Here is a 115,343-nt window from a genome sequence, read left to right as displayed (position 1 = left end):
ATGGGGTCGCACCAACGCTCCATCAGGAATACTTAGGCTATCAAGATCAATGGTCCGTACCTGACCAACCGGATAGTTGTCGGTTCCACCAGCAGTACCGGTCTCGCCTGTGTCAGGATTCAGATACTCCACGGAGAAGTTCATTACAAAGGCCGCACTATTATAAGTGGATATCTTCTGCACCATCTGGGCATGCGCCGCCAGCTCACGCAGATCATGCAAACACTGACCCGACATACGCTCATGGGCCCCTACGGTCCCACTCAAAAGAACCATGCAGGCAAAGCCGCATAATAGCACACATGCCAATCGATAAGCCCTGGAAAAACTCATAGCTCCTCCTAATATTCTTTTCAAACAACAAGAAAGAGGAAATATATTTCCTCTCTTTTCATTATAAAAGAGGAGCGAAGCATTTTATCTACATACACAATACAAACGACAAAAAACAATTTCTGCTCTTGAAGTAGAAATTATTCCTGCTCAAGCAGTGGCACATGGTTGTGAAACTGGCTACGTCCAGCTAAATAAGCTCCAGGTGCGAGTCCAGCGAAGGTCTGAAAATCATGGATCAGGTGTGACTGGTCAAAGTAGCCCCAGTCCAGTGCCAACTGTGCCCAGTTGAGATCGACTGGCTCTGGCTGGATGGCTTCAAGCAGGCATTGAAAGCGTTGGAGGCGGCAAAATTGTTTGGGGGTGAGTCCGATGGCGTCTCGAAAGACCTGGATGAAGTGCTTCTGGCTGATGCTGAGCTGCTCGACGATGCGGCTGATGTTGGTGTCAACGGGAGCTTGCTGGATCTGGTTGAGGGCAAAGATGACGGAGGGATGAGGATAGTATACTGCGTCGAGGCGCTTGAGCAGAGCACGCTCAAGGACCATAAAGCGTTCCTGAGTACTCACGGCGGCCAGCAATTGCTCGTAGAGTTCGCGGGCCGATCCTCCCCACAGATCTTCCAGGGAGACCATTTGGTCACGTACTTCCGAGGCTGGTCGCCCTAAAAACGGTAGCGTCCCGCCTGGTTTGAATTCAACCCCGATAACGTTGAGCATACAACTGGTCACAATCAGAGTTGTGGCTGTGTGTGCCCCACTGATAACCGCACCGGAATAGCTCCGCAACTGATCTGGACTGCACGGATCGGCGACCTGCACCTTGTCCGTTTGCAGATTAATGATCAGTTCGATCATTCCATCTGGCAACCGGCGCTCCAATGTATGCGCGGCAGGAGCCCCCTCATACAGCCAGAAAGATGCCACCCAGTTCGCTAGCGGCGCGGCAGGAATATAGTGGAGAAGCATGCTCTCACATACTGCCTTGAGGATCCGACGCCAGTCGCGTCTTGATCTCCATCAGATGCTCCCACTGATGCTCCAACATGCGCCGCAGCACCTTGCTGGCTGTCTTACTCTGTGTGCCATGCTGGCTCTGCTCACTCAGCTCCTGCTCACTTAGCGCCTGGATCTTCTCGTTCTCCCGTGTACGCACATACTCCATCCAGGCGACAAACTCGTCCCTGGACATCTGCTCAGTCGAGCCGGGTCCAGGCACCCCTTCAAGCTTGCCAAAGCCGCCTCGAATATAAGAATACTCGGAGTTAAAGACATGCTCCAGGATCCCGCGAATCGGCCGGCCTGTAGCTGGCTTCTCCGTCCACTGCTCATCGCTTAAATCCTTCACCAGCACCATCATCTCCTCGCGCATCCACTGCGCACGCCGCAGACATTCGTCGCGCCGCTCCGCTGTCAATGGCTCCAGATCTCCCGGCCATACCAGCGCCGGATCTCCATTGCCGACCCAGGACCCTTTGGTGATATGCTCTGCCACCTCCAGTTGGATCTCTTGATCTACCTCTACCGCCTCCCCATGCCGCTGCAACAATCGCCAATACTCCCGTATAACTTCCGGTGTCCGCGCCATAGTCTCCTCAGTCGTCGGACCAGTCACCACACAGCCAGGCAGCGCCAATACATGGATCATCGTCTTTTTGTGTTGTGGACCCGACTCCAGGTATAATTGGTAAAGCATCAGCGGCTCCCTCCAAAATTCGAACAAAAATACCAGACACACCTGTTCCAGATGGTACAGATAATAGCCGCTAATGTCAACTCAATATAAGAAATACGCACCAAAAACGAGGTGAGCGCCCTTTCCATAGAGGAAGGGCGCTCGCCTGCTTCAGCGCAGTATTATTGCTGCGTTACCGGCTCCAGGTTGATTGGCCGGATCGGTTTGAGGTTCGCTTCAATCTCGCGCCGGTAGGGCTCCAGGAATGGTGGCAGGGACAACAGTTCACCGAGATGCTCGGGATCTTCGTCGCCAGTAAAACCTGGTCCGTCGGTGGAGACTTCAAACAGGACGCCATTGGGCTCCCGGAAGTAGATGGCGTGGAAGTAGTAGCGCTCGATGACCGGGGTGACGTTACGCACCACCTGGGCTAGCTTTGCGCGCCACTGCTCGTGCTCTTCGTTATCCGGTGTACGGAAGGCCACATGGTGGACACCACCGATGCCTGGACTTCCAAAGCGCAGGTCTGGCCGTACATCCAGGTGTACTTCAGCACCAGGGCCGCCAGGACCAACCTCAAAGACCTCCACAGTATAGCCTGGCTCGGCCTGATAGCTATACGTTGGACGGAAGCCCATCGTCTCTGTCAGTAGTTTCGCCGTTGGAGCACTGTCCCGCACCATCATGCGTACACCATACAGACCATGGATTCCCATTTCGGCTGGTACAGGACTCTTCTGCCACGGTTTGCCACCCATGCGACCCTCATCATCAACCAGTTCAAAGCGCTGTCCCTCTGGATCGCGGAAGGCCAGGAAAGCTTTTGGCTCGCTCTCGCTACGTACCTGAATGCCATCATGCTTGACCTGGTACTGATCAAAGCGCTTCACCCACCACTCCAATGTCTCGCGTCCGGTCACACCCAGCATAATCGCGGAAATCGTACCTACACCTGGACGGTTAGGTCCTGACTGCGGCCAGTCAAAGAAGGTTAGTTCCGTGCCTGGATGCCCGATTTCGTCACCATAAAACAGGTGATACGCTGAAACATCGTCCTGGTTGACGGTCTTCTTAATTAAGCGCAGACCCAGTACCTGTGTATAGAACGCTGCGTTCTGCGAAACGTTACCTGTAATTGCACTGAGATGGTGCAGTCCACCTAATTGCATGCTTTTTCTCCCTTGCGGAAATGAATGAGCTATCAATCTCTATTAATAGTTTAGAACTAAACTTACACGTAAAAAAAAGGAAGCACTACCTTAACGCATGATCCAGTTTGCGCAGGAGCCCTAATAACGAGGACACCTCAGCCGTAGAGAGGCCATGAAACTGTTTTGTGATCATCTCTTCCTGTGCCGGCACCACGCGCGCATAAAGCTCCTGGCCCTTCTCAGTCAGACTCAAACAATTACTACGCCGTTCCTGAGAACGTCGTAACAGACCCATTTTCTCCAAACGGTCCAGCAACTGCGAAATGTTGCCCTTCGTGACCAGCAAACGATCCGCCAGTTCTTGCTGCGTAATCCCACTGGCCGCCCCCACATGAGCCAGCACATCAAATTGAGCCGTACTCAATCCCCACTCACGCAAATGCACATCCGACATCCGGTCAATCTTCTGAAAGACACGGAAGAGACGCAACCACGCCATCACCGACGTCCGAGCCATCCTGATCACTTCCTTTCTTGTTTCATATCCACAGTTTAGTACTAAACTCAAAGTATGTCAAGAGCAATCACACCCTGATTTATAACCGTCCCGCCCATCCACCCTTACCATTGCTCCTCATCCCGCCACCCGTCTCATTGCCTCTCATTCCGCCACCCGTATCATTGCCCTTCAGCGGGCAATTCGTCCCGCCTTGAGGGCGGGACCCAGTACCTCTACCGCCCACCTCGCCCATACCACACCACCTCTCCCCACGCACTGCCCCCACTTCACCTTACCCCCTTGCAAAACTAAATATATTAGTTTATTATATATACATATTAGCTTTATGGTTATTCACATTAGTAAAAAACAAGGAAGTCCAAGAAAATGAAAATAAACAACGCCAGCCAGCATCTTTTCCAATTGACCTGCTATGCCGTCATGAATTGCTATCTTGTTAGCGAAGATGATGGTTTCACCTTGATCGATACGACGATAAGTGGACAGGGCAAATCCATCATCCAGATGGCACAGAAATTGGGTAAGCCGATTACGCGTATTGTGCTGACTCACGCCCATGTAGATCATGTGGGATCACTGGATGAACTGCACGCTGCACTTCCAGACGCTGAGGTGATGATTAGTGAGCGCGATGCACGTTTCCTTACAGGCGATAAGAGCCTGGATCCCACGGAGCCTCAGGTTCCCTTGAAGGGGGGCTATCCCGTTTGTACTACAAAGCCTACACGCCTGCTCCATGAAGGTGATCGCATCGGCTCCCTTGAGGTGATTGCGACACCCGGACATACGCCCGGACACCTGGCCTTTCTGGATCAGCGCGATCGTGCGCTTATCGTCGGCGATGCCTTCCAGACACAGGGTGGAACAGCTGTGTCTGGGAAGTTCCAACTACTCTTTCCACTGCCGGCGCTGGCAACCTGGCATAAACCTTCATGCCAGAATAGTGCTCGCAAACTCCTGGCCCTTCAGCCCTCTTTGTTGGCAGTCGGACATGGTCGTGTCCTTCAACAACCACAGGCTGAGATGCAGCGGGCCATTGAAACGATGGAGCGGCTTCTGGCTAAGGAAAAAGCAAAAGGAAAATAAACTATGTCGCCTAGAGCGGGTCTGGATCAAACCAGCATTACAGAGGCTGCACTTCAACTGGTCGATGAGCAGGGACTTGAAGCGCTTTCATTAAGCAATCTTGCGCAGCGTCTGGGGGTACGCACTCCTTCGCTATACAATCATGTTGATGGCTTGCCAGGACTCAAACATCTCCTGGCTGCCTCTTGTTTGCGCGAGGTCTTGGCTTATACGACCCGCTCAGCTATCGGGAAAGCGGGTAGTGATGCCATCGTTGCCTTCGCCAATACGTATCTGGCCTATGCACGCGAGACGCCTGCTCGCTATGCATTGACCCTTGCCCCCGATTCCGATGACCCGGAGGTGCAGAAACTGGCGACGCAACTGGTTGAGGTTGTCCAGGCAATCCTTGCCCCCTACAAGCTCGACTATGAAGACGAGATCCACGCGATCCGCAGCCTGCGCAGCATCATCCATGGCTTCATCCAGCTAGAACAAGCCTCCGGTTTCCGTATGGCCGTCGACCCACAGGCCAGCTTCGACTGGATGCTCAACCTGTTCATCACCGGACTGAACACTTGATGGCTATCATCCTTATACAATGGGAAACATCAGGAGCAATACTCTCAACTAAGCGCTTATTAACAAATAATACAACGTAGCGGCAGGTCTTGCACCTGCAACCTGTTCACGTACGACCATGTTACGGCATCGGGCGATGCTCTACCTCTTTCTGCCAGGCAGGGCTGGCCTTGATCGCGGTAGCGCTTTGATGAGAGTAGCGCTTCGTGTCTGCTCGTACACGTAGGTTGTATGATTGCCAGTCATCAAGGTGGCCAATCAGCAGATGATGCGTGCGACCCTTGATTTCACACAGCGTAATCAAGTTACCCGGATCAAGTTCGAGTTCCGGGTAGAGATGAAACGGTTTGATATGGTGCACCTGTAATCCTTTTCCTCGATGACCACAGACCACACAGGCTGGCTCGTGGCTGAGATGCTCATGAGCTACTCTAGGCCACTCAGGACTGCGAGCCCTGCCATACTGATTCGCGACTCTAGCACCAGGGTCTTTTTGCCAGGATGGAATGCGTCCATTTACCTTCGGAATGATTTTACTGTTGATCGAAGGACGTCTCCGTGCAGGAGCCTGGCCCCTACCTGAGCTCTGTCCTCGTTTACTCTGGGGACGGGGACTCGGTCTAAGATGAATAATAGCAAGTACTAAAACGAGAAAAATAACGATTACTAATATAGCTGCTAAAAGTGGATTATCTACCGAAATGTGCACATACATATTTCTTTTCTCCGCTACGCGCAAAAACATTCAAAGTAAACCTACTAGAAATGTTTTTTGCTGATAAGTCTCTAGAAAAGAATATATGAATTTAGCGGAAAATACAATCCCTTGAGGTTTATGGCTATCCGAAGCTCAGATGAACCAGCGGGTTCAACACTCTATCTGCAGCCGAGAGCTCATCGTTGCCTACACGCTGGTCCAGGATGATCGGGGAAGCGGGCAGATCACTATATGCTAGATCATCAAACAACAAAAATACACGATAGGGCTCGCGTTTTTTGCTCTCGCTAGATGGTGGATAGATCCAAACATGGCGAGCCATACGAGAACTGGTACACTCAGGCATCTTCCTGCTATCTCTTTCCATTATGGCTACCTTGAACGCCACAAATACCAAAAGCAGCCATCATTATTGTGTAGTACAGCTCAGAAAATACACATAGCTTTCCTGACTTGCCAGGTCGCATGAACAGCAAACAAGTCAGAGAAAGCTATGTTCAAAAAGGATTCCATTTTTAATAAAGTCACATGACGCAGACACTGACTTTATTCTGGAAACATAAGAGCATTTAACCGTGACCAGGCGCTTGCTAGATTTCCAGACTCCCTTAATTACATCATCTTCCCTGCAAATACTGCTATCTCAAGATGATGGGTGATGCTTTATTCATTCATCACCACCAAAGTATACTATGCATAATTCACCATCCAGTGGTGAATCTCGGTGTATAATAGATCAGTATAATCAATGAGCAAGGAGCAAGGATGCATGGGAATGACCGTTGATGGTATTTCATCCTTTGGAACACTACTGAATTCTTTTCGCAAACGCCGACATCTCACACAACAACAACTCGCAACCGCTATCGGTGTACATCGCAATGCCATCAGTAGATGGGAGTTGGGCGACTTTCTTCCGGCAAGCAAAGCCATAGTCGTTGAACTCACTCGACACCTGCACCTGAATGATCAGGAGAGCCGTCAATTGCTGGAAGCCAGTATGACGGCTCCCACACCTTACTGGAGCGTGCCCATCGCGCGCAATCCTTTCTTCACTGGACGTGAGGAGGTGCTGGCAACTCTACACACACAAATTGGTGCTGATCACATCGTTGCTCTCACCCAATCCTCGGCCTTACATGGTCTGGGTGGCGTTGGCAAAACACAGATCGCCCTGGAATATGCCTATCGCTATGCCCTGGAGTATCGGGCGGTCTTCTGGGTCGCGGCTGAAACCGAGGAGCAGATCGTCTCTAGCCTGTTGCGCATCGCCGATGTGCTCCAGTTGCCCGACCGTATGCATAAGGATCAACAACAGGTGGTCGCGCTGGTCCAACAATGGCTCAGCACACGGGATCAATGGCTTCTCATATGGGATAATCTGGAAGATCTGGAACTCCTCCCGCGTTTTCTACCTCCGACCCGGCAAGGGGCAATTCTCATTACTACCCGTAACCAGGCGCTGGGCACGTTAGCACGGGGCACAGACCTCACATCTATGGAGCATGAAGAAGGCAAATTGTTGCTGCTACGCCGGGCCCGCATACTCGGTCCGGAGGCTACCAGCCTTCACGTCCAGCAGTTTGCCACACGTCTACCAGACGAGTATACGGCCGCGGAAAAGTTGGTGGCTCTCCTGGGCTATTTGCCTCTGGCACTTGATCAAGCGGGCGCATATATCGAGGAAACTGGCTGTAGCCTCTCAGGCTATCTTCACAATTATGAACAGCAGCGCAACCGCCTGCTCGCTCGCCGTGGGGGTCCAGCAGCAGATCATCCTCAGTCGGTCAAGGCGACATTCCAGCTTTCAATGGCACGTGTCCAGCGCGAAAATTGTGCCGCCGCCGATGTATTACGTGTGTGTGCCCTGTTATACGCAGAAGAGATTCCCGAGGAACTATTTATAGCCGGGGCCAGTCACCTGGGACCAGAGCTGGCAGGCATGGCTACTGATCCCACCCAATTTGATCAGATGCTTGCGGTTCTGCGCAGCCTATCACTGGTACAGCGCCAGGCCGAGACCCGTACGCTATCTCTCCATCGTCTGGTACAGGCCGTTCTTCTCGATACCATGCAGGAGGCTGAGCAGGAGCAGTGGAGTCAGCGAGCAATCAATGACATCGATGCGCTGTTTCCTGAAATTTTGCCGACGACAGAACAGGCAAAGCACCAACAGGCTGAACGTCTCCTCCCTCATGCCCTCTTAAGTCTGCAGAGGACCGCGAACACGCTGGAACCGTCTGTGACGCTTGCCTCCTTAGCTTACAAGGCTGCCCAGTATTTGCGTGCGCGTGGCCGCTATGCCGAGGCCGAACCGCTCTACCTCCAGGCGTTACACACCCTGGAACAAATACACGGAGACTACCATCCAGACATAGCTCGCACCCTCAATTATCTGGCGGTCCTCTACTGGCAGCAAAGCAAGTATACCGAGGCTGAACCGCTCTATCTCCGAACGCTCCATATTCGAGAACACACACTAGGACCGGACCATACTGATGGGGCGGCTTCGCTCAATAACCTTGCACTTCTCTACTGGAGCCAGGGCAAATATGCTGAGGCTGAACCCCTCTATCTCCGTGCGCTACACATCCGCGAACGCACGCAGGGGCCAGATCATATGGATGTCGCGACCTCGCTCAACAATCTTGCGGCACTTTACTGGGATCAGGGAAAATATGCTGAGGCCGAACCCCTCTATCAGCGCGCATTGCATATCCTGGAGCAAGTTCTGAGTCCCCACCATCCCCTTCTGGCCCAGACACTCAGCAATCTCGCACTCCTCTACCATGATCAAGGCAAATACACCGAGGCCGAACCTCTCTATCTCCGCGCCTTACATATGCTGGAACAGGCTCAGGGGCCAGATCATCCCGATCTGACCCAGGCATACAACAACCTCGCGAACCTCTATCAGGATCAAGGGAAGTACGTGGAGGCCGAACCTCTCTATCAGCGCGCATTACACTTGATGGAGCAGACACAAGAGCTCCAGCATCCCAATATCGCTACATCACTCAATGGGCTGGCGAACCTTGCCCGCCATCACCACAATGATACAGAAGCTGAAGCGCTCTACCAAAAAGCCCTCTCCATCCGCGCAGAGGTGCTCGGCCAGCAGCACCCCGATACGGCCACTACCCTGTATGATCTGGCAATTTTTCGCCAGCAGCAGGGCAACATAGCCGAGGCGCACACCTTCGCCGAACGTACATTGCAGATCCGCTCCCAGGCTCTCGGAGCGGATCATCCAAAAACAATGAGTACACAGGCGCTCTATACCCTGCTAACACAAAAGCAGGCTGAAATAGCTTCCGAAGCGCCAGCGGCAGACACGCCCGTCACCAACAATCACCAGGAAAAAACATCGCCGCCTGACGACCCATCCGCCTCCGCCAATGACCCATTACAAGCATTCATTACTGCCTGCTGTGAACTACATCCCCGCGCCTGGTGTGGTTCCGCCGACCTATGGCAGGCCTATCAACACTGGGTAGAAGAGCAACAGGAACGTTTTCCACTCTCGCGTAAAACGTTCATTGCCCAACTGAAAACCCACGGCTTTCACGCCGATCGAACCAGCACCACACGCATCTGGCGCGGAATTGCACTCATAGAAAAAGGACCATGACAGAAAATGACGGAAGATGACACCTCTCATCACCACATCTATCTCAGCTATCAACCTGCCAATCAGCGGTCAGGCTGATCAGGCCATCGGAGAGGCTACCACGCCAACACAGATAATCGTGTCCGCCCTGGAACTCGCTGTAATCAACATGATAGCCTTTGGCCTCAAGCACGTTACGCATATGCCGATTAGTGGTGACCATATCCGCCAATGATTCCAGCAACCCGACCTCCAGATAGAAACGAATGGCTTGCTTATCTTTCAGCACATACTGCCGGGCCAGCCATTCAGGCTGGGGCTCGCTCGGATGGTCTTTTCCCCACCAATATGAGCCGGACTGGGACAGGACATTCCCAAATACCTCAGGTGCTTGTAGTGCCGTATAGGCGGCGGCCAATCCACCATAACTTGATCCCGCTACAATGCAGCGTGCAGGCTCGCGACTGACATGATAGTGTTCCCGCACCCATGGCAGAAGTTCCTGTATCAAATAGCTGGCATGTTCAGGATTACATGGGAGCTCACGACCCCGCGTTTCTTGATCCAGACTATCAGCCAGAACCACAACCAGAGGCGGGATCTTGCCCTCACTGACCAGATTATCGATAATCGTAGGCGTCGGAACCAGATGCAGATAGGCAGGACCATCAAACAGCAGGAGTATCCCATAAGGCTCATGCTCCTTACTATAACCCGCAGGAGTATATATCCAGACGCGACGACTATTCTTGAGGATCGCGCTCTCAAACGTATGTTGCTCCACCCGGCCTTCTGGCACCTCTTCCCGCCTGGTAATCCAGGGCTGCTCATGAGCATCTGCCAGCTCTAACACCGAAACAGTCCAGATAAAATCATCGGGCTTTTCATCGCCAACGGCATACACAAACTGCCGCGGATTCAATGGATCAGGCTGACAGGTCCGCATACGAGCCTGCATATCCTTTTCCTCTTTCAGAGGAACCAGCGAATCATTTTGCGCAAAATAGTAAGATGTATGTGCCGTGGACGCCAGACGATACGTCCGATACCATAGATCAGTCTCTAGCACATTAATCATAAGATTCTCTTTAAGAGGCGTATTAGCGGTCAATCCACCAAAGACCACCACATTTCGCGTCTCTGGCCCACCATGCCAGACCACAGTCACCAGACGATCCCGAGTCTCTTCATCTATAATCGACTCAACAATAGGAGCACCCTGCTCCGCGATTTCCTGCCAGAACTCCGCCAGCACCTCCTCCGACCTCCCTGCCCCCATCTCCCGCATCAGTCGCTCCATCCGAGGACTTCTATACTCAGGCATCCTGCCAACTCCTTCTACTCTCGCCAATCCTCTCATAAGGACAAAAACCATAACAACAACGATATCATCCTTTAGTAGTATAACATGTAACTACACTCACAACGTAACGGCAGGGCTTGCCCCCAATACTTTCAACTTAAGCATGAGAAAAAAGAGGGATTGATGAGAAAAAGAAGTTCTCACTTCGTCATAGACAGAAGAATCTACGTCCTGTTTTTTGATGAAAGGAACTTCTTCATGCCTAGCTTACGCCATGTGGGCCCCAATGACAAGATCTGCGCCTTGATTGATATGAATGTTTTCGAGGCCTGTTTCCCTGCCACGCTCATTGCTGATATCTTTGGCGTGCCTTCCCACCAGCAGACCAAGCGTCGACCTCGGCGTGTGCGTCAGTGTACGCGCCTGAGCATCATCCTCTTCCAATGTTGTTGTTCTTACTGGCGTCGCTCTTGCCAGCAACAGGTCTGGAAAAAGCTTGTCGATGGGCTGATGGATCTGCATCCCACCATGCGTGAGCACCATATGTCGGCTCAAGCCTTAGCCGCACAACGTGCACGCTTAGGATCTGATCCCTTTCGCCAATTGCTGGAGCGTGCTTGCCGCCCGCTGGGTGATGCCCTCACAACCCCGAGCGCCTTTTACCAGGGATTACGGGTGATGGCCATTGATGGCACGCTCTTCAATGTTGCTGATACCCCAGCCAATGATGCGGCCTTCGGTCGATCAAGCAACCAATACGGCAAAGGAGCCTATCCTCAGGTGCGTGCCGTGATGCTCATGGAATGTGCCAGTCATGCCGTCATCGCTGCTGCATTAGGAGGTTACCATTGGGCTGAAGCGCATGGAGTGCGTGAGGTCATGCGATCGGTGGTGCAAGGGATGCTCGTGCTCGGCGATTGTGGCATCTTCAGTGGGATGTTAGCACAAGAGGCCAGAGAAAAGAATGCGCATGTGCTCTGTGGGCTTTCCCGTACGAGCTTACGCCATCGGCATACCGAGCTTTCTGATGGAAGCTACCTGGCGATCCTCAACCCCAATCGCAAAGCCACGTATCGCGCCACAGAGAAACAGACCGTGCGAGTGATCGAATACACCCTCACCGATGAGCGCCTCGGGAAGCCAGGACGCCTCTATCGGCTGGTCACCACGTTGTTAGATGAGAAAGCGTCTCCATCTCATGAGCTCATCGAGCTCTATCAGCAACGCTGGGAGGTGGAGCTCATGATCCGAGAACTCAAAAGTGTGTTGCATGAGCAGGTCAAAGTGCTGCGTGCGAAAAAGCCCGACGGGGTCAAGCAAGAAGTGTATGCTCTGCTGCTGGCTCATTACAATCTGCGATTTTGGATGGTCAAAGCGGGGGAGCAGGCAGGCATTGATCCCTGCAGGTTGAGTTGTAAGCACGCATTAGAGGAGTTGCGCCTGCGGGTCGAGCGGGTCGCAACATGGAGTCAGCAGCATCGCGAACCGCTCCTCGATCGAATGATACAAGAGATGAGTACGCATGTCTTGCCTGACCCCATATTGCGGAACAATCGAAGAGAAATCAAACAGGTCTATAACAAACACAAGCCAAAAAAACGAGGGAAGCCAGCGCCAGCTCCCTTCGAAAAAACGGACACCTATCTCTCTTTTGTTGTCATTCATGTCCGGGAGATGGGAACGCAGGACGCATCTCTCCCGGACACAAAAAGTGCTTAAGTTGAAAGTATTGGGGCTTGCCCCTGCTACCAATTCACGTAATAAACGTCCCTTAAACACGTCATCCTGTCTATTGCCAGTGCAACCATGATTATAAAGAAAGGATCCATCCCCCAGCGATCCCTCCCCCTCACCACGCAAACGACCCCGTAGTTACGGCCCTCAGCGGCCGTTTGCCACCCGCCGCAGCGTGGTGGCCCGGTATCCCCGCGATCCAGTTCCCTCTAGTCAGGCCCGTCCCCTCACGCAGTACCCAAACGGGACCTCCACAGCCACAGAAACCATACATACACAGACATCAACACAAAAAAACACCAGGACCTCCTCTATAAAAGAAGGTCCCGGTGCGACGAAAGATTATAACTGCGACGTGTGCTTAGATGCTCCGACGAGCACGGGCATTAGGAGCTGGATTGCGCACAGTGCCTTTCAAGAAGAAACCAACGCCAGCTGCGATCAAGCCTGTAATCAGGTGCAGGATATGGTCACCAGCGTTCAAGTGAGTGATACCCAGGAAAAGACCTTTATCGTTGCCATACGAACCGGCTGGGAAGTAGAGCTGTGGAATAATACCCAGTACGGCCAGCAAAACAAACACGATACCAAACACCTGGTTGAAACGGCGCTCCCAACCGGTGAAAGCGGACGCAATTCCGAGCAGGCCGACCACAACATACAAGACGTTATGAATGGTGTCGGAGTCGAATATGCCGAGGATGGCAATTACACCAGTGCTGTTTTCCGGTGGCGTAACAAAGCCGATAATACCAAGTAACAGAAAAATGACGCCAATAACGAGAGCTACCACTCGATTGATTGACCAATTGTTGTTCATGATCTTTTCCTTTTACGTTCCTATGGATGAAAAGCGTTAGACGATAAAAAATGAATACTTTTTCATCAGGATTGTTATCCCAAAAATTTCTGGATAACATCCATTTTTTTACTGTATCTCTCTCACGATTCATCGGTAACTACAGATGCATTTCAGACATAAACTTATCCATTTCTAACCTATGCTAATATCTAGCCACCCTCCATCAAGCTCAAATCGATCGCTTTTACTTATCTAATTGCATGGGTGACACCATTTCTATACACGTTCAATAGTATTTGACGCCTGCTGCTTTTTCTGTTATAGTGCTCATCACGCATACAAATACGCTATTCTAAGAATATTTCATGTAGAAAGAGGCATTCCTCCTGGCTACCATGATACCCGGCTCACCTTTCCACAAGTGGGCGGTACAGGCTCACCGCATCTGCATTAATACGCAGATCGCCCATGGCTGCATTGTGCCTTTTTTCAGCCTCTCTTGCCGCTAGCTTAAGGCTCCCGCATACATCATCACAGGCAGGTTATGAGCGATCTCCCCACCCACATTCCTCTGCTTTTGTTGGTCCTACTCACTATTGCTCAAGGAGCTTTTTATGTTGCGCTTATCTCCGCGCCGACTTCCATTTCATGATCTACTAGCTATCCAACCCATACGCTGGCTGCTCCTATCGCGCTTCTGCGTCGATCTCTACTTTTATTCCACCACCATTGTGCGCTTTCAGCAGGAACGTGGACTGGATTTCACGGCGATGTTTCTGATGGAATCGCTGCTCTCGCTAGGTATCTGGCTGGCCGACGTTCCGACCAGTGTATGGGCGGATCGCTTTGGCTATCGCCGCATCATTCTATTGGGCCGTGTCTGCCAGCTAGTTGGTATGCTTATCTTCATTTTCGCCTATGGCTTCTGGCCCTTTGCGCTCTCTAATGTCCTGGCCGGAGTCGCCATCGCCTGTAGTATCGGTTGCGAGAGTGCGCTCCTCTATGCAAGTCTGCCCACCAGCCTGCGCGAAAAGCGCGGCAATGCAGCCTTTACCTTATTCAGACTGGCCACCACAGCAGGCTCCTTCATAGGACTGCTCTGTGGTAGCTTTATCGGGGCCATCAGTCCAACTCTAGCGGTTGTCTTGAGCCTGCCTCCCCTGCTCTTCTCGCTCCTGGCGGGTTGGCGCATCCACGAACCTCCAAAGTCGCTGGCGCCACGCACCCACAGCGAAACAACACGACCGCCAGCGTTAAAAGAGACTATAGGAATAGCACTGGCGACGATCCGTCGCCAGCCACGGCTGGCGGGCTTGAGCATCTTTAGTTCGGCTGCCTTTGCGCTACTCAATGCTATCTTCTGGTATAACCAGCCGTACTTTACACGTGCAGGCATCCCTGTAGCCCTGTTTGGTCCCGCTATGGCGCTGGCGATGGCCTGCCAGTTTTTGGCCCTGTTGCGCTTGCAGAGCATCCAAAGGTATATTGGTATACGCTGGCTACTCTGGCTCTCGTGCTTCCTGCCGGCTCTGGCCTTTATCGCGCTGGCGCTGACCAGTCACCCGTTGGTCAGCATTCTCCTGGTAGTGTGCATTGTCGCTTTCTCGGCCTGGCAAGCTCCGTTGGTGGAATATCAGCTCAATAAAAGCATTCCCGACCGGTCCCGAGCCACCACGCTGTCAGGACTCGGCCTGATCGGCTCGCTGATCGGTATCGTGCTCAATCCTATTATCGGTGCGCTCGGTGACCATGGCCTTATTGTGACCGGCCTGGGACTGGGCTGCTCCTTACTCCTCACCGGACTCCTGATCCCGCTGATCTTGCCAGGGACCAGAAATGTAAACAATTGAGGCATAAAACACGCTAAATCCGGGGGCGGCATACATCACTACCAGAATAAGTCGTGTATGCCGCTGTTTTTCTTTGCCACTTTAGCTCTTCTATGTTATAGTAGCAACACTATAATCTATCTATTTATCTATTGTATGTATACACATCTAAAGGTACTAACTATATGTCTGAAGAACTAGAGATTCTCCCCGTAGATATTCACCTTCCTGGCCTCTTAAAGGTGCTGGGTGAGCATCTGTATTCTGATCCACGGGTGGCGATTCGTGAGTTGATCCAGAATGCCCATGATTCCTGTGTGCGTCGGCGCCAGGAGGATGGGTCGCTGGATGATGGTTATGAGCCAGAGATTACGGTCTCGATCGATAGTACGTCGCAACAACTCTTGATCCAGGATAATGGCTCTGGCCTGACCCATGATGAGATTACGGTTTTCCTGGCGACGGTGGGTCGAGGCTATACGCGTGAGTTACGCGAGCGACTGGGCAATGCGCAGCGCGAGGAGGCCCTGGACCTGATTGGGATGTTTGGTCTGGGTCTGCTCTCTTCCTTTATGATCGCTACGCGCATCGAGATTACTACGAGTAGCTATCAGGCTCCTGCCGAGGCCTGGCGCTGGATCTCGGATGGCGGGCAGAGCTATGCGCTACGTAAGGCGACGCGTGAAACGATTGGGACGACGGTGCGGCTGGATCTGCGTACGGATGCGCAGTTTTTGCTGGATCATACGATTTTGCGCGCTGTACTTAAAACCTATGCAGCCTTCTTGCCCATTCCTATTTATCTGGGCGAAGATGCTTTTCCGATCAATAATACGCCTGCTCCCTGGCTGGTGGATGGCGATGAGGAGCCTGGTCCCGGCCAGCGTGCTCGCTATAGTGCCTGGATTGAGGATCGTACCGAGCTACGGCCGTTGACGGTGCTTCCCTTGACGGATGTGGAGACTGAGGCGGGTGAGGTCATTCCGCTGCGCGGTGTGTTATTTGTGCCTCCTCGCTCAATTATCTCTTTACAAGAGTTTGGCGATGTGACGGTCTATGTACGCCATATGCTGATTACTGAGCGTGAGCGCGATCTCTTGCCGGCCTGGGCGCGCTTTGTCAGCGGGATCGTGGATTGTCCGGCCCTCAATCCAACCGCCAGTCGCGAGACGCTACGCCACGATGAGGTTTTTGCGGCGGTCCAGGCGGCGCTGGAGAAAGCTCTGTTCGCCCATTTCGAGGATCTGGCCGATCATGCTCCGCTGGACTGGCAGGCCATTGTCCAGGCCCACAATGATCTGATTAAGGGTTGGTCGGTGCGCGCCCCGGAATTATTTACGCGTGTGGCCGATCTGGTTAGCTTCAAGACCAGTCGGGGCGAACTGACACTGCCAGCTTATTTGCGCGAAAATCCTGGCCGTATTTTTTACTATGATAATGAGGATGGCGTGACTCAGGCCCTGGCGCTCTTTGAGGCGCGCCGCCTGGCGGTGATCGATGCGCGCTGGTTTGCCGATACGGCCTTCCTCAAGGCGTATGGCAACGTCTATGGTGTGCCGGTTGAAGAATTAACTCCCTCGGCCAGCTATCTATTTACTCCGGTCGAGGATCCCAACCATCACTGGCAGGCGCTGCTCGCTGCCTGTCAGGCCGAAGGCTTCCCTGTACGCCTGCTGGCCTATGAGCCGGAGCACTTGCCGATGATCCTGCTCTATCCTGCGGGCGCCCAGAAAGTACGCCGAGCCCAGCATAATATGGATGAGGGCCGCTTTGTCGGACCGATCCGCTCCCTGGTACGTGGCTTCCTGGAACGCCAGCAGGTGGATGATGCGGTTATGAAGGGCGTTCTGCACCTGAACGCGCGCAATCCCTTGCTCCGCCGCATCCGCGATATGGGTCCTGAACATGCCAACTTCGCGCCTCTGCTCAGTATCCTGGTCGCTAATGCACGCATGTTTGCGGGACAAAATCTGTCGGCGCAGGATGCGATTGCCTGTTTTGAGCAGATCAATACTTCGCTCTCCGGTATCGCTGGCCTGATGCCCGATGAGGCGTCGCATGGCCATGCCCTGACGATCCGGCAGCTCACCGCACTGGGACTACAGCCAGCGGCGGCCAACCGCCTGACCGCCGAGTTTGAGACGGTTGAGGCCCTATTGCAGAGCGATGCCCAACAGGTCGCCGAGCGCCTGCACATCTCGCCACTGCTGCTGGCTACTATCTATGAAGAACTGCGACGCCAGCCAGTAGCGCCAACTACTGAGGAGATCCCCACCAACGGCAAACTACTGTCATTGAACGATGCCAGGCAGACGCGTGATGCCCGGACACATGAGGAGCTGAAAAACGATGGCGAGTAATAATGATCCTACTAACATCTGGGCCTGGACCCACCGGGATGAGAAGCGGCTGGAGCAGAAGGGTGGACAGTGGCAGGCGATCCTGGATGGCTATCATGATTTCTGGCGCAACTATCATGATGATCATATCGCGGCCGAGCTATCTATCAGCCAGGCGCTGGCGGCGGCTCGGGAAACCAAAGAGCTGAAATGGGAACTGCTGCTGCGCCACTGGCGCTTGCAGCTGTGGTTGAGCCAGAGTCAGGTTAAGCGCGCATTGCCGGAGGCGGTGGATCTGCTGTCCCTGGCGACCGATACACGTGTGCGCGAGGTGCCGCAGCGTATCTGTGCCTATCACGATATTGTCGAGTGCTATATCTCGATGGATGCGGCCGGCTACTATCAGGAGATCGTGGACAACTCGCAGGATGTGCTCTCGCAGCTCCCTCAGCGCCATCCCTGCGCGACCTGTGCCCGCTCCAATCTCGCCAGGGCCGCCGCGGCCTCCCACCGTAGCGAAGAGGCTGAACACTGGATCAACCAGACCAAAGCGGCCCTCTCCGAGAGACGCCATCCGGGTCTGGTGATCGGCTTCGCGGAGAAGTATGCCCTGCTCGGCAAATGGGATGAGGCCGAGCAGAATTATCTTGAGGCGCGCAATCTGGCCAATACCAACAAACAAGCCAACTATTATCTGGATGCCACGCTTGGATTGATCCATGTCTACATTGCCCGCAAAGAGTATCACCGGGCATTCGAGACCCTGAACCAGGCTCGCCAGTTGCTGAAGTCCTATGGTGGTAGTGCTTCGATGGCTCGCCTGCTTGATGTTGAGGGCCGATTTATCGCGGCGGCGGCCGAGGATAAAGATGAGGCCTTGAACTTCCTGACGCGTGCCGCGCGCTTCTACCTGGATCTAGGCTGTTACCGTGACGCGGCCGATACCGCTCTATACGCCGCTGAAGTGGCCCGCGAACACAACCTGTCGTCCCTGCCTGAGGAGACCCTTGAGCTGGCAGCCAGGGCCGTGGGCCAGCTCCCTCGCACGTCCCAGGATCTCTATCAGCGGTTGGCGGCCTTTGATGTACAGCCGCTATCAGCGGAGGATCTGAATTCCGACGATCTGGCAACGCTCTCGGCCGAGGAGGTGGACAAAAAAGAGTTGGCCGAGATGGAGCAACTGCTACAGGTACATATTGCGCGCCAGCATTTTAGCGATACCTGTGTTGCGCTCTTCCGCATTGGTCGCTGGTACGGCAATCATGACCAGATGCGTGCCGCCATCGACTATCTACTGCTGAGCGCGGCCATCGAGCGACTCCTCAAGCTCTCCATGAACGAACGCGAAGAGGCCTTGAACATTCTGCAGAACCTGCATAAAAATCTTCCCGATGGCGCGGTGGCTGCGGCCCTGAGTGCCAGTGAGGACGGCCCGCCCTCCTGGCTGGCTCCCCTGCTGGCTGACGTCTCACTGGACCGCTGGCAGTGGATTATACGCGCATTACGTGCAGAGATCGCCGGCGAGCCTGTAGTCGAGCCCGAGCCCGAAAGCAACCAATCGGGACAGGACTTCTACAGCTGGCTCAATCACAGTGGTGGTATGACCGGACTAATTATGCGTTTCCGCGACAAAATCACGCCCGAGGAGTGCGAGCAATGGGCACACACCATGGATGAAAGCGCCGTCGCGATGGATGCGCATATAGACAAAATGGAACAGGAGAATCCTGAACTGGCTGGCCATGATCGTGGGCCTATCGCGATCATGCGTGGCTTTGCGGCCCTGGCCCGTGGCACCAGCCTTGCGGAGGTCGAGGCCATGGTGCCAGAGCCCTATACCCCGATCATGAGCCAGACCGCTGAATTGGCCGTGACACCTGTCTGGTTCCATCCCGGTGCCTCACCAATCGACTTCCTCGTCGAGCAGATGGCCCAGAAAGCCGTACTCGCCCTGCAACGCCATGACCCAACCCGCCCGCAGCGCCTCGCCAACCTCGCCCTGCGCTACAAAATGATGAACTTCGACCTGCGCCAGCACGAATCCCTGGTCCCCATCGCCAATTTCCTCGACGCCCTCAGCGCCCTGATCCTGGCCAATGGCAAAGAACTTCCCCAGCTCGACCAGCCCCTCGAAGCCCCCTTCGACGCCGTCCTGGCCGCCGTCTACCAATCCAGCCAGGCTACCACCTCCCCCGAACAAGTCTGACCAGACCACCCAACCCGAGGCAGCTCTAGAGCTGCCTCGGCCCCCACCCAAGTTGAAATAAAAGCGCGTAACGGCAGGTCTTGCACCTGCAACCTGTTCACGTACAACCATGCACACGCAGCACGCAACACGCACCTGATCTCTTCGCCGTTAAACGATCATATGTTTAGAGAACATTTCTTACGTGAACAGGTCGCAGGTGCAAGACCTGCCGCTACGTTGTGTTATTCGCCAACTAATGCCTGACCGAAACGTATGGCACGCAAGGACAGCATGGTCACTCAGCAACGTGTAAGCACGGTGGTGATCCGATTCGTACGGGCACAGTTCTAGATGGCCAAACCTTCCCCATCACTTCCGTACATCCACCATGATTCGTGTAGGCGCCACAGCACTGCGAGTCTTTCTGATCCCCTGGCCCACATCAACTCAGCAGTGCGGCCTCGCGTGTGGCGCCCACTCCACGTACGCTCGGCCGGCTCATCGCACCACTCCACGTATGAGACGCCAGCTAATCATCTCTTACCCCTTCAGGCAACACTCTGCTTAAGCGAAACATACCATCGACGGTCCATAGGCTATAAGAAACAGCATCAGGAGCTTCAGTCAGCGATCGCTTGATAGGTCATAGCCAGGAAATCCTCTCCGACCTGCGTATAGAACGGATTTGCTCCCAGGATCTGAGGTAGGAGCGTTGCCACCATATCCTCCTGGGGATCTACTATCCAGGTCGTGCCAAATGCGCCCGGCCAGTAAAAGGATCCGACGCTCGGGCCCAGGCCAATCCGTCTGGTTCTGACTGCAACGCCATAACCAAATCCCCAGTTGTTCCACATAGCGGACCGATCAGCGTCATAGCGCTCAAAGTTCCCAATTGGATAGCCGTGTTGTTCTGGCGTCAGGTAATCAGTTGTCATGGCCTCCACGGTCTTACGTGAGAGTACACGAATGCCATTTAGTTCGCCCTTATTGAGCAACATCCGCCCGAAGCATTGAAAATCGTCGACGGTCGAAACGAGCCCACCTCCTCCAGATTGAAAGAGCGGTGGCTCAGCCCAGCCTGTGCTATGTGCGTGATCCCGTATAGTAAGTCCTCCCTCAGGTGCAGGCGCGTAAAGAGTTGCCAGCCGATTACGTTTTTCTGGGACGACTGAGAAGCTCGTATCCACCATCCCGAGCGGATTAAAAATGCGCTCACGCAAAAACGTTTCCAGCGACTGGCCCGTAATCCGTGTAATCAATACCCCCAGGATCTCAGCAGGCACATGGTAAAGCCAGCGCGTTCCTGGTTCATAGAGTAAGGGAAATTCGCCTATGCGCGCCATCCATTCATCAGGAGTCAGATGCTCAAGATCTGGAACCTGCAGCGCATCTGCGACTGGACCGGTCGTTAAGGAAAATATACGAGCACTTAAACTGGATTTTCCCCAGCCAAGGCCCATACGATATGTCAGCAGATCATGCAAGGTAATTGCGCGCGGCGAGGGATAGACATCTTCAGGTGAGCCATCCGGGTCGCGCATTACCATCCGCCTGGCCAGCTCGGGCAGCCAGGCATCCACCGGATCATAGAGCCGAATCTTGCCCTCTTCCACCAGCGTCAAGACAGCGGCCGCCACCACCGGCTTGGTCATTGACGCGATCCGAAAAATCGTATCGCGCCTCATCGGAAGCTGCCCCTCTTGATCCTGCCAGCCCACAGTCTCGACATGAGCCTCCTCACCGTGTCGATGAATCAGCGCAACCATTCCCGCCATTTCGCCACGCACAACAAAACCTTGTAAAATCCTGCTCAGGCGCCCCAACCGCTCCTGTGAAAATCCACCGCGTTCACTGGTATGTATCTTATTCATAAAGTCACCTTCACAATAGCATACTTTTCTTTTAAAGAAGAGAGGATCTCTCTCATGACGAAAAAAGTTTAGCACAGCACCAGTGACAACAGTATGTCAGCAGTGAAATCTTCTTTGCCCACTCACAGTTTTACGCTCATAAAGACAGGAGAAGGAAAATTACCCTTACCCTTTAACCGAAAATGATTGGGCGACAATCCCTGCTGCTACGTGAGAGGCATTGGGCCTCCTCGGTGTACCAATGGATTATTTATCGAGTATTATTTTTCCCGAACGCCACTGATCCATCATTCGTTTTATGGATGCTACATACGCTTGCTTCTTGTCTGGTGTATCTGCGAGTGGGCCAGAGAACTTTTCTGTAATCGTTTCTATCGTTGTTTTGTGCAGTGTATCAACATAATATTCAAATACAACATACAGGTCTTTAATACTTGCATCCCAGGTATAGTAAGTTGCGTAGTGATTAACACAATGAGTACCCTGGTAACAACCTATCGTCGTCAATGAATGGGTCTGACGAGCATGGTCCGTGGTACCTAATGTTGTCTCTTGCATTGCGATCGCAAGCACAAAAGCAGGATCAATTTTATACTCCTTCCCTAAACTATAGAAAAGTTGCCCCTTGCCTGCGAGTGGCGAGTGATAAGCCCTAAGGATAGTGTCAATCTGCTGAACGGTGAGCGTTGGCTGCCTGACTACTGTATCGGGAAGGGGTTGGGGGTCTTTACCCGATGTACTGGTTCCTCCTACTTGAGAATGACTTCCCACCTGAATGCTTTCGTTATGTGGCAAGAAAGTCAGGCTACCGAGCATAAGTATAACGAGTATGATCAAACTTATACCCAGAGACGTAAAACTACCTTTGAGCGGTTGCGCTTTCTGGATATTTCCCGGTAACAAATGTAAGGCTTCTTCCGAGGTCTTTCCCCAGATTTCGTTTGATCTGCTTTGCGTAACGGGAATACGTATCCCTTCCTCAGCGAAGTGCTCACTGGCAACCGTCGCGCGTATGCGTTTGGTGAGCAGGTCATATTGGCTACGCTTATTAGCGCAGTTATTGCAGATGGTCAGGTGTGCTTCAAGGGCAGCGTGCTCCTGGGGAGTATAATCATAAGGATGAAGGGCGGCTAGCTTTTCTTCCCAACGCTGGCATGGAGTGAGACGATGCTTCATAAGTTTTACCTTTTACTTTCTTATTTTTGCTCAAGGTTCAGGTATGCTTCCTGCAATATTTTTAAACCCCGATGTACAAAGGTACTTGTACTCTTTTCCTTGATTGAGAGCAAATCGGCTATTTGCTTCTGGGGCATGCCGTGGATAACCTGGAGAATCACGCTGGCACGATAGCGTGGCGGTACCGTAGCGAGGGCCTGACTGAGCAAGATCCGCTCTTCTACAGATTTCTCAAAGCCTTTTGTGTTTTCTTCTTTGGGTGCATGATCTAACCACTCATGCCACGGGAGCCAGTGTAATATCTTTTCTCGGCGCAGATAATTAAGTGCTAGACGACGTGCGATACTATACAACCAGCTATCAAATTTGGCGGGATCACGTAGAGTTGGAAACTCCTGCCATACACGCAGGAATGTTTCCTGCGTCAGGTCGTATCCTACCTCTTTATTCGTGACCATATAGGTTAAAAAAAGGCGAATCTGCGTATAGCGCATCTGTACAAGCTGTTCAAAGGCAGTTCCATCACCTTCTTTTACCCGAACAATAAGAGCAGAGAGCTGTTCAGACTCTGCGACTGACTCAAAATCTGCATCATTGCCTGCAGTCGCATGGATCATAGGGCAACTCCTGACGTATAATTATGCTTTGTCTCCATAAACATAGGTATCCTTCCAATATATGTTCTATAGAAAGGACACTTGAACAGAGGAAAAGCAAACAGCAACATGCGGCGAACCCGAGCATGGAGAGAAGAAAGGTTATTTCCATTGTATATTTACGCTAAATCGTGGATAATAGACGTGAAAATAGCTACTGCAGGAGAGAAGGAAAACCCTACACTATGATCATTTTAATTAATGGCTCATTTGCGTGCGGTAAGTCCACGACGGCCCAATTACTTGTCGAGCGTCTATACCATAGCATGCTCTACGATCCAGAGTTGGTCGGAGCCAGCCTGGCCGCTATCGTCAAACCGGTCGAGACCTTCAGCGATTTCCAGGACCTGACCGCGTGGCGTCCCCTGGTCATAGAAACGGCCCGCGTCCTCAAGCAGGTCTATGGACGGACCCTCATCATCCCTATAGCTCTATGGCACCGTCCATACCTTGAGGAGATCACGACCGGCCTGCGCCAGCTTGATCCCAACCTCTACCACTTCTGCCTGACTGCACGCAAAGAAACACTCCTTAATCGGCTGGCACAACGTCAACATGAACACACCGAACAGGCCCTGGCCTGGATTCAAGAGCGCATCGACCGTTGCGTGCTCGCCTTCGACGCTCCCGGCTTCGATGTCCAGATTCCCACCGATGACAAACAGCCAGCCGAGATCGTGACAGAAATCCTTACCCACATCAATAACTCACCACTATAAGCGACTTTTATAGTAGAACCAGAACAGAGCGAACTGACAACGCGAGGGCGTTCCTGCATAATAACGCCCTTCTTTATATCCTCGCCCTACAGTGTAAGCGTGACTTCCCGATTTCCGACAGCTGGACTGCTAACACACACAGAACCATGCATACGCACACGCTCCTCCTGCTCATAGTAGCGCCGTAGTTCCTCGAAGGATGTGTCACTGTTCAGGGTCAGGTCGGCAATGGTATCGAGCAATTGAGCATCTTCACCACTGATGTCATTGCTCCGCAGCATACCCCACGCGTCCCAACACAGCATCTCAGCCCGGTTAAGGGCCGCCAGGTCCTGCACCAACTTGTCGCGTACCAACCACCAGCCACGGATCTCTTTAACCTCAGGATGTATACCAAAGTTATCTGGATCTGCCTCACCCGCGCGACAGCGTCGCCAGGCCTCGCCGCCTGTCAAGAATCGTCCTCGCGGCATATCCTGTACATCGAAGTCGATCCCATTGCTCTCGATCAGGAGCGCATCCATCTGGGGATCAACCATGTGCCAGCGCCTTTCACCCTGATGCCAGTATTCCACCACCACGTGATCAACATAGAAACCAGGTCCCAGATCGATATAGCTCGCAAAACCCATGCGAATACGTGCGGGAATCCCCTGATAGCGCAACATAGAGCAGAGTAGCGTCGAGAAGTCACGACAACAGCCTACGAGCCGCTGCTGCGCTGCTCTGGCCTCGCTCAGAGGACGTGGGTCCAGTTCAATAATGCGCTCCAACATGCGCTCGACGTAACGCGTATCAATCTCGCGTTCACGCTCCGCCGTTATCTGGCAACCATACAGGTCACCCGTAAGATAGTGGATAATCAGACCTCGAACGATCTTGCATAGGGCCTCGACACTCCGGGGGAGGTCCGTAAAGAGAACTGCTTGCTTGTCAGGTCGGGTGATCGCGCTTTGCTCACGGTAGAATGCCAGAATCTTGTCTTCCATATCGCTCGCTCCTTCTTTAGCTTTGCCACAAAGTCATCATTATGCTTCATCGCTCAGCATGTTTTACTGCCAAAAGTATAGAACAAGGAACCTGACATCTATTGTCAGGTTCTTCCCAGACCTTTCCAGATTAAGGGCTATCTCGAACAATAGATGTCAGAAATTTTATGCTATACTAAACGATAGCTATATATGTTTTCAGGTGCAAAAAATCATGGAGGGAAACATTGCGAGCAGATCGGCTTCTCTCTCTTCTCCTGCTCTTACAGAACAGGGGACGCATGACCGCGCGGGCATTGGCGGAGCAACTGGAGGTTTCCGAACGCACTATCTACCGCGACATCGAGGCCCTCAGTTTTGCGGGCATACCGCTCTACACCGAACGTGGTCCGGGCGGTGGCTGTGAATTGCTTGATGGCTACCAGACCAGACTAACCGGGCTCACTACACCAGAGGTACGTGCACTCTTCCTGCTGGGCACATCGACGCCCCTGGCCGACCTCGGACTGGGCCAGGCACTCGAAAATGCGCTTCTCAAGCTCTCCGCCGCGCTTCCTGCCGCTTCACGCGCAAATGCCAGGCAGGTACGCCAGCGTATCCACATGGATACAACCCAACCCACACCTTCCAGGCCCATAAGCTCAAACCTGGAGCTTATTCAGCAAGCGATCTGGCACGATTACACCCTGCGCCTGCGCCTGACCGGCAACGGGCATCACAAACTCATCGACCCATATGGACTTGTCTCCCAACACGGGAACTGGTATCTGGTCGGAGCAAGCGCAGGGATGATGCAAGTAATACGTGTAACCTCTATTCAAACAACCGAGTTAACTGATCAACCCTTCTCGTGCCCCACAGAATTCAACCTTGCCACCTATTGGGCAGAGCATGTTTCAATGACCACCCACTCCACAGCTAACGGCCGGCTACTAAAAAAAGCCAAAATGCCAGTCGCATTGCCCACGTATACGCCTCCATCGAGAGGTGTTCAGCATACAGTTCTCGCCCACAATAAAAAAAAGAATTTTTGCAGTGCACATGTTTTAACATCGCTTCTAATCCTCCCACCCTCTCCAAAGGACCAGTGTGTCTGTGCTTAAAATTCATACATCTTCTCAACCAGCCTGAAACTGGGCAGCCTTGACAGCGCTATAAAGCATAGTGTATAACTGACCTATCGGTAGGTTAGTTTTTTCGTAGTAAGCGAGGCGCATGAATAGGAAGCACGATGGGAGGAATACGAATACACAGGAGCGTATTCTTGCGGTGGCGGAGAACCTGTACCTTGCGGGCGGCTATGAACATATCAATCTCCAGTCCATTGCCCATGCATTGGAGATCAGCAAGCCGGCTCTATTCTACCATTTCAAGAGCAAGCGAGAACTGTTTTTTGTGATGCTCATCCGTATGCTGGAAAGTCTACAGCAAGCACTGGAAGAGGCGGTGGACCAGGACCAATTCTCAACCCAGGAGAAACTTGAGCGGCTAATGGAGGCGATTCAACGGCAACCTGCATTCGATGTCACGCGTTTCGCCCAAGAGGAGATGCACCTGTTAACTCCCTCAGAACAACAAGAGGTCATGCAGGCGGCAGAACTCTCGCTCTTTGCTCCTGTAGAAAGGGTATTTCGCGAGGGTATTGAGCGCGGTACCCTGCGTACTCATGATACCCGACTGGCGTGTCTACTGTTTTTGAATATCTGTGTCCCTCTTTCCCATGAGAGGAGTCCATTACAGCTACAAGTACAAACCGGCAAACGTCGGGAGATGCTGGAGATGTTTCTCTATGGCCTTGCCTCTGCGCCACGGCCATTGTAAGCACTTTTTTTTCGTCAAGAAACTGACCTATCGATAAGTAAATAATACCTTTCGCGCAGCTTTCTCCTGCCTACAGCAAGTCTTGAGTAGCATACGTTATATCGTCGATTTTGACTACGATCAGATTGGAGGAGATCAATGATTCCGAATATGTGGTACGCGGTACTGGAGTCCAGCGAGGTGAAGCCTGGCAAGCCCTATGCCTTTACTCGCTTGAATGAGGACCTGGTATTCTGGCGTGACAAAGCGAACAAGATCGTGGTGATGCGGGATCGCTGCCCTCATCGCCGCAGTAAGCTTAGTCCGGGAAAAATAGTTGATGGTAATATTCAGTGCCATTTCCACGGCTTCCAGTATGACCGTAACGGTGAGTGCCAGTTGATTCCCGCCAACGGCCGTACAGGCCCCCGCCCGAAGGTGTTCCAGTGTACGACCTATCCCTCGCAAGAAGCGCATGGTTTCATCTGGGCCTGGTATGGGGAGCCCCGCAAGGAGTATCCTCCGCTGCCCTTCTTCGATGATCTGGATGGCTTTGTCTATTCAACGGCCCAGAAGTTATGGGATGTACACTACACGCGCGCTATCGAGGGAGCATTAGACGTCTCACATCTACCATTTGTGCATGCCAAAACGATCGGCCGCGGCGGCCAGACCCTCGTCAATGGCCCATATACAACCCTGGAAGACAATAAAATACGTGTCTGGGTTAGCAATCAGCCAGACCAGGGATTGCCGGCCATAAAGCCAACCCAGGTACCGCCACCAGAGGGTCCAGCCGGACTCTGGTTCAATTTCCCCAATGTATGGCAACTCTATCTGGGCAAGGATATCAGAAACGTGCTGATCTTCGCTCCGGTTGACGATGACCATGTAATGATCTATCTGCGCGCCTACCAGAACAAGCTGAAATTGCCGCTCCTAGGAAAGGGACTCACATTCCTCACCAATCTAGCTAATAAGTATATTCTCAACGAGGACTACGCCATCACCCGCACGCAGCACCCAAAGAAAGCCAGCCTCAACATCGGCGAACACTTTATTCCCGGCGATCGCCCCATCGCACTCTACCTGCGTCAACGCCGCGACCTGATTCTAGCAGCAACCGGCGAGAATCCCATCGAAGATGCCCAGGAACAACAAGTAGAAGAAAGCCTAACGTAACGGCAGGTCTTGTCCCTGCTACCCGTTCACGTACTTCACGCCGCTTAAACATATATCTTCCATCCATCCAGATTCAAGTGGATCTGGATGGATGGACATAGCCAGCAAAACCTTCCCCCCTCACTCAAGCACCCCAACCATGATTCGTGTAGGCGCCACAGCACTGCAAGTCGTTCATGCACGTTGGCCCACATAAACTCAGCAGTGCGGCCTCGCGTGTGGCGCCCACTCGACGTACGCTTCGCCACGCCATAGAGTAGGATTTATCACTCTTCCCCCTTTAACCAAAATTTATTGGGCCTGTAATAGACAATTATAACAATCAAAGATAGAATTTTGACCTATTTGCGCTACTTAATAAAAAAAATTATACAGAAGCATCTATACCAGAAAGTTTGTTAGCATATATAAAATTATTCAGGCACATCTATACAGAATATGCTATAATGATCCAAAATTCAACTCGACTGGAGAGAACTATGCAATATTATCCTCCACAACAACCTCCACATCACTCGCCATCGGAGGTTTACATGCCACAATATCCATGGGCCATGCCAGGCCAGGAAATCATTGTATATCCCAATCGCGCACAAGCAATTGGACGCACAATTATTAGCGGAATTGCCTTAGTCGCGGCGCTGATGCTGCTCATTGTATACATACTTTTCATTCTGGTCATTGGTACTACACATTCAATCAATTATATTTTCCCAATACTCTTATACCTGGTTCTCATGCTCCCTCTCATTGTATTTGTTAGCTGGGCCACCTGGAATATGGCTCAACTCTTTCTCAACCCCACCCCACTCCTGATCATCAATCGCCAGGGTATCACCACCGGCAAGACGCCCACGCTTAGCGGCTTCTTTATTCCATGGCACGAGATTGAAGCCATTCATACATCCACCTTTCTATACAAATACCTCTGCATTCGTCCGAAGGACCCCAAACAATTCCTGCAACGTTTTAGTCTTCTGGAACGCCTGAACCGACAAAGCAATACTCTGTTTGGAATACCACCATTGATCATTCCCCAGGTGTTCCTGGACAGAAGTGCCGCAGAAATACTGTACCAGATGCAATTTACCCATGCCCGCGAATTGTACGAACACCATATCCGACTTTACCCATAAACGAGTCGTAACGGCAGCCTTCATGGCAGCGCACTTCCCCTCACAAGCACAGCCCGCTTCACAATAAACTACCTGCCCCTGTGTCTATGCGGCATGTGCATAGATACAGGGGCAGGCGGGCGGAGATGGTCTGTTTTTTCGGTTCTACGAATAGCTCTAGACAGGCAGTTCTTCCGGCTCAAGGATTGGCAGTAGTTCGCCATGGACCCCTTCGCCTTTATCGGCAAGGCCGTTTTCGATATGATGCTTACGCACCTGGAGCAGGATCAGGCCGCAAACCAGGACGATGGCACCCAGCACATAGGGCATGGATGGTCCAACGTTTTTGGTGAGCAGACCGGCCAACCATGGCGCGAAGGCGGCTCCGGCCCAGCGCAAGAAGTTGTAGGCACCGGACGAGATTGAGCGTGTAAAAGGCGAGACCTCGATAGCCAGTGAAGTGAAGAGGGCGTTATTTAATCCACATAAGATACCAGAGATGATGATTAAAACAGTAGCCACCGGAGCATTATAGATAAAGGCGATCAACAAAAAGTCGATGACCAGTAACACGCTATTGCCCAGGATCAACGGTACGGGTGCGATGCGTTTGCGCATGAACTCTACCAGGAAGACTGAGGATAGACCAACCAGTACGCCCCAGGCGAAGAAGATCAAGCCGAGCTGCAATGCGCCCAGGTTTAAGAATAGTGGCGAATAGGCCAGGATGGTGAAGAAACAGATTGCACAAATAGGAGAAAGACAACGACCAGACTCAATTTCGTAGCTTGTATGAGCTTGTGTTTTTAGTATACAATGATCATGATGATATGTTCAATATATAATAAATCTATCGGTGAGACGAATTATGTATAGCCAGAAGATCGAGCTACGTCACTTACGCTATTTTGTGGTGGTGGCTGAGGAACTGAACTTTAGCCGCGCGGCCGAACGGTTGCAGATGGCGCAGCCGCCGCTGAGTCAGCAGATCCGCCAGTTGGAACAGGAGTTGGGAGTCCAATTGCTGGAGCGCAATAAGCATTCAGTGCAGCTTACCGAGGCTGGCAAGGTCTTTCTGGCCGATGCACAGCGGCTTCTCCAACAAGTTGAGCAAGCGATTACCAATGTACAGCAGGCACAACGTGGTCAGGTAGGACAGTTGAAGATCGGCTTTATCGCTACGGCGGCCGATAGCATCGTGCCTGAGGTGCTCAAAGTCTATCGTGCTCGCTATCCCCGGGTCAATGTTAGCCTGCGCGAAATGTTGGGCAGAGATCAGCTACAGGCCCTCAAGGATCATGAGCTCCATGTGGGATTTCTGGTGCCTCCGGGTGCGTCTGGCATGCAGCCACAGATTAGTATGGAGATTGTGCAGCGTAATCCACTGGTCGCGGTACTACCGGAAAATCACGCGCTGGCCGGCAAACAGAGTCTGGCTGTGAATGAGTTGGCCGAGGAGCCATTCATTCTGTATCCCCATACCTCCTCCAGCGTTTTCCACGATCTCATCGTGGGCGAATGCAACCGGGCCGGCTTTACGCCTATTGTGGCCCAGGAGGTCTCCGAGATACGAACCTTACTCGGACTGGTGGCCGCCGGTCTGGGCGTCTCGCTCATTCCGTCTACGGTAACCTTATTTCGTCCGCAGGGCATCGTCTATCTTCCGCTCCGCGATAGCACCACTGACTACACGATTGCTATGACCTGGCAGCACAACGATAGCTCGTCGCTCGTACAAGAATTTCTGGCCGTGGCCCGCGAGGTGATCAAACAGCTACAGGACCGTGAGTCTTGATGGAGTGCGGCTATCTTGCTTCTTTAGTGGATACGCGGAATAGGACTAGGGAGCTGTCCAGATGTGGACGCTCTGGTCTTCTCCGGCAGAGGCGATGCTACGACCATCGGGTGACCAGGCCAACGCGATGACATTATTGCGATGGCCTTGATAGGTATAAATAGGTTTGCCGCTGGCAGCCACCCAGATCTGAACGGTTTGGTCGTCTCCTGCGGAGGCAATATAGGCTCCATCTGGCGACCAGGCTAGCGCGATGATGCTATCTTGATGACCATGATAGCGAAGAAACGTCCAGGCGGTTGAGGCGCGCCAGATACGCACAATGCAGTCCTCGCCCGCAGAAGCAATGGTCTCACCGTCCGGCGACCAGGCCAGCGCCCAGACGCGCTTGTCGTGCTCGCGATATTCCTGGATGCGGTGACCATCGACCGTATCACAGATAGTCACGATCTCTGGCGCGCTCTGATAGGCCAGATAGTTATCTTCCGGGGACCAGGCCAGTGCCCAGACGGTGCCGGCACTCCCCTTACAGCGAAAAATAGGCTTCCAGTCCTGCGTGCTAATCACATGCATACTGTGATCACCGCTGCTAGAGGCCAGAGAATCCCCTGTGGGTGACCAGTTGATGCACCAGACCGCGTTACGATGCCCGGAATAGGTTACTAGATGCCGACCAGTGGTCGCCTCCCAGATCCGGACGGTCTTATCGGCTCCCCCAGAAGCAATGGTGGTGCCATCTGGCGACCAGGCTACCGTGGCTACTTCTTCGGTATGGCCCTGATAGAGTACCCGCCGATGACCGCTACTGGCGGACCAGATCTGGACGCTGCGGTCATCGCTGGCGGAGGCGATCCACTGGCTGTCAGGCGACCAGGCTAGCGAGGAGATAGCATCCTTGTGCTGGCGATAAACACACAGCACCTGGCCCATCCCGGTGTGCGGGACACCCTCATAGGCCTCGACCGTATGGGTGGTTTGCTGCGATTGCAGGGTTGACCATGGCGGCGGCGGCGGCGTAAGCGCGGCCTCAACGCTATAGGGAATAGAATTCCCGCTGCCGGCGGCCTGCGTCAAAGCCTGGACAAAGTCAAGTACACGCGGGAAGCGCTGGTAGGGATCTTTATGTAGCGCACGCATCACGACCTGCTCTAGAGCCGGGTCGACATCGGGAATGAACTGGCGCAGCGGAGCAGGCGGGATCAGCAGTTGCTGGGTCGCGATCTCCGTAAAGGAACCTTGAAATGGTCGCGCACCGCTTAACCACTCATAGGCTACAATCCCCAGCGCATATTGATCGCTGGCCGCTCGTGGCTTTCCCTGGATCTGCTCGGGAGCCATATAGGTAATCGTTCCGGCCATATCCTGCTGACTCTGGTGGCGCGAACTTTGCGCGATCAAGGCAATACCAAAATCTCCTAGCACAACCTCATTGGTCCTGCTGAGGAGCATATTCTCTGGCTTGACATCGCGATGAATCACCTTCTCGTCGTGGGCATATTGGAGTGCCTTCCCAACCTGCTGCACATACGCCGCTACGGCAGAGGCCGCCAGCCTGCTGCCGCGAGCATGCCGCTCACGCAAATTTCCATTAGGGGCATAATCCATGACCAGAAAAGGATTTTTCTCCTCAACGTCAAACTCCAGCACCCGTACAATATTGGGATGGAGCAGATGGGCAATCGTCCTGGCCTCCTGGCGAAACTGCTCTATATCGCCCCGCGCCAGCTGCGTATTCAGAATCTTAATCGCCGCCTGTGTCCCTAGATGGACATGCTCACCAAGATAGACATCCGCGAAACCGCCCTCACCTAGAAAACGCACCAGGCGATAATTGCCAAACTGCTCTCCAACACGATCCATCGTGCTCACCATCCTCAAATACAAAACCAATAGATAGCTATGAAGTGCATGCAAAATTTGCCATAAACGATATGAGTCTGCAAAATACACACACGCAAATATATCGGCATTATATCACACCACTGTAGATTCGACCCCTACGGTTCATCGATCATTCTTCCCATTTTAGTAGGCTCATTGCATCTATACTGGCAACAGAGGAGTACTATTTTTAGAGCCCTCTGAGCATGTCATCTTGCTTACCGGCCACATATCTGATGAGTATAAGGATAAAGAACCGCTTTCTCGCTCGTTTTAATAATCGTACTTTTTACATAGAAAGATATATACATGACAACCAGCACATCAAATCCCCAGCGCCTCTACCTGATGCAAGTAGCAACCATGATCATAGGCCCGCTCGAAGTACCGGTGCCCTGCTATCTGATCCAGACCAACAACGGCAAGAACATCTTGATTGATAGCGGTCTGCCCCCCGCTGCTCAACTGCCTGAGAGTGGGGCGAACCAGCAACGCATAGAATATAAGAAAAACGTTATTGAACAATTGGCCATGATTGGTGTGCAGCCTGATGATATCGATATCCTGATCTGCACACACTACGACCTGGATCATGCCGGAAACAATAGTGCCTTCCCGAAGGCTCAACTTGTCACCCAACGCATGCAACACGAGGTCGCCCTGGCCGGTCATCCACGCTTCATCTCCACACGCTCCCAATGGGACCTGCCCGCGACCCGCTACCAGTTGATCGATGGCGACCTGGAACTCCTGCCCGGCATCGACCTCATCGAGACCAGCGGACACGTGCCCGGCCACCAGGCGATCCTCGTACACCTGCCCGAAACTGGACCAGTTCTCCTGGCCATCGATGCCGTTGCCATGCAGGCCCACTTCAATCCTGATCGCGCCGTTGGCCCCATGGATCTCGACGGAGCCAGCACTATTGCCAGCACGCACAAACTCCTGGAACTGGTCGAGAAGAAACACGTCAACCTGGTCATCTTCGGCCATGACGGCCCACAATGGTCCACACTCAAACAACTCCCCGAATATTTCGCGTAAGAAAGAGCCTCACACCTACGTAACGGCAGGGCTTGTCCCTGCTACCTGTTCACATATGATATGTCGCTTGAACACGTTTCCTTGAGGCTGGAGGATCCAGGCCATCCAGCCCCTGATCGTACGTCGTACCGGTTACTGGTCGCAAGGACACGCCCTGCCGTCACACCAGGGGAGCCGCATCTACGGTTCATAATGCTTGAAGATCAAGCAGGCATTATGACCACCAAATCCCATAGAGTTGGACATCACGATGTTCACGGGCGCGTGGCGCGCCTGGTTGGGTACATAATCAAGATCGCACTCGGGATCTGGCCGCTGCAGATTGATGGTCGGTGGAATAATGCCGGTCTGCAACGCCATGATCGAGATGATGGCTTCCACAGCTCCAGCCGCGCCTAGCGTATGACCGGTCATAGATTTGGTGGAGCTAACGGCCAGCTTATAAGCATGATCGCCAAAGCAGGTCTTGATGGCCTGGGTCTCGGTACTATCATTGGGTTGAGTAGAGGTGCCATGGGCGTTGATATAGTCGATCTGCTCGGGCTGTAAGTTAGCTTTGCGCAGGGCACGGCGCATCGCTCGCACCAATCCTTCACCACCAGGAGCTGGACTGGTGATATGGCTGGCGTCGGCCGTGGTGCCATAACCAATCAGTTCGGCCAGGATGGTGGCTCCACGGGCCCGGGCGAATTCCAAATCTTCGAGGATCAACATGCCCGAGGCCTCGCCCATCACAAAACCATCGCGATCAAGGGAGAAGGGGCGACTGGCCCCCTGAGGATCCTGGTTGCGCCGCGAGAGGGTCTTCATTTTATCGAAGGCGGCCATGGCAATGGGAGTCACGGCCTTCTCTGAACCACCGGCAATCATAGCTTTCGCATCACCACGGCGAATGGTCTCCCAGGCCTCACCAATCGAGTTGGAACTGGTCGCGCAAGCCGAAACCGTTGCCCAGTTCGGTCCTTTAGCCCCTGTGAGAATGGACACGATGCCGGGCGCACCATCAACAATCATCATATTAATGAAGAAGGGACTGATACGATCCGGACCTTTCTCGTGCAGTACCTTGAATTGATCGTGCAGGGTTACCAGCCCACCAATGCCACTACCAATATACACACCAATATCATCAGCATTGTCCGCATTGATAGTCAGACCTGCCTGTGCCAGCGCCTGCTTTGTGGTCGCAATCGCCAGTTGTTCATAGGGATCGTTGCGCCGCGCCTCTTTCCGATCCATATAGAGTTGGGGCTCAAATTGTTTGATTTCAGCGGCAAAATGCACGCCAAAATCGCTGGTATCATAGGCAGTAATCTCACCCACTCCCGATCGGCCCTGTGTCAGCGCTTCCCAGGTGCTCGCCAGATCATTTCCCAACGCTGTAATCAATCCCATTCCGGTTACAACCACACGAGACATAACACTATTCCTCCCTTTACATAAAAGCTTATTTTCCAGCTCACACGACAAAATATACCTGCTTACCCTTACGGAAAGTAGTATATAATTGCGCTTTACATTGTGTCCAATATATCGTATCGTATGGAATTCATAACGTAGAGCATATGGAAGGCGAGAAATAAGATGGAGCTTCTACAACTAAAGTATTTCCGGACCGTGGCCCGTCTGCAACATATGACCCGAGCGGCCGAGGAGTTGGGGATCGCGCAACCTGCGTTGAGTCAGACTATTGCTCGTCTGGAGGCTGAACTGGGCGTGCCTTTATTTGAGCGTACGGGCCGAGGAATCCGTTTAAATCACTATGGTAAAGCCTATATACAACATGTAGAGCGCATCTTCCTGGAGTTAGAGCAAGGCCAACGCGAACTGGCTAGTATTTCGGGTGGGACACAGGGACAGGTTGAGCTAGCATTAAGTGTAGCAACCCATCTGCTACCGGATATCCTGGGGACGTTTCGCCTGGAATATCCTTCTATCCGTTTTCGGCTCTCACAACATGATGTGACGACAATGGCACAACAGCTTCAAAGGGGGGCATATGATCTCTGCATTACCTCACCTCCCATTCAGCAAGCAGACATCGAGAGCATCGTCCTGCTGACGGAAGATATTCGCCTGGCGCTCCCCGCATGGCATCCACTGGCACATCGCTCGCAGATCGCGCTCCACGAGGTGGCGGACGAAGCTTTTATCTGCTTAAAACCCGAATACAGCCTGCGCCAGCTTACAGATAGTTTCTGCCAGCAAGCTGGTTTCCGTCCCCATATTGCCTTTGAAAGCGACGAGCCCTCCACGATCCGTGGCCTCATCAGTGCCGGACTAGGTATTAGTTTTGTCCCCGCGCTCTCCTGGTCTGGCTCGGTTGGCTCAGCGGTAATCGAGCTACCTATCAGCAATCCCGGGTGTCAACGCACCCTCGGTCTCTCCTGGTCCACGAAACACCTTCAGTCAGAGGCAGCCCGGCGCTTCCAGCACTTTGTTACTAACTACTTTGCTCGCCTCGCTACTCATCCGAACAATAAAGATGGCTGAGGACAAACGGTGTCCTTTAACCCCTACTCATCATGCTCCGGGCAACCAGCAATGGAATAATAACGATGCTGCAGCCAATGAGTAAGAACAATACGCCAATCCCACCAAAGATCACAGGCAGTAGCCAGAGCGCAAGAAAGTCCGAAATGCGCGCGTCACGCGGTTGATTGGCATGATAGCTAACGGACACCGTATCACCTGGATGATAGCTACTGGACGAAAAAGAAGAGGTAAAATGTACTTCCTCACCCGATTTCGTGGTAAAACTAACGACTGGGCTGCAAGCAGAAGAATTGATGTGATCACGCGCGTTCTCGCTACTATTAAAACTACTATCATCCCCTGAGTAATCGCATTGCACGATACGCCCGGTGGTTGAGACCGCACCAACCATAAAGGACTGGCTATTTAAGCCAAATACCAGCCCGATAATTCCAAATACTAGCCCGATAACAAACAGGATGAACGCCACCAAAAATGGGCTGCGCGCACGATAACGTCTCTGATAGCTAAACATAGCTCTCTACCTCTGCATTCTCCTGAAAACACAACTGTACACTACCTAAAGAGACGCTGGTCAATGCCCTTTTTGCACCATCAACTCGCTCTAATATTCTAGCAGCAGTGGAATCCGCTCTCCATTCCGCCCGCACAAATATTCCAGGTCATCAAGTGCCCGCTACTTAAATACGATTCCATAAATGCAGAGGCTATGATGTGTTCTCCTTACATCATCAACGCCCTCCGAGCATTGCTACTGCTCGTCTGTTACACCCTGGATCCTTTATTCGTGCAATTGACGCATCCTTTAATCGAAGGTTTCTCTACGACGAGCCGCGAATGGGGCGCTTTCATTGGATTGGCCTGTAGCATACATTGAGCCGCCATTACTGGCAGGAAGTGGTATAACGATGCTGGCCGTTATTCCAGCAATAGCGGAGACAAAAATCATTGCTCTATTTGATCTATAGACGGTTGCAGAGACTGTGGTCATTCTACATGTAAGGTACTTCTTGTGTATTTTTTCTGCTATAACTGAATTATCCTATGAAAACCACCATGTCCTTTACAAATCTAATACTAGACTTGCTAATAAAAAAGGCGTATAATCTTGTTGCTCCTGATGATAGGCAAAATTGCAATAGCGCATACGTTTTATTGTATAGCTAGCATCGAAGCATCAAAATTCATACGCTGTATAATTTTGTCGTTGGGAACGTCTTGGTCAGGAACCCCACGGCTAAAGCCGGGGGCTTGTGAAAGCAAGCCCACACCTGACCAGTCTCAGATTTGAAACAGAATCTCCGTTCGGGAAGAAACTAGGTACGGCAGGGTGCTTTCCAGCCCTGCCCGCTACGGTCCACCATTAAACAGGCGTACAGGGTTAAGCCAGTGTGGTGGACGAGAAACCTTCCGTGAACATTGACGAGGAAAACATTACCTGGGAAACCAGAGGCCCAATGAGGGCAAGGAGGCTATTGTTGTCAAACGTTTTTGTTGTTGATACGAACAAGAAACCGCTTGACCCGGTTCATCCGGGAGAGGCACGACGCTTGCTCTCACAAGGAAAAGCGGCTGTCTGGAGGAGGTTTCCGTTTACCATTATCCTCAAAAGCGAAGGAAGAACTTCAACGATTCAACCGCTCAGAATCAAACTTGATCCTGGCTCAAAAACGACAGGGATCGCGATTGTCAATGATGCTTCTGGCGAAGTCGTGTTTGCCGCAGAGCTTTCCCACCGAGGGCAAGCAATCAAAGCATCCCTCGATGATCGTCGTGCTGTTCGCCGTTCACGGCGTCAACGTAAGACGCGCTATCGAAAAGCGCGTTGGGCCAATCGCAAGCGGAAGCCAGGCTGGATGCCACCATCCCTGGAAAGCCGGATTGCGAACATTGTCACCTGGGTTAGCCGGTTCTCACGCTATGCGCCTATTCAGGCAATCAGTCAGGAGCTCGTAAAGTTTGATATGCAACTGATGGAGAATGCTGAGATATCCGGGGTGCACTATCAGCAAGGCACCCTTCAAGGATATGAAATCAGAGAATATTTGCTCGAAAAGTGGAACCGAACATGCTCCTATTGTGGCAAAAAAGATATTCCGTTGCAGATCGAGCATATTCATCCCCGTGCCAATGGGGGCACCAATCGAATAAGCAATCTCTGTTTGGCTTGTGAGAAGTGCAATAGTGCAAAAGACACACGCGATATCAAAGATTTTCTCAAGAAGAAGCCAGAAGTGCTTAAAAAGATACTCGCGCAGGCCAAGTCTCCTTTGAAAGATGCTGCGGTAGTCAACGTGACACGCTGGGCTCTTCACGAACACGTGAAAGCCACGGGGTTACCAGTTGAATGTGGGTCAGGCGGTTTGACGAAGTTCAATCGAACAACGCGCACCCTCCCAAAAACGCACTGGATAGATGCCGCCAACGTGGGCAGAAGTACCCCCGCTGACTTAATCATTAAGGGTGTCAAACCGTTGGTGATCAAAGCCACGGGAAACGGCAGGCGCAAAATGTGTGTGACGGACGCCTACGGGTTCCCGAAGCAGCATAAAGAGCGCAAGGGGTTCTCCATGGGGTACAGGACAGGCGATGTGGTCAGGGCCATCACCCCGAAGGGCACCTATCAGGGACGGATTGCTATTCGCCATCGTCCATCATTTCGCCTGGGCAAAATCGATGTTCACCCCAAATATATGCGCCGTCTCCATCGGGTGGACGGCTATGAGTATGTACACGAAAGGAGTGCGTCATGCTCCTCCCCATGGGTAAACCGAGGGGTACCCGCATCACGCGATTTTAAGGATGGTTCTCAGCACGGTATGTAAAAAAAGGAAGGATGTTGATGTTGGAAGAAGTGGAGAATACAGACACTCTGGCTTATCTAGATAGTATGGCGGACCTGCATGTGAAGCGTGGAATGTTTGCTGAAGCCAGACCATTCGCCAGACGGGCTCTGGCCTGCCGCCAGCAGGTAATGGGAGAGTCCCATCAGGCTACAGTACAGTGTATGAGTAAGCTTGCCTTTATCTCTATGCAGCTTGGCGACTTTGAGGAGGCTGAGGCACTCTATCTGCAGGTGATCAAGATTCTCGAACACGAGTCAGGACCACAGAGCGTTGAGATCGCGAATAACTTGAATAATCTGGCCGTGGCGACCACGAACCAGCGGCAATTTGCGCGCTCAGAGCAGCTTTACCACCAGGCCTTACAGATACAGGAACAGCTGCTGGGCAAAGATCATGAGGAGACGCTCCGCACCACAAGCAATCTGGCCGGCGTCTTGATCAGTATGAAAAAATATGCGGAGGCCGAACCGCTCTGCCTGCTCGCGCTAGAAAAGTGGGGCCCCCTCTTGAACTCCGAACCAACTATACTGGCTTCTTTGTATGTCCGCATGGCTTATGTCTATCAGCAGCAAAAAAAATATCAAAAGTCCAAATCCTATTATCTGCGCGGCTTAACCATCTGCAAAGAAATGCTGGGGGAAGATCATCCTCTCACACAATCAGTCGCGGATCAATACCGACACGCGCTAGAAGCAGACGAATAGGACCACGAGCAAGCACCACATCCCCGTGTCGATATGTATGTGGTGCTCTCTTATTATCCATTAAGGCCAAAAGCTTGTAATTTTCCAGCAATACAGCTAGAATATGTATATCATCTGATGTTGCTCTTGTAATGTGGTGTGGTGTATGCCTCGTCTTTTGTAGAACTTCTGTACGGTAAGTGGTGCGCTGATCTTTTTCCTCCCTTTGGGTCATATGCATTGACAGGAGTATTTTGTTCGGCTAAAATAGAACAAATGATCAAATTAGAACTTGCGTTCTAAAAAATAGCAAACAGCCACTTACCTGGAACGCTTTTACTTCGCAGGATAAAACAATACCGAGAGGCAACTTGTAAGCGAGAGGGGAATTCAAGCGATGCAGATTCTGGAATCTACCGATAAGATTGCACCAAGGAGTATCTTGCGCCATCGTCCCATTGAAGATACTCCTGCCATGCCCACATCAAACAAGTCAGCAGCCAGTTCAAAACTTTTTCCGTCTCCCGTATCACGTGCTTCTCGCTCGTCTGGCGACGCGCAGGAGATGGGAACAATGGTCGCTGAATGGCGACATGAGGATCAAAAAGTGGCAGCACCCTTAAAGGGACAGGAACACAAGGGGACTAAAAATCCGACACAGCGAATCTCTTATGGAGAGTTACAGCCACGTCGGGTGACACGGGTACGTGCGGTGCGTGTTCCCCATACTATCAGTCGCCCACATTCTGAGCGCTCGTTCTTGCTCTATCTGCTGTTTGGTATGACGGCGACTCTCCTGCTCTGGATGGTCTTGAGCACCCTCGGCGGCTGGTTTTCAGTCTGGCTCGATGACCTCCATTATGGCCGTCCCCGTACCTATCAGGTTGATGCCCGCGTTGGCCATAACGATCAGATGGGCAATGCCAGCCATTTTATCGCCTTGAACCTGCATCGACGCATCGAAGTAATTGAGCTTCCCGGCGCGGATACGACAAAGGCCCGGATCTTTATTGGCCCTGAATTCGCCAATGCCAGCAATGAGCTGGCCCCGGTAGAACTGCGTTTTGTGGATGTGAATAAGGATCAGAAGCTGGATATGGTGGTGCTCTATCAGCAGCAACGGCTCGTGTATATTAATGATCATCAGGATTTTCGTCTGGCTCAACCGTCTGAACAGACTGAGATTGCTCAGGCTTTGCGCCAGCTGGGTCTATAACATCGATAAAATCACTGATCTGTGTAAAGACTTCCTCGCGCTCAGGACCTGCGACGATCAGGTGATCAGATGTCTGCAGCCAGTAGATACGTTTTGGCTCGGCGGCACTCGTCCGACGATACAGATCGTTAGCGTTGCTCGGCTTGACGGTCTGGTCCTTGTGGCTCTGGATGATCAGTAGCGGTGTGGTGAGTTTTTTGAGCTGCCGCCGACTATGATCGGTCAACAGGAAAAGTTCGGCCAGCGCGGGAATGGGGAGTTTGACCATCTTTTTGATGCTGGCGACGGCCTGTGGATCAGAGAAATCAATGCTGGCATGGGGATCACGCAAATGGGCTTGCTGGAGAATCTCGGCCTGTACGCGGGGATTACTGAAATCCATGCGCTCAAGGGGATAATACCATTTCATGACATAGCGCAGAAGCGGAACCGCCCGGGCTGGCCAGCTATCATAAAAACTGGTTGGCGTCGAGAGCGCCACAACCCCTGCGATGCGATCGGGATGTTTGATACCAGCTAGCAGGGCCAGCACACCACCCATGGAGAGTCCAATCACAAAAAGCCGGGGATAGTGGGCCAGTTTCGTCAGTCCTTCTTCAACTGACGCCAGCCATTGTTTACGTCCAGACGCGATCAATTCGTCTGGATTACCACTATGCCCTGCCAGCGCCACTCCATAGACCCGCATCCCCTGTGCCGCCAGCACTTCACCCAATCCCAACATTTCAGCCGGCGAGCCACTAAACCCATGAATGAGCAAACATGCTCTGGACGCATCTTCTGGACCAAGCAGAAAAGCAGCGTTTTGGGATTGCATTGCCAGATATCTCCTATCATGCCATCTTACAAACCGAATTCATTTCCTTTTAGGATAGCATGATAGGAGGGAACACATCAAATGGTTTTAGCGACCTGTCGCATTACGCTGCACTTCCGGCTTTTTGTGAGCACGGCCAGCCGTGGCATCTAAAGCAGCCTGAGAGAGTACTGCACCCACCGAGAAACCAACACGTTTGCGGGCCGGAATCGTAATCTGATCACCACCACGAATGGATTTGACACGACGAGGGGCGACATCACGCAGGTTCCAGGTGCCAAAGCCCATCAAACGGACCTCATACCCTTTGGCAACCCCTTCGCGAACGACCTCGGTGAACGCATCAATGACTTTATTCGTCTCTTTCAGATTCATTCCAGCTTTAGCGGCAATCTGATGGATCAACTCATCTTTACCGACTACAACATGTTCTCTATCTGGTGAACTGGTTTTCATAATAATTGTTACTCCTCAAAAATTGGTTTTGCAGAGAAAATAGTGCCTCTGCTCATAACTCAATGCGCCTGTTGCATTGCGTCTATCGTTGAAGGCTTTCCCGCCTCAAACAGGACAGGAACCTTGCGCATTGGCAGGTCTGTAAACGCAATCAGAAATGCCGCTTGTTCCGCAAGTTGCTCGGCAACTCCTCTGATTGAATAGCACAGGGTTGTCTACCACTTTCACTATACAGAGTGTCACCAAATGCCAGGGGTCATTCTCGTTAAGGGCTTTTTTTGTGCTCCGTTATGCGGTGGAGGAACACAATTAAACCTCTCCTTTCACGTGCTGAAATGTTCTCCACATTTCATGGCGCTTCCATTGATTGCCGCTACAAAGCCTATGTAACAAACAAAAAAATTTCGGCTAACGTGGCATATGTGGCGCAAGCTGCGCGTAATGTGCTACTCTTAATGCTGAGTGCTCGCACCTGCCTGTCAACCAGTCATGAACACCGCTCTATCGTGACCAGTGACGCTCACACGATTAGTGAGCAACGGTAGAGCAGGCTGAGATGAGCATCAGGAACTATCCTGGTTACTCTTTATTGATCGGCAAGCAAGAGCCACTTGATGACCGGCAAAAATTTTGTCTTTCATGCATCACGGTAGCAAGAAAGGAAACATTATAATGAAAGTCGCATACATTTTTAGCTCATCCGGCCATACGGTCAGCTATAAGCTCGGCAAAATGATTCTCCCCCAGCTCGAAGAGAAACGCCATGGGGCCGAAGTGGTTGGTATGTTCTTTTTTGATGATAATACTTTCGCCCTGCGCAAAGGCGATCCCCTCGGCGAACGTCTCAGCAACATCGCCCGCGAGAATGGCATGCTCCTGATGCTCTGCGATCAGTGTGCCAACGAGCGTGGCCTGGCCAAATCCAATGGCAATGGTGGCTATGATCCTGTCGATACCGTCGAAGGGGTCCGCGTCGGCTGCTTCCCGGATCTCTATGCCGCCCTCGAAGGAAATCCTCCTGACCAGGTAATCACGCTCTAACCTTCCCTACCCGCTGTGGTCGATTGGCTCTCGCGGGGCGGGAGCCTCTCTTTTTTTGTGGTACAGTAACAGCTAGCAGAAGGAACATGACTATTCCATGCCAGACACACCAGCATTTACTATCGCAAAGGTTGAGTCCGACCAGGAACAACAAATTATCCTCCCCGGACTGATCTATTTACTCCAGGACACAGTTGATAACGGTGCCTCAGTCGGCTTTCTACCGCCCTTGAGCACTGAAGAGGCTCGCGACTATTGGACTCATGTGTTCCAGGATGTGGCCCAACATACCAGTATTCTGCTCATTGCCCATGAGGATAATCAAATCATCGGTTCGATCCAGTTAGGATTGGCGACCAAACCCAATGCCCTGCATCGGGCCGAAGTACAAAAACTCTTTGTGTTACAGAGCCAGCGCCGTCGCGGCATCGCCCGCGCACTGCTACAGGCCATCGAACAGATCGCCCTGGCAGAGGGGCGTACCCTGCTGGTCCTTGACACACGTCAGGGCGATGCCGCCGAACAACTCTATCGCGCCTCCGGGTACCACCAGGCCGGCATCGTCCCCGCCTATGCCCGTAACGCCGAAGGCACCCTTGACGCCACCGTCTTCTACTATAAAATCCTTCCTTAGTCGGAACACAGGAGACCCACATATTATGCCGTCTGAGAAATATGAACAGACAGAACTACGAGCGGACTGTGCGCATTGCTTTGCGCTGTGCTGTGTCGTGCCGGCCTTCTCGGCCTCGGTAGATTTTGCGATCAACAAACCCGCCGGACAGGCCTGTCCCAATCTGCAATCTGACTCTCGTTGCGGCATTCATATCCACCTCAGGCAGCGGGGCTTTCGCGGTTGCACGGTCTACGACTGCTTCGGCGCCGGTCAAAAGCTCTCCCAGGTCACCTTCCAGGGACACGACTGGCGACAGGATAAAAATACCGTAAAGCAGATCACCGCGGTATTCCCCATTATGCGGGACCTCCATGAGTTGCTCTGGTATCTGACTGAAGCACTGACACTCCAACCAGCACGCCCCATTCACCCGGAACTCAAGCTCGCCCTGGAGGAGACTCGACTCCTCTCCAATAGCAGTCCCACAACACTCCTGGAACTGGATGTGCCGGCACACCGACAGACCATCAATGTCCTGCTACTACGCGCAAGCGAACTCGTCCGCGCCGAAGTCCATCACAAGAAAAAAGATTATCGAGGGGCCGACCTCATCGGTGCCAAACTTCGAGGTTCCAACTTGCGCGGTGCTAACTTACGCGGCGCCTGTCTCATTGGCGCAGACCTCCGGGACGCCGATCTCAATATGGCTGATCTCATTGGAGCCGACTTCCGAGATGCCAACATCAAAGGGGCCGACCTCACCAGGAGCATCTTCCTCATCCAATCCCAACTGGATGCCGCCAAAGGCGACACCCATACAAAATTACCACCATCGCTCACTCGTCCACTTCATTGGTCACTTCTCTAGTTAATGAAACCAGGAGTGACCTGGATTAGACCGTGCGCTCACAGCAGAATGTGAACGCGCTCAATGCGCATCTTGCTTGAGATGGGTCTTGATGAAATCGAGGGTTTGCCTGATGATTTCGCGTGACCTCTCATTATCATCAAGGAAGTCGAAGCCATGCTGGCCGGTCGCATGGTTTACGGCCGCTATAGAAACATTCTGCTTGAACGCTTGCGCGACAAACGCGTCCAGGATACTGTTAAGCTCTGGCCGATCCTGTCCTGACCTGGCGATGAAGAGTGGTGGAATGCTCTGCGCATCGTTTTCCAGATAGCAGATGGGCGAGAGTTCTCGCAATGTTTCATCTGTGGTCGCGGCAGGCACGATCGGACGCAGGCCGCGTAGATCTAATAAGCCATAATAGGAAACAATGCCACGTATATATGAGGGCGCGTTCTTCAAAGCCGTACGCAGTCCAAAGGGAGCGCCAGCGGAGAAGGTCCAGAGACAGAGCGTATCTTTATCCACCTGTAAGGATTCTGCCTGCTGACGAACAAAGATGAGCAGATCATCAACATCGCTCGCGGCCTCTTCTAGCTTCTTCCAGCCATCAGTAGCACGATGGTTAAACGTAATCGCGATCAGACCCATGCTTGCCAACAATTGACCCAACGATACAAAGGCACCATGTTCCTTTGCATCTTTGAGCAGTTCCACCGGCCCATCGCCATGGACCAGGATCACTGCGGGATATTGTATCTGCTTTTGCACATCGGCTGGATAGTAGAGATCCATCTTCAGCTCTACGCCATCAAGCGCCTTATACGTAAGGTCCTTGCGTACGGTCACAGCATCCATACCGGGTAGCGTATAAACCACACGCTGTTGACCCATTTCGCGCAGATCAACCATAAAGCCAACTCCTTTTTGCTTTTTGAACATGGGAACAAAAATGTATGCTCACAATAAGCAATTATGCAAATATTTGCATAATTGCTTATTGTGAGCATACCATAATGGTAAAAAAGTTGTCAAGCTCGCTATACATGCATGTTACGCGAGTTGGAGTTGGTGCCAGACTAGCGCTGGGTGCTTCTCACCACTCGAAAGACTGGAAACGCCATGGCCACCTTTTCGAATTCCACCAATGGCGCATCCTTGTCCACAGGTATATGAGGCCGCGCGCCCGGTGCGATCTGCAAATAGGCCTTCAAGATGGGTGCGCGCTTATCTGCGGGCACCTCTTCCAATTGGACCTGCTGCCGGCCATGTCTATGCAACACCGCTCGCCCGCTAGCGTCACGTACGTTATGGACCCATTGCACATTCTCGCCAAGCATCGACACCAGATAGCGTTGTCCATCAACGGCAACTACCACTATCGGCAAAGAGATCGTTCGACCAGACGTACGCCCGGTCACTTCCAATGTCGTCATATAATCGGGCAAGATACCCCAGGAGAAAAAAACAGCCCACGCCCCATTGACCACCTTCGCGATCCCATTAGGACGCTGCCCACGATAGAGCCATCTATTAATATCGCCTCGCTTCATCTCAGCACCGGTCCTTTTCTTTTTTGCCACTTGCTCCGCATTTCCTTTATGATCCGTTCAAGAGCAGCATATCACTCAACGTTCACATCTAAAGCACAATGCTTAGTGCTGCCATCTCATACTCATCACAAAAGCACCGGTGGAGATCAAACATATTATTTAGCGTCGGCTGAGAATAGGATCGTGTTACCATCGGGGTCGTTGATCATGGCAAAGTACATACCGATTGAGCCTGCGACAAAAGGTGCACGAGAGCTCTCGTAACCGTAATCAACCATCATCTTATATTTCGCGTCGACTTCTGCACGATCATGTAAGTAGAATTCCAGAATAACGCGTGGACTGCCTTCTACAGCAACGCGTTCAGGAGCATTCAAAAAGAAGGTAATGTCACCAGTCATCTTGACCTCGACATGCTTTTGTCCGTCGCTTCCCTCGGGAATAGCCAGACCGAGCCGCCGATAGAACTCCAACGACTTCTCCATATCCTGAGCAACCAGACCAAGCATATACAGATTAAGGGCCATAATGGTTTTTCCTTTCGTATCATATTCCTATGGTTAGTAAAGTATCTGTACCCTATAATATGTTGAAAGAGGTAAGAAAACCTTGCAGATTCGTGCGCTTTTGTACTAAAGCTGCTCAGAATAGTGGTCTTTGTAGGAGGCAAATCATGGCCAAAGATAACAAACAATTACGTACCTTTGTCAAACGCTTCATCAATCCTGTTTTACGTTACCTTGCTCGGCTCTCACCCGGACCATTCGCGCTACTGCGCCATGTTGGCCGGAGTAGTGGCAAAACATATGAAATACCCATGATGGTCTGGCCTGTTAAGGATGGTTTTGTCATTGTGCTGACCTATGGTCCACATGTTGATTGGCTGCGTAATCTTCAAGCAGCCGGTCAAGGAAGTCTACGCTGGCACGGACGGGAATATACCTTCCAGAGGCCACAAGCTATCGATGCGCAAACTGCGTTGCCAGCCCTGCCGCCATTTATCAAGTTTGTTATGCAACGCCGTGGGGCAAAGGATTTTGTAAAGCTACCTGGCAACTAAGTTGCTCAACGGTTGAGCTCCTGGCGATATGTGCGTGGGGTAGTGCCAAGGTAGCGTTTGAAGGTACGGGTAAAATGGCTCTGGTTAGCGAATCCGCTTTCCAGGGCTACCTCGACCAATGGAATGTTCTTTTGCGCAAGTAGCTGCTGGGCCCGCTCAACACGCTGGCGCAACACAAATTGATGTGGACTTTCGCCGGTTGTCTGGCGAAAGATACGCGCAAAATAATAAGGACTAAATCCGGCCTGTGTCGCTAACTCTTCCAGTGTAAGCTCCTGACTCAGGCGCTCCTGTATAAAAGCTACCAGCCGGCGCATTTGCCGGGCGGTCAGTCGCTGATAGCTTTCTTCGCTTGGATGCAGTCTGATCTCACTATAGTGATGCAAAAGATGGACGGCCAGCATCTGGGCTGCGATCTGCGCATAGAGCTTGCCGGCTGGAGCCTGCTGCTCCAGTTCGCGCCACAGCGCCAGACCAATCTGCGCCAGCAAAGGATCCTGGAAACCCGAGCGACTCATCAACGCAGACGGCTGGATATCCTTATCCGTAACCTCTGCAGCGGTACGGCAAAAGAGTTCTTGACTAAGATGTAGATGCAGGGTCTGCATAGGCAGATCAGAGATCCCCTGCCAGCGCACTTCATGCGCCACATCCCGTCCAGCCGTCAGCAACATATCATTAGAGCGCATATACAACATCTTCCAGGCACCATTAAACGGCCGCTGCTCCATACGCATCGTGCCACCGGCAAACAACACCAGCGAAACATCCGACCGACCAGGAGCAATCCAGCCCTCCAACGCCAGCGGCTCATGAAAGGCCTCGGCCTTCAATCCCTCCCAACCCGCATCCTCACTCGAAAGATAGCGCAGCGGCACCAATACCGTCTCGCCTGCATATTGAGAATGGGTCACCTGCTCAAACATATTGATCCTTCAACTTCTAACGCCGCAAACAACACTTCAACTCTATCCAGCATATCATATCAACCACGTTACCATTGAAGTAGGAAGATGTGTCGAAAAGACCATAAATTCACCACATTGACACAGAAAATTGTGTCAATGTGGTGAACAAGTGCGTCAACACCTTGTTTCTGGTCCCAAAGTTGAGTATGCTCTCAATAGAGATGTGAGTATTCAGTTTGAAAGCCACACGGTTAAATTGTGGGCTATTTACTTAAATTCATGATAACTCATCCAGGGCGATATCAACGCGATGAGAGCGGAAAGTGGCGTTGTCGGATGCCGAAGGGGCGTCACCATCGATTGGAGGTTCGTCTTGACTGTCTTGGAGTGCTTTCTGCCTTCACCCCCCCTTTCGGCATATGTTGAGACTTTCGGTTTCTACAAAGGGGACGCCCCATTGCACACCTGGGAACGCTGCCTTCCCGATGGCCAGGTGGCCCTGGTGATCAATCTGGGCCATGAAACTCTTCGGGTTTCCAACGCACGCGCTTCCGACCAGTTTCAGAGCTTTCATGGCGGCGTGCTCCACGGTGCCTTTTCGCAATTTTCTGTCATTGATACGACCACTCTGGTAACGACCATGAGCGTCTGCTTCAAGCCAGGCGGCGCGCGCCCGTTTCTGCCAATGCCTGCCACCGAATTGACCAACCAGGTCGTTGATCTTTCTACGCTCTGGGGACCGTCCGCCGTCAGCCTGCGCGAGCAATTGCAGACGGCCCAGACGCCCGAAACCATGGTGCGAATCCTCGAACGTTTTCTCCTAGCGCACGGAGCCATGGAGCGGACGCCGCATCCTGCGGTCCCATTCGCTCTGGCCTCGTTTCAGTCCGGGGAAGAGCGGCGTTCCATCTCGGAGGTGACAGCACAACTTGGCGTGAGTCCTAAGCGCTTCATCCATTTGTTCGAGGAAGCTGTTGGACTTACACCGAAAGTGTTTTGCCGCCTGCTTCGCTTTCAGGAAGGGCTCCAGCGGATCACCAGAGGGCAACCCGTCCGGTGGGCAGACCTTGCGCTGGAATGCTGGCTATTTTGACCAGGCCCATTTCATTCACGACTTTCAGGCATTTGCTGGGCTCACTCCCAACGCCTATCTGGCACAGCGAGGTGAGCACCACAATCATATTCCTCTTCCCTGACCCGGGACAAATTTTTACAAGACAAGTTACTTTCCTTGCGCTAGCATAAGAGTCATGCTCTTGGCCCGATGCTTCTCGTAGAGATCAAGACCGTCTCCCGTACCATTCCAAATCGGGTCGCAGCGCGTGTTCGTGAGTAATCAAGAAACCAATGAGGAGGAACAAGAGATGACAGGTGACCAAACACCAGTGGCAAGTGCCAATCTCAGCGAGCTGAGCGATCTCTGCACGCCCTGGTGCATTCATGTGGTGGCGACCTTGCGGATCGCCGACCACATCGAGGCTTCCACCACCAATATCAAGACCCTTGCTGAGAAGGCAGAGTGCAACGATGAAAGTGAAGAGTTCCTCTTTCATCATTGCTCAAAATTTGACACACATCCTATCCTCGCCATTTCCTTCTTCTGACGCATATCTCCCCTTTTTAGCGAATTTATATGTCAAGTGACAAGATGCAAGTATTTTTTTTGTCGTGACATGCAATGTCTCGCTAGAGAAGTCAGAAGGATTACGCATATTGCAAGCTTGCTCGTCTTAAAGTCGTCGTTGGCACGCCAGCCAAAAGAGCCTTTCGGTGCCCAGTGGACCAGCAGGCGCGTTCCCCCAGCGTGAGGGTGATTTTCCAGAACTAGTAACAATTTATTGCTTCTTTACAGTACATAGTACGGAAAGCAGCAAGATTCAAGAAGTTTTTTAAGCTGCTGTATGTTATCATAGGCAAGCGGATCTGAATCAATCAACCTATTTGTCCACGTAATGGAATAAAATCTGCCAGAGATACAATTATAGTCTTATAGGATCGTCACTATGGCGATCTTGTTTTGCGATGATCAAAACAATCTTACATGCAACTACCTTCCTTGTAATGCTTTATGCACAGAAGAAATGGAATTTCTATATATGACGACCTCGGACCAGACAGAGTTACATGTATCAGCAGAACGAACACAGATGGAGGAGATAGCGACCAGTCCTCCACCCTCACAGCAGAAACGGGTCACGCGGGCCCTGGCCTTTCTACCGGCCAGTCTGGCTCTGATTATGACTGGCTTCGGCATCATTGTTCCAGTCTTTCCACAGCGCCTGGAGGCTCTCGGCCTGGGTGCGGGCACACTGGCCTTGATGGAAGGGGCCTTTGGACTGGGTACGTTCCTGTTCAGTACCCCTATGGGTGTACTTGCCAACCGCTACGGTCGTAAACCGATCGTGCTCTTCGCGCTGTTCGGCTTTATCCTTTCTAATCTGCTGCTAGCATATGTCAATACGGCACCGCTCTTCATTATTATTCGCTTCCTGGAGGGCACGTTTGTGGCGGGCTTTATGCCGGCCTCAATGGCCATGGTCGGTGATGCGGTTCCACTGGATAAACAGGGTCGCTGGATCGGCTTTATGACCACGGCTCAGGCTGGCGGTCTGGCCCTGGGACCGGCAATCGGCGGCGTGCTCTATCAATCCTGGGGCTTTAGAAGTCCCTTCTTGCTCTCGGCAGGTTGTGCCTTGATCGCGGCCCTGTTGGCCCTGGTCTTGCTGCCCGAAACATTACCGGAGCAGGTACGCCTGGAGGAAGTGGAACGTCGAGCAAATAAGCGCAACGGTATCAAGAAAGTGGATGTCAATGCACCCAGACTTAGCCGCCTGGCCTTACTCTTTGCGCCACTATTGCTCCTCGACCTGGGCACCATGTTCGTCTATCCATTTTCGCTGCCCCAGTATCCTTTCTTTTTCAAGGATACACTCCACTATAGTCCAGCCCAATATGGCTTGATTATCAGCGCCTATGGTCTGAGTGTGGCACTCTTCCCATTCTTCCTGGGACGCCTCAGCGATAAAGGTTCAAAAAGACTCCTTGTCACGATTGGTTGTCTGTTTGCCGCAGCCCTCAACCTTGGCATGCTCTTCTTACATCAATATGCGCTCCTGATCGTAGCGGCCGCCATCACAGGTATTGGTAGTGCGCTCCTGATGCCGGCGCTCGGCACCGTCTACCTGAGTGCGACCAGCGACCATAATCGCTCCCAGATCATGGGCATACGCAGTACAGCCATCTCGCTGGCACTGCTCATTGCGCCACTGTCTCAGGCAGCCATCGCCCCCTGGGTGACACCGCAGATCACCTTTGCCATTGCCGGGGGTCTCTCGATCGCCATGGCCGTTTTCGCCATCTACGCCATCAGTGCCGTCCGCCCAAAAGCCCCCCAGGACGAAACCACCCCGGCCAACAATACCGCCTTATAAAACAACAACGAGAGCATGTATAAGAAAATTGTAATCCTTATACATGCTCTCGTTGTTTACGTCTCCGTATATAATCTTCTACCAGCCAACCCTGCTCTGGCCACCCCCGATAGGGTAACATGCATTTTTTTGCCAGCGATTCTTTTCCACATCACGTCCACGTAGTTACGACCTTCAACGGTCGTTTGCCACCCGCCGCAGCGTGGTGGCCCAGTCTCCCCGCGCTCCGGTTCCTCCTGGTCTGGCTCCTTGCCTCATGCGGTGCCCAAATGAAACCTTCCCATGGAAGCACAGTGCAGGCCCCCAGATGCATGGCCCCCTTCCCAATAGAATGGGGACCAACCAACAATTTCTGTGCTATGATACACATATCACACACTAGAAAGTAGCAAGGAATTAAATGGATTATACAGTCACGGTCACACTTGAGCCACAGGAAGGTTTTATAGATTTTCTCCACCAACAGATCAAGGAATACAATAATCAGCGCTCCCCTCAGCATAAAGCGGCGCGAGAGGAAGGTGCAGTCAAACAGATCAATGCCATAGTGCTCGATGCCGATAAACTCTGGATCGGTGGCATCACGGCAGAGGTCTATTGGAACTGGCTGGAGATCAATGATTTCTGGCTCTCCGAGGAGTTGCGTGGTCATGGCCTGGGCAGTTCCCTGCTGGCACAGGTTGAACAGCTCGGCCGTGAAAATGGCGCGCAAAAGGTCTTGCTCACCACCTTTGATTTCCAGGCCAAAACCTTCTATGAGCGCTACGATTATAAGGTGGTTGGCGTCGTCGAAGATTATCCTCCTGGCGTCAACTACTATACCATGGTCAAGCTACTTGAGGCTTAGGATACAGCTATTTTTGACTATAGGAATATATGTATGTCCGATCCTAAACATATTATTTCAGCGGCTGCAATTGTACTAAACGAGGACAATGAGATCCTGTTGATCAAGGGGCCGCGCAGAGGCTGGGAGATGCCTGGCGGCCAGGTTGAGGAGGGTGAGTCACTGTCGGATGCCGCCAGGCGTGAGGTCAAAGAGGAGACGGGCATCGATGTGGAGATTCTCAGCTTTTGTGGCATCTATCAAAATCTGACCAGCAGCGTCTGCAATACGCTCTGGCTGGCCCGTCCGATCGGTGGCGTCTGTACCACCAGTAGCGAGAGCCTGGAAGTCGGCTATTATCCTCTGGAGCAGGCTCTCACCATGGTTACCTGGCATACCTTCAAAGAAAGGATTCTCCATTGCCTGGATAAGAGTAGCCATCCTTTCTTTGTGGCATTTTGAACTGGCCGTGTCTATTGACAACATGGTATATGCCAACTCAGCCAGCCAAAAAATGCTTAAGATGTTTTTATTGTTTGCTTGATACCCAGCACCGCGTTAGCATAGTGCTCAAGCTGCTCTATGCTGGCGGGCTGGTTGCGATAGCCGATATAGCCATCGGGTCGGATGATATAGAGGGTAGGATGCTCGGCACCAAAGCGACGATGCAAGATACCATATTGATCAAGCACAATAGCGTCCTGATATGTCTCGCTGACAAGCTTCCTCAGCTGGGTCTGTACCTGTTCATTGGTGACAAACAGGTATGGCTGTAACCACTGATCGTGGCGTTGCACCAGCTGCTCTAACAGGTGGGCTGCCTGCTGCTGATCTTGCTCATGGGCATCGATGCCAACAAAGAGCAGGGCGCTATGCTGTACGCCACGCGTCAGATCATAGAGCCGCCGCGTACTATCAACACCATAACGAATATCGGGCAGTCGATCTCCTGGCGTGATACCAGTCAGCGCACGTACGTTTCTGCCCTCAACCTGCCAATCTTGCGCGACGAATGGACTCTGCCGATAATTGTGCGCAAATCCAGATAGCACCGCAGAGACCTGCTGATTATAAAAAGGCCGCAAGAATGGGAGGAGATAAAAGCCGTTCAGGATCGTGTTGCGCACCTGCTGCACTACCTCATACTGCTGGCTCAGAACCCTTGTGAAAACTTTAGCACCGCGTAACACATTCTGTGCGATTGGCTCACGCTCCAGGCTATAAGAATCCAGCAGATGTTCAGAGGCCTGGTTGTGGATGACCAGGGCCAGTTTCCAGGCGAGGTTGAAGGCGTCCTGGATGCCGGTATTCATGCCCTGTCCACTGGCAGGACTGTGTACGTGGGCGGCATCTCCAACCACAAAGCTGCGGCCCGCACGCATATTGGGGACATGGCGCTGCTGGATGGTGAAGATGGAGAGCCAGAGTGGTTCCGGAATGATGACGGGCTCATCTGCATAGACACTGTTGATGATGCGGGCAAATTGCGCGGAAACACTCGCTGGATCGGTCTGTTCTTCAACATGGGTCGTGAGTAAGCGCCAACGCTTGCCTTCTGGAAATGGATAGGCCATGACGGTGGCGTCAGCGCCAAAGAAGCCATAGACACTATCTTTAGGCAGGGACCAATCAAGCTCGACATCAATGATTAACCAGGTTTCATCACTGCTCCCATTAAATGGCAGGTGCAATTGCTTGCGAATCAGGCTATGACCACCATCACAACCAATCAGCCAGCGTGCCTGTATCTGCTGCGTACTCTCTTCTGCGGATTGGATGGTGGCGCTTACCCCTTCAGTATCCTGCTGAAAGTCGACCAGCCGGGTACCCCACTCTACAGCGACACCATGCGTATATAACTTTGTTCTTAAGACTTCCTCGACATGAACCTGTGAACAGAAAACAGGATAGGCAAAGGGTGTCTCAAATGCACGGGACTCAAATGAGACCTGGGTCAGGTGCCGCTTCCGGGCATAGACGTTCAGAAAGTGGACCGGCTGGGTCTCAGGTATAATTTTGTCAACCATCCCCATAGTTTCAAAGACTTCAAGAGTTCTGTTAAAAACACCCAGTGCCCGCGAGGTCTCGCTGGGAGCCAGCTTCTGGTCGAGGATACGACAGCTGAGTCCGTGCCGTTGCACCTCATGAGCCATCGTCAGCCCGACGGGACCAGCACCGATGATCAAGACATCAACGTCATAATTTTGCGTATTCATGAAAGTTTTATCCTTTCAGGGATATTCCTGGCTATGCATTTAAATTAAAACGATCGTTTAAAACAACTGTATGAATCATAACGTTTGTATGCTATAATTGTCAAGGCTGATAAACACAAGCATTGTCAAAGAAATGGAAGGTCTGCAGGATGCCAACAACGACACAGGCGACCAGAGAGAGTATTCTGGATGCGGCTGAACAACTTTTCGCGGAGAAGGGATTTGAGGCTACGTCGCTCCGCCATATCACAACGGCGGCCTGTGTAAATCTGGCGGCGGTCAACTATCATTTTGGCTCAAAATCTGAGCTGCTCCAAACGATGCTGCAGCGTTTAATCGCGCCGGTCAAAATCCAGGAGGTTGAGGCGCTGGAGGCTTTGTTGGACCATACACCACAACCGACCCTGGAAGAGATTCTGGGAGCCTTTATTCTGCCACTGGTCAATTATTTATATAGCGATGATCCACGTGTACGTATACGTGCCCAGGTATTTGCACGCGCTATTGTTGATCCTAATGAGGAGATTCAACGTATAATTTTGGCCGAAGTGCAGTCTATCAATGCCAGCTACAGCGCTATCTTGGGACGTGTCTTGCCCACACTACCAGAAGCTGAGCTGCAATGGCGCTTCATCAGTCTCTTTGGTATCTGTATCACCCATGTGGTCGGCGTCCTCTCCCGCCTCGTTCCAGACCATCTACGCACCACAACCAAAGAGCTCGAATATCAGCGCATCCTCACCTTCATGATCGCCGGCTTTCAAGCTCCTCCCCCTGAAAAATTTTAAATTCTTGAAAAATCCTATGTGCCTATTGACATGGAGTACACTCCAGGTTGTATAGTTCGGGCATGGAAATAGATTTATCGATTCAACAGGTTGCTGAACTGACCGGCCTTTCCATTGATACCTTGCGCTACTATGAACGCATCGGCCTGATTGAGCCGGTGCAGCGGGCAGCAAGCGGACATCGCCGCTATAAGCAAGCGGATCTTGAATGGATTGGCTTGCTTATCAACTTGCGGGCAACAGGAATGCCTATCTCGCAGATGATCGACTTCGCAAAACTGCATCATCAGGGTCCGCTAACAGCCATCGAACGCCTGCACTTGCTTGAGCAGCATCAGCATGCTCTGGCACAGCAAATGCAGAAGTTGCAACAACACGGAACCCAGTTACAGCAGAAGATTGCGCGAAAAAAAGCGGTCCTGGCACAGCAAGGCATCACAGCTCACACACCTGATCAGAGTGAAGCGAAGCAAGAAGAGACTGACCCGGAAAACATAAACGAGGAGCAAAGGAGTAGATTCATGCAGCGAAATGAGCAACGCGTCGCACTGGTAACAGGAGCATCCTCTGGGATTGGAGAGGCTACGGCGCTGGCATTGGCGGCGCAGGGGATACGTGTCGCGGTCGCGGCGCGCCGTACAGAGCGCCTTGAGTCGCTGGTTGCACGTATCCAGCAAGCGGGTGGAGAAGCGCTGGCTTTGAGCCTGGATGTAACGGATGAACAACAGGTGCAGACAATGGTTCGACATTTACAGGAACGGTGGGGCCGACTCGATATCCTGGTGAATAGCGCCGGCTTGATGTTGCTGGGGCCGATCGCTGGAGCAGATACGGAGGATTGGAGGCGGATGATCTCTACCAATGTGCTTGGACTCTTGTATGCGACGCATGCGGCCCTACCGCTGATGCAGGCGCAAGGAGGCGGCCATATTGTCAATATCTCTTCCCTGGCTGGCCGTATCGCACGCGCCGGTAGCGGCGTCTATAATGCTACCAAATGGGGCGTGGGGGCTCTTTCTGAAGCCTTGCGGCAAGAGTGTGTGCACGACCATATTCGCGTCACCGTTATTGAGCCCGGCATAGTGGAGACCGATCTGGCCTCTCATATCACTAATAGCGCCGCTCGTGAGAATGCGCTACGGCGTAAACAAAATATTACGCCCTTGCAGAGCAACGACATCGCCAATGCCATTGTCTATGCAGTCATGCAGCCGCTACATGTCAACGTCAACGAAATCCTGCTCGTCCCGAGCGAACAGGGAGGCTAAGCCAGACGATGAAAACAGTCTATAATAGCATTGCCGGACAAAGCCTGGACCGGCTGGCGGCGCTATCCGATGGCATCTTTGCGGTCGCCATGACCTTGCTCGTCATCGATCTCCATACACCCGCCGCCGAGGTGGCCGCCAGGTTTACCACGCCATTGCTCTGGACCAATCAGGGACTAAACAAGGAGCTTGCCTTATTACATGCGCTGGGAGCATTGCTACCGCATTTTCTCCCCTATGTGATGAGCTTTCTCACGCTCGGCATCTTTTGGGTGGGCCAGCAAACACAATTCAACTACTTTGTGACCAGCAATCGTCATCTCACCTGGATCCATCTCGCCTTCTTGCTCGCTGTTTCACTGATGCCGTTCTCAACAGGATTATTAGCCGAATTTATCACCTACCGCATTGCGCTGGGCCTCTACTGGCTCCATCTACTCGTGCTCGGCTGTATCCTGTTTATCAGCTGGCGCTATGCCTATCGAGCCGGACTACTGAAAGACGAGGTCAGCCACGAGATACGCGCCGCCGCTCAGCGGCGCATCGTCTATTACCAGATACTTTATGCGGCCGCCATGCTGTTTTTCCTCATTAATACCTATATCAGCATCATCCTGATCATCTTAATGCAACTCAACTCCGCCCTCGCGCCACGCATTGGTCGCCTCAATCAGGTGTGATAGGGCGGCGAGTACGATCAATATGCCAGTAGCTAAAACAATACTTCCCCCGGCATTTCCTTAAAGATGCCACAGACAAGTACTGGTGGCACCAGGCATTGTCTACAGTGCCACCAGTACTCGCCTTATTCTCCGGTCACGTCGCCAGCTAATTGCTGAAAGAGTGGCTGCCATGCAAGCGGTGGCGTTCCTGGCTCATTATAGATCTCAAATGTCTTGCCCTGTGCTTCAGGAACCAGTAAGGATTGCACACAGACCTCTGCCACATCCTCGCGACTGATCTGTCCATCCCCTGTATCCCCTTGCTCAAAGCGGATCGCTGCTCGACTGGCTGGCTCATTGGTTAGCCAACTGGGGCGCACAATTGTATAGGGGACATTACTTGTACGGACTGCTTGCTCTGCCTGGCCGCGCCAATGGATGATGTTACGCATCTCTGGAAAACGTTCGGGCCGCGCAATGTAAATCTGGGTTACCAGCACGATATGGGCCTGCTGTTCGGCTGCCGCCGCCAGTACATGGCGTGTCCCCTGGAAGTGGACTCGTTCGGGACTATTGGGGGCGGCATCGGAGGTGGATGACTCAACAATAATCACACAGCCTGCGACACCGTGCATCGCGGCCGCCACGCTGGCTGGCTGGGTGATATCTCCTGCGACAACTTCGACCTGTGGATCAAATTGTTCGCGAGCAGCATGGATATTACGTGCCAGTACACGTGCCGCATAGCCATGCTGCAAAAGTTTTTGCACAATATGGCGGCCGGTGTTGCCGGTCCCGCCAATAACAAGAATGGATTGGGCCATGTTATGCTCTCTGCTCCTTTGATCTTCTTACCAGGGTACTGGCTGCTTGTCGCGGAAAAATCCTCCGGTTGGTCCATTGTTTGGTAGCGTTGCTGCCCACACAATGCCAGCAGCTCCTTCTTGTACGGGACGTCCGCCCGCTCCGCCCATATCTGTCGCCACCCAACCGGGACAAATGGCATTGACAAGAATACCGCTTCCGGCCAGTTCGGCAGCCAGGATACGAGTCAACGCATTAAGTGACGCTTTCGAGACACTATAGGCTGGTGTCCCACCACCCATACTTGCCAGCGAGCCGCCTTCACTGGATACATTGACGATACGGCCATTATTGCTCTGCCGCAATAATGGTAAAAATGTCTGGCACATACGCCACGCTCCAAACAGATTGGTTTCTAAGGCGGTATGAACCGTAGCTAAATCAGCTGTAATACCATTTTCCCAGGTATCATATAAAATACCTGCATTATTCACTAATACGTCCAGCCGACCAAAGTTGGCCGTTACCTCTTTTAACAACTGATCGATACTGTGCTGATCAGCGACATCAAGTTGATAGGGAAATATCGATCCTTTGTCGTGCGTGAGCGACCGGGCGGCCGCTTCTCCCCTGGCAAGGTCGCGTGACCCTAAAATCACGCGCATACCTCGCCGGGCCAGCTGATGCACCACCTCAAGGCCAATACCACGATTAGCACCTGTAACCACCGCGACGAATGACTCTTCTGCCATATCTTTTCCTTCTGAATTACAGAAGCATCTCTCTCATATGCTCCACTTACTTTGTGGATACGGATGTCGCCAACCGTTTCGCTAAAGCTCCTGCTTGCTTGTTATTGAAACGATCATTTTCGGGCAAATCAAATGGGATCTCCCAGACCTCAGCCATCTTGCCATCCTTCATCTGTATATAGAGCACATAACGCAGGTCAAGCTGGTTGTCGGGTCCAGTATAGAAATCACGGTGAACAGAGAGTGCACAGTGTTCGTTGGCGGTAACCTCAAGGAGTTCAAAGCCGCCTTTGCCATCTCGCAGTGTCATGGCAACCGCACGGATGCCGTTCAGGATGCCATCGACGCCTTGCCAATCGCCCGCAATGGGACTGCTTCCAGGGAAATGCCATACGAGGTCTTCATGCACAAGTTCACCCATGCGTGCAGCATCAGCCACCCCGAAGGCGGCAAAAAAATCGCGCACAACCTGTGCATTTGGATGTTCTTTCCACGTCGCTTGCTTTTCCTGTTGCATAGAGCTTCTCCTTCTTTGTATGTAGGGATATTTTTCTCACTACTCAGTGTAGCTTCACATATAATACCTGGGAAAGAGATAGTGGCTCTATCGGATTCGTGCTAATACTATCGAAAACGTGCGCTCCTTCACCCTCTCTGGCGATAGGTGCGTGGCGTTGTCCCTGTATAGCGTTTGAATGCCTGGGTGAAATGGCTTTGATGAGGAAAACCAACTTCTAGAGCAATGTGGGAAAGTGGCGTATCGGTCTCTTTGAGGAGGCGCCGAGCGGCCTCAAGGCGTTGGTGTAGGACAAATTGATGCGGACTCTCTCCGGTTGTCTGGCGAAAAAGACGCGTAAAATGATAGGGGCTGAAGCCTACCTGCCGGGCCAGAATTTCCAGCGAGAGGTCCTGGTTAAGGTGAGCAAGCATAAAGTCAGTTAAGCGTTTCATCTGCTGCGAGGATAGTTTCCTATCAGCTTCACGAATGGAGACATTGGTCGTTGTATAGTAGCGCAATAGGTGCGTAACCAGCATCTGTGCCGCTGTTTCAGCATAAAGTTTGCCCACGGAATCAGAGGCTGGCTGTTGGAGTTCTCGCGTCAAACTCAGGCCCAGGTGCGCAAGGAGGGGATCTTGAAATCCTGTTTGCTCTTGCAGGATTATTTTTGCAGGATCGCGGTCCACTGTTTGCTGCATGATTTGGAAGAAAAGATCAGCATTGATATGCAGGTGAAGCGTGGTAAGTGGAGCCGGGGAGAGGCTTTTCCAACGCAGGACATAAGGCTTACCGTCTGCTGGGGTCAAAAACCAATCGCCTTCATGCATTACATATGTCATCCACGGACCATCTAGCGTCCGTTCCTCGATCTGCACATCTCCACTTGTAATCAGCACCAGATAAATATCAGGGCCACCAGGGAAAGGCGTTTCATCTAAATCGACTGGCTCGTGAAAGGTACGCACCATTACATATCTCCATCCTTTATCCCGGCTGGAAAGAATAGGTGCTGTGGGCAAATAGTTCTCAAAATCCGGTGTTGATATCGAATGAGGAAAAGTATTCCTCATTTTAGGATTCGTTCTGATCACTGATAGATATTCTCCAACGCACTGTTACTATAGTAATATCTCTCTATCAATAGAAACCACGCGCCTCTCTCAATAATTTCCAGTGCATGCGTTCAAGCTGCGTAGTTCTTGGAGAGTACGACCCACACGTGCCTGTGGGCCGTACTCTCCAAGAGCATAGCAAACTATGTTCAGGCTCTATCGTTTATGGCACCCGGCTCAATGGTGGCAACTGGCCTGTGAGAATACGTTGGCGGATCGCATGTCGATAAAGGACAGTCAGAATGACAAGGCCAAGCACACCAATGATCACGGCTGCCAATGGGATATCGACACCGGAGACATCGATCACAAAGGGGAAGAGGAAGAGCGGGAAGCCATCCCAGAGCGCGTGAAGCACGGAAACAAACAGGTAGGTCAAAATGACTGGCAGGCTAATATGAAAACGCACTCGACTCCGCTGGCTGAATAAGACTGCGCCGAGGATGGCGGTCCAGGTCCCATGGCCAAAAGGCGCCAGTAAGCCACGCAGGATGGTCGAGAAGAGCGAAGCCGTAATATGTCCCTGGGTGGTCAGAAACGCGCTAAAGGCATAACCGGTACTTTCAAAGGCGGCAAAGCCCATCCCTACGGCCGCGCCCAACAACAAGCCATCGATCTGGGTACGTGGCTGCATACGTCTGGCCAGGATGATTACGGCCAGGAACTTACAGCCCTCCTCGATGAGTCCGACTAACAACGCGGTTGAAAATGCCAGACCCTGATCGGGAGAAGTCGGGCGGGGCAGCAAGATTGATTCAAGGATTGAGGCCCCAAGAATCCCGAGAATGCCGCCAATGCCAAAACTACGCCCGATCGTCTCAGGACTCAAGGAGCTCAGGTGCTGGTGGTCATATAAAAACACGACAAAGACTATAGGAATAAGGAAGTTGCCGATAATAATTACAGTGGGATACAGATTGGGGTTTCCTGTAAAAATCAACACGGCTGCCGTGGCCACAAAGAGTACAATTCCAAGCAGGAATGTCGATAAACAACCTCGCCGACCACGTGTTATATAATAGCCAGATTGAGGCGTAGCTATATTTTTATCCATGTATGCATATCCTCCATACGCTTTAGCAGCTGAAAGCATTTTACTCACGTTTTTAGCCAATGTAGAGCAAGGCCTGACATTCGGCCATCCCTCCAAATATGCATTACTACACAAAATAGTGCTCACACATTATACGAGAATACTTTCCACACGTGTATATTCGGTGGATAGTAACAGATCTTCTCTTGCTAAAGCGTTTTGGATCATTCCTCGCTACGCCTCTAAATTCTGTTAGGTTGGTAGTATTATTTAAGCGAGCGGAGATATTGTAAACTCAGCGCCATACTCGCCTGTGGATCGTCGGCAATTGGATCTTGCTCAATAATCACATAGCGTATCGCTGGCATGGTCTCCAGTTGCGCTACCAGCGCGGGCAATGGCATATCACCTTTTCCCAACTCTGTAGAAGTCTTCCCGGCAAAATCACGCAGGTGGATATAGCCAATGCGCTCCTTATGCTGCTGGAGATATGCCACAGGATCTATGCCCGCGACCCACACAAATCCCAGGTCCACACAGAGATCCAGTACGCTAAAGTCCAGATTTTCTAGCAGGACGTCCATGCCGCTCTGCCCACCATCGATCGGCGCGAACTCAAAATCGTGGTTATGATAATGCAGATAGATCCCTTCCGCGCGCAAAATCTTGCCTGCCCTATTCAGGACTTGCGCCGCCTCGCGGTAATCCTGGGTGCTGCGCTCAAACCATTTGAGTGGACCACTGACCGTAATATCCTGGGCTCCCAAAGTATGCATGTAACGTATCAGTGGCTGCGGATCGAGCATCGCTGAAGTCAAAACATGCTGGCTACACAACTTCAAGTTGTAATGTTGAAGCTTTGACGCATACGCTTCGGCATCATCCGGCCCACCCTCAACAAACTGATAGCCGCTGCTGGCAAGCCCATCCAGCAAGAAATCAATATCTTTGTCCAATTGATACTGCTTAGAAAATATATACAGTTGCGCACCCATTGGTTGCTGTAACATAGTGATTCCTTCCAACTAAAAAGACAGGGGACATGCAACTGGACATGTCCTTTTTAATATTTAGATGAACTTCTGAGGTACGGCCGTGGCGGGGTCGCCAGTATTAGGGGTTCCAGTTGGTTCAATCAGTAGCAGATGTGTCTCTTCTTCTGCCACAGGCCGATGCTCAATACCACGTGGCACGACAAATAGTTCACCCGGACCCAATACGACCTCCCGCTCTGGCATCTGAATGGTCAGACGACCTTTGAGCACCAGAAAGAAGTCGTCGGTATCATCGTGCTTGTGCCAGGTGAACTCACCCTTGACCTTTACAACCATAATCGAATTCTCATTCAAATTCGCCACGGTCCTCGGAGACCAGTAATCCGCGAATAATGTCAATTTCTCAGCCAGATTAATCTTTTCTTCCATGATTTGCCTCCTGATGATATCCCGCTAGATTATCGCAGTTGTCCTTGCACTTGTTGCAGAGGTCGCTATGAGCGTACTTTTGCCAGCGCACGCACAGGAAATGTTCCGGCCCCTTTGAATTTGGGTGGTAGTGCACTAAAAGTGAAGCCTGATTCTGGTAGCTGACCAAGATTGCATAGATGCTCGACAATCAGGACTTCAGCTCCCAGTAACGTTGTGTGGACCGGCCTCTCGCCGCTCCTGGTATCATCGATGTTTACTGAATCGATACCTACCAGTTTTACATCACACTCGACAAGATAGCGGGCGGCCGCCTCGGTCAGATGTGGGTGATGTTCAAAGTACTGCTCGCTATTCCAGTAAACATCCCAACCAGTATGCACCAGGACCGCTCGTCCGCGCAATTCTTTCCCACGGAAGCTATCAACGTCCAGCACAAAATTCTCTTTATGGTCGACCCGAATAACGATGCCATCCAGATCAGCCAGCCGCTCAACTCCAACCTCCGAAAGATCCTTCCCGTTCTCATAACGATGAAACGGACAATCGAGATAGGTTCCAGTATTTGTGACCATCTCGATCTTCCCAATCTGGAACTCTGTCCCGCTGGCATACTGTTTTCGCGACTCCTCACGACTCAAATAATCACAAATAATGGGGGCGGGCAATCCTTTATATGTCACCAGGCCGTGCTCAATAGTATGACTCAGGTCAACCAGTTTCTCGCCAGCCGCCTGGATGTTGATGGGGGCTCGCTTATGCTTTTCTTCAATAATAACTTTATGCTTTATCTGGACCTTTCCCACCATCAATAAGTGCATATCTTCCACTAGATAGTCGGCAAGTTCCTGATCACTAATAGTATCGCCTGCGATATCCAGGCGAAAAGCCTTTCCCTCCAAACCACCACCATTTGTAAACTCAATCTCAAAATCAAATTGAACTCTCTTCTCCATAATACCTCCCTCAAAGGAAAATCTGTCCTCAAACCAGGATGCTTTTATGAAAAACAACTATTTTTCGCGTTTCGCTATTTGCCAGATTCTTTCCAGTTTATCATAACTATTTGTGGGTAAGCCACGAAATAGAGACATGATACTCAGACAGCAGCCATTATCAAATGCTGTTGTATGAACATCATGTCTCTATTTTCTCTATACGAAGATACTTTTTCTGCTTGCTTAGCGTAGAGGACGGAAAGAGGCACGGATATCTTCAACGAGCAGCTCTGGTTCTTCCATAGCTGCGAAGTGGCCTCCTCGTGACATTTGTGTCCAGCGCTGAACGTTAAAGGTACGCTCTGCCCACTCACGCGGAGCTGGAGTGATGTCTTTGGCAAAGATGGCTACCGCCGTTGGCACATCACTATGTTCGTCGTACGTCTGGGGAGTAGGATTGTGCATCTCTTCATAGTAAATGCGGTTCGCTGAATTAATCGTTTCTGTGGCCCAATAGAGGGTGAGGTTGGTGAGCAGCTCATCTTTGCTAAATTTTCGTTCGATATCGCCATCACAGTCGCTCCATGCACGGAACTTCTCAATAATCCAGGCGGCGAGACCAACAGGAGAATCGTTCAATCCATATGCGAGAGTCTGCGGCTTCGTCGCTTGAATCATGGCGTAAGCGCCTTCCTGGAATAGGAAAGCCATACTCGCTCCTACATAGCGTTGCTCTGCTTCCGATAAGTTCTGTGGTTTCTCACTAAAGTACGGATAATTGACATCCGTGAGGTGAATACCGCTGACATAATCGGCGTGCGCAAGTGCGAGTTGCTGGGTGACACCACCTCCAATATCTCCGCCTTGTGCCATAAAGTGTTTGTAGCCTAATTCGTTCGTCATCAAATGCGTCCACAGGCTGGCAATACGTGAAACCGTCATGCCTCGCTCGACTGGCCGATCTGAAAATCCGTATCCAGGTAGGGATGGAACGATAACATCAAATGCATCCGCTGGATCTCCGCCATAGCGCTCTGGATCAGTTAAGAGGGGAATAATTTTGAGCATCTGGGTAAAGGAACTGGGCCAGCCATGTGTAATAATCAGAGGTATAGGATCAGGTCCTTTCCCATGCTCATGAATGAAATGAACATCCACACCATCTATGTCAGCCCGAAAATGGGCGAATGTGTTGAGCATTTTTTCCTGGGCACGCCAATCAAATTCGCTTCGCCAGTAGTCCATCAGTTCTTTTAAGTAACTGCGGTTCACCCCATATTCCCACTCAGTTCCAGGAATCTCATCGGTCCAGCGCGTGCGCGACAGGCGGTCGCGCAAGTCGTCAAGCGTTGTTTGCGGAATATGGATCGTGAAAGGCTGTTTCGTCATGTCGCGGTTCTCCTCTGGTAGTGATTCACAAACGACCCTCGCTTGATTTCCTACCACAGATACTATACTCTTGAAGGAGGACAACGCAGGTCCTCCTTAGAAAGATTTTTCAGAGGCAGAAAAAAAAGTGGTGTCTTATGCGCTATATGCCAACCAGTCGTGTGCTCATAATCTTGGAATTACTGCAAGCTAAGCCAGCGATCAGCGGTCCTGAATTAGCTGCGCGCCTGGAAATTGATGTGCGCACTGTCCGTCGCTATATCACGATGCTCCAGGATATCGGTATTCCAGTTGAAACTATTACTGGAAAATACGGTGGCTATAGGCTCCGACCTGGTTTTAAGCTCCCCCCTCTTATGTTTACCAATGATGAAGTGCTGGTCCTCATCGTAGGTCTGCTGATCGCTCGTAAGGTAGGTGTAAAGACGATGACGTCAACAGTTGAGGGCGTGATCGCAAAAATTGAGCGTATATTGCCAGATGCCTTGCGTCAACGCGTTCAGGCCATCAAAGAGACACTCGTAGTGGGTATCGCCACACCAGATGTGCTGGTAGAACGGCTGGTGGTAGAAACGATGAGCCTTGCTGCCCAGCAGGGCCGTCAAGTCTGGCTGCGCTATCAAGCAGAGGATGAGAAGGAAACGGAACGCGTCATTGATCCCTACAAAGTTGTCTATCATGATGGCTGGTGGTATGCCTTGGGCTATTGTCATTTACGCTCTAATCTGCGCGTATTTCGTCTGGATCGTGTGCAGCAACTTGAACTACAAGAAATGCATTTCAACCGTCCAGCCGATTTCCACAATCTGGAATACATGCTTCAACCATTCGCAGCCACGCCAGAAATGTGGCATGTGGAAGTCCTGCTATTTATACCATTAGAAGAGGCGCATCGCGCTATCCCGCTAACACTCACCAACTACACCCTCGAACATCATTCTCAAGGGACCCTCTTACATGCATTTGTTGAGAGCCTTGACTGGATGGCACGCTTCTTAGTCGGCCTGGGATGCTCTTTCAACATATATCAACCGACTGAACTACGGATCACACTAAAAGAGATCGCGGAAGAGATGCTGCATCTGGCGCAAGCAACACCTACCGATAAAATGTCTACTGATCCTGGCAACAGGACATAAAGAGCAAAACAGCGGCAAGGTTTTTTTGCTACCTATTGGCTCTGCTATTCGTAGGAAATGTAGAAAGACCATAATGGCAAATTTGGAACGTTTAATGTTCTCAAATCACTCATAAAAGCAAGCATCTGAGGTAAAAAATGAGTCAGTCTTCACCTTCAGGCGAAAAAGATCGCTCGTCCCTGCATCATCCACGTTTCGCGGCCTTCTATGAATGGATGACACAGTTAGGCTCAAGCCGCCGCTTTACTGATCCGTTGCGCCAGGAACTGGTTGGTCAGGCCACTGGTGTCGTCCTGGAAATCGGGGCGGGCAATGGCTTGAATTTCCCATTTTATGATCCAGCACGTTGTGAACGCGTCGAAGCCACCGAGCCTGATCCGGCCATGCTGCGCTATGCCCGCCAGCGTCTAAATCAGGCCAGGGTTCCGGTACAGCTGACCGCAGCATCGATTGAGGCGCTCCCATTCGCAGATCATACCTTCGATAGCGTCGTAGTTACCCTCGTCTTCTGCTCGGTCGCCGATCCAGTCCAGGGCTTCCATGAGATCAAGCGCGTACTCAAACCAGGCGGAATCCTGCTTATGCTGGAACATGTACGCGCCCAGGGAGCGGTTTCAGCAGGCATCCAGAATGCGCTCGTCCCCGTCACGACGCGGCTGGCCGGCAACTGCCATTGGAATCGCGACACCGCACAGCTTCTAACACAAACAGGTTTTCACATCACCCAACAACGCCAGCTAGCAGGAGGTCTCCAACCCGTCATCTCTCTCCAGGCTATAGCACCCGCCTAAGGCTAACACAAAACATCTCACTCAAAGCTCTTCACCTGGAACAGATCGACATGATTATGTTCAAACCACCAGACCATGTAGCGAGGAGAAAACCCATATCCCAGCGATCTCTCCCCTCATCACGAACACGTTCCCCGTAACTACGTGATCTTTTCCATGGTGCGCATGCTGTTGCAAAAAATGAATGATACCCCCCGATGCACTTGACGATGAGTGCCTGCATAGAGTATACTCTTCTTATAAGTTAGCGTACACTAACTAAAATACAGCGAAGTAGAGAAGCATCCAATGTTGAGTGAGCAGCAACCGGTAAAACGCACACGTATGCGCAGTGAGGAGCGGCGGGCGTTGATCCTGCAGAGAGCCAGGCATGTCTTTGCTAACTCCACGTACGCGGATGCCAGTACAGGCGAACTGGCACGCGAGAGTGAAGTAACCGAGCCTATGCTCTATAAGCATTTCGGGAGCAAGAAGGGTCTTTTCCTGGCGGTGCTCAGCGAGTGTAGCCAGCAATTCCTTAGCACGCTCCAGCAACGGTTCGCACGTCGAGCCGAGCAGGATGTGTTGGATGCACTTACTCATATTGTGGATGAGTATAATGCTGCAATGACGGACGATCCTGAGACTCAGCGTGTTCTCTTTCAAGCGGTCAATGAAGCGAGCGATCCCGAGGTGGCACAATGCATCAGCCGACATAACCGGAAGGTCTATCTGCTTATCCGCCAGCTTGTCGAACGTGCCCAGGAGTCTGGCTACCTGGAACCTACGATCAATCTGGATGCCGCCACATGGGGCTATATGAGTATGATTCTGGCTCTCCAGTATGGCTTGATGCTCAATCTCTCCGGCGAGATTGCCAAAGTGCAGGAAGAGATGGGACGTGTCTGGTTGCGCGGCCTGCTCACACCTGAAAGCTAATTTTTTTCTTTTTTTAATTTAGTTTTCGCTAACTAACTTGCATTTTTATTCGACCAGTCTCATGGTCCACATCTCAAGGAGATCTTTCGATGCAATTTTCAATCAGTCGTTCACGTAGCCGGCTGCCTTATAAGTGGTTGGTCTTGCTGGTGGTCATTTTCGGTTCTTTCATGAGCATCCTTGATCAGACGGTAATTAACAATGCGTTGCCCGGTTTGCAGCGTGCTTTCTCCACCGATCTGGGCAGCCTGCAATGGGTGATTACCGCTTATATTCTGACACAGGGCGTGGTTACTCCAACGACGGCCTTCTTTGCGAACCGTCTGGGCACCAAACGCTTTTATATTATCGCGCTGACTTTGTTCACCCTGGGGTCTGCACTCTGTGGTTTTGCCTGGAATTTGCCGGTACTTATCGTCTTCAGGATCATTCAGGCCTTCGGTGGCGCGATCCTCTTCCCGCTGGCCATTACGCTGCTCTTCTCAGAATTCCCCCCACACCAGCGGGGTCTGGCAAGTGGATTTCTAAGTATCTCCGCCCTGATGGCGCCGGCACTTGGTCCGACGCTCGGCGGCTATATCGTGACCTATGCGAGCTGGCCTCTGATTTTCTATATCAATGTACCCGTCGGCATCGTGGGAATCATCATGGCATTTGTGCTCTTACGCGAACGTCGTTCTGAAGGTCGGATGAACTTCGACCTGCCGGGCTTCGTGCTGGTTGCTACGGGCCTTGCCGCTGTCCTCTATGCGCTCTCCAGCGCCAACATCTCTGGCTGGGACAGTCCGACGGCGCTGCTCACGCTCAGTGGTGGCCTCTGTCTGCTGGCATTGTTCGTTATCGTTGAGCTACGTATCGCTAACCGTGGTAAACAACCACTCGTCGATCTGCATCTCTTTGCCAATGGACCATTCCTGACTAGCAATATTGCCAATGCCTTCATATCCTTTGCCTTCTTTGGCAGCTTGATTCTAGCTCCGATCTATCTCCAGGAATTGCGCGGGCTCAGCGCCTTTCAATCGGGTCTCTTCACGCTTCCGCTGGCTTTTGCTTCTGTACTGACCGCAATTATCGGAGGACGCTTCATTGATCGCTTTGATCCTCGCATCGTACTCATCATTGGTCTCATCCTGATGGGACTCTCTACCTGGCAGCTGGCCCAGAATACATTGACAACGCCCTATCCCTGGTTGATCGTGATCTTCGCGCTACGTGGACTTGGTCTAGGCTGCTTGCTACAATCATTGACAGTCTCGGCGCTCTCAAAGGTTGAGCCGCGCCAGTTTGCTCAGGCATCCGCGCTCAGCACCGTGACCCGCTTTGTCTCCACATCCCTGGGCATCGCGGTACTCGCGACGTTCGTGCAGAGCCGTGCCAGTACCCATATCAGTACGCTGGCACAGCAGACCAAACCTCTATCGCCAGCCGCATTTGGCCTCATCCGCAAGCTTGGCCTGAACCTGGCGGTTCAAGATGCCTTCTGGCTCACGCTGGTAGCGCTTATCCTGGCCTTCATCGCAGTCTGCTTCATTCACGTCCAACAACACACGTCCCAGGAAAAGACCGCGCTGGCAGAGGAAGTTCCTATCGAAGCTTAATTTCCAGAGTTACCCACAATAATGATATATTATGCTATGTATCATTATTGTGGGTACTTTAGGGCTTAACTTGTAAAATAATGCGCCCACGCCCATGGCCGGTCTCGCTGAGCGCATGGGCAAGACTTGCGTCCTGCAGGGAAAATGTCTGCATGATTGTGGTCTTGACCTGACCGTCAGCCATCAAGCGGGCAATAGTTTGCAGGAGGCTGGTGGAGGGAAAAGGAAATGTTGGAGCATTACTCATCGCACGAATCCCATACTGCTCGGCCGCTTGTGGGGATGGCTTTTCGAGTAGCGAGACCAGGATGCCGCCACGTTTAACGACTTGCATAGAGCGTTGGAGCACCTCGCCTCCGATTGTGTCAAGTACCACATCAACGTCTCGCACCACCTCTTCAAAAGGGGTTGTGGTATAGTCAATCACCTGTTCCGCGCCCAGCGAGCGCACAAACTCGCTGTTGCTAGTTGAAGCTGTAGCGATAACCTGCGCCCCCTTCCAGTTGGCAAATTGTGTTGCGAACAGGCCGACACCTCCGGCCGCCCCATGAATCAGGACGCGCTGGCCAGACTGCAGTTCCGCGTTCTCAAACAGGGCCGACCAGGCCGTAGTAGCACCTCCTGAAATCGTGGCGGCCTCCGCGAAACTGAGTTGTTCCGGTTTAAGGGCCAGCGTCTCCACGGCGGCAGTAGTATACTCAGCGTAGGCTCCATTGTTGGTGCGACCAAAGACCGCCTGACCCGGCTGGAATGCCGTCACTCCTGGCCCAACCGCTTCAACGATTCCGGCAATAGCGCTCCCCGGAATATACGGAAATACAGATGGGCGCATCGTCTTGAAAAATCCCTGGCGCAACTTCCACTCCATTGGTAGGACACCAGCCGCATGCACGCGCACTAACACCCCACCTGCCTGTGGCACCGGACGCGACACCGATTCCAACCTGAGCTGTTCCGGGCCTCCATACTGGCGCACCTGAATTGCCTGCATCATCTGTCCTCGCATACGCATTATCCCCTTTATACTATTCGTCTATTTCAATTCTTTTCCAGCTATCTGCTTCCCATTACCGCTCAGTATAGGAGAACACAGGCCTTATCGTCCCTGTCCAAAAGCATAAATAGTACCTGAACAAAAGAACAGGAGGTCGCGCAAATCCTCTTGACAGAGTTCTGTCAGAGCCCTTATCTTTTGCATAGAAGAGATTAAACAGCCACGCCGCTCATAAACGCTCTGCATGGCTGGAAAAGTGAGGATACGTTTCATGTTTACTTTGCGCCGTTACAGACCAACCGATCAAGGGGGGGTCGAATATTTGCATGTTCATGCCATTCAGCAGGTCGGCGCCTACCTGGGCCGTGGTCACTGGGACGATGATGTTTATGCAATCGAGGAAGCGTATCTGAACAATGGGGGGGAATTTCTGATCGGAGAATTGGATGGCGTGTTTGTCGCCATGGGAGCTTTTCGCCGCACCAGCCCGGAGAGCGCCGAAATCAAACGCATGCGCATCCATCCAGATTATCAGGGACGCGGCTTCGGCCAACTGCTCCTCAAGGAACTCGAAAACCGTGCCCGTGCTATGGGCTACAAAACACTCCACCTGGATACCTCAGTTGTACAAATAGCGGCCCAGAAACTCTACCAGAAAAATGGCTTCCACGAAGTCGGCAGAGATAGGTATCAAAACATCGAAGTGATTTTATACGAGAAAGCACTGGCATAAGTTGTCTATGGATTTCTTCTTGCCTTCTGTGCATTACCTGTCGATCCTGAGAAAGTGGACGGCAAGACATTTATTGTGAGCTCGAATGAAAGGACAAAAAAGTGCAGCACTCCCTTGAGGAAATTGTCCACGCTGAGGCACAGCTTCAGCAGGCAATGGTCAACAATGATGTACAGGCCCTGGAACGCTTAATACATGATGATCTGGTGTTATAAACGTTTCTAAGAAATGACATCAAGCATTGACAAATGGATAGTTCTCTGCTAGAGTTCTTGCATGAAATTACGTCATTATACAAGGAAACAAGAAATGAGCGATCAGACGTTTTTACGTTGTTTTCTTGCTAGAACGACCCAAGGTGATAAGGAAGATGCCGAATGCAAGTCGTCGAACGACATCTGATTCGTACAGATAATCCCTGTTTTTCCGCGCTTGATCAGGCGGCGTTCGCGTCCAAAAATCTGTACAATCAAGCAAATTATCAGATCAGGCAAGCTTTTATTCATGAGGGGATCTATCTGCCGTATGCCGCCATCTTTCACCGTTTGAAGCAGCATGACGCCTATTGCGCACTCCCTCGTAAGGTGAGTAATTCCATCTTGCTTCAACTTCATAAAAATTGGCTCAGTTTTTTTGAAGCGATGAAAGCCTATCGGCAGGATCCAACGCCGTTCACGGGACGACCAAAATTGCCAGGCTACAAAGACAAAGAAAAAGGCCGCTTTTTGCTCATCTATGACAAGCAGGCGTTGGGCAAACGAGCATTTAAGAAAACAGGGAAGCTCGTTCCATCAGGATTGCCCATCGCGATTGCGACCAGAATCACGGATTGGGAGAAGATTGCTCAGGTGAGGATTGTTCCCCGACTGGATGGGTATATGGCCGAGGTCGTCTATGAGCAACAAGAGCAACAAGCAGACGTTGACCACCACCTGGTGGCGGCCCTTGATCTGGGAGTCAATATCCTGGCGGCGCTCACCAGCAACAAATCCGGCTTTGCACCTCGTTTGATCAGTGGGAAGCCACTCAAAAGTGTGAACCAGTATTACAACAAACAACGCGCCCAACATCAGGGCCGCCTCAGCCATGAGAACCGCTTTAGCTCGCGCCAGCTGGATCGAGTGACGACGAAGCGCAATCGCCGTGTTGACAGTTATCTGCACACGGCCAGCCGTCGCATCATTGATCTATTGGTAAGCGAGAGGATCGGTACACTGGTCATTGGCAAAAATCCACGCTGGAAGCAGGAAGCGAATATGGGCCGTAAAAACAATCAGCAGTTTGTGTACATCCCCCACGCTCGTTTCATTGACCAGTTGACGTACAAAGCCAGGCTGGTTGGCATCAAGATCATCATTCAGGAAGAGAGCTATACCAGCAAAGCGAGCTTTCTAGACGGTGATCCCATTCCAACGTATCAGGCAAGCACTTCTGAGAAGCCTGTGTTCTCAGGCCAGCGCATTGCTCGTAGTTGGTATCGTGCAAAGGATGGAACCATCCTTCACGCTGACATCAACGGCAGTTGGAACATTCTGCGCAAAAGTAGCTCCGACCCTTTGCAAGTGGGGCGAGGAGTAGAGGGAGCCGCAGTTCTCCCAAGACGGCTGGCCGTCTGAACGGATGACCGATAGGCATATTTGTCATCACTTTAAGATACTGTTTATTGATACCGAGGGAAATGTACAGGGAAAACGCGATGATATTGATAGCCATGCCTCTGGCGCGGTCGTTCAGACTGCGGTGGATTTTGTCGAGGAACCAGTCATGCAACTCCATGGAGAAAGCGCAGTTGTTGCGGTCAAAGCTCATGTAAAGGTACGATTACAGGGAACTCCTGTTGAATCTTTCTGCCGCTATCTGCGCGTATGGCTCTATCAGGATGAACGCTGGCAAATTATCTCTGGCTGCATACGTATCCTTGATGACATGTAGTGTAAAAAAGCAAGATCCTCTAATGATTATTCGTTGGTACAGACATGGCGAGAATGCACCATGTCTGTACCAACTACTACAACAAGCATGAGGGCCTGCGCTCCTTATGCTAGCCGAATGAAATCCGTGCCCTGCTTATCATTTTTTCGCGCCTTTGGCGCTCCAACGGTCATGAGTCATCCCCAATTTTTCTGAAATCGCTCAAGGTCTCGGATGAGTGAGCAAACCGTGAGGGGATCATCAGAAGGTGGGAGGAAACAACCGAAGCGGGGACGGTCATCGTCCCACAAGCGACTGAGTGCCCATCGGATCCGATAGAGTGGTGCCTGCACGTGCAGGCACCGCTTTCCGGTTCGGTGACATCGGAAGCGCAAGAGCGCTTGCACGAGTTCGTGATGCCTCGGATCAAGCAAGGAAAGCAGGAAGGCATAGACGAGCATGACCATACCAAGCAACTTGAGTCGAGCTTCTAACGACCACAACCGAGGACATTCCAAGGCCAATTCACATTTCGCATAGCGAAAACTCACCTCAATTTGCCATCTCCGACGATAACTGAAGAATACATCCCATGCTTGCTCTTCGGTGTGGACTGGCTCATTGGTGATCAAATACATGATGCCTTTTTTGACCCGCGCTTTCACGAGAAACAATGGTTCATGCGTCTGAGGATGGCGAAGGGCTGTCCACCACAAATCACAGGCCATCTTTTCTCCCGTTCTGCCATCCCAGATCTCTTTGTGCGCGCGATACTTCTTCCCCTGGCCAATTTGCCACAGCTTCTTTTCCTCTCCGGCCAGTGTCAGAAACACGTGATGTTTGACCCAGCGGATAATGAAACGGGCTCGATACTTGGCGAGCACGCGCAGCCAATATCCTGAGGCATAGCCGCGATCAAAGACATGAACCAGCAAAGAACCCCATTTCCTGACACAGATCCGCAATCCCTCTTCTTCCGCATCTCGGAGCCTGGTGGCAAAGACGCCTTTGGTTGACCACCACTTCGTGACTGCCAGATGGGGAAGCCCTTGCATTCCGACAATGAGTGCAGCATTCCACTGCATTCCCATGACCCTGACCGGACGAGCAGCAGGCCAATTGAACACGAAGCCTCGCTTTGTCCGCTGCCGCCTCTTGGCTTTACTCGAGAGAACCGGGCAGAGTCCTTCCAACTTTTCGCTTTCGGCTTTCTCCAGCACACTTCCATCCCAGATGCAGAGGATCCGCTTGCATTGCTCTTTGAGGGTGCGTACCTCCTCATCTGCTTTTTCCAGCAGATAGTCATCAATGAGCCCCACGGTCCACTTCACGGATCGCAACAGCTTTCCAACCCGCTTGGTGCCTGCGGTGGCACTCGTTGAGTACCCATCATAGCCTTGCAGATAGGAACCAAGCTCACTCAGCCACAAAGCTTGTGGATTTTGACGCAGGCGGATGATGGCAACCAGGCATTGCAGTAAGGTGCGCACCAACCGTTTGTCCAAGACATCATCGAGCCTGAGCAAAAAAGGCTGCAAAAACTGTTCAAGCAACTGAAGCAGATGCTGTGATCCCCCCTGCGGATCTTGTTCCAAGCGTTTGAAGGTTTCTGACAATTCTGACATAATAACGATGGATCTCCTCATTTAGTGATTGTTTGCTTTTCATATTCAACAGTCTAAATGACGAGATCCATTTTGCCTAGTCCTTCTTTTGAAAAATTAGGGATGACTCATAAGAAGCAAGGTGCCCTTCAGGGCCCGAGTGCAGCTAGCTGCACGCTCCACGATGAGAGTGGGAAACAAACACTATCTTAGCCGCGCTTTGCCAGGGCATCGCGTACGGCGGCATCGTAGATGGCGGCATTAAACCAGTTGGGATAGATGGCGGTTGGTTCTGTTAGCTTGTCAAGTTCTTGTAGTTCGTCAGCGCTCAGTTCAAGCTCGGTGGCCCCAAGGTTGTCGTCTAGCTGACTGATTTTGCTTGCTCCAACTAGAACCGCTGTGATTGAGCGCGAGAGTAACCAGGCCAGGGCAACCTGGGCCGGAGAGGCTTTATGCTTTGTCCCGATCTCGCGTAATTTCTCGACGACATCATAGCCGTGCTCACGATCAAAGGGGATGATATCAAAGCCTGTGAGCCTGCCACCATTGCCACCAGGATTCTCACGCGTATATTTTCCACTCAAAAATCCTCCGGCCAGCGGGCTCCAGACCTGGATACCGATACCTGCATCCTGCGCGAATGGCAGCATTTCGTGCTCCAGGTCACGGCCGACCAGTGAGTAATACATCTCGGCGGCCCGGAATTGCGCCCACTTGTATTCACGCTGCAAACCAACCGCTTTGGCGGCCAGCCACGTCGGCCAGTTCGAGAAACCAATATAGCGCACCATGCCCTGCCGCACCACATAATCCAGTGCCTCAAGTGTCTCTTCCAGTGGCGTATAGGGATCGAGGCGGTGGACCAGATAAACATCAATATAATCGCTCCCCAGGCGCTTCAGACTTCCCTGTACGGAAGAAAGGATGTGCTGTCTTGAGAGTCCCTGGTCGATCAGCGCATCACCCATACGATTCCCAACCTTAGAGGCAATCACCACATCCTGACGACGCTTACCCAGGGCTCGCCCCAACATTTCCTCGGACTGCCCATTGGCATAGGCATCGGCTGTATTAAAGAAGTTCACGCCCCCATCCAGTGCCCGCGCGACCAGATTATTAGCGCCATCCTGATCGACTTTGTACACCGATCCGAACGCACCCTCACCCGAGCCAAAGGTCATGCAGCCAAAGGCAAAGCGGGAAACTATCAAACCTGTATTGCCTAAACGCGTATATTGCATTCTATTTTTCTCCTATATATTTCCCTTGCCGCAGATGGGCGGCGTTCAATTGCTTTATCATTAGTATAAAATCGCCACTCTGCTTTGTCCAAGACTTGTTTTCTCTAACGTGATAGAATGGCTCTATCACCACATAGCAGGATTTCAATCCAGGATAGAACAGGATTTAACGAAAAATGGAATTACGTGTTCTCCATTATTTTGTTGTGCTGGCCGAGGAGCTGCACTTCGGACGGGCGGCCACGCGCTTACTGGTGGCACAACCATCTTTGAGTTATGCCATCAAGGAACTTGAGCAGGAACTTGGTGTGGTCCTGCTGCAACGGGATCGTCGTAGTGTGTCTTTGACTGAGGCTGGACAAGCGGTCCTCATCGAGGCACGTCGCACCCTTGAGCAGTCTGAACGTGTGCGTTCGGTCGCCGAGCAGTTTCGCTCCCGGCTGACAGGAAAGCTTCGTGTAGGATTTGAGGCGACCGGCGCTGGTCAGATTGGGACACTGGCACAGGCACGTTTCAAGCAACAGTATCCTGATGTGCAGATAGTTCCCAGGCGCTTTGATTGGGGAGCAGAAGCCGAAGCTCTCCGTATGGGTACAGTAGATGTAGCTTATCTCTGGCTACCCGCTCAATCAGAGGGATTACAGCTAGAGATCATTGCCCGCGAACCACGCCTGGTGGGCATGGCCACCTTCCATCCGCTTGCCTCCCATCCCCAGATCCAGATCATGGATCTGGCCGATGAGCCATTGATGTGGACGAAGAAGGCTCCTAAAATGTGGGTCGATTGGTGGGCCGTTAATCCCCGGCCGGATGGCAGGGAGCCACATTGGGGGCCGACCAACGATAATGTCGAGGAGATGCTAGAACAGGTCGCCTCCGGCCTGGCCATCTGTTTGGCTCCGACCTCACTGTCTGCCTACTACGGTCGGCCGGATCTGGTCTGGCGCCCTGTTATCGACATTGAACCGCTACAAATTGCGATCGCGTGGCGAAGCCATGACACTAATCCACTGGTCGAACACTTTGTCTCAATTGTGCGCGCAGTAGCTACTGAAACGCAGCGAGCACACAAAACAGAAAAAGCAACTTAAATCCATTTAAGTCGTCTAAAATAGACCAGCAGGACCAACGATATCAGTCCAATCGCACCGAGCGCGAAAAAGTATCCAAAGGCCCAGTTTAGCTCTGGCATATTAAAAGGAGAAACATCATGATTAAAATTCATACCATAAATGCCAGTAATAAAGCTCCCACTCATAAGAATAATCGATGCGGCCGTTAAGGTTCGCATCACCTGGTTGAGCGAATGGGAGGATAAGGACAGGGATGCATCCATCATTGAGCTCAGTTGATCGCGATAAAGATCAAGGGTATCAGCCAGGCGGGTCACATGATCATACACATCACGAAAATAGGCCAGACTTTGCTCAGGGAAAATTGGATTGTCCCGATTGGTCAAAACATTTAAGATATCACGCTCAGGATTGACGATACGCCGCATCTGCAACATGGTCTTTTTGATCGAGAGCATCTCAAAGGTTCGCTCGGTATCATAATTCTTGGAGGCATAAATCTGCTCTTCCATCTCCTCGGCACGCTCGACAAGGTCATCAACCACCGGAAAATAATGATCAACCATACTATCGAGGAGCGCATACAGCAATGGTCCAATTCCCCAACTCAAATGGCTACTATTGCGTTTCCAGCGCTGCTCAGCTTCATGTATCTCTGGAATATCAACATGATGGACCGTAATCAAATAGTTTTCGCCTACAAAAAGATTCAGTTCGCGCGTCTCAACACGCTGTGTTTCGGCCTCAAAATAAGCAGCATAAAAGACAATAAACATAAAATTCTCATATTGCTCAATCTTCGGACGCTGATGCTCATTTGTCGCATCCTCCAGTGCGAGTGGATGCAAACCAAATTCCTTCCCCACCGTGGCTAACTCCTCAGCGCTCGGCTCCGACAAATCCAGCCAGAACTGATGCTCAGTATCGGCCAGCTGATCACTAATATTATCGAGTGTCGTCAGCACGCGAAACTGCGCCTGCGGAATATTACACTGAATGGCCTTAATCATAGTTATCCTTTCTCTGGCGAGCCACATCCATACCTGGCTCTCCCCTGGATCAAAGATTACCGTCTCTGCTTCCTTTTGTCCATAGCAATCCACCCGTTGGGTGCCATGCATTTTTTGCCAATACAACCCATGAGCGCAAGATCGGAGGCCCGATTCATTTCACATCAAGGGTATGACAAGGGACGGAGAAACTGCATCCTGTTAAAGCAACCGAATCGTGAGGCGAAGAGACGGCAACCCGCAAGGGGATTGTGCCCTACATCTCTCTTTTTTCTCCTCTGAAAATGAAGCATTTTCATGCCGCGTGGTGTCACCAGACATGAATGTCTTGTTTCGTTCTCTTAAAGAGAACAGGATGGTAATACACTTCCTGTAAGATAGCGTGACCTGGAAATGAGTATTGTAGGGCAATCCCCTTGCGGGTTGCCGTCTCCTCGCTCCATGTCAAAGCGCCTGTTTACGATCATGATCGCCATCTCCTCGCTCTAAGTCAAGGTCCCTGAGCATGTCCACGATGATGTGCAGTCGTTGAAAAAAAATGAACGGCACCCATGCTTGTTGAGCTATTTATAGCTGTTGTAGCAGAACTGCCAGTCAGCAACCGTTGGATTTAAACCATCTAGCCACGGACGCGATCGAGCGTTTTCTGGTAAAGGTCGTTGTGGATAGTAATATGCATTCCAGCTCGCTTATAGAGGCGGGACGCGCCAGTCAGGCTCTCGGCATCAACGCTCAGGTGCGCGATACGTTTGCCGCGTCGTGCAAGTTCGCCAAAGCAGTGATGCAGCAAAGCTTGCCCCAGTCCTCGCTTACGCTCACTCTGCTGAACGCCTAGCTGGTCGATAATTCCCATCTCGCCAAAATCCACACACAGCGCAAAGCCAACAATGGTCTTATCATGACAAGCCAGAAAGCAACGGTCAGGATCAAAGGAGTCTGCCAACAGATTCTCGTGCGCCCAGGTCTCAAAGGTTTGCGGCTCATACCCCCATCTATCTTGAAAAACCTGCGTGTATGCTTCAAAGAAAGGATGCTCATCCTGGCCAGGAATAAAGGTACGAATGCTGATACCTTCAGGCCAGACCGGCATGGGAGTTGGATCAATGAGCTCGCGCTCCATATCCCAAAAGTGCCGTACGACCTGGTAGCCCTGGCGCTCAAATAACTGTGCTTCAGCTTTATTCGTAGGCTTGATGAGACAGAAGGCACGCATGGTCACCTGGCTGCCATCGGGCAGGTGTGCGCCTCTTTCCTGCACGCGTGCACTTGCCAGACGCAACAAATGCGTTCCAATGCCTTGCCGCCGATACTCAGGGTGCACACCACCACTGGTGAAAAAATTGGTCTCACTATCCTTGATCAACTGCATAGTACCAACCAGCCGCTCATCAGGAGCAACAACCAGCCAGGCATCAGACTCCAGAGCAAAATCTGGCGCGGTCCACATCGTTCGCACAGACGCCAGCGACTGATTGGGCTGGCCATATTTCGGAATATCAAAGCTATTATAGAGCTCCAAAACATCCTCAAGATCAGACAACGTGGGATTTCGTACTATGAAATGATCTGATAAAAGTATCTTATTCATGAATTTATGCCTCTTGCGTTGGCCCAATCGGCTGAGTTCACGCTCCGCCAACTTCGTAGTAGGTCTCAGACGCGCTCAAGTGGTCGGTGCGGCCCTGCCGGTAGCTCGACACGAATTGGATCATCAGGTCGCACCTGACCACCGGTGAGCACAATCCCCATGATCCCTGCTTTGCGGATCAGCTTGCCCTGCTCATCGTGGTCTAGCACTGCCGCCAGCAGGCCCTCCTGGAAGTGATCAAGTTGGTAGCAGGGATTGCGCAGGCCGGTTACTTCGACGATGGCGGTATCGCCCATGTGCAGCCGTGTGCCGGTTGGGAGGGACAGCAGTTCAATGCCTCGCGTGGTAATATTCTCACCCATCTGGCCCGCCGAGACAGCAAAACCTGCGGCACGCAATTCATCGTGCAACTCAGCATGGATCAGATGCACCTGGCGCAGATTCGGCTGGCTCGGATCTACCGCCACCCGCGAACGATGCTGCACTGTCTGACCCAGGTGGGCATCTCCCTCAACTCCCAATCCTTCCAGCAATTGTATGCATTCTCGATTATGCTTGCTAAAGGTATGTTCCGCACTACAGTTCACCGCCACCACTACAGCAGTAGCAAAATCCTTGTCAGTCTCCAACATCTTCTATTCCTTCCGTTTCTCTATCAACGCGAATATATTATCTTTTACCTATATATTGTACTTGATTGCACGATTGACTTTCTAGCGCTGTTTATGGTATGCATATCAAGAGTCGCTTTTCGATAAATAATGTTGTGATTACACATTTGATGAACTTCGGAGGTGCAGCTATGGGCTCAAACAACTTTGACGCCTTGACCCGATCCTTAGCCACTAATACATCCCGTCGACAGGCAATCGGTCTATTCTGTGCAGGGACGCTGGCCGGTATCCTGGGTCTGAGTGGCGCTGGTACGGCGCGGGCGGCTTGTAGTGCGAATGGTAGCCACTGTAAAGAGCAAGGTGATTGTTGTTCAAAACACTGCATCGGTGGTCCGCATGATCCCCATTACTGTACGGCCGAAATCGGCATACACTGTAAGTCCAATAGCGAGTGCTGCGGTAGCTTGACGACAGCCCAGTGTGGTATGTCGTGCCAGAACGGACGCTGTGCTTGATTAATCAAGGCTCAGGAGAATAATCTCTTGAGCCTGCTATCTATAGGCCATATCCTGACAGTTGCCACGTCATAAGGGAAGATCAGAATGGCAATTGTCAGGATAATGTGGGGATCAAACCATCATACTGTTACATTTGCCGTAACAGTATGACTCCTACGATTACCAGTGTACCAAAAGCAACACTTGCAAGAACAAGCATCCGTAATAATGGAGCATCCAGCGGAGTTTGTGGCTTCACAGGCATTTTTTGAATTTTGTCCTCCCTATCTTTATCGATCCTTTGCTGCTTCTGATATTTTTTTTGTTCGTCATAGGTATATTTAGTGGTACTGCTTGATCCATTGATAGTGAAAACGTGCTCACATACCTCTGCAAGAGACATCTCTTGATTATTACAGGTCACTTTAGCATTCGGATCGGTGTCAACCCCTACAATATTTGCGGTAGGATTAGCCAACCTGTACTGATCACTTTCAGCTTCGTATACCTGGAAGGAATATACCGCGAATGTACCACAAATTATTGCAGATAAAATGATCAATATAATAGAAGGAATTTTAGATCTAGCGAATAATTTGAATGTCTCCATAAATTCTATGAATAGCACAAATGTCCCCAGACTCAAGCCAATGCAGATAATGCCAAGAACAAAGAATAAGATGCCGAGGATGATGTTTGAAGTGCCAAGTGTAAAGGTCATCAGTTGGCACAGACCAAGGTACAAAATCAACATGGCAATAAAAAAAGCAAAAGTACGCAGTCGTTTTTTCTGGGGGACGCTATCAACGATCATGGCTGTTTTCTCTTCCTTGATGAAACTATCAGCATTCTATTCTATCTCGCATGGCTCGCGAAATTGGACCCATAAAACCTGGTCAAATGATGAAAAAAAAGACGCGTCGACGAACTCATAGACGAAAAGCCAGATTCTGGTGGTTGAATCTGGCTTTCCGTCTATGAGTTATTCAGGCGTTCAGGCGTTCATGTCGACCCAGGTAGCACCTTGCTGGGAGCTTTCGACGGCTTTGCTGATGAAGAGCATGCCGCGCAGGCCGTCGTAGACGGTGGGATAGCCGCCCAGCGGCTTTTCGCCGGCTTCGACACGTCGGATGTCGGCGATGGCCAGCCGGTAGATGTTGGCGAAGGCCTCGTAGAAGCCCTCGGGATGTCCACCGGGTGTGCGGGCGGCGGCTCTGGCTTCGTCGCTGGTGTATGGTGCGTTGGTACGATAGATCTGGGTAGGCTGGCCCGGCTGCTTGAAGAGCAGGGTGTTGGGCTCCATCTGATGCCATTCCAGACCGGCACGCGTGCCATAGACACGGATATTGAGGTTGTTCTCTTCTCCGGCGGCGATCTGTGAGCAGGTCAGGAAACCCTTGGCTCCGTTCTCCAGGCGCAGCAGCATGTTGGCATCATCATCCAACTGGCGTCCAGGCACAAAGGTGCTGAGGTCGGCGCTCAGCGAGGCGATCTTCTGTCCGGTAATGAACTCAAGCAGGTTCTCGGCGTGGGTACCGATGTCACCAACACTACCGGCGATACCAGATTTCGTGGGATCGGTACGCCAGGCGGCCTGCTTGTTGCCACTATTCTCTTGAGGCTCCATCAGCCAGTCCTGGATGTATTCGACCAGCACTTTACGGACCGTACCAAGGGCGCCGCTGAGCACGAGGTCGCGGGCCTGACGCACCATTGGATACCCGGTGTAGTTGTGTGTCAGCGCGAAGATCAGGTTGTTTTTCTCGACCAGTGCGACTTCTTCCTTCGCTTCTTCGAGGCTGAAGGACATAGGTTTGTCGGAGACGACGTGGATGCCGTGCTGCAGGAAGGCTTTGGCCACCGGATAGTGCATATGATTGGGGGTGGCCACGATCACAAAATCGATCCCATCGGGACGCGCGGCTTCTTTTTCGGCCATCTCTTCATAGCTGGCATAGGAACGGTCCAGGAACCAGGCACGGGCCGACTCTTCGGCGCGCTGAGGATCGGTAGACATGGCACCGGCAACCACTTCTGCCTGACCATCCAGTTCGGCCGCGACACGGTGGACCGCACCGATAAAAGAGCCTTTGCCGCCGCCTACAATGCCGGCTCGTAATCGTCGATTGGATACATCTCTGCCCATTGCAGTTGTTCTCCTATCTTGTATTTGTCGCCATATGACGATTGACAATCAATACCAGGCTACCACTTTATATCATCTGATGATAGCCTGATCTGCATATACGTGCGCTATTTAGAGATCTTCGCTCCAGTCGTGCTTGCCTGGATTGAGTGGTGCGGGACGCTTGCACTGGCTGGTGAGCTCGATGTGTTTTCCCTGATCTGAAGCATCATTGAAGGCCTCCATGATGTCCAGCACATGATAGGCCAGAGCGCCACTGGCACGATGGGCGCGGCCAGAATTCATGGCATGTATCATATCTGCCAGGCCAATACCACGGCTATTCTCAGTATACGCATGGGTCAGGGGCAACTCACGCCACTGTTTATCCTGCACGGTCTTCACGGTTACGGGTCCACCAAAGGTGTTTGGATCGGGCACGACCAGTGTGCCTTCGGTGCCATAGATCTCGATACGAGGCAACTGATGGGACCAGACATCAAAGCTCATGATGATTGATCCAACGGCGCCGTTTTCAAAGTCCAGGACGCCGGCGATATGCGTCGGGGTGTTGACTTTGATCTTGGTACCATACTTTGCCTGGCTGGTAATTGTGCGCTCGGGAAACGTGATGCGGGATGAACCGGTGACGCGGCGCACGGGCCCGAGCATCGAAATAAGCGCGGTCAGGTAGTAAGGTCCCATATCAAACATGGGGCCGGCACCTGGTTGATAGAAGAAATTTGGGTCGGGGTGCCAGGACTCAGGACCGTGGCCGAGCATAAAGGCGGTGGCTGCGACTGGCTCGCCGATCAGGCCTTCATTGATGGCCTGGATGCAGGTCTGGATACCGCCACCCAGGAAGGTATCGGGAGCACAGCCGACGCGCAGGTTTTTGGCGTTGCCTGCCTCTAGCAGGGCCTTACCCTCTTCACGACGAATACCTAATGGCTTCTCACTATAGGTGGATTTTCCTGCCTCTATGGCTGCCAGGCCAATCTGGGCATGTACATTCGGAATCGTCAGATTCAAGATCACGTCGATATCTGGATCCGCCAGCAGTTCTTCGACTGTACAGACTTTCGGTACGTTATAACGCTGCGCCTGCGCGCGTGCACGCTCCATATCGATATCGGCGCATGCAGTGAAGTTCAAAATATCGAACTTGCTGGGAGCTTCTAAGTAGATGGAACTAATCTGCCCACATCCAATAACGCCTACATTGGCTTTATTCGTCATAATAAAATAAGACTCCTCTTTTTTTGTACCCGTCGTAACGAGATAGCTTCCTGCTAATGCTTCATTAGAGCTAATTATACATATGATATCATGCTGGAAAAGGTTTTCCAAGCCAAAAAGAAAAGATAGAGATTTTTCTGTCCGTTTGCAAACGGACAGAAAAATCTCTATCCTCTCATGTTTTAGCGCGCCCCATGCAGGGCCTGGAAATCCTCAGAACTGAGGTGGATTGCCGCAGCCGCGACATTCTCTTCGAGGTGTTGTACTGAAGAGGTGCCAGGAATCGGCAGGATATTTCCTGAGCGCTGCAGGAGCCAGGCCAGCACGATCTGGCTGGGTTTGGCGTTATGCTTCTGCGCGATCTGATTCAATAGTTCAGTCGAGCTAAGCGCATCCCCACCCAGCGGAGCCCAGGGGATAAAAGCGATACCTTCGTGGAAACAGTAGTCGATCAATTGCTCCGACTGGCGATCCGTGACATTATAGCGGTTCTGCACCGTCACGATCGGCACAACCTTACGGGCCCGAGTGAGCTGTTCAGCATCCACGTTCGAAATCCCTACATGCTGGATCTTGCCCTCCTCACGCATACGCGCAATCTCGCCCATCGAATCCTCCAGCGGCACCTCAGGATCCACACGATGATATTGATAAATATCAATACGATCAAGCTTCAGACGACGCAGGCTCCCCTCCAACGCCTGACGCAAATGCTCCGGACGCCCATTACGCGGCCATTGGCCCGGACCGGTACGCTCCAGGCCCCCCTTAGTCGCGATAACGAGCCCCTTAGCATACGGATGGAGCGCCTCCGCGATCAATTCCTCGCTCACATTCGGCCCATACGAATCCGCCGTATCAATAAAATTCACCCCCAGGTCCAATGCACGATGCAGGACCGCCAGACACGCCTGCTTATCCTTCGGAGGACCCCAGATCCCGTCGCCCGTCAGGCGCATTGCCCCAAACCCCAGCCGATGCACCCGCAAATTACCACCAATCACAAAATGTCCGGCCATAGACGCCGGCAACTGCCCATTCGTATTCACCGCAAAAACTCCTTGTAGAAAAAAACAACCTCTTCCCTCTCATACGTACAAAAGAGTCCCAACAGCTTCGCCGTAACGGCAGGGCTTGCCCCTGCTACCTGTTCACGTATGACATGCCCCTCAAACACGTGAAGATGCGTTACTGTTCCTCCGCCCATGTCAAGGTATCCAATCATGATCCTAAATGGCGACCCAGTTTTGAACGGGAAAACATGTGAAGCGGACCAATCATACGTCAATTAGCGCCACAAGCAAGGCCCAATATGTTTCGATTAAGCACTTTTATATCCAACGTGAGAAGCCAGCGTTACGTACGTCAAGTGAGCGCCACACGCAAGGCCGGCATATAACTTTTTCAAAGGCCTAACATGATAGAAAGGCATATATGCCTGTGGCGCCTACATCACTCATATTTATTCAAGCATGGTCACTCGGCAACGTTTTGAACGGCGACCATGTCCAAGACCATGAAAGACCAAACCTCCCTGTTCAACCCCGCAGCGCCAAACATGAGTGGTGTAGGCGCCACAGCACTGCGAGTCGTTGTGATCCCTCGGCCCACGAAAACCCAGCAGTGCGGCCTTGCGTGTGGCGCCCACCCAACGTACTCAACGCTGGCTATGGCGCCACTCCACGTACTCAACGCCGACCCATGACGCTTATTGCGACAGCCAGCTATGGATGGTACGGGTCACGAGCTCGGGCGTGTCGTGCTGGATAAAGTGGCCGGCATTGGGCACTGTAACCAGGGTGTAGGTGTTGTCGATCAACTCCCAGGTGTTGTTGAGTGCGCCTGGCAAGAGAAATTTGTCTTTGAGGCCATGGAACTGTAGCACAGGTGCCTTGATTTTGATGACGGGCGAGGTGTCCTCTCGATAGGGTTCGCGGGGATAGTTTTGTTTATAGAATTGCAGTATACCTTCAATATTGGAACGCTGAAACGCCTCCAGGTAGCGTGGGCGCACCTTTTCGTCGCTGATATACTGAATCAGGGCTTCAGGGGTAACTTTAAGGTGCGCACCTTCCTGCTGAAAGTCTCGTGCGTACTGGCTATTCTTCTGCTGCTCAGGATTGTGGACCATCTCACGGGCCATATTACGGGGATGCGGCAAATTTAAAATGATTAGTTTCTCGGTGGCATCGGGATAATGCATGGCGAACTGCCAGGAGACCGCGCCACCCCAGTCGTGTCCGATGATGATCGCGCTCTGCTTCCCTTGCGCGTTCACGACCGCTTTGACATCTCCGATCAGATGCTGCATCTTGTATTGCTCGCCCTCGGTCGGCTTGTCGCTTAGATTGTAGCCGCGCTGGTCCATCGCGACCACCTGATATGCAGAGGATAAGGCGATCATCTGATACCGCCATGAATACCAGAAATCTGGAAATCCATGGATCATCACGATCAAGGGTCCGCTCCCCAGACTGGCATAGTGGATCTTGACGCCATGATTATCAGCATAGCCATGCTGTACATACCGGTCCAAGTTCTCGATGCTAATATTTTCAGCTGATTGGGTCATCTGCTTATTCCTTTCGATACTTAAACTCGGCCATCTGCCCTATTTACTCGGCCTTCACGGAGATAGCAGGTTTGCGTGTTTCCAGTCGCTGTAGAGCCTCTGGATCATGGCTGGGCAGGTAGACCGTTGGTGTAGATTGCACATAGGTGAGAATCTGACGTGCGGTCTCTTGATAGACTGTGCTATTTGTTGTCACACCATCAACCACTTGCTCTAGCATCAAGCGTTCATTATACGACGTGTCTCCAGCAAAAAAGAATGTGTGCATATCATCCTGCACCACAACCGAGCAATGTCCGACGGTATGGCCCGGGGTTGCGACGATATGAACATCGCCTGCTTTGGTAAGTGTATAGCTGTTAGGAAATGGTCCAAATTGCTGTGGGGCAAAATCAAGTAGCTCTGGCGCGAACCAGTCGGGCCAGTGTTGAGGAAGATACCCTCTAACTTGCCCTGTAAATCCTCTAGCAGCCTGATACTCGGCACGCGAAAGCAAAATCTGGGCTTTAGGAAAATGGTGTAAGCCACCTGCGTGATCCGTATGCAAATGGGTCATCACAACCCAGCGCACATCGTCTGGTGTGATCCCCAGAGCACGTAATTGTGGCCCGATCTCCTCTTCAGGACGCACCCATTCACGCACACTCTTGTAGTACGGATGCCATCTGGGAAAATAACCCGCTTCTACCGCGTGAGCGGTCTCACCAGTGTCAACCACAATAACTCCCTCTGGATGCTCAATCACCCATGCATAGATGGGTAAACGCTCGGTCCATGTGCGATCGAGCATAACATTAATCAGCCGTAGAGGTCCACTTCCCTGACCACTTACCTGCTTTGATTTGATCGCGACGGTCCCGGTCTGGATTGCGTGAATGCGCATAATCTCTCCTTTTGAGTTCAGATACATTCATGGTACGTCTGCAATACTATGGTATCACGAAAGAGCTCCTGGAGATTTGGCGGAACAGCAAACAGGCCAGCCGTATCGAGTGCGGCTGGCCTGTTTTTTTGCGCGCTACAGGTATATGCTAGTTGGCGCTGCTGACGGGGAGCAGACTGGCGCTGATGGTGGTGAGGATACCACCACGGATAAGGGTGAGGCTGACGTTGTCACCGGGAGCTTTGCTGGCTAGATGGCGGCGCAGACTGGCGGCGCTTTCGATGGGCTGACCGTCGATGTCGAGTAGCAGGTCGCCCAGGAAGATCTCCTGTTGCGCGGCGACACGCTCGACGACGCTGACGACGAGTTGACCATACTCACGGCTGGCTGCTAGTTGCGCCTGGACGTTGGCTGGCAACTCGCTGCGCTGGAGTCCAACACCCAGGATGGCTGGAGCTTTGGGTAGACCGGATAGCCATTCGCTGACCACGTTGCTGGGAATGGAGACCGAGAGGTCGCCACCAAAGATCATGGCGTTGACGCCCACGACATCGCCATCGGCGTTGAGCAAGGGTCCACCAGAGTTACCGGGAGCCAGTCGCACATCGGATTTGATATAAGGAATACTGACATCTTCATCTATCTGACGTGTACTCCTGCTACTCATAATACCGGCCGTGACGGTCCAGCGCTGGCCCCATGGATGTCCAATGGCGAAGACCCATTCGCCGACACGTAGTTTTGAGGAATCGCCGGCCTCCAGGAAGGGGAGGTCGTTGGCTGCGACTTTGAGCAGGGCCAGATCAAATTCTGGCTGGCGCTGGATCACGCGCGCGGGCAGCGTACGGCCATCAGTGAAATGGACCTGGATGTCGCCCCCGTCTCTCGGAACCACGTGGTTATTGGTAATAATCTGTCCATCTGGCCGCCAGACGATACCAGTTCCGCCTCCATGCTGTCCATTGCGTACCTGGACGATTGCTGGTCGTGCCTGGTCAAACAGCGCGGTGAGGGCGGACGAAAATACATCTGGTAGCGGATAGGAAGACTGTGTGGACGGTGTTGTTGATTGTGTCATTGGGAAAACCTACCCATTCTTTTTTTGCATTCTATAGTATGCCGCTAGCGCAGCTCGCACGATTGCTTTTCTATATCAGGAGGAAGAAGCGTGGAACCAGTTCTTCTTCCGCATACCACTCTCTGTAACTTGCTTACTTGCGTTGTCCTGGTGTCACCGCTAAGGTCTGGATCGCGTTGCCGCGAATAACTTCAACGGGCAGGGCTTTACCAACACGCTCACCACCTAGCAGCAGTTGCAGGTCTTCGGTATCGGTAATGGTATGTCCATCGAGGCTAACCAGGATATCGCCCATCAGCAGGCCACCCTGTTCAGCAGGACTATCTTTTTCGACATTGACGATCAGCAGCCCATGGTCCTGTTCGCGTCCAGCGCGCTGGGCCTCGGGTAGATGCACCAACTGGCTGCTCAGGCCGAGATAGCCACGTTTGATATATCCCTGCTGCGACAGAGCATCAACAATCGTCTGCACCTGCGCCATCGGAATCGCCAGCGGAATGCCATTGGAGAGTCCTGTGGTCAGGATACCAAGTACGGCTCCTTCGGCATCCAATAAAGGACCACCTGAGAAACCAGGATAGGGGGTAGCATCGGTGCGAATATAGCGCTCCAACACTGTACCCTGTCCCGTACGTACAGGACCACCGAGCGCGCTCACGATACCTGTGCTGGCCATTGGACCATCCTCAGATGGACGTCCGACCGCCAGGATCAGTTGTCCGACGCGCGCTGGCTCACTGGCCGCGCTAGCAACCGGCAAGTTTAAATCCTGGATACGTAATAGCGCCAGATCGGTGGTTGTATCACGACCAACTAACGTCGCCGAAAATTCTTTTCCGTCGTGCGATTGGATTTTCAGATCGTTTTCACGTTCAAGTATATGACTAGCTGTAACCACAAGGTCCGGCGAAATCACCAGACCACTGGCAGATTGCCGTGAGCGACCATGCACCGTCACTAACGCAGGAGCAACCCGCTCAACCGCATCCGCCATCTGATTCGACAGCGAACGTAACAAAGATGTGTCAGCTTTCGTATTTTCCATATAGAGGGTATCCTTTGGATAAATATGAACAACAATGGATCATGTATGCATACTATATGCTAAAGTTAGCCGGCTCACATCGCCAATTTCACCAGGAATTTACCTGGAAAAATTGACAGGTGGAGCTCATTTCACAGCAATCTGCATCCTTGCCCCTCCCGGCGCTGACCAAATTGTTTATTCCTGTCTGATCGCTTGATCGCTTGTCTGCTATTGCGGACAATTACTTGTACTTGTCTCAAATTATAAGGCGGGTACGCAAAAACCATATGCTGTTTTCCATTTGCTATCACATTGAAACAGGCGCTGTACCAGGCACACCCTTACATGTGTGCAGCGCAACCAGCGTGATGGCCAAACAAAGATAGATTGTCATCTGCACTATCCTAAAAAAAGGAGCATATACATGATGTTAACAGCAGGCGTCTGGCCATGGGTATGGTTCAACCTGTTCGTGCTGGTATTACTGGCCCTGGACCTGGGCGTATTTCATCGTAAAGCGCATTCAGTTTCCGTCAAAGAGGCCCTGATCTGGAGTGTCGTCTGGATCTCGTTAGCCTTACTTTTTAACCTCGGCCTCTACTTTGTCAGTGGCGGCGAGATCGCCCTGCAATTTCTGACTGGCTACCTGATTGAAAAGTCGCTGAGTGTCGACAACATCTTCATCTTTGTGCTGCTCTTCGGCTACTTCAGTGTGCCGCCCGCCTATCAACATCGTGTGCTCTTCTGGGGTATCATCGGTGCCCTGCTCATGCGTGGCGCCCTGATCGGCGTTGGCTCGGTCCTGATTGAGCAGTTCAACTGGATCATCTATATCTTCGGTGCCTTCCTGATCTTCACAGGCGTCAAGATGGGCATCCAGAAAGAGTCCGAAGTCCATCCAGAGAACAATCCCCTGGTCAAATTTGTGCGCCGCTTTGTGCCGGTGACCGAGGACTTTGAGAAGGACCATTTTGTGGTCAGACGCAACGGACATAAGATGATTACGCCTCTCCTGCTGGTATTACTGGTCATCGAGACCAGCGACCTGTTGTTTGCGGTCGATTCGATTCCGGCCATCTTCTCGGTGACCACGGATCCGTTTATCGTCTATACCTCCAATGTTTTTGCGATCCTTGGCCTGCGCTCGCTGTACTTTGTGTTTGCGAACATCATTCACAAATTTTACTACCTGCAAACTGGCCTGGCCGTCATCCTATGTTTCGTTGGAGTCAAGATGCTCTTGCCCGGTTTACTGCATATCCATATCCCAACCTATGCCTCGCTACTCTTTATCGCGCTAGTACTGACAGTCGCCATTGTGGCCTCGGTCATTCGAGCACGCCGCCTGGCTGGGACCGAACAGGACAAGACAACTGAGACGACACAGGATTACGTTGAGGGAACTGTACCGCGTAAAAAAGTGAAGGGAATCGAAAACGCATAAACCTGGTTTCTCGTGACGCGACCTGCACGTTTCATTTATACGTGCGGGTCCGTCGCCCGGCCGCTAGCGTGGAAGGAGCGCCGTTCTATGTATACATCAAACACAGGTCAACCGTTTATAGAACAAAATAGTATGGAGGGTCCTTCCAGACCTCAATTTGCTACCACGCCCCGTAGTTACAGGCCTTACAGGTCGCCATTTTCGGGAATGCTCGTGATTGGCGCTATGTTGCTGGCGATTATCTTTGCGGGTGGGACCATGATTGGCTGGCAACTGGCGGCTCGGGGCGGCGCGATCGATCATCTGCAATCTGGTAGCGCGCCGTATTTCTTCTCTAATGAGAGTGATCGTGAAGCGCTACGGGAGCAGGTGGTGAACAGTGTTGAGCCATCGGTGGTGCAGATCAACGTCAATGAGATCGGCTCGCATAGTATCGGCTCGGGCGTGGTCATTGATCGGCGTGGCTACATTATCACCAATAACCATGTGGTGGAAGGCCAGCAGGGCGTCCAGGTGGTCTTCTCCAATGGACAGACCGTGACGGCCAGCCTGATTGGCAGCGCGCCGGACGATGATCTGGCGGTTGTACATGTGGATCCTAACCGCACCCGGCTTGCGGTGGCCGCCTTTGGTGATTCATCTCAGTTGCATGTGGGTCAGGATGTGCTGGCGATCGGGAATCCACTGGGCATTACCCAGACGGTCACCAACGGTATCATCAGTGCCCTGAACCGCAACATAGCCACCGGCGACGACGGCCAGATCCTGGCCGGAACGATTCAGACCGACGCGCCAATCAATCCCGGCAATAGTGGTGGGGCCCTGGTAGACATGCATGGACAGTTGATCGGCATTCCAACGTTGGCGGCGATGAATCCTGAGTCCAGGACGCCTGCCAATGGCGTCGGCTTTGCCATTCCATCGAACCGTGTCCAATTTATTGCGCCTCAACTCATCCAGCATGGTAAGGTTACCCATACGGGTCGGCCCGCCCTGCAGATCCAGGTGAAAAACCTGGATCCGGCTGAGGCTCAGAGAGATGGTCAGCCCATCGTCAAAGGTGTCATCGTCACCGAGGTTGTCCCCAACGGGACTGGCGCGCAGGCCGGCATCAAGGTCAATGATGTCATCGTGCAGATCGACGACGAAGAGGTTACAGACGTGCTCTCGATGAGCGATGCCCTGATCAAAAAAAATGTCGGCGATACGGTCAATATCAAGCTCTATCGCGGAGGCCAGCTACAAACCATCAAGGCCACACTCGGCGAACTGTCAGCAACCAGATGACCGGCTACTCCCAGCATAACAGGGGAGCCGGCCATATTATAAGTCGTAGCAAGCAAGAAAGAGAGTATTTCATCGTGGAAATCCCGCTTAGCGAATGGCTGGAATATTTGCGGACCGCATACGATGACTTTGGCTATGCCATCGTCTTTCTCAGTGCGCTGATCGAGAATACAGCGTTATTGGGCCTATTCTTGCCGGGAAACTCATTTGTGCTCCTCGGCGCCTTCTATGCACGCCAGGGCACGCTGAATCTCGGACTCGTCATTGCCCTCGCCTCCCTGGGAACGGTGCTCGGCTATCACGTCGACTACCTGCTCGGTCGCTATGTCGTAGGTAGCATGGCCGACAAATGGAGTCAATCCTCACTAGGAAAACGTATGCGGCTGGCGGGCCGCATGCGTCTGGCGCGTGCCTACCTCGGTAAATACGGGGCCGTCGCCATCATGGTCTCCCACCTCATCGGCCATATCCGCTCTTTTGTAGCCATAGCCGCCGGCATGACCCATATGCGCTACCGCACCTTCCTGATCGCCGAAATCGTTGCCGCAACCATCTGGAATACCATCTATGGCCTCATCGGCTACTGGCTCGGCACCCAGGCCGACCAGATCGGCCACTTCATGCAGCGCTTCGGCATCATCTCAGCCATCATAGTTATCGCCCTCATCATCCTCTGGAGCCAATTCCAAAAACGTATCAAACGCCGCCTGCTCCTCAAACGCTACGCCCGCAAACAAGCAGCTCAGCCAGACTGTAGATCCCATCCCAAATCCAGGAGTGTATAAAAGCTATTGGTAAATAAGGTGAAGAGTGGTTTTGTCTCACTTTTGGTGATGCCGCTCGCTCTTCACCTCATTTACCAGCAATCAAAATCCCTCCAGTAGTTTCTGATAAATTTATCCTTTCCGTAAAATCTTCTCCATTCCTTTTCCTTTTGCGAGCTCGTCAATTAACTTATCCAGGTAGCGAATCTCCTGCATAGTTGGTTCTTTTATGTCTTCCACTCGGACACCGCAAACCACACCCCGAATCAAAGCTCGCGAAGGATTCAGCTCGGGAGCCTCCGCAAAGAAGGCCTCGAAGTCTATGTTTTTTTCTCGTTGAGCTTCTAACTCTTCCTGGCTATATCCTGTCAGCCAACGAATGATTTCATCAACCTCTGTTTTCGTGCGCCCTTTTTTCTCAGCTTTTGCAACGTACATGGGATAAACACTTGCAAAGCTCACTGTATAGATCCGATGTCCTGCCATGATACCTTCCCCCAAATATTTCCTTATGCTAGCATGGAAAGATAAAACGCTGTTGAAGCTTGCGCAACAGAAAAGCAAATAGATTGGCAAGAAGCATACGATAAGCTTCAACGAACCATTCCCCTTCACAGGATCAATCTCTTCCCAACAAAACATTCTACGCAAGCCTCCAAGAAGTGGAAAACCAATCCTATCTTAATCATTATCCCTCAGCTCATGCAGCCTTTATCTTCTGACCACATTCTTTAACATATCAACAGCTACCATACCATTAAAAACTCAAAGCGGGGGAATGATCTTTTGTCTCTGCAACCAGTGTCCCTCGCCATCAGGATAAGTAAGTGAAATTAAATGTAGAGTTTATGTGTGCCTATCAGTCAACATCACTGGCTGTAGATCCCAGGAAACAATAAGCGCACCAGGTACCTCTTCAAGCATTGGGCAGCGGATAATACACCGTAGCGGCAGGTCTTGCACCTGCGACCTGTAGACGTATAACCATACAAAAAATACTAAACATCGTAAAAAGTTCTTTTTCGTAATAATAGTTGTTTTAATACCATTGACCTGAAGCACATCTATGCCTGGGTGAAAGAAAATAACCCACGTGTCTTCACCAAAGAGAGTCAAATTAATGAAAAAATATGTTATATATTATTATATAGTAACGAGCAAATGTTAGATACTATTATTACTAAGCCTTTAACCCAGATAGAACAGTATTTGTTTTATAAATAGTAGAAAGTATACTTTATTGTGTTGAGAAAAAGGGCAGAGTCCATCAAGGACATTTTAAGGAAACATCATCCGCTTGCTACTAAAAATCTCAATCTCCAAAAACCATTACTCGAAAGGATCAATAGCTTATGAAATATGAAGAGATGACCCCGGCGGAGTTTCTCCAGGCCATCGCACTCATGCCAGTCTTTTTTGTCCCTACCGGACTTCTGGAATGGCACGGAGATCACCTCCCGCTGGGCCTGGATGCACTGAAAGCACATAGTTTATGCCTACAAACGGCAGACAAACTTGGCGGTGGCATTGTGCTCCCTCCAAACTATTATGGTCGGCCCGGTTTCTCACGTGCCACGGGCACTTTGACGTTTTCAGAAGCCTGTATGGATTTACTTTTTAGCGAATTGTTTGAGCAGCTAACAAAGGTCGGAGCGAAGGTTATCGTTCTGCTCACGGGCCACTACGGGCCGTTGCAAGTCAATTTTGTGAAGCGTGTGGCCGAGTACTTTATGGCGGAACATCCTGCAACCACGATTATTGCACAACCGGAGTATGAGGGCGTTACCATTGATGGTGAGACACCAGCCGACCACGCCGGGAAGTGGGAAACCTCTCTTTTCTGGCACTTCTATCCTGATCTCACCCACATGGAGCGCTTTGAATCACACACCCCCAGAATCAGCTACCCCGATCCCCCCAACGACTACTATAAAGAATCAGAGGAATGGGAGTGGCAAGATTTGCCCCGGGTAGCTTCGCAAAAATTAGGGCAAAGAGCCGCCGAGATCATCACCGATCACCTGGCTGAGCGCATACGTACAGCCTTAGCTGCTGTCTAAATAGTTCTTTGATGAGCGTTTGCATGTAATCGAACCACTCTCCGTGCTTCTACTTCTAACTTTTTCCTATTCCACCTGGAAGGACGGAGACCTTTGAGTGCAAAATCGGTCAACCTTTCAGTTAATTTACCAATACTATAGGCGCATGGGCTGCTCTACTTTTGTATGCTTGCAGCTCGCTTCGTTTGAATGACGCCTATAGCGACCACAACACTGAGGATGGCCAGGATGGCGCAGGCGATCAGGGCATATTGTAGTCCTGAGGTCAGGGCAACTTTATTACTGGCACCAGACTGCAGCAGGGATGCCGTACGGGCGGTTGTGATGGCGGTGATGATAGCAATAGCCAGACCAGAGCCAACCTGCTGCATGGTGTTGAGGAGTCCTGATGCCAACCCCTGTTCCTCATTGCTCACACTGGCCGTAGCTGCGATGGTCATGGCGGCAAAGGTTGGTCCCATACCGAGTCCAACGAGCAGCAAGCCAGGTAAAAGGGTCAGGTAGCCGCTATCAGGACGAATGAAAGCCAGCAACAGCAGCCCACCGGCAACGATGGTCATGCCCATAATGAAAATGGGACGTACACCGAGGCGCGTGATCAGGCGTGAGCCAATATTGGTTGTGAGAATGAGCAGGAGCGCGATGGGCAGGAAGGCGAGTCCAGTCAGGAGCGGGGAGTAGCCAAGGACTTCTTGCAGATAGAGTGTCAGGATGAACATCAGTGCTCCAAAGCTACCAGGGGCTAGCATGGCGATCAGGTCGGCGGCTACGAGCGTGCGTATGCGGAAGATGCTAAGTCGAATCAAGGGCGCTGCCAGGCGGCTCTCAATGAAAACGAAGAGTATGAGTAAAAGCAACGCAGTAGCCAGGAGCCCGAGAGTCTGGAATGAGAACCAGCCAGCGCGATTTCCTTCTGTCAGTGCATAGACAAGGATGCTCAGGGCCAGTGTCACGATAACCGCTCCACCGATATCAAGCTGGCGTGGTCCAGTGGAAACTCTCTTCTCGCGCAATAGCAAGGGAGCCAGTATTAACACCAGCAGACCAAGGGGAACGTTAACAAACATGACCCAGCGCCAGCCAGGACCGGCGGTCAGTAGTCCACCGAGAATCACGCCAGCAGTAAAACCTGTCGATGCGACGGCTCCAGCCACGCCAAGTGCAATATTGCGCTCTTCCCCTTCCGCGAAGGTTGTGGTTATCAGTGAGAGCGAGATAGGCGCCACAAAAGCAGCGCCACTGCCCTGCAATGCCCGGGCAGTAATCAGCCAGGTAGGAGATGACGCGAGTCCACCCGCCAGAGAAGCCAGCGAGAAAATGATCAGGCCCCCAATCAAGAGCCACAAACGACCAAATAGATCACCTGCGCGACCACCCAGCAGCAGTAGCCCACCAAAAGTAAGCGAATAGGCACTGATCACCCACTGCAACTGCTGCGTGGAAAATCCCAGATCGTGTTGGATGGAAGGTAAAGCCACATTGACAATCGAGAAATCAAGTACCACCATGAACTGGGCCGTACAAAGCAAGGCCAGAATCAGCCAGCGATTGCTCATGAGCCTGGAATTGAAATGACGCTCTTGACTGTTGCTACTACGAGCTTGCATATGCTACTCCTGAAGATTTCCGCCCTTTCCGGGCTGTATTATTACATAGTCGACTAAGTATTTTAGTAAAAAAAAGAGTAGTGCGCCAGCAGCATTAACCTGCCAGGAAATGACTCCACTACAGCAGATTTGTACGTACCTGCTGGAGCAGGCGCCGCAAAAGTACCTGCTCCGCCATCGTAAGACCTGCCAGGGTCTGATGTTCAAGCTCCTCCCAGATAGCGCGTATACGAGATTCCAGCTCACGCCCTTTTTGTGTCAGATAGATACGCGAGATGCGAGCATCCTGTAGATCCTGGCGCCGCTCGATAAAGCCCGCTTTCTCCATGCGCCTGAGCATTACACTCATCGTGGATTGCTCGACCTTCATGCGCTCCGCCAGAAGCGATTGGGAGAGCCCTTCCTGTTCCCATAACTGAAGCAAAATCAACTCCTGGCTCGGTCGCAAACCAAGTAGGCCCAACTCTTTCTCTGCCCTCAAGTGATGAGCCCGAAATGCCTGTATCAGTTCATAGCCAATGTAACCTTGAATCGGTTCCATGTTCTCTCCAAATTACTTAGTCGACTATATAGTATCCCCAGGAAAGGTCATCTGTCAAGAAGAAAAGAAATCGGCGTGATTTTACCTGCCTCCAGGCCATTTTTGTGGAGCGCATCCATCCCGGCATCATTGCCGTTTCTTGAGCCATCCTCCAAGGAGGCTTGAGAGCAGGAAGAGGCTTAGCTCGATCGTCGGCCCCACTAGATTGGTTATCAGACCAAATATGCCTCAACATTCAACCAATCTGACGAAACACACAATTGGCATCAGGCGTGGAGCCAGCGGTCGTACCAGCGGCGAACGCGCTTGAGCAGGTCGATCTGGTGCGCTCTTTCGCCGATACTATGTGGCTCACGCGGGTAGAGGACCATTTCGGTCGGGACCTGATAGTGACGCAGGGCGCGGTGAAAGCCGGTGGCCTGACTGACAGGGACACGCTCATCGTTCTCGCCATGCAGGATCAGGACTGGTGTTTTGACCTGGCTGGCAAAGGTAATCGGACTCAGCTCTCGGTGACGCTGGGCCTCCAGACCATCCCACGGCGCGGTCCGGCCCAGTTCTTGCTCGAAGGCTGGCAGGTCGCTCGTCTGGACCATCAGGCCCCAATCGGAGACACCGGCTCCCATAATGGCGGCTTTGAAGCGGCTACTCTGGGTGACGGCCCAGGCCGACATAAAGCCTCCCTGGCTCCAACCTCCGATGCCCAGACGGTCTGGATCGGCGATGCCACGCTCGATGGCAGCGTCTACGGCGGCCATAACGTCTCCATAATCAGCCTTGCCAACCTCACCCCGGGCGGCGGCGGCAAACTCTTCCCCGTGTCCGGATCCGCCACGCGGATTAGGCATGAGCACCGCATAGCCTGCCAGGGCCAGCCATTGCGCCCAGTTTCCCCAGGAAAGATTAAAGCCCGCGCCCCAATTTCCGTACGGTCCACCATGCACCAGGACAACCGTGGGAAGCCGCTCTCCCTCACCAGCCGTAGAGGGTCGTAGTAAGAGTCCATCTAGTTTCCAGCCATCGGGGGCGGTCCAGTAAAAGGCTTCTTGCTGCACAAACGGGATGCCCGCCAGCTCTTGATGATGTTTGGAAAGCTGGCGCAGCTCGCTCAGTGGCTCATTGGCGCTAGCGATGCCCGCCCACACCTCGGCGGGCTGTGTGCTGGTGGCATGAGCAAGGGCCACCACGATCCGACCATCCTTCAGACGACGTGCATCATGCGCGCCAAAAGTCACATTTGACTGCTCGTCTGGAAAAATTCTGCTCAGCTCACCATTCTGGCCATCCAGGCGATACAGGTGCATGGCAAGCCCATCGACGACCGCGATGGCTGCCTGCTGCTGATAGTGGAGCGAGTGCAAATAATAGACACAGTTGCTCTCGCCGCCTGCCACCTTGCGAGGCTCACCACCCTCGGCATCGACACAATAGACGACCATCGATGACTGGGCATGTCCGCTGGCGGAACTGATGAAGAAGAGCACCTTACCATCCTCAGACCAGGTGAGGTCGCTTACCATGCCTGACCAGCGGCAGATAACCTGTGGCTCTCCACCGGCCACAGGGATGCGCTCAATGACATGTTCCAGGGTCATAGATTCCAGTTCAGGGGTCAGCCAGGTAACATACGCTAGCTCGGTTCCCTGTGGATGCCAGGCAAAATTAGCTACGTGTCGTTCCTGACTCACGATGGTCTCAACCTCGTTCGAGGCCAACGAGAGCAGGCGCAGGCGCGCATACTTTATATTCTCTCCATACACATGCGCATCATCGCGCTCTTTCTCGCGCCGCTCATCTTCCTCGCTCAACTCATCGGCGCTGCTGAAGGCAATCTGTCCACCACCCGGCGACCAGGCGAACTTATTTACGGCCTGCTCGCTCTCTTTATCACCCAGCAAGCGCGCCTCGCCACCATCAATCGGCAACACATACAACCGGGCCGTACCCCGTTTGGCCCGATCTGAGAGGAAGGCCAACTGCCGTCCATCAGGCGACCACCGCGGACTACTATCCCTGCTCTCGCCATGAGTAAACTGCCGGGGCGCTAGAGAACCATCCACGGACGCCACCCACAACGCGCTCACGCCATGTTCATCCTTCTTGCCATTTGTCCTTAATACATAAGCAACCTGACTACCATCAGCCGAAAGGTGCAGATCACCGGGAACAGCAATATCGACAACTTGCTCAGCGCTCAACTCAGACATACGAAAATCCTTATCTACTGCAGTATCTATTCCCTATCGCGTAAAAGCACATTATACAACAAAAAGAAGGTAAAACTAACCAGCCGGAATATACGCGACAGTGAGGGTCATGCGGAGAAACGTTGACGTGCGCGGCCTTTCGATGGTACGCTTGAGCATGTTCCTGCCAGCAATGGAGTGCATGGCGAACTACCTATTGGAGGATTTGTTTTTATGGCTTCACCATCGATCATTGTCCGTCCACTCACGACTCTGGAGGAGGTTGTACAACTATTTTTATGGGCCGATCAGGCTTTTTCGCAGCAACCAGATCCAGTGAGAGCACAGAACCGAGGACAAACGGCCTTCACAAAGCCGAATGTGTTATCACGACAGTTGCGTGGAGCCTTTCGCGATAACAAGCAGCTTGGTAGCTATGCGCTCTATAGCTGGACGCTGCGTATGGGCGCGGCCCGCATCCCTACGGCCTGTATCGGTATGGTTGTGGTCGATCCGGAGGCGCGCAAACAGGGTATCGCCAGCACGCTCATGCATGACGCGATACAGCTAGCGAGCGAGCAAGGAGAGAGCCTGTTATTGCTCGATGGTATCCCTGATTTTTATTATCGCTATGGCTATACCGATGTCTTTGATGTGACCAGATATGACATCAATCGCGCAGCTATTCTGGCTCTAGCGGGCAGTTCGCATACAGTACGGCCTGCAACGCCCGAGGATGCGCCGGCGCTTCGGGGCCTGTATGAGCGCCGGCTCGGTGGCTATACGGCCAGCTTTGAACGCTCACAGGAGAAGCAGGAAAATCTACTGAGTGACCGTTTCCGCGCAAACACGGTCCTGCTCGCGCTCTCACCTGAGCAGGCGGTTGAAGGCTATCTTATGGTCTCTCAGCCACCAGACCTGACACAAGCGCTAGAATTGGCAGCCGACAACTGGCCCGCCCAGGTTGCGTTGATGCAGGCCCACGTACAACTCACAAATGGGCCAGAGGCTCCCGCAACCCACACCTACTACTTGCCACCTACTTCGGCTGAACTGTATCGCATCATTGATCATCTTGAAGTCCCGGATACCTCGAACTGGGAAAATCCTGCCGAAGAATGGGGAGTACGTGCCTCTCAGTTCCACCATCGCCATGCGGGCTGGCTGGCACGCTTCACCCGGCTACCACTGCTTTTCAACGCCATGCTACCAGAACTTGAGGCACGCTGGCAACGCTCGCTGGCCCACTGGTCAGGCGAACTACAATTCATTATCGAAAATGAACGCGTGACCCTGGCTATCAATGGTGCCACCCTGGAACTGGTCGAGACAGCGGGACCAACGGCGCTCACGTTCCAATGCTCACCACAAAGCTTCACCCAACTCATCTTCGGCTACCGTCCAGCCTCCTGGCTACTCGCACAGCAGCCCCAAACCCTGCCTGCTGAAGCCTTAGCTATACTCACACAACTCTTCCCCACCGAACACACCTGGATCAGCTTTACCGACTCATTTTAATATGCCAATGTATTGTCCCTCCGCCCTTCTCTTCGAAGGGCGGAGGGACAATACATTGGCGCCGATGCGCTCACTCCCATTGAGCCACTCTCCCCACGTAACGGCAGGGCTTGCCCCCAATACTTTCAACTTAAGCACTTTTTGTGTCCGGGAGAGATGCGTCCTGCGTTCCCATCTCCCGGACATGAATGACAACAAAAGAGAGATAGGTGTCCGTTTTTTCGAAGGGAGCTGGCGCTGGCTTCCCTCGTTTTTTTGGCTTGTGTTTGTTATAGACCTGTTTGATTTCTCTTCGATTGTTCCGCAATATGGGGGCAGGCAAGACATGCGTACTCATCTCTTGTATCATTCGATCGAGGAGCGGTTCGCGATGCTGCTGACTCCATGTTGCGACCCGCTCGACCCGCAGGCGCAACTCCTCTAATGCGTGCTTACAACTCAACCTGCAGGGATCAATGCCTGCCTGCTCTCCCGCTTTGACCATCCAAAATCGCAGATTGTAATGAGCCAGCAGCAGAGCATACACTTCTTGCTTGACCCCGTCGGGCTTTTTCGCACGCAGCACTTTGACCTGCTCATGCAACACACTTTTGAGTTCTCGGATCATGAGCTCCACCTCCCAGCGTTGCTGATAGAGCTCGATGAGCTCATGAGATGGAGACGCTTTCTCATCTAACAACGTGGTGACCAGCCGATAGAGGCGTCCTGGCTTCCCGAGGCGCTCATCGGTGAGGGTGTATTCGATCACTCGCACGGTCTGTTTCTCTGTGGCGCGATACGTGGCTTTGCGATTGGGGTTGAGGATCGCCAGGTAGCTTCCATCAGAAAGCTCGGTATGCCGATGGCGTAAGCTCGTACGGGAAAGCCCACAGAGCACATGCGCATTCTTTTCTCTGGCCTCTTGTGCTAACATCCCACTGAAGATGCCACAATCGCCGAGCACGAGCATCCCTTGCACCACCGATCGCATGACCTCACGCACTCCATGCGCTTCAGCCCAATGGTAACCTCCTAATGCAGCAGCGATGACGGCATGACTGGCACATTCCATGAGCATCACGGCACGCACCTGAGGATAGGCTCCTTTGCCGTATTGGTTGCTTGATCGACCGAAGGCCGCATCATTGGCTGGGGTATCAGCAACATTGAAGAGCGTGCCATCAATGGCCATCACCCGTAATCCCTGGTAAAAGGCGCTCGGGGTTGTGAGGGCATCACCCAGCGGGCGGCAAGCACGCTCCAGCAATTGGCGAAAGGGATCAGATCCTAAGCGTGCACGTTGTGCGGCTAAGGCTTGAGCCGACATATGGTGCTCACGCATGGTGGGATGCAGATCCATCAGCCCATCGACAAGCTTTTTCCAGACCTGTTGCTGGCAAGAGCGACGCCAGTAAGAACAACAACATTGGAAGAGGATGATGCTCAGGCGCGTACACTGACGCACACGCCGAGGTCGACGCTTGGTCTGCTGGTGGGAAGGCACGCCAAAGATATCAGCAATGAGCGTGGCAGGGAAACAGGCCTCGAAAACATTCATATCAATCAAGGCGCAGATCTTGTCATTGGGGCCCACATGGCGTAAGCTAGGCATGAAGAAGTTCCTTTCATCAAAAAACAGGACGTAGATTCTTCTGTCTATGACGAAGTGAGAACTTCTTTTTCTCATCAATCCCTCTTTTTTCTCATGCTTAAGTTGAAAGTATTGGGGCTTGCCCCTGCTGCCCGTCCACGTACGAAATATCTCCTAAACACGTATTCGTGCAAAAGCAATCATATCCAGGCACGTGCTGCGTATTGCTTGTGCATGGTCGTACATCTACAGGTTGCAGGTACAAGATCTGCCGCTACGTTGTCTTATTCACCAAGCAATGCTTAAGCTAATAAAATCATCCCTGATGTACCTTTACATCTACCACTTGCCAGCGACCCCGCACAAGGCCCTGCCACTCCAGCGTGATCAGCGCAGTACAGGTAGCACCCCGACCGCCAACCTAATACATAACCGGATATGTGACCATTCCATCTCCCCATTGCGGATCTTTTAACCAGTAATAATCAACTTTAACATTCAGTACAATATTATCACCATATGACTTATCGGCGACTCCACAGGCTGGCACCGGCGTTACAGGAGTGTATATACCGTTATTGCTGACCAGATTCCAATCCTGGATTACCAGAACTGGCTGTCTGGTATAGGCAAATCCGAGTCCACCTGCTATCATTGTGGCGATCAGCGCACCAATTAGTGCCAGACGCCACCAGACAAGCTCCAGTGAGAACCTGGCAAACATCTGTTTTCCACCCATCACCACGTAGGTTTTTGCCCAGCGATCCCCTAGCCGTTGATAGTTAGGAGAGAAGCGTGCCGCGATAATCCCAACGATATACAAACCAGGCCAGGCATCAATCAAGCGTGCCAGATTCCGTATCAATGCGGCCTTGATAGATATGGGACGGCCATGGATATCTACAACCTGTAGACCCATGGTAGCTTTGCCCAGGGTGGTGCTAAATAGTGCCTCCTGCACAAAAAAATACGCCACCACAATCGCTACCAACCATATATGGTCAACCACCGGTACGAACGAAGCACCATAACCCCAGCCCACACCATACACAACATCATGGCTACTGTGAGTATCTGGCATATAACCAAAAACATTATCCACCCACCATTGAATATAGGAAATCAAAGCGATATCAATGATGCCGGCTCCAAGCCTGCGTAGCTGGATATACTTGCCCAGGTCTATTTGCTTTGCGGACGATGAGGATGATACATTTGTGGACATTGCTGGCTTCCTTCCAAATAACCATGACCATGACATCCATTACGGAGAAAACATGTGTATCTATCAATAAAAATACTCTTACTCATTATAGACAGACGTAAGTATAGCACACTTATCAAAAGATTTGAAAGTATTTATTGTATAAGCAGTATGTATATGTGTCGCCATCTCAAAAAAAGAGGCTATGCTCTTTTAAAGAACATGGCCTCTTTGGAAGGATTTTCCGCGATAAGGAGAGGATATGTTATTTATTCATATCCGCCAGCTCTGCTTGTACGCACTTACAGACGGCCGTGACAAATCTTCTGAGTTTGTAGTAATGGCCCGTCGCCATTTCACGGTGTACCATCGCAGAGACCTGCGCCATCATGGTGTTCATTTCGGCCATCGGTGAGTAGCCACCGCTACCGTTGACGTTCTCCAGATCGTCATCTGTTAATTCAACTATAAATGCATCTTCTTCAATGGAATAAGGACTGGCGATGATCATCTTTTTACTCATCTTGCAAGTTACCCTTACCTTTCAACCAAAGTTCAGCCGCAACAATCAGGCTCTGCCTGGTTTGAAAACTATCGACAGCATTAGTAGTAACCTAAAAACGATTTATAGTCAAGTCAGCATTTCAAAGCTATCTGCAAAATTCTGATCAATCCTCATGCATATACAGTTTTTCTCCTCTATCTATAATCAACAGGCAGAAGTATACACACGGCATCCTGGATCAGACGGAGATGATCTCCATATATCCCTCTATCCAGGATCACCTCATGGCTCTGCACCCACGCCGGGGCAGGTGTGGCGCCTTATCACTATCTCAAAGGCAGCTCAATGCGACAGGTAAAGTTCCATATCTCGAGCATTGCACATGTTTAATGGGTTTCTGCCATTTTGCAGTCAAATTAAAAAATTCAAGAAATAAAAATATATATTCTACTTTATATACAAATACTATTTTACTTGAATCTATATTGAACAAAAGCAAAGCTATACTTGATTATACTGCTGCGCCAGCGCTATAGACAATCCACGAGTTTTAATAGCCTGATTGTTGTTTGTATTCATATACTGTAAAAAGGATCGCAAAGATGTTGCAAGAGAATCAAAGTAAGTAGATAGCAACACACATTTTTATAGCGATAACATGGTACGATCTAAGGAGGCACGATGAAAAAATTCCCTCAGATCACACTGTCATTCTGGATCATGAAGATTTGCGCCACCACGCTGGGGGAAACAGCCGGTGACCTTTTATCTATGACGATGAATGCGGGCTATGCCTTGAGTTCACTTATTTTGATCGGGCTCTTTTTCATCTCCCTGGTCGCGCAATTACTCTCAAAGCGCTATCATCCATTCCTCTATTGGACCGTCATCCTGTCTACCAGTACAGCTGGCACCACAATGTCTGATTATATGGATCGCACGCTGGGACTCGGCTATGCCAGGGGCTCGCTCATTCTCTGTACCATTCTGCTGATCATCTTTATCGGCTGGCGCCTGAGTAATGCGTCGCTATCGGTGAGCAACATTACCACATTCAGGGTGGAAGTGATCTATTGGACCGCCATCCTCTTTTCAAACACGTTGGGAACCGCCCTCGGAGATTTCCTGGCCAGTGATTCTCACCTCGGCTTCGCTGGCGGTGCCCTCCTGATCGCCAGTCTGTTAGCACTGATCATCTTAGCCACCTTCTTCACCACAATCTCAAAAACCCTCTTGTTCTGGATCGCCTTTGTGCTCACGCGTCCCTTTGGTGCTACCATGGGTGATCTCCTCACCAAAACCAAAGATAAGGGAGGACTCGGCTTTGGCACCATCGGTTCATCTATTATCCTTGCCTCTATCCTCATCCTCTTCATCCTCTTCACACGTCGCTCACTGATCACGCCACCAGAACAGATCAGCGATGAGGAGCCAATCAAAACAGAGCCATAACGACTTCCTGCAGCGTAACATATTTCCTTATCTGAATGAGAACAAAGGTCTTGACTCTCAAGCCGCTTCAGGCTTTATACTTTGGTCATAGCATAAGACTTGAGTTTAGAGGAAGTACAAAAAGACGATGATGCTTAAAATCGGCGAATTCTCCAGGCTGGTCCAGGTTCCAGTTCCGACGTTACGCTACTATGATCAGATTGGTCTGCTCAAACCTGGTGAAGTGGATTGCCTGACCGGATACCGCTACTATTCTCTCGACCAGATCCCACGTCTGCATCGTATCCTGGCACTCAAGGGACTCGGATTCCCGCTGGAGCAGATAGCCGAGGTGCTGGCGACAGGTATCTCGCCAGAACAGATGCGCGGTATGCTGCGCCTGCGCCATGCCCAGATCAGTCAACAACTGGTTGAGGCGCAAAATCAGCTCACCGAAGTTGAGGCACGTCTACAATACATAGAAATGGAGGAACAGGTCTCTCGCTATGATGTCATCTTGAAACACGTTGAGCCGCTACTCGTCGCCTCCGTGCGGGCAATCCTACCCAGCCATAGTGCCAGCGGCTCACTCTTCGCGGAAGTCTATGCGGCCATTGGCGCCCATGTCAGTAAAGCACTTGATCCCATGCCGTCCGAGGGCGGCCAGACACTGGTCATCTGGTACGATAGCGAGTTTAAGGAACAGGATATCGATGGAGCCGCAGCCTTCCGCTTACGCTGCCGCGTTCCGGAACATGGACGCATGCATGTCCATGAGTTACCCGCAGCCATGATGGCATCGACCATCCACCATGGCCCCTATAATACGATTGGACAAGCCCATGAAGCGATCTTGAAGTGGACCAAAGCCAATGGCTATCGGATCGTCGGACCAGATCGCGAGGTCTACCTCTATAATAAACCTCCAATTCGTCGTGATGATGCTTCATACATCACTGAACTTCAATATCCAGTTGAAAAGGTGTAAGTCAACAATTGAGCCACGACTATTCTTATCTATCTATCTTTCGTTGAAGGAGCAACTTAGATGAAAATCACAGAACCAAAAATTGAGCAACGTGCCGCGCAACCCTATATGGGCATTCGTACCCAGGTCACTATGGAGGAATTTGGCCAGGGTGTCATACCACAACTACTGGGTGAGGTGATGGGCTGGTTGAGTTCACAGGGTACAGGTCCAACTGGCGCACCTTTCATACGCTATCACGTCATCAATATGCCATCGCTACTCGATATCGAGCTAGGCTGGCCCGTTGCCAGTCCCCTGACAGGCACGGACCGCATTCACGCGCATACACTGCCGGCCGGCCGCTATGCTTCTTTGATCTTCACCGGGATAGAAAACGGCATACAGGGCAATGGGGCCCTGCTCGATTGGGGACACACACGAGGCCTGAAGTGGGATCAATGGGAGACAGAGCACGGCGATGCCTTTGGCGCACGCGTCGAAACAGAGATCACCAATCCAGCGGATGAGCCCGATCCATCCAAATGGGAGACCGAGGTAGCCATTCGTCTGGCAGACGAGTAGAAGTATTCACCCTTACACATATGGCCAGTATCTTCAGAGCTCGCGTGCTGAAGATACTGGCTTCGCCATTAAACCCGGGCCTCCAATGGCTCTTAATCTTTTTGTGCGAGCAGGAGTGGCGCTACTGGTCCTGTAAAGAGGAAGCGGTGTTCCTGTGGGATGCCTACCTGCTGTGCGAATAGTGCTAGATCTCTGCGTACTACCCGGGCGTTACTAAAGCCGGACTGGATGGCAAGCTGTTGTAGCTCATCGTCTGTATAAAAGTGTAAGCGTGAGGCCATGGGTTCAGGCGCGGCCAGCGTGCCACGGAGCGCTGGATCGCTGCCCAACATGACCAATCGTCCACCTGGCACAAGGACGCGCTGGATCTCCTTCAGGGCGGACAGCGCGTCCGGTAGAAAGCCTAAGACGCCGGTCATGGCTGCGCAGGTAAAGGTCGTAGCGGCGAAGGGGAGCTGGGCCGCATCAGCCTGTTGTATCCGCAGACGGCCTTTCTCGATCGCTTCAGCATTGACCTCCTGGGCCAATCGCACCATATCGACGCTATGATCGATGGCCGCGGCCCGACATCCACTCTTCAGGGCCTCCTTGAGGAGTGCCCCACCGCCACAGCCAATTTCGACCAGATAATCATCGGAACTCAACGCCAACTCTGCCAACAAGGCATAGAAGTTAGGATAATGGTAGAGTGGATCGCGATAGACCTCGCGTGCCTGTGACCCGGTTGGCCGGCGCGCCTGGCGGTCGGTCAACCAATCGCCAAAGGTGACCGGGGCCAGGGCTTTCAACAAAGGGGCCGCCATGGTACTGGCAAACCAGCCGGCCAATTCATCAGGACCACTAATGAACTGGCTACTTCCTTGCTGGGTAAGCGTGATTCGTGTGCCATCGTTGCTAGCGGTAAAACGTATCTCGATCTGTGTGGGCTCCTCCTCATGCCAGCTACTTTGATGCCACTGGAACAGGATTACCTCTCCTGGTACCCAGGAGATTACACGGCCAACCTGAAAGTTTCCTTCGCTAATAGAGCCATCCTTTCCAGGCTCCAGATGCAAGCCGGTTTGTTCCAGAGCGATGGCAAGCTCCTGGCAAAAAACAGTAAAGGCCATCATAGGGGTCAGAGCAAGTTCAATACTGGTCGATACAGTGATACTGGTCGTGCCCATTTTTCTGATCCTTTCTTGTCGCATCCATAACTTGTTGCAGCTACAAGCCATTGTAGGGCAAGAAGGGGGAGCCGTATTGTAAAAAACAGACATGACATGTTCAGCGCGGAAAGGGTACATGATTGAGCTGCTGACCCTGTTGCGTGAGATACATGCCTGGAGTGAGCCCGCAGAAGGCCCGAAAATCATGGATAAAATGCGCCTGATCATAATAGCCACAGCGTAGCGCCAGATCCAGCCAATCCACCGTCTGCTCCCTTCTGAGCTGATGGATGATCTGCTGGAAACGCTGGACACGACAGAATACCTTTGGCGCCATGCCAACCTCATGTTGAAAGAGCCGATTAAAGTGCCTTGAACTTAAGCCGAGCTGTCCGGACAACTCGCTGATAGTCGAGCTTTGTGGTGTACTCAGAAACACATGCAAGGCAAAGCCAATAGCAGGATGGTGCTGAGTAGAGCCTGCAAGACGCTGTAAGAGATAACGTTCCAGGAGCTGGAATTTCAGTAGCGGAGTCATGGCAGCAAGCAGCTGTTCGCGCAGTTCATGCGCGGTCGCGCCCCACAGCAGTTCCAATGAGACACACTGATTATACAGTTCACTGGCCGGTAGCCCCAAAAAAGGGAAAGCGCCACCCGGCTTAAAATTCACCGTCAGCACCGCTGACGTCTGGGTAGCATCAATGACAAAAAACTCAGAATGGGCACCACAGACCATTGCCACCGGAATAGCCTGCTGTAACTCATGCGTCTGCTGATTGAACAGTTTCAGGCCATCGTCATGCAGATTAATCACCAGCTCAGTAGTACCCGTCGGCAACACATGCTCCTTCCCATGCGAAACGTCGTCAGCAGGCTCTGGAACACCATCATAGCCATAAAGCTGAAAGCAATTCACATAATCCGAAAGTGGAGCAGCAGGCACATAGCTACAACTCATCTTTGCCGCCTGCCCTTGATGTTTCATCGACTTAACATCCTTCCTCTATCTAAAAAAATGCCCCTCATAAGCAATAGACGCCCATCAGGCGCGTAACGGCAGGTCTTGCACCTGCAACCAGCTCACGTCCGACCATGCCCATGCCCCCCCAACGTACGATTCGCCCCCTCGACAGAATCATGTTTTAAGCTACCAAACAACGTGGCAAGGAAACAGCGACCATAATCATGAACAGGGCCATTGACGTGGGCGGAGGAGACGGCAACCCGCAAGGGGATTGCCGTCTCCTCGCCACACGAATCGATCGCTTCAACATGATCCTGTCCAGGCAAGATATCCCTACGTGAGATGTCTTGGGCCTTGCGTGTGGCGCCCATTCCACGTACGATCGACTCGCTTCCAGAGTCATTAACGTAAAAGTATTGAGTACAAGCCCGAAGCTGGACGCGCCTCGCCATGCTCACCTCACGATGACCACATATTTGAGGGACATGTCGGTACGTGAACTGGGGCAGGGGCAAGCCCGGCCGTTACGTGGGGAGACGCGCTCAATTACCAGACAAAAACGCCAGATCCTCTCTGAGAATCTTTAATTGGTGCTGGGTATAGCGATTGGCTGGACCCTTTTGTAGGCTGCGCGCTAGTGCCCGTACATTGATCAAGAGACTGTTAAAGCGCAGGCGCTGCTCATAATCTGGCGGCAACGGCATATGCTCCTGGTAGCCTGCAAGCAATCCTGCTAAGACAGTATAGGGAAGCGCTTCACCATCGCGCATATGGAAATGGCCCAGATCATACCAGCGACTGGCACCGCGAATCTCGCCAAAATCGATAATGCCGCTATAGCGGCCATCCTCTTGATAGATGTGGGTTATATCAAAATCTCCATGCGCCAGATAGCTCTCATGATCATCCAGCCAGGAATCATAGTGCACAAGGATCTGCTCAAGCTGGATTATCTCTGCGCTATGGAGGACGTTCCTGGCAAGAAATGTGCGGTATACGTCCCAATCTTCAAGCGCAAAGACGCGATGTGTCGGCCATTGAGCGTGCAAATATGTGTTATCCGGCCGCTCACGTGCAACCCAGCCAAAACCATCCACAGAAACACTATTTATCTGCGCCAGCTCTTGTCCCGCTTCCACAAGAATAGCCTGCATCCGCTGTATATCTAGCGACCCGGACTGGCTGAGCGAGCATCCCTTGATTTCAGTGGTAACCATAACGGACCGTTGTAGCCGCTCATTATAATGCTCAAAATAGACGACCTCCGGCACCCTGACACCCATCTGCCTCAGACGTGTATGTACAGCGACCTCAGGAGCAAAGCTCGTCTGCTCTTCTGGCAACACCCGCAGATAAAAAAGCTCGTTGGCATAGGCAATGCGATACACAAACGTAGAAGAACCTTCCACCATCCGCTCTACCTGTAGCGGCCGCCTGGCAAAGATCTGACCTGCAAGTGCCTCAATATATGCGATATCTATAACTTCCAGTTATTCTTTCCTCCTGCTATATCTCATATAAACCGGCTAATTTTTTGCTGCATTCGATTTCATGAATAATATACTACTTGAGCTGTGTAATATCCGGCCAACCATAGCCAACCTGTTGCAGTTTGGTGCCACCAACTTCATACACTCCCGTTTTCACTGGCCTACCCCCGAGAGATTCATAGAAGGAACAAGCTGGATTATCCGCCAGGACCCAGAGGAACATCGATGTCAATCCTTGCTCGCTCAATCGCTCGACTATCTGAAAGAACAGTCTATATCCCAATCCCTGACGCTGATAGGCCGCCAGGATGTAGATGGTAAACAGTTCTCCCTGATACACAGGGTCATCGAACAAGGCCGGACCACCTGATGCAAAGCCAACGCACTGCCCGTTCTCGTCTTCGGCCAGATAAACAAATTCCTGGTGATGCGTACCTCGCAGCGTGACATCCCATTGGCGCTCCCGGCGCTCATACGATAAACCAGCCAATATATCGTCCGGCACAATGCCACGATAGGCGCTACGCCAGACATCGACATGTACACGAGCAATTCCTGCCACATCATCCAGAGTCGCCGCTCTAATCTTCAACATATGCAACTCCCACCTTCTGCTCGATCATATCTTGTAGGGTAGAACGTGACCACTGCCTGACATGCTCGTTATACATCCGCGGGTCGTGTATATGTGGATAGATAGTAACAATCGTGCGAGTCCATACGATCTTTGGTAGCGGCGCTTCATCTGCGCCACGGTAGAAATTCCATGTGCGCTTGCTAGAAGAGGTTGTCTTCTCTGACGTGCGGAGGGATCGAAAATGTTCCTCTTCGGTCATGCCTTCCTTAAGGTTAGTAGCTAGCATAGACCGCGCCCATGCAAGTCCTTCGGCACTATAGCGGTTGTGTTGAATCAAAAAACAGGTTACATGTAGAAAATGGATAGAATGAGGAATGCTATTGAGCGCTTCAAAGTTCAATAGATCTTCGTGGATGGCCTGACAGCTACTTTCCCCCGGAAGGAGGGCGCCACACCACTCGCACTGCGTTGACATACAATTCCCTTTCTACGCTAAAACTTCCATGCCGGGCAATAGGTATGGTATTATGCCATCTCTCTATGCTATCTAGCAATCGCCGGTGGGCCAAACAGGATACGCGCACGAAATTCTTCGAGGGGCCAGCCAAGCCCTTCTTCGACCCACCATGTGGCGCCGGCCTCTTGAAATGGGGCCACAAGATCGATGCCCTTCTGACGATCCAGGGGAGTCTCACCGCTCATGATAACGTCAAAGGGGGCGGACGACTGTGGACGATGGTCCTGGACATAGGCCAGGCAGTTCCGAAAATCATCGAGCGTGATCCACTGCTTCTTCTCCACATTGATCGATTTCAGACTGACGCCATCCCATTGGGCCGCCCGCCGAAAAGGTGCGCGCCTGGGCCATCCTCCAGCCACCCAGAGAGGGATACGCGGCGACTGGAGCGGCCTGGGATACTGGCGCACCTCATGCAACTGGTAATATTCGCCGCGGAATGAAAATGGATCTTCAGTCCATAATCCATGCAGAATTGCCAGCCCCTCCTCTAATTGTCTGGCCCGAACCACTGGATTCTCCTGCTCACCAAAGGCGGTAAATGCTCCGTTGGAGTCGCCCAGTCCTACAGTACAGATGACTCGGCCACCGGAGAGTTGGTCCAGGTTCGCGAGTCTTTGCGCAACCAGATATGGTCGATGACGGGCAAGGGGGGTCGCTAGTAAACCGATCTTGATGCGTGAGGTCTGTAAAGCAATCGCCGTCAGAGCAATCCAGGGATCAATTAACGCAGCATCAGACAAACAATCCCAGATGAAGAACCCATCCCATCCTGCCGCTTCGGCTTCCGCCGCAAGTTGCGCCAGCACACGTGCATCCGCATAAGCCTCTGTCGTCGGAACATCCAGTCCAAATTTCATGGTTCCCTCCAAAATCATAATACAGTATCTTCAAATTTTACCATATATATGATTTTATCCCTGTCCAGGCGCAGCAGGCAGTACATTTGAAGCATATATCGTGATACTGCCTACGCTCCCGGGCCGGCTCCTCTATGGGACACCAGATTATGCGGTCTCCTCATTCAGCATATTCTGGGAGACCCTCCATAAACGGAGAGCGTTTTCTGGATCGATGGCGTATGCTGCTACCCCTCGACGAAAACCGGGCTGAGTCGGACCAGCTAGCTGGCAGTCCTCAAAGTAGCGACCGCTGACACCCTCGACCAGTGGTGAGGCGGCCAGCAAGACCGAGGTTGCCGCGCCTTGCTCAATGCTCTTTATCGAGACACCCCAGAGCACGAGCCGTTTCCACGCCGATCCCGCTTGAGCCACCTGTGACAATCGCTCGTTTTCCCCCTAAATCTATGCCTTCAAGCACTTCCATTGCTGTTGTTGTTGCGCCGAACGGCGTGGTGATTAATCCTACCATCTGCTTCCACCTTTATTCATGATCTTAAATCTTTTACAATGCTTTCATACTCTTGAGCAATACGCGCAGCGTCGTCCAGATCACCACGAGCCCGGGCATCCCAGTAGGCAACTTTCAACGAGAGATAGCGCTGATGGATGCGCAGCCGCGCCATCTGCTTTTCTACTTCTTCGGCGTGTGCCTGAAAAAGGTCTCGCTTTTCGACTGCTGTCTCGTCGCCCTGCTCACGAAGTGTCAGATAGGTACGCATCTCTTCGATGCTCATGCCAACGGCCCGCAAGTTGGCTAGTGACTCAATAATTTGAAGCGTGTCAGCACGATAGCGTCGATGACCACTGCTTGGATCACGCCCAACATCAGGTACCAGCCCGATCTCTTCGTAGTATCTGAGGGTCGGAATGCTCAACCCACTTCTTTGAGCGACTTCGTGAATGGTATAGCTCTCTTGATGCTCAAATATGGATGTCTTCTTCATGTCCCTAGTATAAAATATCTCAAGTACTTGAGGTCAAGAGCTTTTGGTTTTTCTGTAGAATCTTCTTCACATGATGGATCGACTATTAGAAGAGAAGGTACCAGGAAATTCCCAGAGCCATGGATCACCAGCACCGAATAGTTCCATGGTCTGGCGTGTGGCCTGGGCTTAATCTATTTTTGATCCCACCGGGATGGCATGCCGTGAGAAACCGTACGGCACGCCATCTCTATCCCTATGGCTGTGACCATGGATCGGGCAGGGAGCTTGTTCCGAGCAGGCGAAAGATGGCTTTGACGGAGCCAAAGCTGACGATATCTTTGTTCTGGATCATTTCCGGTTGCTGCGGGCTCAATAATCGCTCGTTAACGCGGGTCTTGTTGCGGCTATGCAGGTCTTCAAGATAGAACCGATCGCTCTCGACGCGCATGCGTGCATGCTCACGTGAGACGGTGCCCGAGGTATCAAACTGGGTAAGATCGATGTCTGGCGTGGTCCCACGTTTGGGATCGGCCCGTCCAATAATCACATTGTCCGCACTGATGGCGATCCCCTGTATGACCTGCTCGTCCTGCAGGATATCCAGGAACGCATAGGTCCTGGCGCTCTCTGGCACCAGGGGCTCAAGGCTGAGTGGCTGGCTATGTGGATTTTTGGGGAGCTTGAATCTGGGCCGCAGGATAGTCTGCTCGCCTTCGCTCAACCCCTGGTCTAAATTGAGTCGCGACCGAATAATGGTC

General features: G+C 51.9%; 110 protein-coding genes and 3 pseudogenes (2 of these 113 only partly in view). 47 read left to right on the top strand and 66 right to left on the bottom strand.

Going from position 1 to position 115,343, the window contains the following annotated elements; translation table 11 throughout:
• From EL633_RS21995 to EL633_RS21975, 5 genes are all read right to left on the bottom strand, one after another.
• Positions 1 to 333, bottom strand: the 5' portion of a protein-coding gene (locus EL633_RS21995) for a hypothetical protein (protein ID WP_126629260.1). Its footprint begins 129 nt before the window's first position; only the first 333 of its 462 coding nucleotides appear in the window; the start codon lies at positions 331 to 333; the stop codon falls past the left edge of the window.
• 140 nt (positions 334 to 473) lie between these two features.
• Positions 474 to 1,301 carry an AraC family transcriptional regulator gene (locus EL633_RS21990; RefSeq protein WP_126629259.1) on the bottom strand — a complete coding sequence of 276 codons (828 nt, stop codon included), beginning with the start codon at positions 1,299 to 1,301 and terminating at the stop codon, positions 474 to 476.
• 4 nt (positions 1,302 to 1,305) lie between these two features.
• Positions 1,306 to 2,028, bottom strand: a complete 723-nt coding sequence (locus EL633_RS21985; protein WP_126629258.1) for a DinB family protein — start codon at positions 2,026 to 2,028, stop codon at positions 1,306 to 1,308.
• Positions 2,029 to 2,189: 161 nt separating this feature from the next.
• Positions 2,190 to 3,176, bottom strand: a complete 987-nt coding sequence (locus EL633_RS21980; RefSeq protein WP_126629257.1) for a ring-cleaving dioxygenase — start codon at positions 3,174 to 3,176, stop codon at positions 2,190 to 2,192.
• Between the two features lie 85 nt (positions 3,177 to 3,261).
• Complete coding sequence (locus EL633_RS21975) at positions 3,262 to 3,675, bottom strand: MarR family winged helix-turn-helix transcriptional regulator (protein ID WP_126629256.1); 414 nt, start codon at positions 3,673 to 3,675, stop codon at positions 3,262 to 3,264.
• A 369-nt stretch (positions 3,676 to 4,044) separates the two neighbouring features.
• On the opposite strand from EL633_RS21975, the gene EL633_RS21970 reads away from it, so the two are divergent.
• Together EL633_RS21970 and EL633_RS21965 are read left to right on the top strand one after the other, a co-directional pair.
• On the top strand, positions 4,045 to 4,764 hold the full coding sequence (locus EL633_RS21970; protein WP_126629255.1) for an MBL fold metallo-hydrolase: 720 nt from the start codon (positions 4,045 to 4,047) through the stop codon (positions 4,762 to 4,764).
• A gap of 3 nt (positions 4,765 to 4,767) precedes the next feature.
• A complete protein-coding gene (locus EL633_RS21965; protein ID WP_126629254.1) occupies positions 4,768 to 5,325 on the top strand; it encodes a TetR/AcrR family transcriptional regulator in 558 nt (185 codons plus the stop codon).
• A gap of 121 nt (positions 5,326 to 5,446) precedes the next feature.
• Here the strand turns inward: EL633_RS21965 and EL633_RS21960 are convergent, their stop codons facing one another.
• Together EL633_RS21960 and EL633_RS21955 are read right to left on the bottom strand one after the other, a co-directional pair.
• Complete coding sequence (locus tag EL633_RS21960; protein WP_161982323.1) at positions 5,447 to 6,034, bottom strand: HNH endonuclease; 588 nt, start codon at positions 6,032 to 6,034, stop codon at positions 5,447 to 5,449.
• 130 nt (positions 6,035 to 6,164) lie between these two features.
• Complete coding sequence (locus tag EL633_RS21955; RefSeq protein ID WP_126629252.1) at positions 6,165 to 6,410, bottom strand: hypothetical protein; 246 nt, start codon at positions 6,408 to 6,410, stop codon at positions 6,165 to 6,167.
• A 402-nt stretch (positions 6,411 to 6,812) separates the two neighbouring features.
• Here EL633_RS21955 and fxsT point away from each other — a divergent pair, with 402 nt between their 5' ends.
• Positions 6,813 to 9,674 (top strand): FxSxx-COOH system tetratricopeptide repeat protein, encoded by a 2,862-nt coding sequence (fxsT, locus tag EL633_RS21950; RefSeq protein WP_246039185.1) that lies wholly within the window; start codon positions 6,813 to 6,815, stop codon positions 9,672 to 9,674.
• Positions 9,675 to 9,717: 43 nt separating this feature from the next.
• Here fxsT and fes read toward each other — a convergent pair whose 3' ends face one another.
• The gene (gene fes / locus EL633_RS21945) at positions 9,718 to 10,977 is read right to left on the bottom strand and encodes an enterochelin esterase (RefSeq protein ID WP_161982322.1); all 1,260 of its coding nucleotides are present in this window, start codon (positions 10,975 to 10,977) and stop codon (positions 9,718 to 9,720) included.
• A gap of 237 nt (positions 10,978 to 11,214) precedes the next feature.
• Between fes and EL633_RS21940 the strand changes: the two genes are divergently transcribed.
• Complete coding sequence (locus EL633_RS21940) at positions 11,215 to 12,675, top strand: IS4 family transposase (protein WP_161982015.1); 1,461 nt, start codon at positions 11,215 to 11,217, stop codon at positions 12,673 to 12,675.
• Between the two features lie 376 nt (positions 12,676 to 13,051).
• Here EL633_RS21940 and EL633_RS21935 read toward each other — a convergent pair whose 3' ends face one another.
• Positions 13,052 to 13,510, bottom strand: a complete 459-nt coding sequence (locus EL633_RS21935) for a DUF4383 domain-containing protein (protein WP_126629250.1) — start codon at positions 13,508 to 13,510, stop codon at positions 13,052 to 13,054.
• A 596-nt stretch (positions 13,511 to 14,106) separates the two neighbouring features.
• Between EL633_RS21935 and EL633_RS21930 the strand changes: the two genes are divergently transcribed.
• From EL633_RS21930 to EL633_RS21920, 3 genes are all read left to right on the top strand, one after another.
• Complete coding sequence (locus EL633_RS21930) at positions 14,107 to 15,342, top strand: MFS transporter (protein WP_126629249.1); 1,236 nt, start codon at positions 14,107 to 14,109, stop codon at positions 15,340 to 15,342.
• Between the two features lie 164 nt (positions 15,343 to 15,506).
• A complete protein-coding gene (locus EL633_RS21925) occupies positions 15,507 to 17,681 on the top strand; it encodes an ATP-binding protein (protein ID WP_126629248.1) in 2,175 nt (724 codons plus the stop codon).
• On the top strand, positions 17,671 to 19,866 hold the full coding sequence (locus tag EL633_RS21920; RefSeq protein WP_126629247.1) for a hypothetical protein: 2,196 nt from the start codon (positions 17,671 to 17,673) through the stop codon (positions 19,864 to 19,866). The genes EL633_RS21925 and EL633_RS21920 overlap by 11 nt, the downstream gene beginning before the upstream one ends.
• Positions 19,867 to 20,468: 602 nt before the next feature.
• Here the strand turns inward: EL633_RS21920 and EL633_RS21915 are convergent.
• The 3 genes from EL633_RS21915 to EL633_RS21905 all read right to left on the bottom strand — a co-directional run bounded on the left by EL633_RS21915 (position 20,469) and on the right by EL633_RS21905 (position 23,512).
• Positions 20,469 to 21,719 (bottom strand): serine hydrolase domain-containing protein, encoded by a 1,251-nt coding sequence (locus tag EL633_RS21915; RefSeq protein WP_126629246.1) that lies wholly within the window; start codon positions 21,717 to 21,719, stop codon positions 20,469 to 20,471.
• A 246-nt stretch (positions 21,720 to 21,965) separates the two neighbouring features.
• A complete protein-coding gene (locus tag EL633_RS21910) occupies positions 21,966 to 22,895 on the bottom strand; it encodes a glucosaminidase domain-containing protein (protein WP_126629245.1) in 930 nt (309 codons plus the stop codon).
• Between the two features lie 20 nt (positions 22,896 to 22,915).
• Positions 22,916 to 23,512, bottom strand: coding sequence for an RNA polymerase sigma factor (locus EL633_RS21905; RefSeq protein ID WP_126629244.1), 597 nt, complete (start codon positions 23,510 to 23,512; stop codon positions 22,916 to 22,918).
• Positions 23,513 to 23,736: 224 nt separating this feature from the next.
• Here EL633_RS21905 and EL633_RS21900 point away from each other — a divergent pair, with 224 nt between their 5' ends.
• On the top strand, positions 23,737 to 24,270 hold the full coding sequence (locus EL633_RS21900) for an AAA family ATPase (protein WP_126629243.1): 534 nt from the start codon (positions 23,737 to 23,739) through the stop codon (positions 24,268 to 24,270).
• Positions 24,271 to 24,356: 86 nt separating this feature from the next.
• Here the strand turns inward: EL633_RS21900 and EL633_RS21895 are convergent, their stop codons facing one another.
• Positions 24,357 to 25,259, bottom strand: coding sequence for a transglutaminase-like domain-containing protein (locus EL633_RS21895; RefSeq protein ID WP_126629242.1), 903 nt, complete (start codon positions 25,257 to 25,259; stop codon positions 24,357 to 24,359).
• A gap of 227 nt (positions 25,260 to 25,486) precedes the next feature.
• Between EL633_RS21895 and EL633_RS21890 the strand changes: the two genes are divergently transcribed.
• The 4 genes from EL633_RS21890 to EL633_RS21875 all read left to right on the top strand — a co-directional run bounded on the left by EL633_RS21890 (position 25,487) and on the right by EL633_RS21875 (position 29,377).
• On the top strand, positions 25,487 to 26,362 hold the full coding sequence (locus tag EL633_RS21890) for a helix-turn-helix transcriptional regulator (protein WP_126629241.1): 876 nt from the start codon (positions 25,487 to 25,489) through the stop codon (positions 26,360 to 26,362).
• A gap of 112 nt (positions 26,363 to 26,474) precedes the next feature.
• Positions 26,475 to 27,080 (top strand): TetR/AcrR family transcriptional regulator, encoded by a 606-nt coding sequence (locus tag EL633_RS21885; protein WP_126629240.1) that lies wholly within the window; start codon positions 26,475 to 26,477, stop codon positions 27,078 to 27,080.
• A 138-nt stretch (positions 27,081 to 27,218) separates the two neighbouring features.
• Positions 27,219 to 28,241 (top strand): Rieske 2Fe-2S domain-containing protein, encoded by a 1,023-nt coding sequence (locus tag EL633_RS21880; RefSeq protein ID WP_126629239.1) that lies wholly within the window; start codon positions 27,219 to 27,221, stop codon positions 28,239 to 28,241.
• Between the two features lie 533 nt (positions 28,242 to 28,774).
• On the top strand, positions 28,775 to 29,377 hold the full coding sequence (locus EL633_RS21875) for an STM3941 family protein (protein ID WP_126629238.1): 603 nt from the start codon (positions 28,775 to 28,777) through the stop codon (positions 29,375 to 29,377).
• A 156-nt stretch (positions 29,378 to 29,533) separates the two neighbouring features.
• Here the strand turns inward: EL633_RS21875 and EL633_RS21870 are convergent, their stop codons facing one another.
• Complete coding sequence (locus tag EL633_RS21870) at positions 29,534 to 30,046, bottom strand: MFS transporter (protein ID WP_371865548.1); 513 nt, start codon at positions 30,044 to 30,046, stop codon at positions 29,534 to 29,536.
• Between the two features lie 178 nt (positions 30,047 to 30,224).
• On the opposite strand from EL633_RS21870, the gene EL633_RS21865 reads away from it, so the two are divergent.
• Positions 30,225 to 31,151 (top strand): LysR family transcriptional regulator, encoded by a 927-nt coding sequence (locus tag EL633_RS21865; protein WP_126629236.1) that lies wholly within the window; start codon positions 30,225 to 30,227, stop codon positions 31,149 to 31,151.
• Positions 31,152 to 31,196: 45 nt separating this feature from the next.
• Here EL633_RS21865 and EL633_RS21860 read toward each other — a convergent pair whose 3' ends face one another.
• On the bottom strand, positions 31,197 to 33,011 hold the full coding sequence (locus tag EL633_RS21860) for a WD40 repeat domain-containing serine/threonine protein kinase (protein ID WP_161982321.1): 1,815 nt from the start codon (positions 33,009 to 33,011) through the stop codon (positions 31,197 to 31,199).
• A 330-nt stretch (positions 33,012 to 33,341) separates the two neighbouring features.
• Between EL633_RS21860 and EL633_RS21855 the strand changes: the two genes are divergently transcribed.
• A complete protein-coding gene (locus EL633_RS21855; RefSeq protein ID WP_126629234.1) occupies positions 33,342 to 34,076 on the top strand; it encodes an N-acyl homoserine lactonase family protein in 735 nt (244 codons plus the stop codon).
• 180 nt (positions 34,077 to 34,256) lie between these two features.
• Here EL633_RS21855 and fabF read toward each other — a convergent pair whose 3' ends face one another.
• Positions 34,257 to 35,495, bottom strand: coding sequence for a beta-ketoacyl-ACP synthase II (gene fabF, locus EL633_RS21850; protein WP_126629233.1), 1,239 nt, complete (start codon positions 35,493 to 35,495; stop codon positions 34,257 to 34,259).
• Positions 35,496 to 35,660: 165 nt separating this feature from the next.
• Between fabF and EL633_RS21845 the strand changes: the two genes are divergently transcribed.
• On the top strand, positions 35,661 to 36,569 hold the full coding sequence (locus EL633_RS21845; RefSeq protein ID WP_126629232.1) for a LysR family transcriptional regulator: 909 nt from the start codon (positions 35,661 to 35,663) through the stop codon (positions 36,567 to 36,569).
• Between the two features lie 16 nt (positions 36,570 to 36,585).
• On the opposite strand, the gene EL633_RS21840 is transcribed toward EL633_RS21845, so the two are convergent.
• Together EL633_RS21840 and EL633_RS21835 are read right to left on the bottom strand one after the other, a co-directional pair.
• On the bottom strand, positions 36,586 to 37,086 hold the full coding sequence (locus EL633_RS21840; RefSeq protein WP_126629231.1) for a DUF3592 domain-containing protein: 501 nt from the start codon (positions 37,084 to 37,086) through the stop codon (positions 36,586 to 36,588).
• Between the two features lie 291 nt (positions 37,087 to 37,377).
• Positions 37,378 to 37,563: a hypothetical protein gene (locus EL633_RS21835; RefSeq protein WP_126629230.1), complete on the bottom strand. Its 186-nt coding sequence runs from the start codon at positions 37,561 to 37,563 to the stop codon at positions 37,378 to 37,380.
• Between the two features lie 487 nt (positions 37,564 to 38,050).
• On the opposite strand from EL633_RS21835, the pseudogene iscB reads away from it, so the two are divergent.
• The 3 genes and pseudogenes from iscB (at position 38,051) to EL633_RS21820 (ending at position 41,317) form a co-directional block, all read left to right on the top strand.
• Positions 38,051 to 39,341: pseudogene (iscB, locus tag EL633_RS21830) on the top strand (RNA-guided endonuclease IscB).
• A gap of 73 nt (positions 39,342 to 39,414) precedes the next feature.
• The gene (locus tag EL633_RS21825; protein ID WP_161982320.1) at positions 39,415 to 40,122 is read left to right on the top strand and encodes a tetratricopeptide repeat protein; all 708 of its coding nucleotides are present in this window, start codon (positions 39,415 to 39,417) and stop codon (positions 40,120 to 40,122) included.
• A gap of 376 nt (positions 40,123 to 40,498) precedes the next feature.
• A complete protein-coding gene (locus EL633_RS21820) occupies positions 40,499 to 41,317 on the top strand; it encodes a hypothetical protein (protein WP_126629227.1) in 819 nt (272 codons plus the stop codon).
• On the opposite strand, the gene EL633_RS21815 is transcribed toward EL633_RS21820, so the two are convergent.
• Positions 41,235 to 42,134, bottom strand: a complete 900-nt coding sequence (locus EL633_RS21815) for an alpha/beta hydrolase (protein WP_126629226.1) — start codon at positions 42,132 to 42,134, stop codon at positions 41,235 to 41,237. The genes EL633_RS21820 and EL633_RS21815 overlap by 83 nt on opposite strands.
• An 87-nt stretch (positions 42,135 to 42,221) precedes the next feature.
• Complete coding sequence (locus EL633_RS21810; protein ID WP_126629225.1) at positions 42,222 to 42,590, bottom strand: HU family DNA-binding protein; 369 nt, start codon at positions 42,588 to 42,590, stop codon at positions 42,222 to 42,224.
• 672 nt (positions 42,591 to 43,262) lie between these two features.
• Between EL633_RS21810 and EL633_RS21805 the strand changes: the two genes are divergently transcribed.
• The 3 genes from EL633_RS21805 to EL633_RS21795 all read left to right on the top strand — a co-directional run bounded on the left by EL633_RS21805 (position 43,263) and on the right by EL633_RS21795 (position 45,115).
• The gene (locus EL633_RS21805; RefSeq protein ID WP_126629224.1) at positions 43,263 to 43,631 is read left to right on the top strand and encodes a SaoD/DsrE family protein; all 369 of its coding nucleotides are present in this window, start codon (positions 43,263 to 43,265) and stop codon (positions 43,629 to 43,631) included.
• A gap of 97 nt (positions 43,632 to 43,728) precedes the next feature.
• Entirely contained in the window at positions 43,729 to 44,265 is a 537-nt protein-coding gene (locus EL633_RS21800) for a GNAT family N-acetyltransferase (protein ID WP_126629223.1), read from the top strand.
• Between the two features lie 25 nt (positions 44,266 to 44,290).
• On the top strand, positions 44,291 to 45,115 hold the full coding sequence (locus tag EL633_RS21795) for a pentapeptide repeat-containing protein (RefSeq protein WP_126629222.1): 825 nt from the start codon (positions 44,291 to 44,293) through the stop codon (positions 45,113 to 45,115).
• Positions 45,116 to 45,175: 60 nt separating this feature from the next.
• Here EL633_RS21795 and EL633_RS21790 read toward each other — a convergent pair whose 3' ends face one another.
• The 3 genes from EL633_RS21790 to EL633_RS21780 all read right to left on the bottom strand — a co-directional run bounded on the left by EL633_RS21790 (position 45,176) and on the right by EL633_RS21780 (position 47,174).
• Entirely contained in the window at positions 45,176 to 46,006 is an 831-nt protein-coding gene (locus EL633_RS21790) for an alpha/beta hydrolase (RefSeq protein WP_126629221.1), read from the bottom strand.
• 167 nt (positions 46,007 to 46,173) lie between these two features.
• Positions 46,174 to 46,677, bottom strand: a complete 504-nt coding sequence (locus EL633_RS21785) for a nitroreductase/quinone reductase family protein (RefSeq protein WP_218027534.1) — start codon at positions 46,675 to 46,677, stop codon at positions 46,174 to 46,176.
• Between the two features lie 125 nt (positions 46,678 to 46,802).
• Positions 46,803 to 47,174 carry a VOC family protein gene (locus tag EL633_RS21780; protein WP_126629220.1) on the bottom strand — a complete coding sequence of 124 codons (372 nt, stop codon included), beginning with the start codon at positions 47,172 to 47,174 and terminating at the stop codon, positions 46,803 to 46,805.
• Positions 47,175 to 47,320: 146 nt separating this feature from the next.
• On the opposite strand from EL633_RS21780, the gene EL633_RS21775 reads away from it, so the two are divergent.
• Positions 47,321 to 47,707, top strand: a complete 387-nt coding sequence (locus EL633_RS21775) for a nitroreductase family deazaflavin-dependent oxidoreductase (protein WP_161982319.1) — start codon at positions 47,321 to 47,323, stop codon at positions 47,705 to 47,707.
• Between the two features lie 5 nt (positions 47,708 to 47,712).
• On the opposite strand, the gene EL633_RS21770 is transcribed toward EL633_RS21775, so the two are convergent.
• Positions 47,713 to 48,633: an AraC family transcriptional regulator gene (locus tag EL633_RS21770; protein ID WP_126629218.1), complete on the bottom strand. Its 921-nt coding sequence runs from the start codon at positions 48,631 to 48,633 to the stop codon at positions 47,713 to 47,715.
• A 292-nt stretch (positions 48,634 to 48,925) separates the two neighbouring features.
• Between EL633_RS21770 and EL633_RS21765 the strand changes: the two genes are divergently transcribed.
• From EL633_RS21765 to EL633_RS21745, 5 genes are all read left to right on the top strand, one after another.
• Complete coding sequence (locus tag EL633_RS21765) at positions 48,926 to 49,708, top strand: DUF6597 domain-containing transcriptional factor (protein WP_307720620.1); 783 nt, start codon at positions 48,926 to 48,928, stop codon at positions 49,706 to 49,708.
• 271 nt (positions 49,709 to 49,979) lie between these two features.
• Complete coding sequence (locus EL633_RS21760) at positions 49,980 to 50,219, top strand: hypothetical protein (RefSeq protein ID WP_174845172.1); 240 nt, start codon at positions 49,980 to 49,982, stop codon at positions 50,217 to 50,219.
• A gap of 492 nt (positions 50,220 to 50,711) precedes the next feature.
• Complete coding sequence (locus EL633_RS21755) at positions 50,712 to 52,046, top strand: MFS transporter (protein WP_161982318.1); 1,335 nt, start codon at positions 50,712 to 50,714, stop codon at positions 52,044 to 52,046.
• 400 nt (positions 52,047 to 52,446) lie between these two features.
• The gene (locus EL633_RS21750; protein ID WP_126629215.1) at positions 52,447 to 52,893 is read left to right on the top strand and encodes a GNAT family N-acetyltransferase; all 447 of its coding nucleotides are present in this window, start codon (positions 52,447 to 52,449) and stop codon (positions 52,891 to 52,893) included.
• A gap of 33 nt (positions 52,894 to 52,926) precedes the next feature.
• Positions 52,927 to 53,334 (top strand): NUDIX hydrolase, encoded by a 408-nt coding sequence (locus EL633_RS21745; RefSeq protein WP_126629214.1) that lies wholly within the window; start codon positions 52,927 to 52,929, stop codon positions 53,332 to 53,334.
• A 56-nt stretch (positions 53,335 to 53,390) separates the two neighbouring features.
• Here EL633_RS21745 and EL633_RS21740 read toward each other — a convergent pair whose 3' ends face one another.
• A complete protein-coding gene (locus EL633_RS21740) occupies positions 53,391 to 55,088 on the bottom strand; it encodes an FAD-dependent monooxygenase (RefSeq protein WP_126629213.1) in 1,698 nt (565 codons plus the stop codon).
• 149 nt (positions 55,089 to 55,237) lie between these two features.
• Between EL633_RS21740 and EL633_RS21735 the strand changes: the two genes are divergently transcribed.
• From EL633_RS21735 to EL633_RS21725, 3 genes are all read left to right on the top strand, one after another.
• Entirely contained in the window at positions 55,238 to 55,876 is a 639-nt protein-coding gene (locus EL633_RS21735) for a TetR/AcrR family transcriptional regulator (protein WP_126629212.1), read from the top strand.
• A 62-nt stretch (positions 55,877 to 55,938) separates the two neighbouring features.
• Positions 55,939 to 57,144 (top strand): SDR family NAD(P)-dependent oxidoreductase, encoded by a 1,206-nt coding sequence (locus EL633_RS37565; protein ID WP_126629211.1) that lies wholly within the window; start codon positions 55,939 to 55,941, stop codon positions 57,142 to 57,144.
• A gap of 8 nt (positions 57,145 to 57,152) precedes the next feature.
• Entirely contained in the window at positions 57,153 to 57,824 is a 672-nt protein-coding gene (locus tag EL633_RS21725; protein ID WP_126629210.1) for a TMEM175 family protein, read from the top strand.
• A 125-nt stretch (positions 57,825 to 57,949) separates the two neighbouring features.
• On the opposite strand, the gene EL633_RS21720 is transcribed toward EL633_RS21725, so the two are convergent.
• From EL633_RS21720 to EL633_RS21680, 9 genes are all read right to left on the bottom strand, one after another.
• Positions 57,950 to 58,630, bottom strand: coding sequence for an SDR family oxidoreductase (locus EL633_RS21720; RefSeq protein WP_126629209.1), 681 nt, complete (start codon positions 58,628 to 58,630; stop codon positions 57,950 to 57,952).
• 27 nt (positions 58,631 to 58,657) lie between these two features.
• On the bottom strand, positions 58,658 to 59,362 hold the full coding sequence (locus EL633_RS21715) for an SDR family oxidoreductase (protein WP_126629208.1): 705 nt from the start codon (positions 59,360 to 59,362) through the stop codon (positions 58,658 to 58,660).
• A gap of 46 nt (positions 59,363 to 59,408) precedes the next feature.
• Positions 59,409 to 59,879 carry a nuclear transport factor 2 family protein gene (locus tag EL633_RS21710; RefSeq protein ID WP_126629207.1) on the bottom strand — a complete coding sequence of 157 codons (471 nt, stop codon included), beginning with the start codon at positions 59,877 to 59,879 and terminating at the stop codon, positions 59,409 to 59,411.
• Between the two features lie 128 nt (positions 59,880 to 60,007).
• A complete protein-coding gene (locus EL633_RS21705) occupies positions 60,008 to 60,829 on the bottom strand; it encodes a helix-turn-helix domain-containing protein (protein ID WP_161982317.1) in 822 nt (273 codons plus the stop codon).
• Between the two features lie 307 nt (positions 60,830 to 61,136).
• The gene (locus EL633_RS21700) at positions 61,137 to 62,027 is read right to left on the bottom strand and encodes a PrsW family intramembrane metalloprotease (protein WP_161982316.1); all 891 of its coding nucleotides are present in this window, start codon (positions 62,025 to 62,027) and stop codon (positions 61,137 to 61,139) included.
• Between the two features lie 245 nt (positions 62,028 to 62,272).
• Entirely contained in the window at positions 62,273 to 63,016 is a 744-nt protein-coding gene (locus tag EL633_RS21695; RefSeq protein WP_126629204.1) for a sugar phosphate isomerase/epimerase family protein, read from the bottom strand.
• Between the two features lie 60 nt (positions 63,017 to 63,076).
• The gene (locus EL633_RS21690; RefSeq protein WP_126629203.1) at positions 63,077 to 63,430 is read right to left on the bottom strand and encodes a cupin domain-containing protein; all 354 of its coding nucleotides are present in this window, start codon (positions 63,428 to 63,430) and stop codon (positions 63,077 to 63,079) included.
• Positions 63,431 to 63,495: 65 nt separating this feature from the next.
• Entirely contained in the window at positions 63,496 to 64,386 is an 891-nt protein-coding gene (locus EL633_RS21685) for a cyclase family protein (protein ID WP_126629202.1), read from the bottom strand.
• A gap of 225 nt (positions 64,387 to 64,611) precedes the next feature.
• Positions 64,612 to 65,757, bottom strand: a complete 1,146-nt coding sequence (locus EL633_RS21680) for an epoxide hydrolase family protein (RefSeq protein ID WP_126629201.1) — start codon at positions 65,755 to 65,757, stop codon at positions 64,612 to 64,614.
• Positions 65,758 to 65,894: 137 nt separating this feature from the next.
• Between EL633_RS21680 and EL633_RS21675 the strand changes: the two genes are divergently transcribed.
• The 4 genes from EL633_RS21675 to EL633_RS21660 all read left to right on the top strand — a co-directional run bounded on the left by EL633_RS21675 (position 65,895) and on the right by EL633_RS21660 (position 70,203).
• On the top strand, positions 65,895 to 66,896 hold the full coding sequence (locus EL633_RS21675; RefSeq protein ID WP_126629200.1) for a helix-turn-helix transcriptional regulator: 1,002 nt from the start codon (positions 65,895 to 65,897) through the stop codon (positions 66,894 to 66,896).
• 137 nt (positions 66,897 to 67,033) lie between these two features.
• Positions 67,034 to 67,687 carry a class I SAM-dependent methyltransferase gene (locus tag EL633_RS21670; RefSeq protein ID WP_126629199.1) on the top strand — a complete coding sequence of 218 codons (654 nt, stop codon included), beginning with the start codon at positions 67,034 to 67,036 and terminating at the stop codon, positions 67,685 to 67,687.
• Positions 67,688 to 67,975: 288 nt separating this feature from the next.
• Positions 67,976 to 68,605 carry a TetR/AcrR family transcriptional regulator gene (locus EL633_RS21665; protein WP_126629198.1) on the top strand — a complete coding sequence of 210 codons (630 nt, stop codon included), beginning with the start codon at positions 67,976 to 67,978 and terminating at the stop codon, positions 68,603 to 68,605.
• An 89-nt stretch (positions 68,606 to 68,694) separates the two neighbouring features.
• Entirely contained in the window at positions 68,695 to 70,203 is a 1,509-nt protein-coding gene (locus EL633_RS21660) for an MDR family MFS transporter (RefSeq protein ID WP_126629197.1), read from the top strand.
• A gap of 58 nt (positions 70,204 to 70,261) precedes the next feature.
• Here the strand turns inward: EL633_RS21660 and EL633_RS21655 are convergent, their stop codons facing one another.
• Complete coding sequence (locus tag EL633_RS21655; RefSeq protein WP_126629196.1) at positions 70,262 to 71,209, bottom strand: NADP-dependent oxidoreductase; 948 nt, start codon at positions 71,207 to 71,209, stop codon at positions 70,262 to 70,264.
• A gap of 259 nt (positions 71,210 to 71,468) precedes the next feature.
• On the opposite strand from EL633_RS21655, the gene EL633_RS21650 reads away from it, so the two are divergent.
• From EL633_RS21650 to EL633_RS21635, 3 genes are all read left to right on the top strand, one after another.
• Entirely contained in the window at positions 71,469 to 71,930 is a 462-nt protein-coding gene (locus EL633_RS21650) for a GNAT family N-acetyltransferase (RefSeq protein WP_161982315.1), read from the top strand.
• Between the two features lie 377 nt (positions 71,931 to 72,307).
• The gene (locus EL633_RS21640; protein WP_126629193.1) at positions 72,308 to 73,546 is read left to right on the top strand and encodes an RNA-guided endonuclease InsQ/TnpB family protein; all 1,239 of its coding nucleotides are present in this window, start codon (positions 72,308 to 72,310) and stop codon (positions 73,544 to 73,546) included.
• A 4-nt stretch (positions 73,547 to 73,550) separates the two neighbouring features.
• Positions 73,551 to 73,862: a nuclear transport factor 2 family protein gene (locus EL633_RS21635; RefSeq protein ID WP_126629192.1), complete on the top strand. Its 312-nt coding sequence runs from the start codon at positions 73,551 to 73,553 to the stop codon at positions 73,860 to 73,862.
• A 176-nt stretch (positions 73,863 to 74,038) separates the two neighbouring features.
• Here the strand turns inward: EL633_RS21635 and EL633_RS21630 are convergent, their stop codons facing one another.
• Both EL633_RS21630 and EL633_RS21625 read right to left on the bottom strand, forming a co-directional pair.
• On the bottom strand, positions 74,039 to 75,466 hold the full coding sequence (locus EL633_RS21630) for a hypothetical protein (RefSeq protein ID WP_126629191.1): 1,428 nt from the start codon (positions 75,464 to 75,466) through the stop codon (positions 74,039 to 74,041).
• Positions 75,467 to 75,654: 188 nt separating this feature from the next.
• The gene (locus tag EL633_RS21625) at positions 75,655 to 76,686 is read right to left on the bottom strand and encodes an aldo/keto reductase (protein ID WP_126629190.1); all 1,032 of its coding nucleotides are present in this window, start codon (positions 76,684 to 76,686) and stop codon (positions 75,655 to 75,657) included.
• Between the two features lie 176 nt (positions 76,687 to 76,862).
• On the opposite strand from EL633_RS21625, the gene EL633_RS21620 reads away from it, so the two are divergent.
• Positions 76,863 to 77,777 carry a LysR family transcriptional regulator gene (locus tag EL633_RS21620; protein ID WP_126629189.1) on the top strand — a complete coding sequence of 305 codons (915 nt, stop codon included), beginning with the start codon at positions 76,863 to 76,865 and terminating at the stop codon, positions 77,775 to 77,777.
• On the opposite strand, the gene corA is transcribed toward EL633_RS21620, so the two are convergent.
• From corA to EL633_RS21605, 3 genes are all read right to left on the bottom strand, one after another.
• Complete coding sequence (gene corA / locus EL633_RS21615; protein WP_161982314.1) at positions 77,774 to 78,769, bottom strand: magnesium/cobalt transporter CorA; 996 nt, start codon at positions 78,767 to 78,769, stop codon at positions 77,774 to 77,776. The genes EL633_RS21620 and corA overlap by 4 nt on opposite strands.
• Positions 78,770 to 79,388: 619 nt before the next feature.
• Positions 79,389 to 80,357 (bottom strand): GNAT family N-acetyltransferase, encoded by a 969-nt coding sequence (locus EL633_RS21610; RefSeq protein WP_126629187.1) that lies wholly within the window; start codon positions 80,355 to 80,357, stop codon positions 79,389 to 79,391.
• 65 nt (positions 80,358 to 80,422) lie between these two features.
• Positions 80,423 to 80,989, bottom strand: a complete 567-nt coding sequence (locus EL633_RS21605; RefSeq protein WP_126629186.1) for an MOSC domain-containing protein — start codon at positions 80,987 to 80,989, stop codon at positions 80,423 to 80,425.
• Positions 80,990 to 81,159: 170 nt separating this feature from the next.
• Between EL633_RS21605 and EL633_RS21600 the strand changes: the two genes are divergently transcribed.
• Positions 81,160 to 81,486 (top strand): hypothetical protein, encoded by a 327-nt coding sequence (locus EL633_RS21600; protein ID WP_126629185.1) that lies wholly within the window; start codon positions 81,160 to 81,162, stop codon positions 81,484 to 81,486.
• Positions 81,487 to 81,616: 130 nt separating this feature from the next.
• On the opposite strand, the gene EL633_RS21595 is transcribed toward EL633_RS21600, so the two are convergent.
• From EL633_RS21595 to EL633_RS21560, 8 genes are all read right to left on the bottom strand, one after another.
• The gene (locus EL633_RS21595) at positions 81,617 to 82,282 is read right to left on the bottom strand and encodes a hypothetical protein (RefSeq protein ID WP_126629184.1); all 666 of its coding nucleotides are present in this window, start codon (positions 82,280 to 82,282) and stop codon (positions 81,617 to 81,619) included.
• 180 nt (positions 82,283 to 82,462) lie between these two features.
• Positions 82,463 to 83,614, bottom strand: coding sequence for a Gfo/Idh/MocA family protein (locus EL633_RS21590; RefSeq protein ID WP_126629183.1), 1,152 nt, complete (start codon positions 83,612 to 83,614; stop codon positions 82,463 to 82,465).
• 111 nt (positions 83,615 to 83,725) lie between these two features.
• Positions 83,726 to 84,832, bottom strand: coding sequence for a Gfo/Idh/MocA family protein (locus EL633_RS21585; RefSeq protein ID WP_126629182.1), 1,107 nt, complete (start codon positions 84,830 to 84,832; stop codon positions 83,726 to 83,728).
• A gap of 182 nt (positions 84,833 to 85,014) precedes the next feature.
• Positions 85,015 to 85,881, bottom strand: a complete 867-nt coding sequence (locus tag EL633_RS21580) for an aldo/keto reductase (protein ID WP_246039184.1) — start codon at positions 85,879 to 85,881, stop codon at positions 85,015 to 85,017.
• Positions 85,882 to 86,540: 659 nt separating this feature from the next.
• Positions 86,541 to 87,404 (bottom strand): alpha/beta fold hydrolase, encoded by an 864-nt coding sequence (locus EL633_RS21575; protein WP_126629181.1) that lies wholly within the window; start codon positions 87,402 to 87,404, stop codon positions 86,541 to 86,543.
• 43 nt (positions 87,405 to 87,447) lie between these two features.
• The gene (locus EL633_RS21570; RefSeq protein ID WP_126629180.1) at positions 87,448 to 88,287 is read right to left on the bottom strand and encodes an N-acyl homoserine lactonase family protein; all 840 of its coding nucleotides are present in this window, start codon (positions 88,285 to 88,287) and stop codon (positions 87,448 to 87,450) included.
• Positions 88,288 to 88,435: 148 nt separating this feature from the next.
• Positions 88,436 to 89,365 carry a S1C family serine protease gene (locus tag EL633_RS21565; protein ID WP_126629179.1) on the bottom strand — a complete coding sequence of 310 codons (930 nt, stop codon included), beginning with the start codon at positions 89,363 to 89,365 and terminating at the stop codon, positions 88,436 to 88,438.
• Between the two features lie 133 nt (positions 89,366 to 89,498).
• Positions 89,499 to 90,410 (bottom strand): S1C family serine protease, encoded by a 912-nt coding sequence (locus EL633_RS21560; RefSeq protein WP_126629178.1) that lies wholly within the window; start codon positions 90,408 to 90,410, stop codon positions 89,499 to 89,501.
• A gap of 406 nt (positions 90,411 to 90,816) precedes the next feature.
• On the opposite strand from EL633_RS21560, the gene EL633_RS21555 reads away from it, so the two are divergent.
• From EL633_RS21555 to EL633_RS21545, 3 genes are all read left to right on the top strand, one after another.
• The gene (locus EL633_RS21555; RefSeq protein WP_126629177.1) at positions 90,817 to 91,836 is read left to right on the top strand and encodes a TerC family protein; all 1,020 of its coding nucleotides are present in this window, start codon (positions 90,817 to 90,819) and stop codon (positions 91,834 to 91,836) included.
• Between the two features lie 87 nt (positions 91,837 to 91,923).
• Positions 91,924 to 93,123 (top strand): S1C family serine protease, encoded by a 1,200-nt coding sequence (locus EL633_RS21550; protein ID WP_126629176.1) that lies wholly within the window; start codon positions 91,924 to 91,926, stop codon positions 93,121 to 93,123.
• Between the two features lie 74 nt (positions 93,124 to 93,197).
• Positions 93,198 to 93,908 carry a DedA family protein gene (locus tag EL633_RS21545; protein WP_161982313.1) on the top strand — a complete coding sequence of 237 codons (711 nt, stop codon included), beginning with the start codon at positions 93,198 to 93,200 and terminating at the stop codon, positions 93,906 to 93,908.
• Between the two features lie 111 nt (positions 93,909 to 94,019).
• Here EL633_RS21545 and EL633_RS21540 read toward each other — a convergent pair whose 3' ends face one another.
• A complete protein-coding gene (locus tag EL633_RS21540) occupies positions 94,020 to 94,373 on the bottom strand; it encodes a DUF2200 domain-containing protein (RefSeq protein ID WP_126629174.1) in 354 nt (117 codons plus the stop codon).
• A gap of 866 nt (positions 94,374 to 95,239) precedes the next feature.
• Between EL633_RS21540 and EL633_RS21535 the strand changes: the two genes are divergently transcribed.
• Positions 95,240 to 95,947, top strand: coding sequence for a creatininase family protein (locus EL633_RS21535; protein WP_126629173.1), 708 nt, complete (start codon positions 95,240 to 95,242; stop codon positions 95,945 to 95,947).
• A gap of 155 nt (positions 95,948 to 96,102) precedes the next feature.
• On the opposite strand, the gene EL633_RS21530 is transcribed toward EL633_RS21535, so the two are convergent.
• From EL633_RS21530 to EL633_RS21520, 3 genes are all read right to left on the bottom strand, one after another.
• Entirely contained in the window at positions 96,103 to 97,554 is a 1,452-nt protein-coding gene (locus tag EL633_RS21530; protein ID WP_126629172.1) for an MFS transporter, read from the bottom strand.
• A 118-nt stretch (positions 97,555 to 97,672) separates the two neighbouring features.
• Positions 97,673 to 98,095 (bottom strand): MarR family winged helix-turn-helix transcriptional regulator, encoded by a 423-nt coding sequence (locus EL633_RS21525; RefSeq protein ID WP_126629171.1) that lies wholly within the window; start codon positions 98,093 to 98,095, stop codon positions 97,673 to 97,675.
• Between the two features lie 266 nt (positions 98,096 to 98,361).
• The gene (locus EL633_RS21520) at positions 98,362 to 100,302 is read right to left on the bottom strand and encodes a S9 family peptidase (protein WP_126629170.1); all 1,941 of its coding nucleotides are present in this window, start codon (positions 100,300 to 100,302) and stop codon (positions 98,362 to 98,364) included.
• A 213-nt stretch (positions 100,303 to 100,515) separates the two neighbouring features.
• On the opposite strand from EL633_RS21520, the gene EL633_RS21515 reads away from it, so the two are divergent.
• Positions 100,516 to 101,799 carry a GNAT family N-acetyltransferase gene (locus tag EL633_RS21515; protein ID WP_126629169.1) on the top strand — a complete coding sequence of 428 codons (1,284 nt, stop codon included), beginning with the start codon at positions 100,516 to 100,518 and terminating at the stop codon, positions 101,797 to 101,799.
• A gap of 130 nt (positions 101,800 to 101,929) precedes the next feature.
• On the opposite strand, the gene EL633_RS21510 is transcribed toward EL633_RS21515, so the two are convergent.
• From EL633_RS21510 to EL633_RS21500, 3 genes are all read right to left on the bottom strand, one after another.
• The gene (locus tag EL633_RS21510; protein ID WP_161982312.1) at positions 101,930 to 103,390 is read right to left on the bottom strand and encodes an IS4 family transposase; all 1,461 of its coding nucleotides are present in this window, start codon (positions 103,388 to 103,390) and stop codon (positions 101,930 to 101,932) included.
• 400 nt (positions 103,391 to 103,790) lie between these two features.
• Complete coding sequence (locus tag EL633_RS21505; RefSeq protein WP_161982311.1) at positions 103,791 to 104,594, bottom strand: RDD family protein; 804 nt, start codon at positions 104,592 to 104,594, stop codon at positions 103,791 to 103,793.
• 244 nt (positions 104,595 to 104,838) lie between these two features.
• Entirely contained in the window at positions 104,839 to 105,096 is a 258-nt protein-coding gene (locus EL633_RS21500) for a hypothetical protein (protein WP_126629166.1), read from the bottom strand.
• A 663-nt stretch (positions 105,097 to 105,759) separates the two neighbouring features.
• Between EL633_RS21500 and EL633_RS21495 the strand changes: the two genes are divergently transcribed.
• The 3 genes from EL633_RS21495 (at position 105,760) to EL633_RS21485 (ending at position 108,061) form a co-directional block, all read left to right on the top strand.
• The gene (locus EL633_RS21495) at positions 105,760 to 106,530 is read left to right on the top strand and encodes a COG4705 family protein (RefSeq protein ID WP_126629165.1); all 771 of its coding nucleotides are present in this window, start codon (positions 105,760 to 105,762) and stop codon (positions 106,528 to 106,530) included.
• 127 nt (positions 106,531 to 106,657) lie between these two features.
• Positions 106,658 to 107,497 (top strand): MerR family transcriptional regulator, encoded by an 840-nt coding sequence (locus EL633_RS21490; RefSeq protein ID WP_246039183.1) that lies wholly within the window; start codon positions 106,658 to 106,660, stop codon positions 107,495 to 107,497.
• 60 nt (positions 107,498 to 107,557) lie between these two features.
• A complete protein-coding gene (locus EL633_RS21485; RefSeq protein ID WP_126629164.1) occupies positions 107,558 to 108,061 on the top strand; it encodes a GyrI-like domain-containing protein in 504 nt (167 codons plus the stop codon).
• Positions 108,062 to 108,153: 92 nt separating this feature from the next.
• On the opposite strand, the gene EL633_RS21480 is transcribed toward EL633_RS21485, so the two are convergent.
• From EL633_RS21480 to EL633_RS21430, 11 genes and pseudogenes are all read right to left on the bottom strand, one after another.
• Positions 108,154 to 109,227 carry a methyltransferase domain-containing protein gene (locus EL633_RS21480; protein ID WP_161982310.1) on the bottom strand — a complete coding sequence of 358 codons (1,074 nt, stop codon included), beginning with the start codon at positions 109,225 to 109,227 and terminating at the stop codon, positions 108,154 to 108,156.
• A 100-nt stretch (positions 109,228 to 109,327) separates the two neighbouring features.
• Positions 109,328 to 110,194 carry a helix-turn-helix domain-containing protein gene (locus EL633_RS21475; protein ID WP_126629162.1) on the bottom strand — a complete coding sequence of 289 codons (867 nt, stop codon included), beginning with the start codon at positions 110,192 to 110,194 and terminating at the stop codon, positions 109,328 to 109,330.
• A 95-nt stretch (positions 110,195 to 110,289) separates the two neighbouring features.
• Positions 110,290 to 110,625: a hypothetical protein gene (locus EL633_RS21470; RefSeq protein ID WP_126629161.1), complete on the bottom strand. Its 336-nt coding sequence runs from the start codon at positions 110,623 to 110,625 to the stop codon at positions 110,290 to 110,292.
• Positions 110,626 to 110,715: 90 nt separating this feature from the next.
• The gene (locus tag EL633_RS21465; protein ID WP_126629160.1) at positions 110,716 to 111,585 is read right to left on the bottom strand and encodes a phosphotransferase family protein; all 870 of its coding nucleotides are present in this window, start codon (positions 111,583 to 111,585) and stop codon (positions 110,716 to 110,718) included.
• 151 nt (positions 111,586 to 111,736) lie between these two features.
• Entirely contained in the window at positions 111,737 to 112,258 is a 522-nt protein-coding gene (locus tag EL633_RS21460) for a GNAT family N-acetyltransferase (protein WP_218027533.1), read from the bottom strand.
• Positions 112,245 to 112,715 (bottom strand): DUF5946 family protein, encoded by a 471-nt coding sequence (locus tag EL633_RS21455; RefSeq protein ID WP_126629159.1) that lies wholly within the window; start codon positions 112,713 to 112,715, stop codon positions 112,245 to 112,247. Before EL633_RS21455 ends, EL633_RS21460 begins: the two co-directional genes overlap by 14 nt.
• A 68-nt stretch (positions 112,716 to 112,783) precedes the next feature.
• Positions 112,784 to 113,617: an LLM class flavin-dependent oxidoreductase gene (locus EL633_RS21450; RefSeq protein WP_161982309.1), complete on the bottom strand. Its 834-nt coding sequence runs from the start codon at positions 113,615 to 113,617 to the stop codon at positions 112,784 to 112,786.
• A gap of 147 nt (positions 113,618 to 113,764) precedes the next feature.
• Positions 113,765 to 113,989, bottom strand: a pseudogene (locus tag EL633_RS21445) (SDR family NAD(P)-dependent oxidoreductase); the annotation flags it as partial.
• Position 113,990: 1 nt separating this feature from the next.
• A pseudogene (locus EL633_RS38200) lies at positions 113,991 to 114,128 on the bottom strand (SDR family NAD(P)-dependent oxidoreductase); the annotation flags it as partial.
• A 16-nt stretch (positions 114,129 to 114,144) separates the two neighbouring features.
• A complete protein-coding gene (locus EL633_RS21435) occupies positions 114,145 to 114,603 on the bottom strand; it encodes a MerR family transcriptional regulator (protein WP_126629157.1) in 459 nt (152 codons plus the stop codon).
• A 235-nt stretch (positions 114,604 to 114,838) separates the two neighbouring features.
• On the bottom strand, positions 114,839 to 115,343 hold the 3' end of the coding sequence (locus EL633_RS21430; protein WP_126629156.1) for an FHA domain-containing protein. It continues 1,820 nt past the right edge of the window; 505 of the gene's 2,325 nt are visible here — the last part of the coding sequence; the start codon falls outside the window, past its right edge; its stop codon occupies positions 114,839 to 114,841.

The organism is Dictyobacter alpinus, assembly GCF_003967575.1.
GTDB classification, from domain to species: domain Bacteria; phylum Chloroflexota; class Ktedonobacteria; order Ktedonobacterales; family Ktedonobacteraceae; genus Dictyobacter; species Dictyobacter alpinus.
This window is presented reverse-complemented; position numbering and strand designations above follow the sequence as displayed.

Coding starts and splice junctions, on each gene's coding strand:
- EL633_RS21990 (WP_126629259.1), bottom strand. CDS start 1,301: ATGCTTCTCCACTATATTCCTGCCGCGCCGCTAGCGAACTGGGTGGCA.
- EL633_RS21985 (WP_126629258.1), bottom strand. CDS start 2,028: ATGCTTTACCAATTATACCTGGAGTCGGGTCCACAACACAAAAAGACG.
- EL633_RS21980 (WP_126629257.1), bottom strand. CDS start 3,176: ATGCAATTAGGTGGACTGCACCATCTCAGTGCAATTACAGGTAACGTT.
- EL633_RS21975 (WP_126629256.1), bottom strand. CDS start 3,675: ATGGCTCGGACGTCGGTGATGGCGTGGTTGCGTCTCTTCCGTGTCTTT.
- EL633_RS21970 (WP_126629255.1), top strand. CDS start 4,045: ATGAAAATAAACAACGCCAGCCAGCATCTTTTCCAATTGACCTGCTAT.
- EL633_RS21965 (WP_126629254.1), top strand. CDS start 4,768: ATGTCGCCTAGAGCGGGTCTGGATCAAACCAGCATTACAGAGGCTGCA.
- EL633_RS21955 (WP_126629252.1), bottom strand. CDS start 6,410: ATGGAAAGAGATAGCAGGAAGATGCCTGAGTGTACCAGTTCTCGTATG.
- fxsT (WP_246039185.1), top strand. CDS start 6,813: ATGGGAATGACCGTTGATGGTATTTCATCCTTTGGAACACTACTGAAT.
- fes (WP_161982322.1), bottom strand. CDS start 10,977: ATGCCTGAGTATAGAAGTCCTCGGATGGAGCGACTGATGCGGGAGATG.
- EL633_RS21940 (WP_161982015.1), top strand. CDS start 11,215: ATGCCTAGCTTACGCCATGTGGGCCCCAATGACAAGATCTGCGCCTTG.
- EL633_RS21935 (WP_126629250.1), bottom strand. CDS start 13,510: ATGAACAACAATTGGTCAATCAATCGAGTGGTAGCTCTCGTTATTGGC.
- EL633_RS21930 (WP_126629249.1), top strand. CDS start 14,107: ATGTTGCGCTTATCTCCGCGCCGACTTCCATTTCATGATCTACTAGCT.
- EL633_RS21925 (WP_126629248.1), top strand. CDS start 15,507: ATGTCTGAAGAACTAGAGATTCTCCCCGTAGATATTCACCTTCCTGGC.
- EL633_RS21920 (WP_126629247.1), top strand. CDS start 17,671: ATGGCGAGTAATAATGATCCTACTAACATCTGGGCCTGGACCCACCGG.
- EL633_RS21915 (WP_126629246.1), bottom strand. CDS start 21,719: ATGAATAAGATACATACCAGTGAACGCGGTGGATTTTCACAGGAGCGG.
- EL633_RS21910 (WP_126629245.1), bottom strand. CDS start 22,895: ATGAAGCATCGTCTCACTCCATGCCAGCGTTGGGAAGAAAAGCTAGCC.
- EL633_RS21905 (WP_126629244.1), bottom strand. CDS start 23,512: ATGATCCATGCGACTGCAGGCAATGATGCAGATTTTGAGTCAGTCGCA.
- EL633_RS21900 (WP_126629243.1), top strand. CDS start 23,737: ATGATCATTTTAATTAATGGCTCATTTGCGTGCGGTAAGTCCACGACG.
- EL633_RS21895 (WP_126629242.1), bottom strand. CDS start 25,259: ATGGAAGACAAGATTCTGGCATTCTACCGTGAGCAAAGCGCGATCACC.
- EL633_RS21885 (WP_126629240.1), top strand. CDS start 26,475: ATGAATAGGAAGCACGATGGGAGGAATACGAATACACAGGAGCGTATT.
- EL633_RS21880 (WP_126629239.1), top strand. CDS start 27,219: ATGATTCCGAATATGTGGTACGCGGTACTGGAGTCCAGCGAGGTGAAG.
- EL633_RS21875 (WP_126629238.1), top strand. CDS start 28,775: ATGCCACAATATCCATGGGCCATGCCAGGCCAGGAAATCATTGTATAT.
- EL633_RS21865 (WP_126629236.1), top strand. CDS start 30,225: ATGTATAGCCAGAAGATCGAGCTACGTCACTTACGCTATTTTGTGGTG.
- EL633_RS21860 (WP_161982321.1), bottom strand. CDS start 33,011: ATGGATCGTGTTGGAGAGCAGTTTGGCAATTATCGCCTGGTGCGTTTT.
- EL633_RS21855 (WP_126629234.1), top strand. CDS start 33,342: ATGACAACCAGCACATCAAATCCCCAGCGCCTCTACCTGATGCAAGTA.
- fabF (WP_126629233.1), bottom strand. CDS start 35,495: ATGTCTCGTGTGGTTGTAACCGGAATGGGATTGATTACAGCGTTGGGA.
- EL633_RS21845 (WP_126629232.1), top strand. CDS start 35,661: ATGGAGCTTCTACAACTAAAGTATTTCCGGACCGTGGCCCGTCTGCAA.
- EL633_RS21840 (WP_126629231.1), bottom strand. CDS start 37,086: ATGTTTAGCTATCAGAGACGTTATCGTGCGCGCAGCCCATTTTTGGTG.
- EL633_RS21835 (WP_126629230.1), bottom strand. CDS start 37,563: ATGACCACAGTCTCTGCAACCGTCTATAGATCAAATAGAGCAATGATT.
- EL633_RS21825 (WP_161982320.1), top strand. CDS start 39,415: ATGTTGGAAGAAGTGGAGAATACAGACACTCTGGCTTATCTAGATAGT.
- EL633_RS21820 (WP_126629227.1), top strand. CDS start 40,499: ATGCAGATTCTGGAATCTACCGATAAGATTGCACCAAGGAGTATCTTG.
- EL633_RS21815 (WP_126629226.1), bottom strand. CDS start 42,134: ATGCAATCCCAAAACGCTGCTTTTCTGCTTGGTCCAGAAGATGCGTCC.
- EL633_RS21810 (WP_126629225.1), bottom strand. CDS start 42,590: ATGAAAACCAGTTCACCAGATAGAGAACATGTTGTAGTCGGTAAAGAT.
- EL633_RS21805 (WP_126629224.1), top strand. CDS start 43,263: ATGAAAGTCGCATACATTTTTAGCTCATCCGGCCATACGGTCAGCTAT.
- EL633_RS21800 (WP_126629223.1), top strand. CDS start 43,729: ATGCCAGACACACCAGCATTTACTATCGCAAAGGTTGAGTCCGACCAG.
- EL633_RS21795 (WP_126629222.1), top strand. CDS start 44,291: ATGCCGTCTGAGAAATATGAACAGACAGAACTACGAGCGGACTGTGCG.
- EL633_RS21790 (WP_126629221.1), bottom strand. CDS start 46,006: ATGGTTGATCTGCGCGAAATGGGTCAACAGCGTGTGGTTTATACGCTA.
- EL633_RS21780 (WP_126629220.1), bottom strand. CDS start 47,174: ATGGCCCTTAATCTGTATATGCTTGGTCTGGTTGCTCAGGATATGGAG.
- EL633_RS21775 (WP_161982319.1), top strand. CDS start 47,321: ATGGCCAAAGATAACAAACAATTACGTACCTTTGTCAAACGCTTCATC.
- EL633_RS21770 (WP_126629218.1), bottom strand. CDS start 48,633: ATGTTTGAGCAGGTGACCCATTCTCAATATGCAGGCGAGACGGTATTG.
- EL633_RS21765 (WP_307720620.1), top strand. CDS start 48,926: ATGAGAGCGGAAAGTGGCGTTGTCGGATGCCGAAGGGGCGTCACCATC.
- EL633_RS21760 (WP_174845172.1), top strand. CDS start 49,980: ATGACAGGTGACCAAACACCAGTGGCAAGTGCCAATCTCAGCGAGCTG.
- EL633_RS21755 (WP_161982318.1), top strand. CDS start 50,712: ATGACGACCTCGGACCAGACAGAGTTACATGTATCAGCAGAACGAACA.
- EL633_RS21750 (WP_126629215.1), top strand. CDS start 52,447: ATGGATTATACAGTCACGGTCACACTTGAGCCACAGGAAGGTTTTATA.
- EL633_RS21745 (WP_126629214.1), top strand. CDS start 52,927: ATGTCCGATCCTAAACATATTATTTCAGCGGCTGCAATTGTACTAAAC.
- EL633_RS21740 (WP_126629213.1), bottom strand. CDS start 55,088: ATGAATACGCAAAATTATGACGTTGATGTCTTGATCATCGGTGCTGGT.
- EL633_RS21735 (WP_126629212.1), top strand. CDS start 55,238: ATGCCAACAACGACACAGGCGACCAGAGAGAGTATTCTGGATGCGGCT.
- EL633_RS37565 (WP_126629211.1), top strand. CDS start 55,939: ATGGAAATAGATTTATCGATTCAACAGGTTGCTGAACTGACCGGCCTT.
- EL633_RS21725 (WP_126629210.1), top strand. CDS start 57,153: ATGAAAACAGTCTATAATAGCATTGCCGGACAAAGCCTGGACCGGCTG.
- EL633_RS21720 (WP_126629209.1), bottom strand. CDS start 58,630: ATGGCCCAATCCATTCTTGTTATTGGCGGGACCGGCAACACCGGCCGC.
- EL633_RS21715 (WP_126629208.1), bottom strand. CDS start 59,362: ATGGCAGAAGAGTCATTCGTCGCGGTGGTTACAGGTGCTAATCGTGGT.
- EL633_RS21710 (WP_126629207.1), bottom strand. CDS start 59,879: ATGCAACAGGAAAAGCAAGCGACGTGGAAAGAACATCCAAATGCACAG.
- EL633_RS21705 (WP_161982317.1), bottom strand. CDS start 60,829: ATGGTGCGTACCTTTCACGAGCCAGTCGATTTAGATGAAACGCCTTTC.
- EL633_RS21700 (WP_161982316.1), bottom strand. CDS start 62,027: ATGGATAAAAATATAGCTACGCCTCAATCTGGCTATTATATAACACGT.
- EL633_RS21695 (WP_126629204.1), bottom strand. CDS start 63,016: ATGTTACAGCAACCAATGGGTGCGCAACTGTATATATTTTCTAAGCAG.
- EL633_RS21690 (WP_126629203.1), bottom strand. CDS start 63,430: ATGGAAGAAAAGATTAATCTGGCTGAGAAATTGACATTATTCGCGGAT.
- EL633_RS21685 (WP_126629202.1), bottom strand. CDS start 64,386: ATGGAGAAGAGAGTTCAATTTGATTTTGAGATTGAGTTTACAAATGGT.
- EL633_RS21680 (WP_126629201.1), bottom strand. CDS start 65,757: ATGACGAAACAGCCTTTCACGATCCATATTCCGCAAACAACGCTTGAC.
- EL633_RS21675 (WP_126629200.1), top strand. CDS start 65,895: ATGCGCTATATGCCAACCAGTCGTGTGCTCATAATCTTGGAATTACTG.
- EL633_RS21670 (WP_126629199.1), top strand. CDS start 67,034: ATGAGTCAGTCTTCACCTTCAGGCGAAAAAGATCGCTCGTCCCTGCAT.
- EL633_RS21665 (WP_126629198.1), top strand. CDS start 67,976: ATGTTGAGTGAGCAGCAACCGGTAAAACGCACACGTATGCGCAGTGAG.
- EL633_RS21660 (WP_126629197.1), top strand. CDS start 68,695: ATGCAATTTTCAATCAGTCGTTCACGTAGCCGGCTGCCTTATAAGTGG.
- EL633_RS21655 (WP_126629196.1), bottom strand. CDS start 71,209: ATGCGAGGACAGATGATGCAGGCAATTCAGGTGCGCCAGTATGGAGGC.
- EL633_RS21650 (WP_161982315.1), top strand. CDS start 71,469: ATGTTTACTTTGCGCCGTTACAGACCAACCGATCAAGGGGGGGTCGAA.
- EL633_RS21640 (WP_126629193.1), top strand. CDS start 72,308: ATGCAAGTCGTCGAACGACATCTGATTCGTACAGATAATCCCTGTTTT.
- EL633_RS21635 (WP_126629192.1), top strand. CDS start 73,551: ATGACCGATAGGCATATTTGTCATCACTTTAAGATACTGTTTATTGAT.
- EL633_RS21630 (WP_126629191.1), bottom strand. CDS start 75,466: ATGTCAGAATTGTCAGAAACCTTCAAACGCTTGGAACAAGATCCGCAG.
- EL633_RS21625 (WP_126629190.1), bottom strand. CDS start 76,686: ATGCAATATACGCGTTTAGGCAATACAGGTTTGATAGTTTCCCGCTTT.
- EL633_RS21620 (WP_126629189.1), top strand. CDS start 76,863: ATGGAATTACGTGTTCTCCATTATTTTGTTGTGCTGGCCGAGGAGCTG.
- corA (WP_161982314.1), bottom strand. CDS start 78,769: ATGATTAAGGCCATTCAGTGTAATATTCCGCAGGCGCAGTTTCGCGTG.
- EL633_RS21610 (WP_126629187.1), bottom strand. CDS start 80,357: ATGAATAAGATACTTTTATCAGATCATTTCATAGTACGAAATCCCACG.
- EL633_RS21605 (WP_126629186.1), bottom strand. CDS start 80,989: ATGTTGGAGACTGACAAGGATTTTGCTACTGCTGTAGTGGTGGCGGTG.
- EL633_RS21600 (WP_126629185.1), top strand. CDS start 81,160: ATGGGCTCAAACAACTTTGACGCCTTGACCCGATCCTTAGCCACTAAT.
- EL633_RS21595 (WP_126629184.1), bottom strand. CDS start 82,282: ATGATCGTTGATAGCGTCCCCCAGAAAAAACGACTGCGTACTTTTGCT.
- EL633_RS21590 (WP_126629183.1), bottom strand. CDS start 83,614: ATGGGCAGAGATGTATCCAATCGACGATTACGAGCCGGCATTGTAGGC.
- EL633_RS21585 (WP_126629182.1), bottom strand. CDS start 84,832: ATGACGAATAAAGCCAATGTAGGCGTTATTGGATGTGGGCAGATTAGT.
- EL633_RS21575 (WP_126629181.1), bottom strand. CDS start 87,404: ATGACCCAATCAGCTGAAAATATTAGCATCGAGAACTTGGACCGGTAT.
- EL633_RS21570 (WP_126629180.1), bottom strand. CDS start 88,287: ATGCGCATTCACGCAATCCAGACCGGGACCGTCGCGATCAAATCAAAG.
- EL633_RS21565 (WP_126629179.1), bottom strand. CDS start 89,365: ATGACACAATCAACAACACCGTCCACACAGTCTTCCTATCCGCTACCA.
- EL633_RS21560 (WP_126629178.1), bottom strand. CDS start 90,410: ATGGAAAATACGAAAGCTGACACATCTTTGTTACGTTCGCTGTCGAAT.
- EL633_RS21555 (WP_126629177.1), top strand. CDS start 90,817: ATGATGTTAACAGCAGGCGTCTGGCCATGGGTATGGTTCAACCTGTTC.
- EL633_RS21550 (WP_126629176.1), top strand. CDS start 91,924: ATGTATACATCAAACACAGGTCAACCGTTTATAGAACAAAATAGTATG.
- EL633_RS21540 (WP_126629174.1), bottom strand. CDS start 94,373: ATGGCAGGACATCGGATCTATACAGTGAGCTTTGCAAGTGTTTATCCC.
- EL633_RS21535 (WP_126629173.1), top strand. CDS start 95,240: ATGAAATATGAAGAGATGACCCCGGCGGAGTTTCTCCAGGCCATCGCA.
- EL633_RS21530 (WP_126629172.1), bottom strand. CDS start 97,554: ATGCAAGCTCGTAGTAGCAACAGTCAAGAGCGTCATTTCAATTCCAGG.
- EL633_RS21525 (WP_126629171.1), bottom strand. CDS start 98,095: ATGGAACCGATTCAAGGTTACATTGGCTATGAACTGATACAGGCATTT.
- EL633_RS21520 (WP_126629170.1), bottom strand. CDS start 100,302: ATGTCTGAGTTGAGCGCTGAGCAAGTTGTCGATATTGCTGTTCCCGGT.
- EL633_RS21515 (WP_126629169.1), top strand. CDS start 100,516: ATGGCTTCACCATCGATCATTGTCCGTCCACTCACGACTCTGGAGGAG.
- EL633_RS21510 (WP_161982312.1), bottom strand. CDS start 103,390: ATGCCTAGCTTACGCCATGTGGGCCCCAATGACAAGATCTGCGCCTTG.
- EL633_RS21505 (WP_161982311.1), bottom strand. CDS start 104,594: ATGTCCACAAATGTATCATCCTCATCGTCCGCAAAGCAAATAGACCTG.
- EL633_RS21500 (WP_126629166.1), bottom strand. CDS start 105,096: ATGAGTAAAAAGATGATCATCGCCAGTCCTTATTCCATTGAAGAAGAT.
- EL633_RS21495 (WP_126629165.1), top strand. CDS start 105,760: ATGAAAAAATTCCCTCAGATCACACTGTCATTCTGGATCATGAAGATT.
- EL633_RS21490 (WP_246039183.1), top strand. CDS start 106,658: ATGATGCTTAAAATCGGCGAATTCTCCAGGCTGGTCCAGGTTCCAGTT.
- EL633_RS21485 (WP_126629164.1), top strand. CDS start 107,558: ATGAAAATCACAGAACCAAAAATTGAGCAACGTGCCGCGCAACCCTAT.
- EL633_RS21480 (WP_161982310.1), bottom strand. CDS start 109,227: ATGGGCACGACCAGTATCACTGTATCGACCAGTATTGAACTTGCTCTG.
- EL633_RS21475 (WP_126629162.1), bottom strand. CDS start 110,194: ATGAAACATCAAGGGCAGGCGGCAAAGATGAGTTGTAGCTATGTGCCT.
- EL633_RS21470 (WP_126629161.1), bottom strand. CDS start 110,625: ATGGCGAGGCGCGTCCAGCTTCGGGCTTGTACTCAATACTTTTACGTT.
- EL633_RS21465 (WP_126629160.1), bottom strand. CDS start 111,585: ATGGTGGAAGGTTCTTCTACGTTTGTGTATCGCATTGCCTATGCCAAC.
- EL633_RS21460 (WP_218027533.1), bottom strand. CDS start 112,258: ATGTTGAAGATTAGAGCGGCGACTCTGGATGATGTGGCAGGAATTGCT.
- EL633_RS21455 (WP_126629159.1), bottom strand. CDS start 112,715: ATGTCAACGCAGTGCGAGTGGTGTGGCGCCCTCCTTCCGGGGGAAAGT.
- EL633_RS21450 (WP_161982309.1), bottom strand. CDS start 113,617: ATGAAATTTGGACTGGATGTTCCGACGACAGAGGCTTATGCGGATGCA.
- EL633_RS21435 (WP_126629157.1), bottom strand. CDS start 114,603: ATGAAGAAGACATCCATATTTGAGCATCAAGAGAGCTATACCATTCAC.